The sequence below is a fragment of the Flavobacterium branchiicola genome, from assembly GCF_018383905.1.
In the GTDB taxonomy this organism is placed as follows: domain Bacteria; phylum Bacteroidota; class Bacteroidia; order Flavobacteriales; family Flavobacteriaceae; genus Flavobacterium; species Flavobacterium branchiicola.
The window spans coordinates 431,369-546,711 of the sequence record NZ_JAGYWA010000002.1 but is presented as its reverse complement, the minus strand read 5'-3'; the positions used below and the strand labels follow the sequence as shown (position 1 = coordinate 546,711).

Genomic DNA, 115,343 nt, shown 5'->3' with positions numbered 1-115,343 from the left:
TATTTGTTCAAGTATTGAAAGCGCTGAAGATCCAGAACTTGATTATACAACTTACATTCAAAGTGTAGAATGGTTAAGCAAAGAAGATTATTATCATAACAAAACTATTTTGGACATTCCTGCTGTAGCAGAGCAATTTAAGGCCATGAAAGATGCTGTACAAACAACAGTACAGCCAATCTGGAGACCAAATACGACATATTGTTTAGATTTTACTTTAACAGATACAGTTGATGATAATAAAAAGAAGCCAAATGAATTTAAATATTATTACGGATTTAAAACTCTGGGACCTATAGGGCATTATCCTGTTCCATATCCTAAAGATCAAGATCTTCCTGTCAAGAATGAATTGACAGATTTGTCTAAATCGTCATTGACTTCATTGAGAAGTTATCTGGATTACAACCGTTCTTATCCAAACGCAGATGGAAGTTTACTACAGTCTAAACCTTCATTTTATGGCCCTGACCAATGCAAAATCTCTTTATTCTTTACTAACACATATACTTCTCATATGTTTAAGAAATGGGAAAGCTATCATACTGGCAGACCAGAAATTAAAGGTGCTTTGAATCTTTATATCAAAGATCCACAGACTGATTTGCTTATAGAATATCCTCCAAAAAAGATCATAGAAGAAGGAGAAGAAATTATGTATCCTAAAACAGAAGATACAGATGATGAAAGTAAATTTTGGACTGGTGATAATGATCCAAGACTTCCATTAGGAATTAGAATTTTAAACAGTTTTATAGATGATAATCGTGAAATATGCAATTTAAATTTAGGAGATCCTTTAAAACCAAAATCATTAAAGTACAAGACAACATTAACCAACTTAAAACCTTCTAAACTTTATACAGTTTTAGTCAATAATTATTTTGAAGGTGCTCAAATAGGAGTTTCAAGTAAGAGTACAAACATCTTGGTACATCAATTTGGATTCCAGACTTCGCGTTACAAAGATTTTGAAGAGCAGGTTCAGAGTTATTTTATTGGTGAAGAAAAAACAGGTAAAGCCTTGTTTGATGTAAATGTTAATCTGAATCAAGAACGCATCGATGCTTTGTATTATTTAATAGCTCCAAAGGCAGCAAATGTGACAAATGTTTTAAGTGATTCTATGGCATCAAAATATCAGCATTTATTTGATTGTGCTTTTGAAGGAATCTTAAAATTATCTCCTCTTGATCCTGCCCAAAGTACCGAAGTAAATAAAATTATTGATGCTAATACAGGAGCAACTATTGCGCTTTTAGTTCGTAATCCGGAACCATTTAATATTCCGAAAATGCCTTTAAAAGAAATTCAGGATTCTATTTCGGTTTTAGATGAATTAGGAAACCCAACATCGGAATACAGTGTACTGCATTCAAAAGATTATTCGCAAGCATTAATCATGCATCGCGACAAAACAATTTTGAATGTAGAAAAATTGAAAATCAAGTTTAAATACAAAATGTGGAATACTGAAGGAAGCGGAACTTCTCTAACTAGTACTCTTGATACACAAATACTACCATTAAACAATATAAATCTTTAAAAAACAAGAAAAATGAGTTCTATAAATCTTCAAGAAAGCCAACTCTCTGGCTGTGAAACTTATGTTGCAATTGTAGTAGACGAATCAGGTTCTATCAATGGCAATGAAGCACAGCAGATTCGTTCAGGGCTAGCTTCATTTATCAATTCTCAGACACAAAGTAAAATCACGCTTTCGTTAATCGGAATGTCTAACAGCGATACTGCTGTTAGACCCGATAACATAATCGAAAAAAGAATTTCAAGCAATAAAGATTCTTTTATAGATTGGATTAACATCTATGGGAATGGCACCGAAAGCATTCAATCAGATTATTGGGCATCTGGTTTAAATGCAGCTAAAAATCTGCCAGTTACTCCAGATATCGTTTTTGTAATTACAGACGGTTTACAAGTTAACAACTCCGATTTCTTAAAAAATCTTTTTACTGATTTGAATCAAACTTCAAAGGTTTTTGTATATGGAGTTACTAGTTCTCCAGAAAACATTGAAGAACTGACAACGCCTCTTACCTCCTTTTTGGGAAAAACACCTGTTTTAAAAAGTAGTACTGCTTCTGCACTAGATTCAGATTATCTTTGGCATTCTGATTTCAGCACTTTAGGAACTGAATTAAATAACCTTGCTTCAGATTTATCGCGTTTGCAAATAGGTTGTTTTCCAAATGTAAGTGTTATTGCAAACAATTTAGCTTATCCTACTTTAAAGAAAGGTTCAAGAGTTAGCGCATCATGTGGCACTTTAGTTCTAAAAAACAAAAATCGCGTACCTTTAACTTTAAGTGCTGGAACAAAAATTCATAAGGAAAAGACCTTAAACGGATTAACCTTTAAGCTTGCTAACTCCGTAGTAATTCCCGGAAAATCTGAAGTCCTGGCTCCTGTCCAAGTTGAAGGAAAACCTTTAGCGCTTGGTTCTTTTTCAGCTCTTGTATCGCTAAGTAATGTTGCAAATCCTTTAGGAATAAGTATTAATTTCAATGTTAAAAGAGAATCATCAATTATTGATATTTCTCCACAAAAAACAAATTTGCAGTCGACTTATTTACAAGTTGCTGCTGCAGGTTCAAGAGGAATTGACAGTACAAAAGGAATTCATCTTCGCTGGATGCTGGCTGGCAGATTAGGAGAAAATCATCTTCCAAAGGGAAACTCATATAATGATCCAAGCTCCAATTTAAGTTTCAATAAACCAGATGACTTTGTTAAAGTATACAGAGCGCCTTATACGAAAATTAGCCAAACTGTTGATTTAACTCAAAATCCTAATGTCGTAGATAATAAAAAGGCACTTTGGATTTACAAAACATCAAATCCGCAAAGATCTGTTTATGTCAATTTCTTAGATCAAAAAAAATACAAAGTCATTAAGGCTAGTAGCTACGATCCTTTAACAAATGCAACTGCTTTTATGCAAGCTTATGGAAATAGCTTGATTGAAATTGAAACCAAAACAGATTTATTTTTTGCTGCCGAATTAGATTTTTCCTCTTCGAATAATGCAAAAAACGTAAAGCTTGAAACGCTATCTGTTGCCGAAAATAAAATTACAGCAGAAAAAAGAGTAACCAATCGTAAGACATACAACTCAGTACAATTAAACACTCCTGTTCGTTTAGTTGCAGAAAATGGAAGAAGTATTCGATTTAAAGCAAACAAGTGTTTTTTAAAATCAGTACAACTTGAATTTTATTCTGATTTTATTACTAATGCGAATGCCAATGGAGATTGGTTTTTAAAAGGTAAATACGGATTAAACACAGATGATTTTAAGGTTTTTGAACAACTAGAGCCAAAACTAAATTCAGTTCACGGTAAATGGTTAAAATTCAACGATGGCGAGTATGTAAACATTAAAAATTATAGAGATAAATGGAATAGAATCACGAATGAAAAAGACATTGCCGATGAAAACATTAAAAGCATTGTCACTAAATACATTTCTTTAAGTGAAGCATCAGGTAATCCAACTGCAGAAGATGATATTCCACTTGGAGATAAAGTTCCTGTAAATGAGCCAGGGCCGGGAGAAGAACAACAATATGCTCAAAACTTAACAAAAGTATCTTATTTGGATCTTTTAAATATTGCTGCAAACGATTACCACGTTGCACGTATGTTAGGTTTAGGATGTTTAGATCTTGACGACGATGTTTATTCTGGAGAATACATCTACTTAACAGAATATACCACTTTTGGCAGCCTGGAAGATGGCATCGAAGGAAAAGAGGTACAGCATCTTTCTATGAGTATTCCAACTTCTGTAAACACAGAACGTATGCCTCTTCCTGTTCAGTTAAGTAAAATTGTTCCAGGATTAAATGTAGATGCAGAGGATAATCCAAATGCCAGAATTACAGATTCTGAAGGCTATAGTTTTGATGGAAAGAAAAGATTTGTAAGCTTATTTATGGATGATGTTATGGATTATGATGTCGTAGATCCTAAGGCAGACAAAGACTTCTTTAAGTCCCCTTTAGAATATGACGGAAGCGCTTTTACACTTCCTATTTATTTAGGAATCGATCATAAAATTGCTACAGAATCAGCGTGGAAAAATCCAGAATTGTCGCATGATGTAGAATATAAAAGTATTGATCGAAACCTAAAAGAATCAAAGTATGAAACTGTTGCAATTATTATTCCTGAGTCTGGAAAATCAATTTTAAATGCAATTCAGGAAGAAACTGGAGAACACGTTTACATCTATCAAGGGTACGGAATTAATATTTTCTCAAGAGCAGCTTCTGGACGTCAAATTAGCATTAAATCGGATATTAAACCGGCTAACAATTTAATGCCTCCAAGCAACATTAATGCACTTCTGGTTACAGAAGAAAAACCTTTGATGTTTACCTCTCTGTCTGAACAAGAATTATTGGGCAAGATTACAGGCAGTGACAAAACATTAATCAGAATCATGTTTGACTATTATTCGTCTCAAGAGCTTTTAAGCTACCCTGTTCCAAGAGAAATGTCTGCTGAGGATGCTGAGAAAAAGAAAGACACTATTTTTCCTGATAGTGCGGAAATATTTGCTGACCATTTTAAACTGTATTATAAAAATGGACTTCCAGAAGTTGAATATGGCAAAATTGAAAGCATCAATAACAATTCAGTAAACAATCTGACTTCGACTATCAAAATAAGAGAATACAAAATTATTAGTAGTGGTCAAGAAGTAAAAATTGGATTAAACAATACGAATAAAGCTAGATTTAATGGAGGAATATTAACCATTGGAGACGAAAACTATTTAATTCAAAACATCGAAGTTCAACTTAAAAAAGATGACAAAAATCAGGACGTTTTTGATTATGCTCTGGTTGAAGTTTTAAAAAAGGAAGTAACTGACAAACTTCATGCTGATGGAGATGCAACGATCGATTCTGAGCAAATTAAAGCCATTAAAATACCTGAAAGCAAATTATGTACTCTGGTGCAAAATATGCAGACAGCAGAAAATTGGCACCAACCAGAAATTGACTTTGAAATTGAATATCCAGCCAACTTAAATATTGTTCATCGAGAAGTTATCGAACATACAGGCGAAAACGGTACCGATCTGCAATTAGAAAAAACAAGAGGAGTTTGGAAAGATGCTGTAATTGAAAGGCATTTTGAAGTTTCTTACGAAATGGATGATAAGGGAAATTATAAATTGGATGAAGATGGTAATCCGATCAAAGTACATGAAAAAAAACATTTAGGATTGTACAAAATCATTTTCCCAAACTATAGTCTAGAGCAACATCCTCAATACAAATCAGAAAATGGAAATTCTGTTGAATGGTCTAATGGTATTGTACGATTGTTTACAAAAAGCACTATGCAACCAGGAAATTCTGTTCCTGTACAATCGAGAAAAGAATTTAAAGTTTACAAAACAGAAAACATTGGTACAACTGGAAATTTAGTTCTTTACATTCAAGACCCTAATTTTAAACTTGGTGATTATCTTCAACAAACCATGGTCAAAGATTACGATGAAATTTTAGGTGCAGTAGATGGTCCACGCACAGAAAACGAAGTGCCAAGCTATACAGCTGGAACGGTTTCACAAAGTGTAAATTATTATCCAAGCTACAAAGTTTACTTATATGCAGACCCTGTTTCTGGAATTACAGCGCAAAATATTCAGCCAAGAGAAAATGAAAGTACACATTATTCTATTTTCGGAGTTAGTGCACATTCAAAACCAGAGATTGGCTATAAATCGAAGATTAGTATTCCTTGCCCGATGTATGCTGTTAGGATTGAGAAACCTAAAAAACCGAAAGAAATTATTGGAGGTAGTTTGTATGCCACACGTCCAGACTTTTACAATCGCTCTTCGTACACTTTTACAACGAAATATGAAAAAAATCGTAAACCTTATGGGTTATTGCACTACAGAGCCAACGATGAAGATTTTCTGAATATTTTATACAAACCTGAAACAGTAAGTGCAATTCGCGAAAAATTGAACAAACTAGGTGGAAATGACGAAATTGATTTTAACGAAAGATGGAGCAACTTTTTAGACTTTAATACTCTTGCTGAAGATGGCCATTATAGAGTTTTACCTGAAAATAACGCTGAAGTTAGTTATCAATTTCCAATGCCAGATAATGGCGAGTTTATAAAACTGATTAATGATTTTATTAAATGGCATAATGCAACTCAAGAAGTTACAGAACCAACAATAACGAAAATTACATCATTAAATCAAGTTCTAATTTCACAGAAGGTTCAAGAACCAATGCTAGCCGTTTATTTTGTTGAACAAGCCATTCAGGCTGCTTTTGTTCCGTTGACAGAAGTACCAGTTGTTTACGAGTATATTAAAGGAAATAATTATGTTCCTGTTAATAAAAAACAAACCATTAAAGATAAAAATGGAAATGCTTTAAAACCAACTGATGCCGATTTTGACATTGCTCCAATGATGAAAATCATTAACGAAAATGATAACCAAGTGCAGTTCACCGATTTTAATCTGGATGGAAACTCACAAAACAGCTATTTCTATGCTGTTCGCGAAATGGACATCAAAATGAATTTTGGAGAATTCAGCGATCTTATGGGACCTGTAAAACTGGTAGCCTCTACTCCACCAAAAACACCTGAAATTAAAAGAATTATGCCAATTCTTGGAAATCAAGTTATAGGAATTAAGCCTGCTGTTCAAATTGAATTAAATGCTTATCAGCCGCAGTCCAAAATTAAAAAGATAAATGTTTATCGTGCTGAATCAATGCTTGACGCCCAGTCGATAAGAACAATGAAATTGGTTAAAGAAATTACAATTGATGAAAATACTTTATCTGCCGATTTTGAAAATGTCTGGACTATTTATGATGATTTTGAAGATTTAGAATATGTTCCTTTTGGTGATGGCCTTTTTTACAGAATTACAGTTTCGAAACAAATTGAATATGCAGATTCAGAATCTCCTACAGATAATCCGGTTATAAAAATTGATTATGCACCATCTCAGCCTTCAAAAATTACAGCAACAACAATTGTAGATTCTGCTTCGCCTGAGTCTCCCACTTTAGTGGCTTCGGGAAATCCTACAGGAAATAATGGAGCGATTTTAAAACCTGTCGTTTTTAACTGGGAAAAAACAGTTTACAACGGTAAATATCATTTATACAAAATGAATAATCAGGGTAATTGGGAAAAAATTGATGAGATTTCTTCCAATCTAGAACGCGTCATTTTGCCTCTGTTAGAGACAAAACCAAAAACTGATGAACTAGTTATTAAAGATGAAAATGGCGAAAGAATCTATCATCATTTTAAAGTAATCTCTGAAAATTCGTCTGGAATGCTGAGCAGTGACGAAAAAATTCTAACTCTTTAAAAAACTGACAATACCAATGATTTAATTTCATTGGTATTGCCTTCAGGTCTTACACAAACATATAAAAGCAAGAAATAAAACTAAATAAAATGGCAACAAGTAGAAATGACTTTCACAACAAATTCAACAATGGAGATATTCCATCGCACTTTGATTTTGTTGAAATTTTTGACAATTTCGTTCATAAAGACGATGACAAGGCTAATTTTCAAATGGTCGAAACAGGAACAGATAATGAGCATTATATAACTCCGGCGCTTTTAAAAGCAGCTTTTCAAAATGCTGGAATTATTGCTGGAAACTGCTATGTTCCCATCAAAAATTTCCAAGATAATTTTTCAGGATCATCCATCCAATTAGATCCAGCTCCTATTGCGGACAGCGCTAAAGTCTATAAAAATGGACAATTATTAAAAGAAATTGATGATTACAGTTTAAACGATGATAGTGGCGTAATCACTTTTACAGATACAATCAGCAATCGAAATATCGAAATAAATTATTGGGCTAAAAATGCAGATACAGAATCAAGTAATCCTAATACCGACCCAATTCTTGGAAGTTTATCTGTACCGTTCAAAGAAAATTTTGACGAAGATTCTTTTAATAATGATAAAATCACTTTAAAAGAAATACCTGTAAAAGATAGTGTTCGAATCTACAAAAATGGCCAGCTTCTTAGAGAAGGAACAGGCAAAGATTATGTGGTAAACTATAACAGCGGGCTTATTACATTTTCTGCTATTGTAAGCGACCGTAATATTGAAGTCGATTATTGGTACAAAAGCACTGTTACATTATCAGATTTAGAATTAAATACCAAATATGTTGACTTAACAACACCACAGACTATTGGAGGAAATAAAACTTTTACTGAAGCAATTGAATCCAAAGGTTTTATTAAATCTGGCGGAACTGCCAATCAGTTTTTAATGGCAGATGGTTCTGTATCAACCTCTCCGGGTTCAGATTATGATGCTGGTCATTCAATTGGTGCGATTCCTTTTACTGGAGGTTATCAAAAATTCAGTAACGGATTAATATTACAATGGGCCTACCTAATGAATAATGCGACAACTTATAGTTTCCCTTTGACTTGGCCTACAGGTGCTTTGAGTGTCATGGTCTCTACCTTAAGAACAAGTTCTGGAAGCAGAGGATACAACCATGTCGCTAATATTACTCAAAGTAACTATTATGCCCTTATTGATGGCGCTTACGGCTACATGTTCGCAATTGGGTATTAACTAAAAAATAAAAAAAAGAAAATTATGTATAAAGGAACATATAACGAAAACGGAGATTACACAGGATTTTATGTTGAAGGAATTCATGAAAATATTCCAGAACCTAATATTGAATTAACTGAAGAAGAATGGCAGCAAGCTTTGTCTAAAAATTATAAAGTAATTGAAGGCAAACATAGCCATTATCCTTTTGTTCAAAATAAAGAAGCCCTTTTAGCAAACTTAAGAACTACTAGAAATGCGCTTTTAATGGATAGTGATTGGACACAAGTAGAAGATGCACCTCTTCCTGAAGAGAAAAAAATAGCATGGAAAAATTATAGACAAGAGCTAAGAGATTTAACCGATTTAGAAGATACAGCATCAATTGTTTGGCCTGAAAAACCAATCTAATAAATAATCATTTATAACTCTCAAATGATTTCACAATCAAATAACTATTCTTTATTAAAATAAATATGGAAGAAAATTTAACATACAAACCCTTTGCTTACATAGATCAATATAATCCAGTAGAGGGAACATTGGTTTATTATAATACTGAAAAGACTTTATCTGTAAAAAAGAACGATTGCACGTATGGAACAGCTGGAAATCTAGTCACTTTAACAGCTCCTGCTAATAAATTTGTGTCAACCGAAAGTATTGCAGATGCAAACCAACAAGCCGAATCTTGGCTCAATGCAAATGCTCAGGCTTATGCTAATAATACTGGAATTTGCAGTATTAGACCTACTGCATGGCGAGGAGAAAATCCTTCTTGTGTAGTAGAGCCATCTACTACTCTGCTTCCTTTTGATTATATGATAATTAAATACAAATGGGCATTAGGCGCAGGTGTCGACTTAGATACTTTTACAGGATATATAAATACCGGTATCAATACGTTAGACAAAAAATGGGTAGGATTTGGACTTAGTAGTGAAGTTCCATCAAGTAGTATCGCACAAAATTCTTATATAATGTGGGGTGGAGATGAAACGGATATAACTGGTACTGAAACTTGCCTTATAAATTTCAAAAAACTAAAAGCAGATTATTCTAATTTAAATGATATTCAAGTAAGAATGGCCGGCGTGTGGTGGAGTTCAAAAAATACAGGAAATATTGATGTAGAAATTACAACCTATCTTGGAGGTACTATGACAAAAGTAAACAAAGACATTGTAAATAATAATGGAAAGTTAGTTCAGTCACTAAACTTTTCAAAAAATGTTTCTATTCAAGGAAAAAGCCTAAGTATAGACCAAGTCACTAACATTGGTTACATTAATTATTCTAGCAACCTCTCAACAGCAAATGTTGTAATAAATTATTAAAAATATGGGAAATACAGGATATAAATTTTTTGATACGTTAGAACGATACTACACCGATGATAACACTTCAACAGGAGATACAAAACCAAATATAAAAAAAGATGCAGATTACATTGCTCCTTTTCTAGATGAAATCGAATGTCTACCAAGCGCACGTTTCTACAACACGCTGCAATCTAAAACTGTAACTAAAAACGATTGCCAAAGCGGATATTTAGGCAACGATATCACACTTACCGCCTATCCAAATCAATTTGTTTCGAATCAAAGCGTGTTAGATGCAGACAACCAAGCAATTGCTTGGTTAGATGCCAATGCACAGATTTACGCTAATAATGTGGGAACATGTACACTTGACATGATTCCTCCAACCGCAAGTATTTTAAATGCATCTTCAATTACATTAAATTCATTAAAGTTATCTTGGACAGCGGCAACAGACAATCTTGAAATTGTTGGCTACGAAATATTTCAAAATGATACTTTTTTAGCTTCAACTTCTGCTGATATACTTCAGTATGATGTTACTGGGCTACTAGGATCTACTACATATAATTTTTATGTAAAAGCAAAAGATGCCGCTGGAAATTCTAGTAAAAGCAATCTAGTAACTGTTACTATCGCACCTAGCACGTTACGCATTCCTGTAACTAAATCGGTAATTTTTGAAAATAGAAATAGTAATTGGTTAACCTGCCATGATGCCGATGCGGCAACCACTTACTATACTGGGAATGCTTACTTGGGAGCAGCAAACGATACTTCACAATTTATCCTTAATAGATACAGAGGAGCAATTGATACTTATAATATTTCATCAACCCCAAAATCGGCAAAAATAAGATTTAAGTTCGCGTCAAATAATGTTGGAAACGCATTAACTTTTAACTTATTCTATTCAAACATTTTTTCTCTTCATGCATACTCACAAACTTTTGAGCTTATCGATTGGAACGATTGGGATTCTAATACTTTTATCGGTAGTGTTACAGTAGCAAGCAATTCAACTGAATATGTCGAAATAAACATAAATCCTTCTTATTTCTATTTATTGACTCAACGAGAAGGTTTTAATTTTTTCCTTATCTCAAATGGAGATAAAGAAAAAACCAACCCTCCATCTTCAAATAATAGACCAATACTTTCTACCACAACAGATACTGGAGAAATTTATCTGGAATGTGAATTGTAATTTTTTTACAGAATAACTTAAATACCACAAAATGAGCACCAACCACAACAGAATAAAAGTTGCTGATTTGGAAACAAATGAGCATAATAAAATTTTAATTACAAACTCCAGTGGCGAACTGGAGTTTAGTAACATTGACAATATTAAAATTGATAGTTACAATGGCCTAGACTATACCGAAGAAGGAAAAGCTTTGGATGCTAGGCAGGGAAAAGTTTTAAACAATTTTGTAGAAAATTTACAAGAGATCATTTCTAAAAAAGAAAATGCTGAAAATAAAATTCAAGATATTGAATCAAATAAAAATTCTTCAAATTCTTTTCCTAGTGTCAAATCTATTTATGATTGGACTAAAAAGACTTTTAAAACATGGCTAGCAGATATTGAAAATTTCTCTTCTACTACCTATACTCTGAATGTTGAAAATATTAACAAAAAAACTGTTTTCTCTTCTTCAACTGCTGTTGCATTTAATATTCCTTCAGATTCATCTTTATTATTTCCGATCGGTACTAAAAAAGAGATTATAAATAGAGGAACAGGAATAATCACCATTGGAGGAACAGGAATTAATTTTATAACAAATATTCCTTTAACAGTCTCAAACGGAGAATCAAGGACACTAACAAAAGTCGAAGCAAACACATGGGTGACGTCTGGTGGCACAAAAAATTCACCTATGGTAAAAGGTGTCTATTTTGTTTCTTCTTCCGGGAATGATGCTACTGCTGAACATGAAAATCCAAATAAACCTTTTTTAACTTTAGACAATGCAATAACTTCTTTTTTGGCAGATCCCAATTCTAAATATATACAAATTCTTTCAGCTACATCATTTAATATTAATGTCGCCATGAATAATGGGACTACAAAAAAATTTGATTTAAGAAGTGACGTTTCTTGTACAGTAAATGTAAAAACAGCTAATATATATACAGTAAATAGCCAGTCCTATAATGTTGATATGCCATTGGGAAATCTATACTTTACTCCTCCTACACTATCTGCAATTGGTTTCAACAATGTATTTGTCGATATAAAATGTAATTTACTTGAGTTTTCTCAAACCTATCAATGCGGTACAGGAAACTCTGCCGATTCAAGTATAATATGTAATACTTTAAACGTTAAAATAACTCATGCAGACGGAATTTTTGCAGGAACTGGTGGAGTTCGAAAAATATACATAAAAGCTTCAAATTTAAATTTTCGAGGAAAAAGCTATTTGGTCGGGACATTTATGAGATTAACCTTAGATTTTGACAACTTGACTCACGACGATTCATTCTTGCTCTTAACTAATGCTTTTACAAGTGGAATTATTAATCATGGTAGTATTACTTCAGTCGCACCTTATGCCAATTCAACAAATTTCAGTTATATATATGGAAATAATATCAGCATTAATTTTAAAACTAATGCTATTATAGATTCAAACATTAGTATAAATCGATTTAATTGTAGCGGAAACTGTATTATAACCGGTATAGCTCGTTTTCCAAATTCTGACCAATTTATAGGAGGAGGAAATAATTATCCTGGTTTAAGGTTTGTGAATGCTAACATTACTGCTAAAAATCTAATTAAAGCTAATAATTTAACAAAGTTGGTGTCTTTTTCAGATTGCACATTTACTCTATTGGGCGGTTTCTTATTTTCATATATAGAAAGTGGGTCTGGCATAACTTACGATTCTATAACGGCTGATTTCATTGGCAGTAATTATGTTATTATTCAAAATGACAATCAAAATATTACCTATGACGAACCATTCTGGCCATCGGCTAATCAACCTACATGGAACATCAAAAATGGTATTTTATATACTAATGGGGTAATTTCCTCCGGAGTAAATATCCTTCGAAGAGATTTAAATCAGTATAATTCATCAATAATAATAGCATAAAAATTAGCGAGCATACAATAAAAGCTTCATTCAGTATTAAAAAAGCAAACAAAATGAAAACAAACTACAACAGAATAAAAGTCGCTGACTTAGAAACAAATGAGCATGATAAAATTTTAATTACAAACTCCAGTGGCGAACTGGAGTTTAGTGATCTAAACTCTGCTTTAGATTTAAAAACAATCAATGGAGAATCAATTCTTGGAGATGGAAATATAGACTTATCAAACAAACAAGATATTTCAAACCAATTAGAAGTAAATTCAAGTCAAACCATTCCTTATAACTGGCATGGCAAAACGGTACTCTTTACAACTAACTGTACTATTACAGTTCCTGCTTCATTACAGCAAAGTTTCATTTTCAATGGGATCACATTACCTGGAGTAAGCGTAACTTGGGCAATTACTGCGCCACATACGTGGCTGTTTGGAATTCCATCAGTAACAGGCGAAAAACAAATTTTCACTTTTACAAAAAGAGGAGCTACAAATAGTATTTTATTATTAGGCGTATAATTATGGGAGCATTACTTCAAAATACGATTTTCGGAAGGTTAAAAATAAATACTGTGTTCTACAGGGGAAAAGCGAAAACTAATTTATTAACCCAAATGTATACATCCTTCAGCCCTGATGGAACAAGATTATATGCAACATTACATAATGGACCAGATTCAATTGCTCAATACTCATTATCACCCCCTTGGGATGTAACCACAGCAACCTATTTAAACAAGTCTATGACTATGACTCAAAATGGGGAAAGTCAAATTAGAGGACATTACTTTTCCCCTGATGGAAAAAAGATTTTTGTTTCCGGAACAACATCAAAATGTATTTATGCATATCAACTTGCAACAGCTTGGGATGTCTCTACAATTAGTTATATAGGATTTTATCCGATTGGAACAACTGGATATAATTTTTTTAGCTCAGATGGAACAATGTTCTTTAATCATACTGGCAGCGTTCTTACAAAGTATTTGCTATCAACACCTTGGGATTTAAACACCCTAACACCATCTCAAACACTTAATTTTAGCACACATGGATTTTACGTTACTCCCGACGGCAAGTCTATTTTATACACTAAATTAAGTGGCGCAAGATCGGTTATTAAAATATCATTATTAAATCCTTATGATTTGAATACTGCTTATACCTCTGAATCAATTGACTTGTCAACTATAATACCAGGTGGAAATTTTTATGCTGTTAATTTTAGTCCCGATGGATTAAAAATGTTTTGGAGCTCATACTTTACAAGTATCTGGGGATTTGACCTTTCTAAATCGTTTAAAATAAATGCAACTTTAAAAACAACTTAAATAAACCTATTTAATAAACCTATTTAATAAGCCTTATTATAAAGGCATTATAAAATTTTTCAAATAAATAGCAATCAAAATGAACACCAACTACAACAGAATAAAAGTCGCTGATTTGGAAACAAATGAGCGCGATAAAATTTTAACAACAAACTCAAGTGGCGAACTGGAGTTTAGTGATATAACCTCTGCTTTAGATTTAAAAACAATCAATGGAGAATCAATTCTCGGAGATGGAAATATAGACCTATCAAACAAACAAGATATTTCAAACCAATTAGAAGTAAATTCAAGTCAAACCATTCCTTCCAACTGGCATGGTAAAACTGTACTCTTTACCACTAACTGTACTATTACAGTTCCTGCTTCATTATCGCAAAGTTTCATTTTTAACGGAATCACATTACCTGGTGTAAGTGTAACTTGGGCAATTACTGCGCCACATACGTGGCTGTTTGGAATTCCATCAGTAACAGGCGAAAAACAAATTTTCACTTTTACAAAAAGAGGAGCTACAAATAGTATTTTATTATTAGGCGTATAATTATGGGAGCTTTACTTCAAAATACGATTTTCGGACGAAATAAAAACTCTTTTACTTCTACTTGGAGAACCTCTAATACCTCTACTGGATCTAGTAGTAACGTACAAATAAAACTTCCATTAGTTTCATCAGGGACTTACAATTTTATAGTTGATTGGGGAGATGGAAGTTCTAATATTATTACTGCTTGGAATCAGGCTCAGGTCATTCATAATTATGCCTTAGCTGGAGATTATACTATTAAAATAAAAGGAATTTGTACAGGATGGCAGTTTAATAATACTGGTGATAGATTAAAAATATTATCGGTACAGTCATGGGGGAAAGTAAAATTAGGAAATAATCTTTACTCTCATTTTGGAGGATGCTCAAATTTGACTCTTTCTAATATTTCAGATACTTTAGATTTATCGGGAAATGGCTCAATAGCAGGTTTATTTTTTAATTGTACATCTATAACTACAATTGCAAACATAAATGAATGGGATACTAGTCCAATTATATCGATGGCATCTACTTTTTCGGGCTGTTCAAATTTTAATCAGGATTTAAGCGGTTGGAATACATCTAATGTAACAACAATGTCAGGTATGTTTTCAGGATGTGTTAAATTTAATCAAGATATAAGTTCGTTTAATGTCTCTAACGTTGCAAGTTTTCAACTTATGTTTAACAATTGCTCCTTATTTAATAATGGAGGTAATGATAATATTAAAAATTGGAATCTTAAAACAACTGGTTCTATTGACTTTACTAATATGTTTCTTTTATGTACAGTTTTTAATCAACCTATTGGAAATTGGAATACTAAAGCAGTAAATAACATGAATGGAACATTCCAGTATTCAAGAGATTTTAATCAACCCTTAAATTCATGGGATGTATCTAATGTTATACTTTTTTCAAATACTTTTCAAGGAACAAATTCATTTAATCAAAATTTAGGAAATTGGAGTGTTTCTAAAAGTTCAAACTTTATAAACATGTTTTTAAATGCAAAAGCATTCAATAATGGTGGCAGCTCTGATATAAATAATTGGGTTTTAAACACAACTGGTTCTATAAATATGACTAGTATGTTTCAAGGAGCCACCGCATTTAATCAACCGATTGGGAATTGGAATACCGGTAGGGTTACAAATTTGTCTAGTATATTTAGATCTGCTGTTTTGTTTAATCAAAATTTAGGAAATTGGAATACTGCAAATGTAACTTCTGCTTTTGAAATGTTTAGAGATGCTACAGCATTCAACAACGGTGACAGTTCTGATATCAATAATTGGACAATGTCTAATTGTACGAATTTAACATCAACATTTAATGGATGTATCAAATTTAATCAACCTCTAGGAAATTGGAATACAGGAAATGTAACTAGCATGGCATTTACATTTGGAAACTGTACAATTTTTAACCAAAATTTAGGAAACTGGAATGTTTCAAAATCAACATCTCTTCAAGGTTTGTTTCTAAGTTGTACAGCATTTAATAATGGTGGTAGTCCCGATATAAACAATTGGATTTTAAATTCTACTGGTTTTATAAATATGAACCAAACATTTGCTCTTTGTTCAAATTTTAACCAACCTTTAAATAATTGGAATGTAGGCAGAGTAAATAATATGTCTGGAGCAATAGGTTCATGTCCTAAATTTAATCAACCTCTAAATAGTTGGGATACATCTCGTGTAACTAATTTTCAAGGTATGTTTGGAGGGTCCACAAATTTCAATCAAAATTTAGGAAATTGGACTATGTCAGCTGCAACGACACTTGCACAAATGTTTCAAAGTTGCACAGCATTCAATAACGGCGGAAGTGCTGATATTAATAATTGGGTGTTAAATTCTACTGGCACTGTAAATATGAGTCAAATGTTTTCTTTAGCAAAATCGTTTAATCAGCCTGTGGGAAATTGGAATACTGGAAATGTAACTAATATGTTTCAATTATTTATAGGTGCGCATGCATTCAATCAATCTCTAGGAAATTGGAATACTGCAAATGTAACTAATATGACTTCATTATTTAATGATGCGATCTCATTCAACCAAGACTTAGGAGCATGGAACACATCAAATGTAATAGATATGAATTCAACATTTAATAATGCCATAGCATTCAATCAAAATATAGGATCTTGGGATGTATCTGCAGTTACAAATTTCACAAATTTTATGCAATACAAAAGCGCATCAAATTTCTCATCAATAAACTTAAATGCAATCTATAATGGCTGGAGTACAAGACCAGTTATCGCTGCAAGACCAATAACATTTGGAACTGCAAAATATACAACAACAGGTGCTGCTGGAAGAGCATTATTAACTGGAACTCCTAATAACTGGATAATTATTGATGGAGGTATAAGCTGATAAAAGCCATATCTATTCAAAAATGAATTCCCTTTCTATTAGATTAAAATAAAACTGCTGTCACTAAAAATGTGACAGCAGTTTTCCTGTTTAAATATTCATATTTCCAATTTTACAACACTACACTTTCCAAGATTATTTTATAATAAATATCCTCAAATCTCAACTTTCTCCTCAACCAATCATAAAATTATGCTAAATATTTTTTACTTAATTGGTATATCGGGAAAAGTCGATATATTTGCGCCATGGAAAATATAGAAATTTTTAAAGCTTTATCAAATAAGTCCAGACTGCAAATGCTGGAATGGCTTAAAGAACCCGAAATTAACTTTCCCGGTCAGCTTGAGCACGGTAGTTTTGAACACGGAGTTTGCGTGGGACAAATTCAGGCTAAAGCGGGCTTAACACAATCTACAGTATCCGAATATCTGTCTATTTTACAACGCGCAGGCTTTATTGAAGCGAAACGCGTTGGACAATGGACTTACTATAAACGCAACGAAGGTGCCTTTGAAGCACTCAGTAAATTAATTCAATCCAATTTGTAAAATTACTATGAGTACAAACAACCTATTTTCAGCATTTAATTTAAAATCGTTAAATCTGAAAAACCGAATCGTAATGGCGCCAATGACGCGCTCTTTTTCTCCAAACGGAGTTCCAACTGATGATGTCGCAGCTTACTACCAAAAAAGAGCTGAAGGCGAAGTTGGTTTAATTTTATCTGAAGGGACTGTAATTGACAGACCTTCGTCATCAAACGATGCTAATGTTCCTCATTTTTATGGTGATGAATCATTGAAAGGATGGCAAAAAGTAATTAAAGAAGTTCATGCTGCAGGTGGACAAATGGGTCCGCAAATCTGGCATATGGGAATTATGGACAATCATCATTCAGGATGGGTTCCTCCTGTTCCTTTTGAAGGTCCATCGGGATTAAACAGACCTGATTTCAGAAATGGAATCGCGATGTCTGAAAAAGATATTGAAGATACAATTCTTGCTTTTGGAAAAGCTGCAGCTAATGCTAAAAGATTAGGTTTCGATACTATTGAAATTCACGGTGCACATGGTTATTTAATTGATCAGTTCTTTAGAGCTGAAACGAATTTACGTGAAGATATTTATGGCGGAAAAACTTTGCCGGAACGTAACCGTTTTGCTATTGAAGTAGTAAAAGAAGTTAGAAAACAAGTTGGAAATGATTTTGCTGTAATTATGCGTTTTTCTCAATTTAAACCTTCTGATTATAATTACAAACTGGCTAAAAATCCGCAGGAATTAGAAGCTTGGCTTACACCTCTTGTTGATGCCGGAGTTGATATTATTCACGCTTCACAACGTCGTTTCTGGGAACCTGAGTTTGAAGATTCTGATTTGAACTTTGCAGGATGGGCTAAAAAAGTAACCGGAGCGCCAACAATTACGGTTGGTTCTGTAGGTCTTTCTAGTGATTTCTTTGGTGCTTTTGCCGGAGAAAGTTCTGAACCTACTTCTTTAGAAGAATTAAACAGACGTTTTGACCGAGGTGATTTTGATTTAGTTGCTGTTGGAAGACCGCTTTTATCTGACCCGAACTGGGTTGCTAAAATCAAAGCAGGAAAAATGGATGAATTGAAAGGTTTTAGTAAAGAAGCTTTGGGGGCTTTGGTTTTAGAGTAATTTTTTTTTAAGGCTCTAAGGTGCTAAGGTGCTGAGATTCTAAGTTTCTTTAGTATTTATTTATAAAACCTCTTAAAATAGAAAAGGGATAAATTTAATTGTTTATCCCTTTTTTCTTGAATATCTATAACTAACAAAATTAGAAATTCAATATTTTTACTGAGAATCAGATTTTAAGCTTTTCTTTTGGTCAAAACCTTAGAATCTTAGCCTCTTAGAACCTCAGAACCTTTTTTTTCCTGAAACTTATTTTGAAGCCAGTTTCTAACCGGTTCATCATAAAATTTTAAACATAAAAAAGCGATGGTAATACTAGCGATTAAAACGCCAATTCCTAATGGATATCCTTCTTTTATTGAAATTTTATTATCTACAACCCAAGCGGTATACCAATAGATTAAAGGATAATGTATGATATAAATTGGATATGAAATATCTCCCAAAGCTTTGCATATTTTTAACGAAAGCGGATTTTTGATCTCTCCTCCCGCTCCAATTGCTACAATTAAAGGAAAAATTAAAATAATACAGATCGATTCGTATATACCATTCATCCAAAGAGTGTTTTCGTCTCCAAATCTAGGCAACGCCAATACAATGGTTATTAGAATACTGCAAATCCAAAATGCCCCTTTCAGGTGGATTAACTTTCCTAAACGGGAAAGTAAAACTCCAGCAAAAAAGGGATATAATAAACGGGTGAAACCAACATTCATTTGTTCCAGATTTAACGACCAGCCGCCAATTACATCTCCTTTTGGTCCAAAAACAGTATAATTGATCAACATTCCTGCAAAAATCAATACAAAAACGGTCATTACTTTATTGGAGAATTTACGAAAGAGTACTGCGTACAGAATATTAGCAATATATTCGAAGAAAAGCGACCATGCAGGTCCGTTAAGCGGATGCATTTCGCCCCAGCCTCTTATTTCTAATGAGGGCGGAATCGGCAATAATGTAAACCCAATTACCATGGTTACAATTACTTTCCAAACTTCCATTCCGGCAATTTGCGGAAACAAAATGTCTGAAGCCTGAAAATAATAAAAGATGGCTCCAATGATCATTCCCATAATGACCATGGGCTGCAAACGGATTAATCGGCGTTTGTAAAATTCCCACCGGGTCATTTTTGCCCAGCGATCGTCATAAGCGTACGCTACAACAAATCCGGATAAAAGGAAAAAGAAATCTACAGCTAAATAGCCGTGATTGATGATTTGTTTAAATCGGCTTCCTTCGTTAAAAGCTTCGAAGATGTGAAAAATAACTACTATAACAGCCGCTACTCCACGCAGGCCGTCTAAAATTTCATAATGTTTTTTTGGTTTAATGTTCATTTTTGGTTGATGGTTGATAGTTAATGGTTGATGGTTTATTGTTAATGGTTTTTTGTTTGGAATTTGGAATTTAAAAAATTGACGTTTATTCTATTGGTGATTTTTTAACCATTCCGCTCTTCTTTGATCCGGAAGATGTTTTACAGAGAAGTTTTCGAACTTGGCTTCAAAACCTTTTCCGTCTGGAGAAGCAGCCATTAAACCAACCATAACTGGCGTATTATCCTTTAGTGGCGCGTTTCTGGTCATGATATAGTTTTTGTCATCGAAAGAATAGAATATTTCAACAGCATCTAATCGTCGCACGGCTTTAATCCAGATAAATGGTGGTACTTTTTCTAGCGTGGTAACACTCCAGTCGCTTTTGTCGTGAGTTACAACTGTACTAATATTAAATTTTCCGTCTACAAATTCAACTCCGGTTTTGATGTAGTTTTTTTCATCAATACGAATCATTAATCCCATTTGGTCAAAACGGGCGATGTAATTTCCGGTTAGTTTTACTTTGGCTTCAAATTCGCCTCCGTAATTGGCATAATAAAATGGCGCATCATCAACGGTAAAACCGTAATGCGAAATACGCCAGTAATCGCTATTGGCAGTAACATTCATTATTAAAGCATCGTTTTTAATTTCCCATTTTTCAGGTTCGTTAAACCATTGCATTTTATTCAGGCTTTGCGCTGACAGATTTTGTGCTAAAAACAAAACCAATACTACAAGTATATTTTTTTTCATGTTATGTGTGATTTTTAAACCATTAAGATATTAAGAAAATTAAGTTTTACTTAATGAACTTCGCTCAAAATTTCAAGAAAGTAAAGCCTGCTTAATGTGCCTTAATGTCTTAATGGTAAAAGTAAATGGTAAAGATAAATTTTAAACTAAAAGCAAAGCTGCAAACTTTTACATTTACAGCTTTACAAACCAACCAATTTAGAAATAATGAAATTATTGAAGTGAAAAAATCACTTTAGATTTTATATCTGTTGAAGAGGCTCCAACAATAGCTTCAAAATCACCTGGCTCAGCAACCCAGTCATGTTTTTTATCGTCAAAGAAACTCAATGCAGTTTTATCAACTGTAAAAGTTACTGTTTTTTCTTCTCCTGCTTTAAGCGAAACTTTCTCAAATCCTTTTAATTCTTTAACCGGACGTGGTAATGAAGATTTTAAGTCGCTGATGTACAATTGTACAATCTCTGCGCCTTCTCTGGTTCCTGTATTTTTTACTTTAACAGAGAATGAAATTTTATCTCCTGCAGTTACTTGCTTTTTATCAGCAGTTACTTTTCCGTAAGCAAAAGTTGTGTAGCTTAATCCGTGACCAAAAGAGAATAATGGTTTTACTTTTTGTTTGTCTGCCCAACGGTAACCAACAAAGATTCCTTCGTTGTATTTTACCTCATCTCCGCCTGGAAATTCTCCTAAAGCGTGTGCTCCATTATCTGCTAATTTTACAGGGAAAGTAAACGTAAGTTTTCCTGAAGGGTTTACATCTCCAACTAAAACATTTGCCAAGGCGCTTCCTGCCTCTGTACCTAAAAACCATCCCTGAACAATTCCCGGAACTTCTTTTACCCACGGCATTGCCACAGCATTTCCTGAAATATTAACAAAAACAATGTTCTTATTTACTTTTGCTAATTCGCTTATCAATTTGTCCTGACCATAAGGCAGTCCTAATTCTTTACGATCGTGACCTTCATCATCCTGGTTTTCGCTTTTATTCAAACCTCCGATAAAAAGAACGATATCTGCCTCTTTAGCAATTTTTAAAGCTTCTGCAGTTAATTCGGCCTGAGGACGTTTTTCTTCTAAACTTACTTTTGCAATTACGCCGTTGTAATTACTTGTTGGGTCTCCAACATATCCACGAGCGTAAACAATTTCAGCCTGATTGCCAATTCTTTTCTTTAAACCTTCAAGCGGTGTAATTTCATATCTTGCTTTTAGAGAAGAACTTCCTCCTCCAACAGTCATCATTTTGATTGCATTTTCACCAATTACAGCAATTTTCTTTGTTTTAGAAAGGTTAATTGGTAAAATGTTATTGTTGTTTTGTAATAATACAATTCCTTCTTCAGCGATTTTACGACCTGCATCTGCATGTTCCTGAGTTCCGAAAGATCCAAAAGGACGATTTCTATCCATTGTAGTTAAGAAAGCCAAACGAAGCACACGACGTACTTTTTCGTCTAATTCTTTTGTTCCAACTTCACCTTTTCTGATCATTTCAGAATATGGTTTTGCTAAATAGTAGTTATCATAAGCATTACTTGTTCCCCATGAAAGTCCGTTTGTCCATGAACCAAACTCCATATCCAAACCATTATGAATGGCTTGTTTTGTATCGTTTACTCCACCCCAATCTGAAACTACAACGCCTTTGAAACCCCATTCTCCACGAAGAATGTCGTTTAGCAAATATTCGTTGTGGCAACATTGCTGTCCTTTATATTTATTGTAAGATCCCATAATCGACCATACATCACCTTCCTGAACTGCTGCTTTAAAAGCCGGAAGATAGATTTCGTACAAAGCACGATCGTCAACAATTACGTTTACAGAATTACGGTTTGTTTCCTGATTATTTAAAGCGAAATGTTTTACACAAGCCGCAACTCCGTTTGCCTGTACACCTTTTATATAAGGAACTACCATTTTTGAAGCCAAAAACGGATCTTCTCCCATATATTCGAAGTTACGACCGTTTAACGGGCTTCTGTAAATGTTTACTCCTGGTCCTAATAATACATTTTTGTTACGGTAACGTGCTTCTTCTCCAATGGATTTACCATATAAAGAAGCCAAATCTTTGTTCCAGGTTGCAGAAAGTGCTGTAAGTGCCGGAAAAGCGATACAAGAATCGTTTGTCCATCCAGCCTGATCCCACTCATCCCATTTAACTTCTGTACGAATTCCGTGTGGTCCGTCGGTCATCCAGTTTTCAGGAATTCCAAGACGTTTTACTCCCGGAGAACTGAATTTAGACTGCGCATGAATAATGGCAATTTTCTCCTCGGTTGTCATTCGCTTAAGCGCATCTTCTACACGCTCATTAATTGGCTTTTTATCATCAAGATAAACCGGAACTTTATTTTGTGCGTTCAATCCGAATGAACTCAGCAAAACTAAAACAAGAATTGTTTTAACGTTTTTAAACATAACTATTATTTATTTAAGCATTCAATTATAATCTAAAGGTACTAGTGGTCAATACTACCTTTTAATAATATTGTAAAGCTAAAACGTTATAGTGTCTCTTGAAATTTTAAACGAAAAAAAGTAGCAACTAAAAAACACAAATAACTAACTACCAATATATTAACAAAAAATAAACCCTGAAAAAAGTAGTGATTTTAAAATAAATCTTTAGGATTTCAATGTAATTAAACCAATTTTCATGACCATTTCTTCAAAATCATTTCGGGAAACTGCGGCTTTATTTCTGCCTCTTGTTCGATAATTGTAAATTGTACTTAAAGAGTAACGAAGAAAGGCTGCAATTTTTACACTGTCTGTAATTCCCAAACGAATTAAAGCAAAAATGCGAAGTTCAGTATTTAGTAATTCACCTTGTTTTAAAATTATTTGCTCGTCCTTAGTCAGCAACTCGTTAAAGTCTTTCACGAAAGTGGGATACAAATTCAAAAAGATGATATCGAAATTCTTGTATAGTTCTTCTAATTCATTATCAACTAAGGTTGTTGATTTAAGCATTTTATAAATTTCATCAAACTGTTTTGCCGTTGCTTTTTTGTTTAAAATAATACGGTAGTTTTCCAGTTTATTGATGTAAGTCGAACAAAGACTAAAGAAATGAGCAATGTATTCTTCTTTAATATGGTTTGACTCTGATAATTGCGCATTACGTTCCTGAAGCTGCTCGTTGGTTTTGGTAATATCCTGATTTAATCGGGCTAATTCCTGACTGGTTTCATAAAGTTCTCCACGAATTCTGGAAACTTTTTTCATTTGCTTGTAAACATAAATCACGGCAGCAATTAAAAATACCGACAGTAAGCTAATACACAACAAATAAAGCTGTAATTCTGTTTTTCGTTTGGCTTCTTTTTCTAAATAAACGGTATTAATAATTGAATACACCTCAGACATTAATAAGGTTCTAAACTGTACATTACAATAAAGAGCATCTTCAATAGCCGATTGTGTAAGTTTATAAGCCATATCTACATCGCCAATTTTATAAAAAACTAAAGCCAGTTCCTGTAGCGAAGCATTGTCTTTATTGGCATTTTTTATATCGGCAGTGGCAGAAAGCGCATAATATTTTTTTCTTAGTTCAAGCTGATGTGTAGATTCATAAATACTTCCCAATAAATAAGTTATCATCGCATATTGGGGATTATCTTCTTTGATTTTTTTCAATAAACTTAATAACTGCTTTTGAGAACTTTCAAATTTTTTCTGCGAAATTCCCTGCTGAATTTTATTGACTTGGTAATTTAAAGTGTTTGGATCCAGAACCGTTAATAAAGAGTCTCTGTAACTGCGAATTTGCTGAATGTATTTTACATCGTAACTATTGGCTGCATAATGCTCAAAAAACTCACGATACGCAACGTAATAATTGGGTAACAAAGAAACGGGCAATTTCTTTTTGTCGATACTTTTTAGAATTGCTTCAGATTCGCGGTATTTTCCTGAAGAGGAATAAAGCGTAACCAATTGTAAATTGGCCAAATCGGATAGTTCTTTGTTTTGAAGTTCTTCAGCAATTTTCAGGTTCTTTTTAACGTAAAGAATAGCCGAATCTGAATTGAATTTTTGATATTCAGCATACAATGTTTTATTGTAATTGTATTCCTGTTCTTTGGTTAAGTTATCGGACTTTATTTTTTTGAAATTTAAAATGCGTTCTTCTTTCAACCGAACGTAATGTGCTTTGTTTTGCAAGGCTACATTTAAATTTGCTATAATATCATCTGTACTTTCCGTCGCATTAACAGTACAGCAAATAAGAACGATAAAAAGATACAGAAGTGAATTTTTCAAACTAGTAAAAAGATAAATGAAACATACAAATATAATAAAGCTTCGATAGAAAAATATATTTTATAAGATTATTACAAGTATTGTTTTTCATAATTTTGTTACAAGAAAACCTAACTTAAAACATAATATCATGCCACATTTTATAATTGATTGTTCTGAAAATGTAATACGTTTAAAATCTCCGGACGAAATCATGCAAGAAGTTTTTGATTCAGCTTTATCAACCGGACTTTTTACTCCTTCAGAAATTAAAGTTCGCATTAATCCTTTTAGCTATTATAATAACGGAAATAGCCTTGATGATTTCATTCACGTTTTTGGATATATTATGGAAGGCAGAAATGCTGATCAAAAAAGCAATTTATCAAAAGTCATTGTAACCACTTTAAACGCTATACTTCCTGAAGTTTCTGTGATTTCTATTAATATTCAGGATTTTGAAAAGTCGAATTATTTTAATAAAACTATGATTTAGAGCGTTTAATGATATAAATAAATTTATACCATAAACAGTGCTCTTATCACACAATCTTGTCATTCCGAGGAACGAGGAATCACACTAGAGAATCGACAAAGATTGGCGATTTGCTTTGCGGAGTTTCTAGTGCGATTCCTCGTTCCTCGGAATGACAAATATGCTGTTGAGGTTTATTCTATTCTCTTTCATCTATCCTCTTTCATCTATCCTCTTTCATCTATCCTCTATCCTCTATCCTCTTTCCTCTTTCCTCTTCTCTTTTCTCTTTCCTCTTTTTAAACTAAACCGCGATTGGCGCTGCTAAACAACTCTCCGGAATATCAAAAGCATTTACCAAAGCTACTGCATCCGGGCGAATGTCCCAGCATAACTGATTGACCATTTTTCGAATTGCTTTTGTTTTTACGGCTTCCATATAACCGTCTTCCAAAAACCAGCCTTTGTTTTTTTCTAACTGAGAAAGTGCATAAAGCTGATTTAATTTAGTGAGGATTTCTTTTGTTTTCTGATCTTCAACCGATTTAATTGCTAATTGAAATTGCTCTAAAACCACGCGTTCTAAATACGCCTGAGCCACATCTATCATTTGATGTTGTACGACATTAAAAGCGTCATACGCCTCTAAACCTCCGTCTATTAATTTTTTAATACGCTTTGCTGCCGATGCTACAATTGTTTTTTCTCTGTGTACAAAAGCCTGCAAATGAAACTCCGCATCCAATAAATGCTCTTCATCTGTTCTGCGGGTTGCAATCGGGTTTTTCTCTGTTAAAGCAGTTTTGGCATTTTCATAAACATAATTTATAATTCCGGCTGCTCCCATTTCGCCAAACGCTTTTCTGAATTCAGATAAACGGTTTTTAGCTACTAATTGCATTAAAACGGTATTATCACCTTCAAAAGTGGTGTAAATTTCGGTGTCATTTTTTAGCGCATCAATTCGGTTTTCAGATAAATATCCTTTTCCGCCACAAGCTTCACGGCATTCCTGCAAAATATCTCTGGTACTCCAGGTTGAATACGATTTCATTCCTGCCGCCAAAGCCTCAATTTCCTGCATTTCGGCTTCAGTTCGGTTTAAAAATCTGCTGGTTAAATATTGAAGTGCAAAATGAACGGCATAGGTTTTGGCTAAATTGGGTAATAATCTTCGCTGATGCATTCGGTAATTTAAAATCGGAACTTCTGAGCCACCTTCTGGTCCAAATTGTCTTCTTTTATCGCTGTAGCGAATGGCAATTGTTAGTCCTGATTTTGCTGCAGCCAAAGCCGAACGCGGAATTCCGATTCTGCCTCCAACCAAAGTGCCTAACATGGTGAAAAATCGGCGATTATCACTCGGAATCGGACTTTCGAATTCTCCGTTTTCATTTACAGAAGCAAAACGATCGAGCATATTGTCTTTCGGAATCACTACATTATCAAAACTAATGGTTCCGTTATCAACACCGTTTAACCCCATTTTATGGCCACAATCGCCAATGGTTACACCGTTTACAACATTTCCGTTTGCATCCCGTAACGGCACTACAAAAGCATTTACGCCATAATCGTGATCGTCGATAATTAGTTTTGCAAAAACCGTTGCCATTTGTCCGTGAACGGCTGCGTTGCCAATATATTCTTTCTGAGCATTTTTATTGGGTGTATGAATAATAAAAGTCTGATCGTTATGATTGTAAGTTGCCGTAGTTTCCAGCCCTTTTACATTTGATCCGTGATGTGTTTCGGTCATGGCAAAACAGCCCGGAAGTTTCAGTGAACCTATATCTTTTAAATATTTCGCATAATGTTTCTCGGTTCCTAACGATTGAACGCTCATTCCCCAGAGCCCAAACTGAACGCCAAATTTTATTACCAGACTTAAATCGTGATAACTTAGCGTTTCCATAATCGCAAAATAATCTTCTACATTTCCTCCGCCGCCATATTCTTTGGGATAAGCCATGCTTCCTAAATTTTCATCGGCAAGAATTTTACACCACTTGTAAACCGTTTGTCTGAATACATTGATATCTGTAGAAGTTTCGTAGGCAAATTCCGGTCTGGAAATAATGGCTTTTACTCTTTTAATGATTGCTGCTTCTTTACCGTCCAGAAGTTCGGTGATCTTCTGAATATCAAAATCTGAATTTGTCTGTGAACTTGCCGTAAATGAATTGGCTTTGGTTTTAAAACTCTGAATTACTTCTTCGCCTAAAATTCCGAGGTCGTTTTCGAGTTTTGTAAAAGCGGATTCTATGGGCGTTACATCTAAATCATTTCCTGAAAGTGCTTTTGCAATATCAAAAATTGACTTGATGGATGATTTATCCTGAATACTTTTTTCAATATCCAATTTCCATTGTGTGAGTTCATTTCGCGAAGGCGGATTTGAAATATCTACTTTAGAAAGTAAATATTCTTTTTCTTCTTCTGATAAAACATTGAGGGAATTTATAAACTCTTTTAGTGTCGAAAATTCTTTCTGAGTCAAAAGATCATCGGACCATACTAAATAAAATAACGGACTAAAGGCTTGAAGTTTGGTAGTTTTCATAAATATTTGATTTGGAATAGTTTTTCGCCACTCCCGATAACTATCAGGATAAAGTTTTTTTTCGCCACGAATTCCACAAATTTTCACAAATTTTAATTCGCGGAAATTCATGGAATTCGTGGCAACATTTTTTAATCCTTGTATTTTGTGGCTTTATTCATTTTACTGCATAAAAAAACAGGAATGAAAAATACTCATTCCTGTTTTAAAACCCTGTTAAGATTCTCGTAATTTTACTTTCTAAACCAATAAAAAATGTAAAACCAACTTATTGAGAATCTTTAGACGACAGGATATATTTTTGTTTTATCGCAAAAATATGATGTGAATTAAAAACTAACACCGCCATAAAAATAATGCCATATGCTATAATTTGTATTATTCCAAATGGCTCTTTGTAGAAAAACATAGCCAGAAGAAAAGCAATCATTGGGTTGATATTTAAAAGCATTCCAACGGTTGATGAATTGATTCCGGAAAGTGCATATAAATTAAGAAACAACGGAAAAATGGTAAACAAAATCGCAATGGTTTCTATACAGAAGTAAAACTTAAATTCTGTAGGTACTGTCCCGCTGTATACCGGATAAAATGGCAATAAAAACAATGCTGCCAATGTAATATGAAATGTAAGTACTATAAATTTATCATACCCTTTATTAATACGCTGACTTACTAAATAAGAGGCGTACGTAAAGCCAATAATGATACTGAAAAACATATCCATAATATTGGCGTACGATAATAATATACAGCCTGAAACGCTTAATCCAACCGCTATCCATTGGGTTTTACTAAGTTTTTCATGCAAAATGAAATAAGCCAGCAACGTGGTCAGAATCGGGCAAACCAAATAAGCCAAAGAAGTTGCCTTTACGCTTACATGATTCATTACATAAATAAACGTAAACCAGTTTGCCATCAGGAAAACACTTCCTCCAATGTTTAATAAAGCGCTTTTTCTTTTCTCCCCTTTTGGCAATGCTTTAAAAGTTTCGATGGTTTCTTTGACTTTTTTTCTTTTGAACGCAAAAGAAATCAGCAACATTAAAGTACTGCAACTGAAAACACGGTAAAATAAAATATCCAGGGATGGATAATCGTGGATCGGTTTTAGCGCTAAACTAAAAAATCCCCAGATTACAAAACAGGTAATCGCAGCAATGTAATATTTTGTTGTTTTCACAGGATTGAATTTTAAATTTCTTTGGTGAAACAAATTTCTAAAAAATAAAACAGCAATACAGATACAGTTTTTGTAAATTGCACCATAACAGTTTTTTTTTATGAAAAATTCCAATTACTTATATCTTCAGTTTGCTGACCGAATCGAAAAGCAAATAAAATCTGGCGTTTTAAGCGTTGGTGATAAACTGCCTTCTATACGCGAGGTCTGTGCCGAAACGGGTTACAGCATGAGTACAGTTAGTAAGGCTTATTATGAAGTCGAAAGCCGCTCTTTGATTGAATCGCGTCCGCAATCAGGCTATTATGTGAGTAATACCTCTGCCCGAATAATTACGGAGCCATCGCCAAGTAGTCCTATTTTAAAATGTGCCAATATTAATCGGGAAGATTTGATTGATCAGGTTTACGGAAATATGACCGATAAAAATATTACGATGCTTTCGTTAGGCTTTCCGTCAAATGAATTATTGCCAATTGCGAAATTAAACAAAGGAATGATTCAGGCGATGCGATCGTTACCTAATAGCGGAACGAGTTATGAGCAGGTAAAAGGGAATCTGAATTTAAGAAGAGAAATTGCCCGTTGGTCGTTTACCTGGGGCGGATCTCTTACGGAAGAAGATATTATCACGATGCCGGGCTGCACGAGTGCTATATCGCATTGTTTAATGACGCTGACTAAACCGGGAGATACCATTATTACAGAAAGTCCGGCGTATTTCGGGATATTGCAACTTGCCAAATCACTGGGTTTGTATATCATGGAATTACCAACCAATATGACTACAGGAATCGAACTGGAAGCGTTGAAAAAAGCACTGGCTTCTAAAAAAGTAAAACTATGTTTACTGATGAGTAACTTTAGTAATCCATCTGGAAGTATGATGCCGGCTGAGCATAAAATTGAAGTGGTAAGGTTAATGGAATTTTATAATATTCCGCTAATTGAAGATGATATTCATGGCGATTTGTATTTTGGCTCCAGCCGACCAACCAATTGCAAAACGTATGATGAAAGCGGAATTGTCCTGTGCTGTAGTTCGGTTTCTAAAACACTTTCTCCGGGCTATCGCGTGGGTTGGGTTTCTCCGGGGAAATTCAAAAAGCAAATTCTCCGTAATAAAATTTATCATTCACTCTCCTCGCCTACTATTACACACGAGGTCGTGGGAGATTTTCTTAAAAACGGACGTTACGAAAATCATCTTCGTAAAATACGTCAGATTTTAAATCACAATTGCAACAATTATATTAATACTGTTTTAGAATCTTTTCCTGCCGGGACTAAGGTGAGTCAGCCTCAAGGTGGTTTTTTCCTTTGGATCGAATTGGATAAGAGTATAGATACGGCAGATTTTTATCATCTGGCCATGCAACACAAAATTAGTATTGCGCCGGGAAGAATTTTCTCTTTTCAGGATCAGTTCTCCAATTGTATGCGTTTGAGTTTTGGGCTTCCTTGGACTAATGAATTGAGGGAATCGATACAAATTTTAGGGAAATTGGCTGCGCAGCAATTGTAACGTTTGTTAAAGGAAATTCCAATATAAAAATTCCAAATTCCAATTTTTCGCAAACTTATGTCATCTGGCTAAAAGAGAAATCTTACTCGTGAATTGACAAATATTGCCGATATACTTTGCGGAGTTTCTTGTGCGATCTCTCCTTTCAGTCGAGATGACAAACTTTGCGGTTTACAAAACTAACCATGAAAAAAGCCGGACAGCACAATTAAGTACTGTCCGGCAACAATTAACAAGACCAAAATTAAATTTTTACAGAACGAAGTAAGCGTCTTTATCAACTTTCTTAGGTTCTTCTTTTAAATCAAATTCTTTTAGAATATCAAATTCACTTTGATATTCGTTTAGCATTTGTTTGATATTTTTTTCGATTGTATTGGCAATAGTTGTTACAGGTGTATCTGTAGCTCTGTTTTCAAACGGATCCTGCAAATGAATTGCCATTCTTTCAATCAGGAAAAAAGCTGCTGCAATTGCTGTAATCAATGGTATAGCAAACCAGCTTAACACGCTCGTTAAGCCAAAAGGCAATAAGAAAACAAATAAACACAATGTAAGCCTTATATACATACTGTATGTTGTTGGGAAAATTGTATTTTTAATACGCTCACATTTCCCCATTTCGTCACACAATCTCGACAATGTATTATCGATTTCAACCTGCTGATACATATTGAATCTCTTGTCGTTTTTTGCGTTTCTTAAATCTCTTGCATGAAGCATTAAAATTGCATTCGGAATGTTTTGATGGTTTTTGATGTATTTTATTTCATCTTCATTCATCAAGCCTTCAAGCGGTTTTATGGCATCTTTATTTCGAAGTGCCTGACCTAAACTATAACACCATGCGATTTGTCTTTTTGCAAAATTTTCTTTGAACTCGCTGGCTTCAACAGAAAAATCAGGATCTCTGTAAAATGTCAGTACCTGACGGATTAGTGTTCTGGAATCATTTACAATTGCACCCCACACAATTCGTGCTTCCCACCATCTGTCGTAAGCCTGATTGGATTTGAAGGCTAATAATAATGATATAATAGTACCAATCATGGTTGGAATGGCAATTGGAATATCAACTGGCAGGTTGATAAAATAGTAATGGAAAATTTCAAATAAAATGGTATATGCTAATACCAATAGTATTTCGACTTTAATTTTTCCGAGAACATACTTCATTGGTATTCTTTTCTTTAATAACATATTTTCGGTTTTAAATTAAACTTAGGTTTAGGCGTAGATCTGGTTAGGCCAATTCTTCATATAGCGAAAGAATCGGTAATCCCAATTTTTCGTTTACATTTTCTTTTTTTGTCTTTTTGAATTTTATTTTTTCTCCTTTACGCGTTTCTACCAGTAAATCAATTTCATATTTCGAAATTGCTTCAGATAAAAAAGGAGCTAATTCATCGTAATTATCATCAATTTTAGAAGTCTGGCTTACGATTTCATAAGAGAAATTCTCACTCAGAAATTGCTGAACGTCTTTTACATGCAATGCGCCAGAGTTTTCGATGTAAAGTGCTTTATTGAAATCGTTTTTGATTTGTTCTGCACCCAAATGCAAAATCGGGCATTTTTGATTTCCGGCTAACTGAACCAGATATTGATGAATTCGTTTTGTTTCTTGTTTATAAGAATTGGTCAGAATAACCAGTTTTACTGAAAAATGTTCTACAACACGTTTAAAAATTGGAGATGAAAGTCCGTATTGATTGTGAATTTTAATTTTACAGTTTTTGGTATGATCAATCATATACCGACAAGTTTCCAAAACTTCTTCCTGACTTATAGTAAGTCCGGTTTTCATTTCACGCAGAAAAAAAGACGATGAAAAAGAATCCGGAGTTTCTGCTACCATCATTAAAATGATTTCGCAATTGGAATCTTTTGCCTGACTAATGGCCGATTTTACAGCACAAATTGTATCGTCTTTTAATGTAGTAGGTATAAGGAAATTTTTCATATGTATATTCTTTTAGTTTATACATACAAAATAAGCTTCCCAATATTAGAAGGAAATTAATCTGAAATTAGAATTTCTTAAGATTCAACATTAGAAATTTTAATGTTGTTCTTCTTCAAATTTGATTTATTGAAAATAAGCGTAACAATTGTTCCTTTGTTTTGTTCGGATTGAACCTGAATTTCACCCCCATGCATTCTGATTATTTTAGAAGCCAAAGGAAGCCCTAAACCATAACCAATATATTTAGTAGCAATTTTACCTCTGAAAAAAGGTTCATATAAGTGCGGAATATCTTCCGGCGGAATACCAATCCCGATATCATTAATCGAAATTTTGATTGCTTCCTGATTTGCCGAAAGCGTTACAAAAACTTCATTATTATCAGAATACTTAACTCCATTGGTAATGATGTTATTTATAGCTAATTCTAAAAGAGGTTTATTACACGGAATAAGAAGTAAATTGGAATCTTTTGGTGCAAAATTAAGTTTTATACTTACTCTGTTTTCAGGGTAAATTTTATCCAAATCTGATTTTACGTCCAACAACAACTCATCGATTCTCGCGATATCTAAAACCTGTTTCTGCCCATCGTAACCCGTTTGTGTTAGCTTTAATAAACTTTCAGTCAAATTTCCTAATCTTGATGCCTGATTGTATATATTCTGAAGAGATTCAACATATTCAGAAACGCTTCTTTCTTTCAGAAGCATAATCTCAGATTCGGCAATAATGGTGGTTATTGGTGTTTTTAATTCGTGTGAAGCATTATTGATAAAATTGGCCTGAATTTCAAAAGAGGTTTCTAATCTGTCCAACATATCATTGAAAGTCGCTGTAAGATCTGAAATTTCGTCTGAGTTTTTTACTTCTGGTAATCTGTTGTGCAGGTTTGAAGCACTTATCCTATTTACTTCTTTGGTGATTCTGGCAACAGGATTAATAACACGTTTTGCTAAAAAACGTCCTAAAAAGAAGGCTAGGAAAACAAATCCAATTCCGCCAAAAAGCAAAATTTTGACTATATAAATAGTAGCTGTTTTTCCACGTTTATCTCTTGCACCAACAATGATAATATACTTTTGATCGTTTTCTGTAAAAACCTGACCTAAATAATATTTACTATTGATTTCAAAGTAATCTTTTCCGGTATTTAAAACATTGGTATAAAATTCATTAGGCAAATTAAGTTTTGTATTGTAATCAAAACTATTGGCACTGTTTATTTTAAGAACAAATTCTTCTTCTTCAATTAATTCTTCTAGTCCGTTTTCTTTAAGATTACTGTAATACTTCTTTTTCTCAGGATCGTTCTGAAAGTGAATTGAAGCCACAATTTTAGCTCTGTCTTCTAATCGTTTCAGGAAATGATAACGGTTGTTATCCTTAAATAAAACAAGTACGATAAGACACAATAGCAAAGTGCTAAAGGTAGAAAGTGCAACGTATGTAAAGGTTATTCTTTTTCTTATATCCATTCTATGGCTTTATCACATAACCTAAACCTTTCATGGTATGAATAAGTTTGGTTTTAAAAGGTTTATCTATTTTTTTTCGCAAATAGGTAATATATACATCGACAACATTGGTATTCATATCAAAATTAATATCCCAGACATTATCCAGAATTTGATCTCTTGAAACAATACGCCCGGAATTTTTAGCCAGATAGTACAGTAATTTAAACTCTTTGGCTGTTAAGATAATAGATTCATTATCTCTTTTTACCGTTTTGGCTTTACCATTTATTTCTAAATCGCCAATCTGTAGCGTATCTATTTTTTCTGTATCCTGATTGGCTCTTCGGTTTAAGGCATTAACCCTTGCATCGAGTTCTCCAAATTTAAACGGTTTAACCAAATAATCATCGGCTCCGGCATTAAGTCCGGTTACAATATTTTCTGAAGTTCCAAGAGCTGTTAAAAGCAAAATAGGCACAAAGTTTTTACTGGCGCGCAATCTTCTGCAAATTTCAATACCATTAATATCCGGAAGCATTACATCCAGTACAACAACATCAAAATCATAATTCTGAATCATCTCAAGGGCAGTTTTACCATCAAGAGCTACGCTAACTTCGTTATTATTTTCAGCAAATCCTTTGCGTAAAATCGACAAAAGATTTGGTTCATCTTCGACTATCAGTAATTTCATTTAAACTTGTATATACAACAAAAATAAGGATTGAGTTCAGAAATATTATTCATAATAGTTATAAATTATGATTTAATTATGAACAATAAAATTTAGCAGAAGTTCTGATGTGTGACTTTTAAAGCTTTTTTATCCTGTAAAATCATCCGTTTTAGAATGTTTCTCCGGCATTTAAGTAAAACCCTTTAGAATTATTACCCCAGGCATAATCTACAATAAGATTAGTTCTGGTTGCTTTATCGATTAGAATACGCAATCCAATACCCGCTGCGGGCTGAATAGCATGAAAAAGATTAGTATTGGTATCCGGATTACTGGTTGTTATAAAGTTTGTAAAAACAGTTCCGCTAAACATTTGATTACAGCTAAGCGGAAATCTAAATTCTGCCGCCAGATAAACCAAATTAGTTCCTCTAAATAAACCCTGAGTATATCCTTCCCCGCTTCGACTGCGCTGATCCCAGCCAATTGCAGGTAAATTTAAGTAAGGAACTTTACCTTTTGTTACAAATTGTCCGTACGTCCAAAGTGCCAGAATATAACGTGGATCTTTTGCGGAAACGGGAATAAAGTTTCGATATTCTGCATACAAAACATTACTTACTTCCTGATTATCAAACAATACAGGGTTAAAACGATAATTTATGTTTGCAAACCATCCGTGTGTTGCATTTACCTGATTGTCTCTGGAATCGTAAACCAAATTAAGGCTCATTCCGTTCAGGAAATATTCGCTTTCATCAAATCCATATTTTTGATTGTAATTGTAATGGTAGGTAAGTTTTCCGTTGGCTACATCAAGATCTTTATCAACAATACTGGAATACCAATCGATATTGATTCCTCCGCCAACATAAAAGTTTTTCTTTACTTCAAAAGAAACAGATTGATGGAATTTAAAATAATTGTAATCCATTGGCTGAGCAATAGAATCGATACTAAATCCCGGAACCTGATCGCGACGTGGTGGTATTATATCTGTTCCTAACCCGTAATTAGGCTGGGAAAAGATATACAAACGGTAATCGCCACTTAAAAATATCTTGTTGTTTTTTAGTAAAATATTGTTCTTTACATTTACGAGCCACTGTTTTTTAGTAGTATAAGTTATTCCAAGATTAGCGATGGAATATTTATCGGCTTTTTCTTTTCCTTTAAAAGTATATTGTGCTACACCACCAAAGAAAAATCCTGTTGCTGGCTGAGAACCAATTGCAGGAATTACTAAAAAGAAACTGTTTTTTATAGGTTTAACGACATAAATGGAATCTCTCTTTTTAAAGATTTCCAGTATCGTTTTGGGTGGACAAATTTTGGAACTGTCTATTTCATTCTGAGCGGTGAGACTAGACGAAATAAAAAAGAGCAATCCTAAGATTTTATATTTATTCTGAAAATAATTATTTTTTAAAAATTGTACCATTTGAAAGTTTTAATTTTTTAGAAACAATAATCAATTCAATGTAAATATATAGCTTATTTTCAAGATAATACATTTAAAAACTCAAAAAAATATTACATGAAATACGTCCTTAATATTCTGTATTGAAAGAATATCGGCTTAAAATGAATTAAAATTTAGAGGAAATATTAAGTTGCAAATTAGTACCTTTTCGGTCTCAAAAAACGGTTAGAATAAATTTGAAAAAGGAAAGCGAATATTTTCTCGATAAGGAATACAATACTATTATTTACAGCAAAGACGATCTTAATTTTAAGGACTTCGAATGCTGTATTTTTAATAATTGTAATTTCTCTGCCTGCACTTTTCTTGCCGTAACTTTTATCGATTGTGTTTTTAATGATTGCATTTTTAATGAAGCAAAAATTAATTACGTGGCTTTTAGAACCGCAACTTTTAATCGCTGCGAAATAAAGGAAGTTAATTTTGCAATGTGCGATAAGTTAATTTTCGAAATAGAATTTAATGACTGCATTCTTGATTTTTCGAAGTTTTATACCTTAAAAATAAAAGGAACAAATTTTACCAATTGTAGTTTGATTGCTGTCGATTTTATGGCTGCCGATCTTACAAATGTTGTTTTCTACAATTGCGATTTATACCGATCTGAATTTGACAAAGCCATCGCTAACAAGACTGATTTTCTGACCAGCTATAATTATACTATTGATCCATCTAAAACTAAATTGAAGAAAGCTATATTTTCTTTGAAAGAAGTGAAAGGATTGCTTTTTAAACATGATATTGTTGTTAGTGATAAGAATTAAATACAAAAGTTTGTCATTTCGACGAAGGAGAAATCTTCGCGAGTAGCTCGACAAAGATTGGTGCTTTACTTTATGGAGTTTCTTGCGAAGATTTCTCCTTCGTCGAAATGACAAGATTGTAGAAATGTGAGTGCAATTCCTCGTTCCTCGGAATTGACAAAACTACTGAGAATTATTTTTAAAACTTTTTCTCCATCACAAAATCTTCCATCAAATAACCATTACCGATTTCAATATCAACTGTTTCTTTTACTTCGAAACCAATTTTTTTGTAGAAATTTAATGCAGTATTAAAACGGTTTACATTTAATAAAAGGGCTGCCGAATGATTTTCTAAAGCTAGTTTTTCGATCGACTGAAAAACAATTTTGCCATACCCTTTTCCTTGTGTTTCTGGTAAAAGATAAATTTTATGAATTTTAGTTATTGCTTCGTTTTTGTAATTGTGTTCAATTCCAATAAACCCGATTACAGTATTAGAATCTGAAACCATATAAAACAATTGTTCTTTATTTTGGATTTGTTTTGAAAGCGCTTCATCAGAATAAAACAAACCCAACATATAATCTAATTGTTCCTGAGATAAAATTTCGCCATAAGTAATAGGCCATGTGATATTGGTAATTTCCTGAATTGTTTTGATATCACCTAAACCTGCTTCTGAAATTGTAATCATAATTTATTTAAAAAGTATTTTAATTTGTAAAAACCTGATTTTCCTGTTCGCTTACGCGGATAAAAGTCGTTCGTTTCGTTAATTCTTTTAATCTTGAAGCCCCAACATAAGTACAGGTACTTCGCAAACCACCCAAAATATCTAAAACTGTCGCAATAACATTTCCTTTAAACGGAACCTGAACTGTTTTTCCTTCGCTCGCTCGGTATTCTGCTACACCTCCAACATGTTTATCCATTGCGGTTGCTGAACTCATGCCGTAAAATTGTTTGAATTTTTCTCCGTTTACTTCGATTAGTTCTCCTCCACTTTCTGTATGTCCTGCCAGCATTCCGCCCAACATTACAAAATCGGAACCTGCACCAAAGGCTTTTGCAACATCACCAGGAGTTGTACAGCCACCATCACTTATGATATGTCCGCCTAAACCGTGAGCAGCGTCGGCACATTCTATAATTGCAGAAAGTTGCGGATAACCTACACCTGTTTTTACTCGTGTAGTACAAACCGATCCCGGTCCAATTCCGACTTTTACAATATCGGCGCCCGCTAATAGTAATTCTTCTACCATCTCACCGGTCACCACATTTCCCGCAATAATTACTTTATCGGGATATTGTTTTCTGGTTTGTTTTAAAAACTGAACAAAATGTTCTGAATAACCATTGGCAACATCAATGCAAATAAATTTAAGTAAAGGATTTGCCGCGATTACTTTGCCGATTTTCTCAAAATCTTCTTTTCCGGTTCCGGTACTTATGGCGATGAAATCGTAGAAATCCGGAGTTGCATTTTTCAAAAAAGCATTCCATTCTTCTAAAGTGTAGTGTTTATGAATTGCCGTAAAAAGCTTTTCTTTTGCCAAAACCTGAGCTATTTCAAAAGTGCCTACAGTATCCATATTGGCAGCCATAATTGGAATTCCTGTCCAATTTGCTGTGCTGTGCAAAAACTTAAAATTTTGCTCTAAAGACACTTCCGATCTGCTTTTGAGTGTTGATCTTTTTGGTCTGATCATCACATCTTTAAATCCTAATTTCAGGTCTGCTTCTATTCTCATCGTTCAAGATTTTGGTTACTCTCAAATATAGGGAATTTTAGATTTTAGATTGCAGATTTTAGATTATAAAAACTTAAATTTTGAACGCAGATGAAATGGAAAATACTTTGTGATTAACTAAACTAAATTGAACACGGATGACACGGATTCACTTCGTGAAAACGCGGATTTAAACGGATTTTTTTATTTCACAGAGATTCACGAAACTTGCAAATTGGAGCGCGTTTCGACTACGCTCAACGTGACAAACTTGAAACTTTAAACATGAAACAAAATAAACAAAAAAATTACCCGTGAATCGTTTCTCCTTTTCCGTAATTAGTGATGATTGATTCTTCAAATTCTAACCATTCTCTCCAACGTTTTTCAACGTCTATTCCAACTCCGTATTTACGCGCGTATGTAATAAAGGTAGTATAATGTCCAGCTTCGCTTTCCATCAATTCTCTGTAAAAAACGGCTAATTCTTCGTCCTGAATATTTTCAGATAAGACTTTAAAACGTTCACAACTTCTGGCTTCGATCATTGCTGAGAATAATAATCTTTCTACAAGACCAGAAACTCTGCTTCCGTCTCCGCTTTTCTTCATATATAAATACAATTCATTTACATAATCGTCTTTGCGCTCACGTCCTAATTTTAATCCTCTTTTGATGATGATATTATGAACTTGTTCAAAATGATCGATTTCTTCTTTGGCCAAAGCCAGTAAATCCTGAACTAAATCCTGATGCTCAGAATTGTTTGTAATAATCGTAATCGCGTTTGTTGCTGCTTTTTGCTCGCACCAAGCGTGATCCGTAAGGATTTCTTCTATATTTTTCTCAACAATATTTACCCATCTTGGGTCGGTTGGCAGTTGTAATCTTAATACGCCCATAACTTTTATTTCTTTTGTTTTATTTTGTTTCAAGTTTCACGTTTCATGTTGGTTGGAAACGAAAAAAGTTTAAAGTTTTATAATACGTTTGTTTCCGCATTACAAAACTTTAAACTTGAAACCTGAAACTTTAAACTAATTAATACGCGAAGATTGGTCTTTCGCTCATCATTTCGTTTACTTCGTTTGCAACTTCTTCGATAACTGCTTCATTTGTATGATCAGCAAGTACTCTGTCGATTAAGTCAACAATAGTTTCCATATCTTTTTCAACTAAACCACGAGTTGTGATTGCAGCTGTTCCTACACGAATTCCAGAAGTAACAAATGGTGATTTGTCATCAAAAGGAACCATGTTTTTATTTACTGTGATTTCAGCTTTAACTAATGCATTTTCAGCTTCTTTACCAGAAATATTTTTATTTCTTAAGTCAATAAGCATCATGTGGTTATCTGTTCCGCCAGAGATAATATTGTAACCTCTTTTTACGAAAGCATCAGCCATTGCATTTGCATTTTTTTGTAATTGCATTGCATAAGTAAAGAATTCATCTTTAAGTGCTTCACCAAAAGCAACCGCTTTAGCAGCAATAATATGCATTAAAGGTCCACCTTGATTTCCAGGGAAAACAGCTAAATCTAATAATGAAGACATCATTCTGATTTCTCCTTTTGGAGTTTTTAATCCTTGTGGATTTTCAAAATCTTTCCCCATTAAGATCAAACCTCCACGAGGTCCTCTTAATGTTTTGTGTGTTGTTGTAGAAACAATATGACAATGAGGAATTGGATCATTCATTAATCCTTTTGCAATAAGACCAGCAGGGTGAGAAATATCAGCAAATAAGATTGCTCCTACACTATCCGCAATTTGTCTGAAACGTGCAAAATCCATATCACGAGAATAAGCCGAAGCTCCAGCGATAATTAATTTTGGTTGTTCTTTAGTTGCAATTTCCTGGATTTTGTCATAGTCTAAACGACCCGTTTCAGCATCTACACCGTAAAAAACCGGACGATATAAACGTCCTGAAAAATTTACAGGAGAACCGTGCGTTAAGTGACCACCGTGAGATAAATCGAAACCTAAAATAGTATCCCCAGGATTTAAACATGCATGGTAAACTGATGTATTTGCCTGAGAACCTGAGTGAGGCTGTACGTTTGCATATTCTGCACCAAACAATTCTTTTGCTCTGTCGATTGCAATTTGCTCAATAACGTCAACTACTTCGCAACCGCCGTAGTATCTTTTGCCAGGATATCCCTCAGCATATTTATTAGTTAAAACAGAGCCAGCTGCCTGCATTACTTCATCACTTACAAAATTCTCTGAAGCGATAAGTTCTAATCCGTGAATTTGTCTATCTTTTTCCTCTAGGATAAGATCAAAAATTTGTTCGTCGCGTTGCATTTTTTCGTTTTTCGTTAATTTGATGCAAAAATACAAAAAAACGTTTGTCATACAGTTAGATTATGATATATTTGACATGTAATTTTTCAACAAATAATTAACATTCACATGCCAATAACCGCCAACGATACCAAAAGAAAATCATGGTTAGAAGTACCAGAAAATAGTGACTTCCCTATACAGAATATCCCTTTCGGTGTATTTCTTACTAAAGAAAATGTCGTTACAGTAGGAACGCGAATTGGCGATTATGCCATAGATTTAGGGGCTTTGCAGCAATTAAACTATTTTGAAGGAATAGATTTAACAGACGATATGTTCATGCAGGACACGCTTAATGACTTTATTTCTGACGGAAAAAAAACATGGCGTTTGGTTCGAAATCGTATTGCTGAGATTTTTGACGAAATCAATCCACAACTTAGAGATTCAACAAAACACCGCGATATTGTTATATTTAAAATCGAAGATGTAGAGATGCAATTACCAGTTTTAATTGGTGATTATACCGATTTTTACTCTAGTAGAGAACATGCTACCAATGTAGGAAAAATGTTTCGTGATCCTGAAAACGCTTTATTACCAAACTGGCTTCATATTCCTGTAGGATACCATGGAAGAAGTTCTACAATTGTTCCTTCTGGAATTCCGGTTCACAGACCAATGGGACAAACTTTACCTGCGGGTGAAAATTCTCCGGTTTTTGGACCATCCCGCTTAGTTGATTTCGAATTAGAAACTGCTTTCATTACTACAGACGTAAATGTAATGGGTGAAAATATCCCAACATACGAAGCTGAAGATTACATCTTCGGAATGGTATTATTGAATGACTGGAGCGCGCGTGATATCCAAAAATGGGAATATGTACCGTTAGGACCATTCTTAGCCAAAAACTTTGCGACTTCAATTTCACCTTGGATTGTAACAATGGATGCACTGGAACCTTTTAGAACTAAAGGACCTAAACAAGATCCTACTCCACTTCCTTATTTACAAACAAAAGGAAAAAGAGCTTATGATATTCATTTAGAAGTTTCAATTAAACCTGAAGAGCAGGAAGAAACCGTTGTTTCAAAATCGAACTTCAAATATTTATACTGGTCAATGTGTCAACAATTAGCACACCATACTTCAAACGGGTGTCGTGTTAATTCTGGAGATATGATGGGATCAGGAACAATTTCAGGACCAACTCCGGATAGTTTTGGTTCTATGTTAGAATTAACATGGGGCGGAAAGAATCCATTAAAATTAAATGACGGCAGCGAACGTAAATTTATTGAAGATAACGATACCGTAATCATTCGTGGCTTCTGCGAAAGTAATGAAGTTAGAATTGGTTTTGGCGAAGTTTCAAGTCAATTATTACCTCCTTTCGTGAGACCATGAAGAGCAAATAATTTATCTGAAGAGATATAGAAAACAAAAAACCTTGGTTATCGCCAAGGTTTTTTTTTATGATTTTATTGAATCTTGCAAAGACGCAAAGTTTTTAAACTATATAAGTAATACAAGTTCACTTAATTCAAACTTAAATTTTCTTATATTACTTATATGGTTTTATATATTTAAGCCGGAATCTGCTGACTCAAACAATGTAAAGTTCCGAATCCCCAGATAAAATCAATACAGCTTATGCCGATCACTTCTCTGCCAGGGAAACATTCTGCCAATATATTTAAAGCTACACGGTCGTTACTGTCATTAAATGTTGGTACTAAAACGCAATTGTTCAAAATTAAGAAATTAGCATAACTTGCCGGTAATCTTAAATCCTCAAAATCAACACGTTTTGGCATTGGCAAAGCTACGATTACAGGAGATTTTCCGTTTTCTAATTTTGCATTTTGCAAGCGTTTCAAATTATCCTGTAAAGGCTTGTAATTAGAATCGTTTTTATCTGTTTCTACAATCGTTACGATGGTATCTTCATTTACAAATCGGCATAAATCATCGATATGTCCGTGTGTATCATCTCCTTCTATTCCATCTCCTAACCAAATTACATTGGTAACTCCAAGATATTCTTTAAAAACAGCTTCGTAATCTTCTTTGGTAAATCCGGCGTTTCTCACCTGAATTGATGGGTGCATCAAACATTCTTCAGAAGTTAACAAAGTTCCTCTTCCGTTTACATCTATTGCTCCGCCTTCTACAATTACCGGTTTTCCTTTGTACATAACCTGAGTTAAAGGAACATCAATAAAATCAGCAATTTTACCTGGAACAAATTTATCAAGTTGATAATTTTTATATTTCGCCCAACCATTAAAGTTGAAATTAAGCGCTTCTCTTTTCGATCCGTTTTTAACTACAATCGGTCCGGAATCACGCATCCAGCTTCTGTTGGTTTTGTGAATAATGAACGAAACATTTTTAGTGTTTACGCGCGCTCTTTCAAGCATTTCGGCAACTTTCTCCTTTAGTTTTTCATCGGCTACGACCAAAAAAACAGTTTCAAAAGTCGCTACTTTTTTTATAAATTCTACAAAAGCCCATTGAACTGCCTCGTATTTACCGGGCCAGTCGTTACCATTATGCGGAAAACACAATACAATTCCTTGTTGTTTTTCCCATTCTGCTGGAAATCTTCTATTATTTGTTGACATAAACAGGTTCTAATTTAGAAAGTGCAAAGATAAGCATTCGTTAGGATTATAAAACAATTGATTAAAATTCATCCGTTATTTCACAAAAAATATCCTTCAAAAATTAAGTTAAAGATTAAATAATACCCTCTTAATATACAGACAGTATATGCGAATTACTTTTGGCGAAACTAAAAACTAATAAAATGAAAAAAGTAACCTTCTCATTATTAACCGCTCTTTTGATTTTTACGAGCTGTAATAACGACGAAAAATCCAACAATGAACCAGAAGAACTTACAGTAAACGAAAATCCGGGAACTTTTAAAGAAATCGGTTCTATAACTATTGGCGGTGAAGCTGCTGCAGAGATTTCAGCTTATTGCGAAAAAACAAAAAGACTTTTTACAGTAAATAACAGTGGAGTTAATCAAATTGATGTAATCGATATTTCAGATCCTACGAAACCGCTGAAAATTGCTAAAATTGATTTGGCTTCTTATGAAGGTGCGGCAAATAGTGTTTCAGTTTATGACGGAAAACTGGCTGTTGCTCTGGAATCTTTAACTAACAAACAAGGAAATGGAAAAGTTGTTATTTTTAATACTTCAGATTATAGTTTAATAAAACAAATTCCTGTTGGAGCATTACCGGATATGATTACTTTTTCACCAGACGGAAAGTTTATCATGACTGCTAATGAAGGTGAACCAAGTACAGATTATTTACAGGATCCAAACGGAACAATTTCTATTATTGAAACAAGTATTTATACTGTGACAACATTAGATTTTGCTTCATTTAGCAGTCAGGCTGCGGCTTTAGCAAAAGATGGATTCAGAATTTCTAAATATGCAAAAAGCTTTGCTCAGGATATCGAACCGGAATACATTACTATTTCTGACGATTCTAAAACGGCATGGGTAACTTTGCAGGAAAATAATGGTGTTGCAAAAGTAGATTTAACTTCAAAAACAATTACTGCCATTTATCCATTAGGTTTAAAAGACTATAATACTGCTGAAAATGCAATTGATGTAAGTGATAAAGATGATAAAGTCGCCTTTAATCCGTGGAAAGTAAAAGGGATGTTTATGCCCGATGCGATCAGTCATTTTACTTCAAACAATGTTCCTTATTTTGTAACTGCTAATGAAGGTGATGCAAGAGAATATACTGCTTACTCCGATATTAAACGTATGAAGGATATGAAACTTGATGCGACTGTTTTTCCTGACGCCGCTACTTTAAAACTAGAAACAAATCTTGGAAGACTTAATCTGGTTGCTGACATGGGAGACACTGATGGCGATGGAGATTTAGACCAGATGGTAAGTTTTGGTGCGCGTTCTTTTTCTATTTGGAATGGAAACACAGGAAAAATTGTTTATGACAGTAAAAATGATGTTGATAAAAAAACAAATGAGTTAGGAACTTATGATGATAAACGAAGTGATGATAAAGGTTCTGAACCAGAAGCGGTAGTTGTTGCTAAAATGGGAAATCAGAATATTTTATTTGTAGGACTTGAAAGATCGGACGCTTTTATGACATATGATGTTACAAATCCTGCTTCTCCACAATATTTACAAACGGTAAAAACAGGTGATGCACCAGAAGGAGTCTTATTTATTCCTGCCTCTAAAAGTCCTACTAAGAGAAGTTTATTGGTAGTGAGCAGCGAAGGTGACGGAACCGTAAAAATATATCAGCCGGACTTAAAATAGATCATACTTTAAAAAAGGGTAAAAAGGACAAAATATTAATTTTGTCCTTTTTTTTCGCCCTCAATTTTGATTTTATTAACGATTTTACATAATTAAAAGCCAAAACGTGGGAATTATGTAAGAGCAAATAGAACACATTCTGAAATTCACCCCATAATTTTGTCATGAGTTAAAATAAAAACTAAATAAATTTTTGATATCATGAAAAAGACACTAGCCTCCGCATCTTTATTACTACTAGCATTTGCCGCAGGTGCACAAAATATGGCAACCACATCTACTAAAACAATTGTTGACCAACCAGAATACAACAAATGGTCTATCGAACTAAATGGTGGTGTAAACAAACCAACCAGAACTATGACTCCGGGTTATACTACAGAATCTGCAAACCTTTTTCACGGAGATTTGGGCGTGAGATATATGTTTAGTCCAAAGTTTGGGGTAAAATTAGATGTTGGTTATGACCAATTTAAAGAGAAAAATGACACTCCGGATTTTGAAAGCCGTTACGTTAGAGCAAGTTTACAAGGAGTTGTAAACGTCGGACGTGCCTTAAATTTTGAAACCTGGACTAACACAATTGGCCTTTTAGCACATGGTGGTTTTGGAGTTTCGCAAATTAGTACCGAAACAGGTTTTGGAGGTCAGGATTATATGGCTCACGGAATTGCTGGTTTAACGGGACAAATTAAATTAAGTAACAGAGTTGCACTGACAGGAGATCTTACCGGAATTGTTAACGGAAGACAAAACTGGAACTTCGACGGAATGGGAAACACAACAACTGGTTCATTTGATGGTGTTTTATTAAATGCTTCTGTAGGTTTAACTTTCTACTTAGGTAAAAATGAAAGACATGCTGACTGGGTTGGCGAAGAAGACAGAATTGGTGAATTGGAAAAAAGAGTGGACTTAATCGAAACTGGTCTTATCGATACAGACAAAGATGGTGTTGCTGATTTATACGATTTAGAACCAAATAGCATCGCTGGAGTTGCTGTTAATACAAAAGGACAATCTATTGATACCAATCAAAATGGTGTGCCAGACGAGTTAGAAAGCTATTTAGATAAAACTTATGAGAAAAAAGGAAGCGGAGTTGCTACAAACAATACTGTTGAAGAATTAATCAACGGAGGTTATGTAAATGTGTACTTCGACTTTAATTCGTCTAAACCTACAAATGCTTCTTTATCTGGTGTTGATTTCTTAGTGAAATATCTGAAAAATAATCCGGGAAAATCAGCTGATATTATTGGTTATGCTGACGAAATTGGAAGTTCTACTTACAACACTGAGTTATCAAGAAAAAGAGCCGAGGCTGTGAAAAAAGTAGCTACTAATGCAGGAATTGATGCTTCAAGACTGAATGTAATTGCTAACGGAGAAGATACTTCTGTTAACAAAAAATCTAAAGAAGCGAGACAAATCGTGAGAAGAGTTACTTTCCAGGTTAAATAAATCTTAGTCTATATATTTTCTAAAAAAGCGGTTTCAAAAAATTTGAAACCGCTTTTTTCATTGACTAAAACCAAGAAAAAAGACAAAGCTCCAGAGGAACAAAATATTTATAGGATTTCGACAATCCAAATGAAAAAAGCTTCAGCGGAGCGACATATATAAAATGTGAATATGTCGCTCCGCTGGAGCTTTATTGTATAGGTGCATTCTATAAATATTTCGCTTCTCCGAAGCTTATGAAAAAAGGGCAAAATAATATTATTTTGCCCTTTTTTATATTTTAAATAAATTTAATTATTTATCAATTGCTCTTTTTGTAATATCTCCAAAAGCATCAATTCTTCTGTCTCTGAAAAATGGCCAGTTCTGACGTACATTTTCTTGTAAATCTAAATCAACTTCTGCAATTAAGATTTCTTCTTTATCGTGAGATGCCTGAGCTAAAATTTCACCTTGTGGTCCGGCAATAAAAGAAGCTCCCCAAAATTGAATTCCTTCCGTTCCTTCAAGGTATTTTTCAAGACCAATTCTGTTTGCAGCTGCTACAAAAACTCCGTTTGCTACAGCATGACCTTTCATTACGTTCATCCACGCACCGTATTGATTTTCTCCGTACTGCTCTTTTTCTTTTGGATGCCATCCAATTGCTGTTGGATAGAATAAAACTTCAGCGCCTTTTAAGGCTGTAATACGAGCTGCTTCAGGATACCATTGATCCCAGCAGATTAATGTTCCTACAGTTCCTTTTTTTGTTTCTATTGCCTGAAAACCTAGATCTCCCGGAGTAAAATAGAATTTTTCATAGAAATGCGGATCGTCCGGAATGTGCATTTTACGGTATAAACCTGCTTCTGTACCATCAGTATCAATGATATAAGCACTGTTATGGTAGATTCCAGCCATTCTTTTTTCGAAGAAAGGAACAATGATGACTACTCCTAATTCTTTTGCCAATTCGCTGAAAGCAATAAATGAAGTACTGTAAAGTGGTTCTGCTAGTGCAAAATTATCTACATCTTCGCTTTGGCAGAAATAATGACTGCTATATAATTCAGGTAGTAAAATAACTTCTGCACCTTGACTTGCAGCGTCTCTTACCCAGCTGATACATTTTTTTAGATTGTTTTCGGCAACATCATTCAGATTTAACTGAATAACCGATATTTTATATTTTCTTTTCGGCATGACATAAAATTTAGAGCGCAAAAATAGTAAATTTTAAAAGGATTTCGAGAAATCAGATTTATAAAATTTTACTAAAATCGGTTAGCTGTTGGCCTTTTAATTTTTTAATTTTTTTTCCGCATATCTATTTCCATAAAGATCAAAACAATCTATAGATTTAGAACTTTCGTAACCTGACTCTGCAATAAAAACACCTCTAATTCTTAGAGGTAGCTTGTTTGTATACGTAATTTGATTCCATTTTTTAGTCAGAACTAATTCATTTTCTAAATTTACTACTCCTTCAAGAGTGCTAAAATACCCATCTCCACAACTTTGAATTTGTGAATTTTTAAGAGGAATTTTTATAATATCATTTCCTTTTTCATCTATAACTATTACACCGTTCTTCCCTGTCAAATCATTAACTATAGCGACATTATTTGTATTAATGACCTGAATGTTTTTATAATTTAGATCTTTTATGATCACACCTTTACCGTTAATTAAAACAAAATTAAGTTCTTTTTTTCCTATAAAATAATTTGAACATTTTACCATTTCATCATAATCTGGTGGAACTATCACTTTACCACTTATATTAATTACACCATATTTATATTTTTCACTTCCGCTAGTATTAAAATACTTTTTTCCAACAATCAAATAATCAGAGTTATTAGCATTATTCATTATTTTATCATAAATCGGTTTCACTAAAACATTTCCTTCCCTATCTAAGACTCCCACTTTTTTATTTAAGGAAAATAATATACGGCCAGTATCAGCTGTAATATCAATATATTCTAATTTTGTTTCAAATAAGACTTTACCTTGTTTAGTTATTAAACCTCTTAAATTATCATTTTCTGTAATTAATAAATTTGAATTGGGGAAATAGAAAACAAATGATTGTTTAGGCTCAACGATTACTTTACCATCTTTATCAATAAGCCCCATTTTTCTATTACCGTTCTCGACAATTGAAACATTTATCAAACCTTGAACTGCATATCCATTTATTTTTGAAAAAGCGGGAGAAAAAAGCTCCTTTCCTTCTTTATTAAGAAGTGTTCCTAAATTATTTTTGTATCCTATAAATCTATCAATACCTATCGTATCTATCATACACAACTGAATAGATTCATATTTAATTGGTACAATAATTTTCCCTAATGTATCTGCTATTCCATACAATCCATTTTCTTTTACAGAAACTATTCCGCTTTTATAACACCACAAAGAATTATATTTTGGCTCTATTACAACCTTTTTATCTTTTTTTCTCAATAATCCGTATAAATTATCTTTTTTAAACCTCTCATAATTTAAATCAACATCGTTAATATAATTGTTATATATTTTTTCTACATCTTTAAATGGTTTATTTAATCGATCTTCTCTGTTTTTTATAGAAGCAGACAAAAGATCACGATAAGGCAACTCATTTCCATTTGTATCCAAAAAAAACATTTCATCGTTTTTAACGACTTTAGCCACAATTTCCAAAGGTGATTTACTAATTGTGTCATACCCAGATACTAATTGATAGTTTCGTTGTTGTATTAATTGTTTAAATTCTAAGCTATTAACATGTCCATATTTATCATATTTAATTTTTTGACCATTACTAGCGAAGATAAATATTGAAAATAAAAATAGAGTAATGTAAAATTTCATTTTAAAAGAATTAAGTTTTAAATACGAAAATAAGATTTCTTTATAATTAATGAATAGAAAACCAGTTTAAATCACTAAACAATAAAAAAAAACCATCTTACATCAACTTAAAAATAAATCTCTGCAAAATGGCTTTCAACCTAAAAAAATATCAACTAAGAAGTTGTTATTCGATCACTACTTTCTGAGTTAAGAATTCTGTTTCTGATTTTTTGAATTTGATTTCGAAAGTTCCTTTTGCAGTTGCTTTGAATTTATAAACTGTCTTTTTTGGATCTGGTATTTGTAGTGTACAAACGTCTGATGGATATTTTGCTTCAACCTGTAATCCTTTTACCGAACCGATTGTCGTTTCAGAAATTTTGTCAAATTCTCCGCAAGCGTTATCTACAAGGAAAGTAACATCGTAACTTAATTCATCATTTACTTTTCCGGTTTCCGGTCCTTTAATTTCTGTTACAAATGCAACTTTTCCTTTTGCAGGAGCTACTGCTTTATCATCGTCGTTACTGCATGAAATTAATGCTGTTGATAAAAATAATACTACTAAAACTGATTTTAATCTAAAACTTTTCATATAAAATAATAATTAATTGTTAATTACTATGAAGATGCGGCTTAGTTGCAAAGGTTGCTTACATAAAATGTTAAATCAACAAACAAAAACCATAAACGACTAAAAATCAAAAGTTTATTTCAATTAAAAAATTTTACTATTTGGTGTTATTTCTGATAAAAACAAAAATTTCTTACCTAGCCCCGATAGAAGTGATATCCTTTTATGGCCCCGATAGCTATCGGGACCATAAAAGGATATAACGGATAGCGGGACAGAAGATCTACTAAAAACGAAACCTTTGCTCAAAAAAAAACACCAGCCTCTCGACTAGTGTTTTTACTATTTGTTTATTGCAGTAATTACAATGCTGTTTCTTTCTTTTTGAATACTTTTTTGAAAAGATTTACAATTGCTAAAACAACGAAACCTAAAACTAGTCCTGTTACAAATTCTTTGATAATTGAAGGGATATTAATTTCGGTTGCTAAATGATGGAAATAAGGAATGTAATGTACAAATATACCTCCGGCTACTAATATTAAAGCTATTGTTCCAATTACCGTTAAGCTTTTAATCACTAACGGAAGTGCTTTTACCAGGATATTTCCAATGAATTTTGAAATACTTTTTTCCTTTTTACCAAATTTAATAAGCTTATAACCTGCTTCATCCATTCTGACAATAAGGGCTACAATACCATATACACCTACTGTGGCTACTACAGCAATTATTGAAGTTACGATAATTTGTTGCGCAATTGGCTTGCCTATTACAGTTCCTAAAGCTATAATTACGATTTCTACTGACAGAATAAAATCGGTCACAATTGCTGATTTAATTTTTCCTTTTTCAGCTTCTAAAATTTCTTCCTCCGTAAAAGTCTCCTCTGTAATTCCTTCTGACTCTGCATGTGCGTGCGGAAAAATAAATTCGTAGATTTTTTCGGCTCCTTCATAAGCCAGAAAAAGTCCGCCGAGAACCAAAATTACAATGATAGCAACAGGGAAAAATGCACTTAATAAAAATGCGATTGGCAAAATAATTATTTTGTTTAAAAGTGATCCTTTGCTAATTGCCCATAAAACAGGAAGTTCTCTGGATGAGGCAAATCCGGAAGCTTTCTCAGCATTAACTGCTAAGTCGTCTCCCAAAATTCCAGCTGTTTTTTTTGCAGCAACTTTACTCATTACTGCAACATCATCCATAATTGCTGCGATATCATCTAATAGTACAAAAAAACCTGATGCCATTCTTTTTATTCTTTTATTTAATTTTTAGTGGTGCGAATCTACCACTTTTTATCCTAATTTCTTTACGTGAAACCGGATTTAATTCTAGCTGCATTGACCAAGCAAAACCCAAAGAACGATAAAAACTATTACAGTTCCGAAACATCCTCCTCCTAACTTTTTGGCTCCGTAACCGGCCAGTAATCCTCTAAATATATTGTTCATGATTTATAAATTTTAATTAATAATTTGCTGATTTTTATTAATTTAAAATTGATTCTTTTTCGAAAACATCTTGTTATATGAATTAGGAGAAAAGTTTCAAAATTTTAAGCAAAAAAAGTACCAGTTATAAACTGATGCTTTTTTAAATAAAATATTTCTTGAATTAATCGGTTTCTACATTTTGCCCTCTACTAATTAAAGTTGCCTTATCACTAATTCCTTGACCTGTGGGTGGAGCCAAAGGATTTTGACGTTCCAACTGAATGTACCACCCTGAAGTTGGCGTAATACCTACCAGTTTTTGCAAAATCGCATTAACCTGAGAACTCGGAAGAGCATTATTGTTAAAACTAAGACTTGTATGAGAGCCATAAACCTTTGCAAGTAGTGGAAAACTAATGTAACTAAGAGATTTATTTTCGGCAAAATAGACCCCCTTAGACTTAATCAATGCAGGAAAAGAAATGGACAGCAAAGATGGATTATTCATAATACTGAGATCATAACCATGCATTCCTTTTAAAGCAGAAAACACAACTGTGCCTAATTTTTCGTTATTTTCGATCTCTAAATCACCGTAAATATTAAGCAGATTATCTACTTTTATAGTGCCTAATTTTAGATTATCCTGTATAATTAAATTAATCAAATTTGTTGCTAAATTCAAATCTAAAGTTGTCAGGTTTGTTGTATTAGTGACATAAATATTTTCGGTATAAGAACCTAATTCAGATTTTATTTGCGCTCCAGCTTCTGCATCAGTAATATCGCCAGTTAATACAATACTAGTTTTTCCTTTATTTGAACTACTTCCCGAATACAAGGCGTATGGAACACTTAGAAGCTGACTTGTACCACTAATGGTATAATTAGTTCCTCCTGTTGGATCTATTTCTGTTTTAACAAAGTGAGACCCAGCCCCCCAATCAATATCCGAAAACCTTCCATTAATTGCTTTACCACCGCCAATTTCTATTGTTGCTAATCCGTTAGTATTTGTTGTTGTCGTTTGAGTTTCTTCATAAGACGGTTTTCCTGTTTCAGATCCCTTTAAAATACTTATTTTAATACCAATTATAGAATTTACAAGCAATGTACTATCTGCTTTACGAACCACTGCCTGATAACTCATTTTCTGTGGTGCTTGCGCAAATAAAATGGTAAAAGAACTTAATAATAAAAATGTTAGAGTAATTTTTCTCATATATTTTTCTGCTGTTTAGAATTTTATTTTTTAATGATTTTAAAGGTTTTGATTGCTTTTGAATTGTTGTTTACCGAAAGAAAATAAACTCCTTGAACCAATCCTTGCATCGATACTTTTGTTTCTGAGGAACTAATATTCGAAGCCTTTGACAGTATTCGTCCATTGATATCAAATAAATTATAAGACAAGTCTTCAAATTTATTATTTACAACAACAAGATTCAGTTCATCAACAACGGGGTTTGGAAACGCTGTCATAACTAAACTAATTTCTTCAAATTTATCATTGCTTAGAGTCGATATTTCGTAAGCTTGCTGGATACCTTGCTGTGCAGAGCCCCCACTTCCTTTCAATCTAATATCTGCAATTTGTCCAATTGAATAACTTGCAACTCCACCATTTCCTGTGCCTTTTCCTCCAGCCGCAACAATACTTTCTTGAGCGTACGAATTGGTCACAAATGAAATACTTACAAGAAATAAAATTAAAAATGCTCTTTGATTTCTTTTCATATGTTTGACTTAATAATTGTAGTCAAATATAGACTATTTCTTACAGATATTAAAAATTAAAAAAGATTAAACCTAATTAGATATTAACAAAAAAAAAAAGCATCAGTTTTTAACTGATGCTTTTTTAAGATTAACATGAAAAAAATTAATTAGCTGTTTGGTTCCTAAATACCAAATTTCCATCAAAAGCATCTATTAAAATGATACTGTCTGTACTGATATTTCCAGCCAGAATTTCTTTTGATAACTGATTTAGTACTTCTCTCTGAACGACGCGTTTTACAGGTCTTGCCCCAAATTGAGGATCATATCCCTTGTCTGATAAATAGGCAATCGCTTCTGGAGTTGCATCCATTGTAATACCTTGTAAAGCCAGCATTTTTGAAACACTCTTCAATTGCAGACTTACAATTCTTGAAATATTATCAACTGTAAGCGGCGTAAACATTACAATTTCGTCGATACGATTGATAAACTCCGGACGAACAGTTTGTTTCAACAATCCTAAAACTTCTGTTTTAGCTGCTTCTGTAGCCGCTTCAACTCCGCCTTTTAGATTTTCAAATTTCTCTTGTATGATCTGACTTCCCATATTAGAAGTCATGATGATAATGGTGTTTTTGAAATCAGCCAAACGACCTTTATTATCAGTCAATCGTCCTTCATCTAATACTTGCAATAAAATATTGAAGGTATCAGGATGTGCTTTTTCAATCTCATCTAATAAAATTACAGAATATGGTTTTCTTCGAACGGCTTCTGTTAATTGTCCACCTTCGTCGTAACCCACATATCCCGGAGGCGCACCAACTAAACGGCTCACACTGTGACGTTCCTGGTATTCACTCATATCGATACGCGTCATGGCATTTTCGTCATCAAAAAGATATTCGGCCAACGCTTTTGCAAGCTCTGTTTTACCAACTCCGGTTGTTCCTAAGAATAAGAATGTTCCAACTGGTTTTTTCATGTCCTGCAAACCGGCACAGCTTCTTCTCACGGCATCACTTACCGCTTCTATAGCTTCTTCCTGACCTACTACACGTCTGTGTAATTCATCTTCAAGGTGCAATAGTTTTTCTCTTTCGGTCTGAAGCATTTTCATCACCGGAATTCCGGTCCATTTCGCAATTACCTCTGCAATATCTTCTCTCGTTACTTCTTCTTTAATCAAAGAATTTCCAGATTGAAATTCCAGCAATTGCTTTTGCAATGCATCCTGACGTTCTTGTGCTTCTTTAATTTTTCCGTAACGTATTTCGGCAACTTTTCCATAATCACCCTCACGCTCTGCACGTTCGGCTTCATGTTTAAAGTCTTCAATTTCTAATTTTACAGCCTGAATTCCGTCAACAATATCTTTTTCAGATTTCCATCTGGCGTAGATTTCGTTTCTTTCTTCTTTCAGATTGGCCAAATCCATGCGTAAGATTTTCAGTTTACTTTCTTCTTTCTCACGTTTTATGGCTTCGATCTCGATTTCCAACTGCATGATTTTACGATCCAAAACGTCTAATTCTTCCGGTTTTGAATTGATTTCCATACGCAATTTAGAAGCTGCCTCATCCATTAAATCAATCGCTTTGTCCGGTAAGAAACGATTGGTAATATATCTTTGCGAAAGTTCAACAGCGGCAATAATTGCCTCATCTTTAATCTGAACTTTATGATGCGTTTCATATTTTTCTTTGATTCCACGCAAAATAGAAATCGCACTTTCGGTATCCGGTTCATCAATTAAAACCTTTTGAAAACGTCTTTCTAATGCTTTATCTTTTTCAAAATATTTTTGATATTCATCTAAAGTTGTTGCTCCAATCGCTCTAAGTTCTCCACGAGCCAAAGCTGGTTTAAGGATATTAGCCGCATCCATTGCGCCTTCTCCTCCACCCGCTCCTACAAGCGTATGAATTTCGTCAATAAATAAAACGATATCACCTTCGGCAGAAGTAACTTCTTTTACAACCGATTTTAAACGCTCTTCAAATTCTCCTTTAAATTTTGCTCCGGCAATTAAAGCTCCCATATCAAGTGAGAAAACGATCTTATCTTTTAAGTTTTCAGGAACGTCACCGTCAACAATTCTATGCGCTAAACCTTCTGCAATAGCCGTTTTACCAACTCCAGGTTCCCCAATAAGCATTGGGTTATTTTTTGTTCTACGTGTCAAAATCTGCAATACACGACGAATTTCTTCATCACGACCAATAACTGGATCTAGTTTTCCTGTACGCGCTAATTCGTTTAGGTTTTTTGCAAATTTATTCAGTGAATTATATGTTTCTTCAGCTGAAGCTGATGTTACTCTTTCACCTTTTCTTAATTCTTCAATAGCCGCTTTTAAGCCTTTTCCGGTTACTCCCTGATCTTTTAAGATTTGAGAAACTTTACTTTTTGAGTCAAAAATGGCTAAAATTAAATGCTCGATCGAAACATATTCATCGTTCATTTTTTGTGCTATAATTTCAGCTTCGTTCAACGCTTTATTTGCATCTCTGGAAAGTAAAATATCACCTCCTGAGACTTTTGGAAAACTTTGAATTGTACTATCTAAAACTTGCAAAAACAAAGGCACATTTACATTTAATTTTTTCAAAATAAATGGCGCTACATTTTCATCAACTTCAAAAATAGCTTTGAAAATGTGTTCGTTTTCTATTTGCTGCTGACCATTTCGCTGCGCTAATTGTTGCGACAACTGTATGGCTTCCTGCGATTTAATTGTAAATTTATTTATGTTCATATTTTTTCGATTTATGGTTGATTATTTGCTTGATGTTCTATAGGATTAAAGTTACGATTTATTGAGGTACATTATTAACTCAAATAATTTAACTTTGCATTGAAGTAAACAAAATATATTCCACAGTAAAAAAACAGACAAAATGACGTTAAAAATCAGGATTTTACCTTTTTTAAATGTCAAAAAGTCATAAAATAAGCCAAATATGAGTTTTTTAAATTCAATCTTCGGAAGTTCTGAGAATACAGAATCTCCAAAAAGCAATGTAAACTGGACAGAATTAACAGACATTGTTCAATTAATGGAAATCGAAGCCATCTCTAATGAGAAACCAGTTGCAATTTTTAAGCATAGTACAAGATGCAGTATCAGCCGCATGGCGCTAAAACAATTTGAAAGAGAATATGATCTTCAAAACGTGGTTGATGCTTACTTTTTAGATTTAATTGCACATCGCGATATTTCTAATGAAATTGCAAGCAGATTTGGTGTTTATCATGAATCGCCACAATTGATCTTAATCAAAAACGGAAAAGCAGTTTATGATGTTTCTCACAGCGATATTGATGCTGAGGTATTGAAAAGTAAAGTATAGTTTTTTGCCACAAATTTCACGAATCCCCACAAATTAATTAGTGTAAATTTGTGAAATTCGTGGCAACTTTAATTTAAAAACTTCCCTCAGAACCTCCTCCGCTAAAGCCTCCTCCACCAAATTCCATTGGAGAATCTACTTTCACTTCTGGTTTCATTCCGAAAGTTGATGCTACGACTAAAGCTTCGGCATTTAAAAATGCATCAGAATTATTGATTCTATCCGGCTTGAAGGTTAATCCTGACTCTCTGTGTTTTAATTTTTGAATTGAAAAATAAGCAACTGCAAACATTACTACGCCGCCCAACGTCAACGCTACTTCTATTGGCAAAACCGAATGATAAAATCGAATGGTATAAATTGAAAAAGCGATTGCCAAAAAGCTAATCCAAAGCATTATTCTGTCTTTTGTTCGTAAGGCCTGAACTAAATAAACTACTGGAACAATAAAGGTAAAAGCATAAAAGAAAAATGCAAATGGAATATCGGTTCCCGGTTTTACCTCTACACCCAAAAGTTCTGACGAAAGTTCTCTTACTACCAAATAATTACAAGAAAGGTAAAACAAAACCAAACAGAAAGCATTAACTAATAAAAGTCCATTATAATGATATCTTTCCGTCAAATTATTTGCTAATCTTTTCGTCAAAAAATAAAATCCTCCTGCAAACAGCATAGCAACAAAAGGTAAAATAGTTTTTCCGATTGGTCCAAATTCAAACAAACCATAAAATAAAACAGCCGAACAAGCGAAACAAAAGACTAATAAAGCCAAAAGATGCAAGTATCTTGAATACATTACAAATGATGCAATAGCAACAAAAACTGCAATTACCAATTCATAACCTTCTGTTGTAATCGCGACTGCAAATCCAACGTTTAAAATAGCACCTAAAATAAAAGCATCATCTAAACCGTGATTGTAATATTTTTGTGTTGCCAGTAATTCTGCTCCAACAAATCCTACAACAGCAAAAATATAACAGCAAATATCAAAAAAAACACGTTCAGAACTACCACCAGACAATCCTAGTAAAGCGATTACACCGCAAATAGACAAATACAATAATGACCCTAATAAAAAGAATCCCAATCGTACTAATATATTTTTATACCCTTTAAAATCCGGCAGTTCTTTTTTAATCAAATCTTTTTGTTCTTTACTTATAAAACCCGCTTTTTGCAAAGAAACAGCTTCTTCAAACAAAGCTAAGTCGTTTAATAATTTTTTATCGTGTGCTATCATTCGGCAATTTCTTTATTGAATTTTTTAATGAGTTTAATAAACAGTATTATGGAGCCAATAAAATAAGCTGGCAACAAAAAGATAAATAGTTCCCAAATATCAGAGAAATCGATATTTTCAAAAATTCTGAACAGAAAAATATTACCTCCTATGTAGGCATAAACAATCATGAAAACATACAAAGACATCGCCTTAAACTCGTAACTCGCTTTATAAAAATAAAAGGTAGAAACGCCCAAAACAAGAGCAAATAACATCCATATTAAAGTATCATAACCCGTTAAATTACTAATTGCTGCAATACTAACAATATGCAAGGCAAAAGTTAGAAAGATTAAACTAAAATGTGTTTTAAGCATAATTCGGTTGCTGTAAATTGTCCATAAAACCAGTAGAACACTTAACATTACAGCAGAATAGCTCAAAGTTTGGCTGGAATAAAAATCATTATTATTTAACAAATCCTGAGGCGATACCGAAAGACCTACATAAGCTGCCAATCCAGTAACCGCAATAGTTAAAACACTTCTGTTATCAAAATAATAGGCACAAAAAAAACTGACTAAGGTAGGAACCAGAGTTGCCAAACCGTAATGTTCACCAAAAGGTTTGTACTGAAATTGTAGATAACCTATAAAAATACAAGTCAGAATATTTGCAGCCAGAACCAGATATTCTAAAACCGGATTCTCAAAGACAGTTTCTGCTTTTTGAAACCCTTTAGCATTTTTAAAACAGTAATAAAAACAAACTGCAATAACGATTAAAAGCAGGGAAAGAATAGCAATATGACCAATAGTATCAATATTTTCATAAATCAAAATCCCTATTCCGGATGTAAACAATAAAACAGACAAATACAGAAATAACTTTAACTCTGCATTTAATGAAAAAATATTCAAATTACGATAAGATGTAATCTCCTGATATTGATTATCTGTAATTAAATTTTTCTCAAAGAGTGATTTAGTGGCCTGGTCATCAAATTTATTCATGTCCTACATTTAAAAGTGCAAATCAAAAATAGTTTTTTTTTATTTAATAGGATTTTTATTTAGAAATAAATTCATTCCATTTAGAAGTAGTGAAAGAGCTGGAAAATATCCCACAGATTAAAACGACAATATGCAATCTAATTTTTTCATAAAAATTATCGACTTTATGATTAATTAATTACATTCGTGTAATCGATTACAAAAACCAATATGATAATCACTTAACCTAAATATTAAAATGAAAAAGAAACTATTCGTGCTCTTCTCTTTTCTGAGTCTGTCGCTGTCTGCTCAAAATTATGTTATGTCATCTCCGGAAGGTTATGGTGCTGCGGCAACGGGAGGCGGAAGCACAACGCCGGTTACAGTTTCAACATACTCTGATTTGACTGCGAAACTAAAATTAACTACGCCTCAGGTAATTCTGGTTTCAGGAACAATTCCTTTTACTTACACCAGTTTATTAGTAACAAACAAGACGATTATTGGACTTCCGGGAGCAAGATTGGTAAATTTAGATCAAACTGCTGCGGGTTCAGGAATTTTTAATTTAAAACCCGGATCTGATAATATCATTATTAGAAATCTGATTTTTGAAGGTCCCGGCGCTTATGATGTTGACGGACATGATAATCTTACGTCTGAAGCTACTAATCTTTGGGTAGACCACTGTGAATTTCAAGATGGAATGGATGGCAATTTTGATAACAAAGGCGCTGCTGATAATGTTACTGTTTCATGGACAAAATTTACTTATCTAAAAACTCCAAAAGCCGGAGGTTCTGGCGGAGCCGATGATCATCGTTTTTCTGATTTAGTAGGTTCTTCTAAAACTGATGCTCCTGCTGACGGTCATTACAGTATCACTTTTAAAAATTGTTATTGGGCAGAAGGCTGTAAAGAAAGAATGCCAAGAGCGAGAAATGCCGAACTTCATATTCTAAACTGTTATTACAATACTTCTGTTTCGGGTTCTCTGGCAATTGGTCTAGGCGGCGGAAACAACAATACGACTTGCTATGTTGAAGGAACCGATTTTGCTAAAATTGGTACGGCTTTTAAAAATTATATTAGTACAGATGGTGGCACAATTGGTGTTGCTTTTACAGATTGTTTAAATGCACCAACAAGCTCTGGAACTACTGTTACAAAACCTACATATACGTATAGTGTTTTACCAATAGCAAATGTTGCAGGATATATTTCGAACACTACGTGTGGTGCCGGAGCAACGCTTCTGGTCAATGCTCAAGCAGCGGTATCAACAAGCTGTAATAATTTAGGATTAAATGATAATGTAAATAATCTGGATTTAAAATATTATCCTTCTGTGATCAATCGCCTTTTGAATATTGATTTTTCAAGTACAGATAATGGTTTAGCGGAAGTAGATTTATTTTCTTCAAATGGATCAAAAGTATATTCGCAATCAAAAAATGTTTCTGCCGATGAAAGATTAGAATTAAACGTTGGAAATCTTTCCAAAGGAATTTACATCTGTAAAGTGCAAATCGAAAATCGAAGTAAAACTTTTAAACTGGTTAAAAACTAAATTTACTCCATAAAAAAAGGTCATTGAAACAAATCAATGACCTTTTCCATTTTATATTTAGCTTCTTACCTCTAACAAGAAAGATTAAAAAGCAGCTTTCATTTTATCTTTTATCGCATCTAAGCATAAATTGTTTATACTTCCTTCATGCGTATGTTTGGTTTCTTTTGGAGATTTATAAGTTCCCGCTTCCAATTGTTCTGCAACAGCTTTGTAAGCGTCTCTAAACGGCATTCCTTCTACCACCATTTCGTTTAAAGTATCAACCGTAAATAGATAATCGTATTTTTTATCTTCCAGAATATGATCTTTTACCGTAATATCTTTTATCGAAAATATTGCAATATCCAAACAAGCGTTCAGGTTTTGAATCGCTGGAAATAAACCCTCTTTTAAAAGCTGTAAATCTCTGTGATAACCGCTTGGAAGATTATTGGTAATCAAAGTGATTTCATATGGAAGCGCCTGAATCTTGTTACATTTTCCTCTGATCAATTCAAAAACATCAGGATTTTTCTTGTGAGGCATAATACTTGAACCTGTTGTAAGATGCGCCGGAAGACCAATAAAATCAAAGTTCTGGCTCATATACAAACAAACGTCCATTGCAAATTTTGACAATGTTCCTGCAACACTTGTCATAGCAAAAGCAACAGTTTTTTCTGCTTTTCCACGGCTCATTTGTGCTGCAACGGCGTTGTATTTCAAAGTTTCAAAACCTAATTCCTGAGTGGTAAAAGTTCTGTTGATTGGGAAAGAACTTCCGTAACCTGCCGCAGAACCTAACGGATTCTGATCTACAATTTTTGAAGCGGCATTTAGCATTGTAATATCGTCAATCAAACTTTCGGCGTAAGCAGAAAACCACATTCCGAATGAAGATGGCATTGCGATTTGCAAATGTGTATAACCTGGCAATAATACATTTTGATGTTTTTCTGCCGATTCCATCAACAAATCAAAAAGTGTTTTTACCTGTTCTTTTATTGCTTTTAATTCGTCTTTTAAATACAAGTGAACATCTACTAAAACCTGATCGTTACGAGAACGCGCCGTATGGATTTTCTTTCCGGCATCACCCAATTTTACGGTTAATAAATATTCGATTTTAGAATGTACATCTTCAAAACTGTCTTCGATTTCGAAATTCCCAACAACGATATCAGCAATGATTTCGTTTAAAGCATCAACCAAAGAAGTGGTTTCTTCATCTGTCAACAAACCAATTTGTCCTAACATTTTGGCGTGGGCGATTGATCCTAAAGCATCGTATTTTGCTAAAACCAAATCCAGTTCACGATCGTTTCCTACTGTAAATTGTTCGATTTGTTTATCTGTTGGTATTCCTTTTTCCCAAAGTTTCATAGGTTATGTTTTTTTTTCGCCACGAATTCACGAATTATTTTTTTCAAATCTTTGCGATTAATTTTTTTTTCGAATTAATTCGAATTAATATTTCTTTCAGATAGTAAAAAAATAATTCGTGAATTCGTGGCTATTTTTCTTTTCTTATAATTTAAAGAAACCAGTTAGTATTTTAATATACAAATCGACTCCTTCTACAATTTCGTTTACAAAAATAAATTCATCTGCTGAATGTGAACGCAATGTTTCTCCTGGCCCTAATTTTAAAGACTGACAACTTAAAACAGATTGGTCTGAAAGTGTTGGAGATCCGTAAGTTGTTCTTCCTAAAGCAATTCCTGCTTGCACTAAACCATGCTCGTGTGGAATAGAAGAAGCATTTAAGTGCATTGATCTTGGCGTAACTTCGGCGTTTACATTTGCTTTTACTACTTCTAAAATTTCAGCATTTGTATAACAATCTGTTACACGAATATCGACAACCAAATCACATTCTGAAGGTACAACATTATGTTGTTTTCCTGCATTAATCTGCGTCACAGTCATTTTTACAGGACCTAAAACATCAGAGATTTTGTCGAATTTATAGTTTTTAAACCATTCCATTACCGGAATTGATTTGTATAAAGCATTATCATCATTTTGATGCGCCGCGTGGCTTGCAGTTCCTTTTACTTTTACGTCAAGAACTAATAACCCTTTTTCGGCAACAGCCAATTGCATTAAAGTGGGTTCACCAACAATCGCGCAATCCAATTCTGGAAGACTTTTTAAAACGCTGTTTAATCCATTTTTACCACTGCTTTCTTCTTCTGCCGAAGCTACGATAACTATATTATGTGATAAATTTTGGTTTTCGTAAAAATGTACAAAAGTTGCTAATAACGAAACCAGACATCCTCCGGCATCATTACTTCCTAAACCAAATAATTTACCATCTTTTTCAATTGCTTTAAACGGATCATTGGTGTAAGCCTGATTAGGCCTTACGGTATCGTGATGTGAGTTTAATAAAAGTGTAGGTTTGTTTTCATCGAAATATTTGTTGAAAGCCCACACATTATTATTTTCTCTTTTAAAAGGAATCTCATTCTGATTGAACCAATTTTCTATTAAAAGAGCTGTTTGATCTTCTTCACTTGAAAATGAAGGGGTTTCTATCAAATTCTTCAATAAGCTAATTGCTTCCTGGGTAAGCGTATCTATATTTTTCATTTTATTAAGGTTCAAAGGCTCAAAGGGACAAAGCAACAAAGATTTTAAGTGCTTTCCAATGACCATTTTTACTTGCGCAAATTTATTTAAAATACCTTGTACGCTCTATTTTTTTGCCACCAATTACGCGAATTTTCGCAAATTACTTTTTTGTCACAGATTTAAAATCAAAATAATCTTTTTAATCTGTGGCTAAAATTGTTTTCTATTTTTAACAGAAGAATTAGTGTCAATTTGTGTAATTCGTGGCGACATATTTTATAACGTAATTGTTGTATGCAAAATATCTGAATTTTGAAGCATTTTATGATGCCCAATTTTGATTTTCTGCACACCTCTTGATAAACTGTTGAAACAGTTATCCAATTTCGGAATCATTCCAGAATGAATTACTTTTTCTTCTTTTAGTCTATTGTATAATGCTTCGTTGATTTCTGTAATTACAGATGAGTCATCTTCTGAATCCATCAAAACACCTTGTTTTTCAAAACAATACGTCAGCGTTACATCAAAAACCTCAGACAATGCAATTGACAATTCACTTGCAATAGTATCGGCATTTGTATTTAATAATTGTCCGTTTTTGTCGTGTGTTATTGCACAGAAAACAGGTACGATTCCCGCTTCTAATAAAGTTGCCAGTAATTTGGTGTTGACTTGTTTTACATCGCCTACAAATCCGTAATCAATTGTTGGATGATTTCTTTTTGTTGACTGAATTAAATTTCCATCAGCTCCAGAAAAACCAACTGCATTGTTGTCTTTTGCCTGCAATTGCGCCACAATATGTTTATTGATCTGACCTGCGTAAATCATTACCACAACATCCAGCATTGGAGCATCAGTAATTCGGCGTCCGTCAATCATCTGCGGAACCAAACCTATACTCTGCGCCATTTTCGTAGCCGATTTTCCACCACCGTGAACTAAAACTTTATGTCCTTCTATTTTAGAAAAATCAATTAAAAATTGTTCTAATTCTGCCGGATTGTCAATGATGTTTCCACCAATTTTTATTACAGTAACTTTCTTCATGAGGTTCAAAGGTTCAAAGGTTCAGAGGAACAAAGTTCAAGTTCGGAAGAAACCCCTGAACCTTTGTAACTTTGAACCTTTGCACCTATAAAATTATATTTTTTTAAGAATCTTCTGCAACACCAATTGTGCAGAATAAGTTCTATTGTTTGCTTGTTCGATTACGATTGAATTTTCTCCATCCAAAACTTCGTCGCTTACAATTACATTACGACGAACTGGAAGACAGTGCATGAATTTTCCGTTGTTGGTTAAAGCCATTTTCTCTGCTGTAACCGTCCAATTTGGATCGCTGTTGGCTACTTTTCCGTAATCATTGAAATTACTCCAGTTTTTAACGTAAACGAAATCTGCATTTTCAAAAGCTTTATCTTGATCGTATTCGATTTTACAGTCTTTTGTAATTTCTGGACTTAATTCATAACCTTCTGGGTGTGTAATCACAAAATCCATATCTTTTTGCATTTGCATCATTTCTACAAATGAATTGGCAACTGCCTGCGGTAAAGCTTTTGGATGCGGCGCCCAAGAGAGCACTACTTTAGGTTTATTTTTGTGTCTAGGTTTGAATTCTTCCATCGTAATCGCATCTGCCAATGACTGTAACGGATGACGTATCGCACTTTCCATGTTTACAATTGGCACGGTAGCATATTTCAAAAATCCTGAAATTACAGTTTCCTGATAATCTTTTTCTTTATCTACCAATCCTGCAAAAGCACGAATTGCGATGATATCACAATATTGAGAAACAACTTCTGCCGCTTCTTTAATGTGTTCTGAAGCACCAGAATTCATTACTGCTCCATCTTCAAATTCTAAAGTCCAACCTTCATTAGTAAAATTCATTACCATAACGTTCATTCCTAAGTTCATAGCCGCTTTCTGAGTACTCAGACGCGTTCTTAAACTCGGATTGAAGAATAGCATTCCTAAAGTTTTATTTTTACCTAAACTTTGATTTTTAAGCGGATTCTTTTTGATTTTGATCGCTTGTTTTACCCATTTTGATAATGAGTTGATTTCTTTTATTGAGATATAGTTCATTTGTTTTCTTTTTTTATTTGCTGCCTAAAATTAGACGCGGATTATACTGATTCGCTATCGCGAAGACGCGGATTGAGACGGATTTTTTATATTCGTAATTTTCTATTATTTTCAAAAATCTTTCGTCTGAATTCTGGTTTTGTTCCGAAATTCAAAAGCAGACCAACTTCGCAGTCTGTGCCTTTTAAATAGTTTAAAATTTGATTTTCAAACTCAACTATAATACAATCTGCTGCTTTTAATTCTAAAATAATTAAATCTTCCACTATCAAATCTGCATAATATTCGCCTACTTTAATTCCCTTATAATATACTATAATTTTCTTCTGTGTTTCAACATTAAGGCCTTTATTCTTTAATTCCAAATACAAGGAATTTTGATACACTCTTTCTAAAAACCCATATCCTAATTCATTATACACTTCATAAAAAGTTTTTATAATGACTTCAGTTAATTCTTGATGCAATAATTTCATAAAAAATAAATTTGAATGAAATATACTACTTTTTATTCAAAGATTATAGCAATAAAAAACCCGTTTTAATCCGCGTCTTCGCGATAGCGAATCTGCGTCATCCGTGTTCTATTTACACAATCTTTGTAAAAAGAATTTTATCTTCTAATGCATTCAAAATAAAATTATCATTTAATCCATTTACAATCCAGGTTTCTATGTTTGCTGCTTTTGCGATTCCTGCTGCTTCGATTTTGGACTGCATTCCTCCTGTTCCGTGTGACGATTTTGAATCTCCGATTTCCTTTTCAAGTGATTTTAGATCATTTACCAATTTTATTGTTTCTGGAACTTCATTTTGAAAGGTTTCTTTCGTGTAAATTCCGTTTGTATTGGTCGCAATTATCAGAATATCAACATTTAGCAGCACCGCTGTTAAAGCTGCTAATTTGTCGTTATCTCCAAACCGAATCTCATCTGTGGCAACGGTATCATTTTCATTGATGATCGGAATGTAATTGTTTTTAACTAATACATTAATGGTATTGACAATGTTCTTTTTGGTCTGCTCTTTTTCGAAATCAGAATAAGAAAGTAAACACTGCGAAGTATTTAATCCTAAATCCTTAAAGTTTTCATTGTAAATCCGCATTAAATGAGGCTGTCCGATTGAAGCTAAAGCCTGTTTTACAAAAACATCTTTATCCTGATTATCCAGTTTTACAAATTGCTTTGCCGCAGCAATTGCTCCAGAACTTACGATGATAAACTCATATTCGTCGTTTAAAGCCGCAATCTGAATCCCAAGATCTTCAATCTTTCCCCGCGAAATATGATTGGTTTCTTTAGTTAAAGTATTACTTCCTATTTTTAATAAAATTCTCTTTTTTGCCATTTCTTTAAAAGATGCTAAGGTTCTAAGATACTGAGATTCTAAGTTTTTTTTAGAATTTTCTAATTATCTAATTGACACATTACCTAATTTGTCCCTCTCCGTAAACGTACCATTTATTGGTTACCAAATGCTGTAAACCAATTGGTCCTCTTTGGTGCAGTTTATCAGTGCTTATCGCTAATTCTCCGCCAAGGCCGAATTGTCCGCCGTCTGTGAATCTCGTTGATGCATTTTGGTAAACCGCTGCCGCATCTATCGATTCCATAAACTGCTGAGCAGCTTCGTTATCTCTTGTAATAATTGCTGCAGAATGTCCGCCGCAGTATTTATTAATCATATCAATGGCGCGATCCTGAGAATCGATGGTTCCGATTACGATTTTATAATCTAAAAACTCTTCGTACCAAATATCTTCGTTTTGAATGGTTTTCGTATTCTCAAAATTCTCTAACGATTTATCGACAATTACTTCCACTTTTGATTCTATTAAAGCTTCGATTAACATCGCTGTGAAACCTTCAAAATTTGGAAGTTTGGAACTCACCAAAACTTTATCTAAAGCATTACAAGCTGAAATTTTAGCCGTTTTAGCGTTTAAAATTACTTTTAAAGCCAAATCGGTATCAGCATCTTCATGAACGTAAACAAAATTATTTCCGCGTCCGCTTACAATTACCGGGCAAGTCGCATGCGCTTTTACAAACTCAATTAATTTTTCTCCTCCTCTCGGAACAATTAAATCTACTTTTTGAGTTGGTTTTTCTAAAAATGCCTGAGTTTCCGTTCTGTTATAATTCAGATATTCAACCCAATCTTTAGAAACTCCATTTTCCTCTAAAGCTTTATGCCAAAGACTTACGATCTTTAAATTTGATTTTAGAGATTCTTTTCCGCCCTTTAATAAAATCTTATTTCCCGATTTAAAAGCGATTCCGCCAGCTTCAATCGTAACATCTGGGCGAGATTCGTAGATAATTAAAATGGTTCCGAAAGCTGCGGTTTTATTTATGACTTTAATTCCATTATCATGGGTAAAATGAAAACGCTCAATGCCAATGGGGTCTTCCTGAGAAGCTAACTGATTCAATGATAAAATCATTTCATCTACTTTTTTATCATCTACTTTCAGGCGTTCTTCCATCGCTAAATCCGAACCGTTATAATCGCTCAAATCTTCCTGATTGGTCAAAATGATATGATTCCGCTCCTGTTCGACCAGCTTTGCCATAGTCCGCAAAACCGCATTGCGTATTTCAATTGATAATGGTTTCATAATTCTAGTTGGTTGTTTTTTTGGTTGAATCAAAGCTAAACTTTGTGTTCTAAACCCGACAGGTTTTTAAAACCTGTCGGGTTTCATATTGGTAATAATTAGTTTTTTAATTCTTGTAAACTCTCTTTCAAAGCTTTTACAAACGTATCGATATCAGCTTTTTTCACTGTCAACGGCGGTAAAATTCTCAATAGATTTTTATTGTTTGCGCTTCCTGTAAAAATGTGTTTTTCGATAATTAATTTCTTTCTTAAAGCCGCTACATCAAAATCAAACTCCACTCCAAGCATCAAGCCTTTTCCCTTTACTTGTTTAATTCCTTCCACTTCTTTGATTTTTTCTAAGAAATATTCGTAAACTTCATTTACATTCTTCTGTAGATCAAGCTTTTCAATTACATCTAAAACTGCAATTGATGCTGCACAAGACAAATGGCTTCCGCCGAAAGTAGTTCCTAACAATCCGAAACTTGCTTCGAATTTTGGAGAAATCAAAATCGCTCCAACTGGAAAACCATTCCCCATTCCTTTTGCAACTGAAATAATATCAGCGTTGATTCCGTGATGTTGGAAAGCGAAGAATTTCCCGCTTCTTCCGTATCCTGACTGTACTTCGTCTAAGATTAAAACCACTTCGTGTGTTTTACATGCTTTTTCTAAAGCTTGAAAAAACTCCGTTGTTCCTTGGTCTAAACCTCCAACTCCTTGAATTCCTTCAATAATTACAGCTGTAACATCTCCTTTTGCTAATTCAGCTTCAACCAATTCGATTTGGTTTAAAGGCAAAAATGTTACTTCTTGTTGCGCATTTATTGGTGCAACAATCTTTTTATTATCAGTTACAGCAACTGCTGCAGAAGTTCTTCCGTGGAAAGAATTATGAAAAGCCACAACTCTTGATTTTCCGTTATGGAAAGAAGCTAATTTTAATGCATTTTCGTTTGCTTCAGCGCCAGAACTGCACAAAAACAATTCATAATCTTCTAATCCTGAAAGTTTTCCTAATTTCTGTGCCAACTCAACCTGCAAAGGATTCTGAATCGCATTCGAATAAAAGCCTAAATGGTCTATTTGATTTTTAAGTTTTGCTACATAATCCGGCTGTGTGTGTCCAATAGAAATCACACCATGCCCGCTGTATAAATCTAAATATTCTACTCCTTTGTCGTCAATAATTGTACAATCAATTGCTTTTACCGGAGTAATATCGTATAATGGGTAAACGTTGAATAAGTTCATGTTTTTTGTTTGTTTTGTTTCAGGTTTCAGGTTTCAAGTTAACTTGCAACGTGAAACTTTAAACTTGAAACTAGTTTATGTTTCTTTATATTTTTTCAGGTTGCCTACAGAACGTGAAACCTGAAACTTTAAACTTGAAACTAAAAAATTAAAATCCGCTTGGTTTCAAATGTAAACCTGTGGTTTCTTCTAATCCGAACATCAAATTCATGTTTTGAATTGCTTGTCCTGAAGCACCTTTGGTTAAGTTATCTATAATTGATGTTATGAGAACCCGGTTTCCTTTTTTCAATAAACTAATGATACATTTGTTCGTTTGCACCACTTGCTTCATGTTGATGTTGGTTATTGTAACCGTTACGAAAGGCTCATTTTTATAGAATTCCTGATATTTAGCAACTAAATTTTCCAGACTTTCATCGGATGTTGTATATAAAGTTGCGAAAATTCCTCTTGGAAAATCTCCTCTGTTCGGAATAAAAAGCAATTCGCTGTCAAAATCATCCTGTAACTGAACCAGACTTTCTGAAATTTCACCTAAATGCTGGTGTTCAAAAGCTTTGTAATGCGACATATTGTTGTTTCTCCAACTGAAATGAGAAGTTTCAGAAAGACTTACTCCTGCTCCTGTACTTCCTGTTGTTGCATTAATATGAACATCATTATTCAACAAATTGTGTTCTGCTAAAGGTAACAAAGCCAACTGAATAGCAGTTGCAAAACAACCCGGATTGGCGATGTAATCTGCTTTTTTGATTTCAGCTTTATTGATTTCAGGCAATCCGTAAACGAAATCTTTTCCTTCGAAATGCGCAGCTGCATTCAATCTGAAATCATTTCCTAAATCAATGATTTTAGTATGACTTGCAAACTGATTTTCTCTCAAAAATGAAATCGATTTTCCGTGTCCTAAACATAAGAAAACAACATTCACATTTGGATTGATTTCGGCTGTGAAATTCATCTCAATATCGCCCATCAAATCTTGGTGCGCTACAGAAAGTGGTTTTCCGGCGTTTGTTGTACTGTAAACAAAATCGATGTTTACTTTTGGATGATACATTAAAATTCTGATAAGTTCTCCGGCTGTGTAGCCTGAACCACCAATAATTCCGACATTAATCATGATCTAATTTGTTTACAGATGAAAAGATATTCTGAGCATTTCCTAAAATCTTAATAAATCCTTTTGCATCGTCAGATGTCCAAGCATTGTTCATTTCGCCATACTGACCGAAACCAGTGTTCATCAAATCATTTTCAGATTCGATTCCGTCAAGCGAAAAATGATATGGTTTTAATGAAACCGTTACTGTTCCATTTACTGTTTTTTGAGTGTCTTGCAAGAACGTTTCGATGTTTCTCATAACAGGATCTAAAAACTGACCTTCGTGAAATAACATTCCGTACCAGTTTCCTAGTTGTTCTTTCCAGTATTGCTGCCATTTTCCTAGAGTGTGTTTCTCTAATAAATGATGTGCTTTAATGATAATTAACGGAGCCGCTGCTTCAAAACCAACTCTTCCTTTAATTCCGATAATAGTATCTCCAACGTGAATATCTCTTCCAATTGCGTAAGCGTTTGCCAATTTCTCAAGCGCTACAATATTGTTTGAAGGTTTATCTGTTTTTCCGTTGATTCCAACTAATTCTCCTTGCTCAAAATGAAGTGTTACTTTTTCTTCACCTTCTTTTTGCAACTGTGAAGGATAAGCTTCACTTGGTAATGGCTGCCCTGAAGTTAAGGTTTCTTTTCCTCCAACACTTGTTCCCCAAAGTCCTTTATTGATAGAATATTGTGCTTTTTCCCAAGAATAGTGAACTCCATTTTGAGCCAAATAATCTACTTCTTCTTGTCTTGAAAGTTTTAAATCTCTAATTGGTGTAATAATTTCGATTTCCGGAGCGATAGTCTGGAAAATCAAATCGAAACGGATTTGGTCATTTCCAGCACCTGTACTTCCGTGTGCGATGGCGCTTGCCCCTACTTTTTTAGCATATTTAATTGCTTCAATTGCCTGGAAAACACGCTCTGCACTTACTGATAATGGATAAGTATTGTTTTTTAATACGTTACCGAATATCAAATATTTTATAGCTTTATCATAATATTTATCTACGATTGTAAGGTTGGCGTGCTGTGCACTTCCTAACTCGTAAGCTCTTTTTTCAATGGCTGATAATTCTTCTGCGTCGAATCCTCCCGTATCTACAAGAACAGTGTGAACTTCGTATCCTTTTTCATTTTTTAAATATTTCAAACAATACGAGGTATCTAATCCTCCGCTATAAGCTAATACTACTTTTTTCATTTTTTATAATTTAGGCTAATACTTTCGTATGTAGCAGTTTGAGATTTTCTCTACTTGATTTTACTTAAACAAATAATGACACTATTTTATTTAAAAATAATGCTTGTTTGATTTTTTTTAGTCTGCTTAAAACAACCTCATTAAAAGGATGTTTAGGCGGATTTTTTTGTTTTTCTTTTGGATCATACAACATTCCTGTACAAAGGCACATTTTATTTTCTTTGCTTTGCAAAATCTGAAAGTTGGTACAGGTTTTACAGCCTGCCCAAAAGCTTGGATCGGTTGTTAGTTCTGAGAAAGGCACTGGTTTGTAACCTAAATCAGAATTGATTTTCATTACCGCCAAACCAGTTGTAATACCAAATATTTTGGCATCTGGGTATCTTTCTAAAGAATAATCAAAAACCTTTGATTTTATCTTTTTTGCCAGACCTAAACTTCTGTAGTCCGGGTGTACAATTAAGCCTGAATGTGCCACGAATTTTCCGTGCTGCCAGCTTTCGATATAACAAAAACCTGCAAATTTTCCATCTGCCAGAGCAATCATCGCATCACCATTCGACATTTTTTTCTGAATATACTCAGGAGTTCTTTTAGCAATCCCCGTACCTCTTAACAAGGCAGATGATTCTATCGTATCGCAAATTTCCTGTGCGAATTTGAAGTGTTCTTCCTGGGTAACAACAATAGAGATCTTCATTTCAATAATTGAAGTTAGAGTTAAAAATTAAAGCATATTGTTTGGTTTGAAATCCAGAATTGAATCCAATAAAATTAAGCAAAATAGAAGTAACTTTCTCAAAATCAAAACATTGATTCAGAAAATTTACAAAATAATAAATACTTTTAGGATATGTTTGTCCAATGGACAAATTATGTGATTTCAAAATGAAAAAGGGGTATGAATAAATATACGGCTATAAAACTCAGTGGATACTATAGAGATAGTGTCCGTACTTCGGGAGAAGTACTAGGTGAGTTTGTCCGTGACAAAGAAGTTATATGTAAACTTATTTTATTCATTGGTGCAAAAGTACACATTTTTTTTATTTACAATATAAAAAACTAAAAATCTAACATTTTTTTAATTCAATGTTGTTTTTTTTAGGTTCTAAGATACTGAGGCGCTTAGGTTCTGAGGCTTTTTTGAAAACTTGAAACCTGAAACTTGAAACTTGGAACCATTAAACAAAAGTAAACCCGATAATTACTTGGTAATTATCGGGTTTCATGTTTATTTATATTCTTAAATACTAATTTCTGGTAAATGGTAATATCTGATCTGTTCCTGAAAAAAACATATCGAAACCATTTTTTGCTTCGTTGAATTTAAATTTCACACCTGCTCCTTTAGATTCAAAAGTATTCTTTTCTCCTTCAACCGGGCTTAATTTAAACTTTGGATAGTTTGTTATTTCTGCACTCAGAACACTGTTTTTCTCAGTAAATTCGATTTTCAAAGGCGCTTTAGATGTTGTAAAAATACCTAAATATCCATCTAAAATAACATCTTGTTCGACTTTACCTTTTCCGGCTGTCCAAACATTATTTGAATCGTTATTATCTGGAAATGCATGATCCGGATCTATAGTTATGCTTTCTATTTCTTCTGTAGAATTATGGATAAAAGACCAATTGTTATTACGTTGCCAGATTTCTACCGGTAAATTTACTCTAGTAACTTTTCCGCTTTTTGTTTTAACATCTAAAACAATTGGCATTGGCATTTTATCAAAATTCTCTACGTTAATTACCACTCCTTTTGCAGGGTCATTTTTTACATATTTAATTGAATTTACACCCTGATCAAAACGCCAGTTGTTTACGTACCAACTTCTCCAGAACCAACTTAAATCCTCACCTGCCACATTTTCCATAGTTCTAAAGAAATCGTCTGGTTGCGGGTGTTTATAAGCCCAACGTTCGATATAAGTTCTAAAAGCAGTATCAAAGCGTTCTTTTCCTAAGATTTGTTCTCTTAAAATAACAAGACCAGCACTTGGTTTAAAATAACACAACATACCAATATTTGCTTCCTTCATATTATCTGGAGAACTCATGATAGTTTCCAGATCCGGACGTGTAAAAGGCTCTGCACTTTTATGTAAATCTGCAGGTTGATCTTTATACTCACCATTATTAAATGCCGCTGTACTTAATGAATTAATAAAAGTATTGAATCCTTCATCCATCCATCCAAATAATCGTTCGTTTGAGCCAACAATCATTGGAAACCAAATATGTCCAAACTCATGATCTGTAACTCCCCATAAATCTTGTCCTTTAGATTCCCATCCACAAAAAACAATTCCAGGATATTCCATTCCACCCTCATTTCCTGCAACATTGGTAGCTGCCGGATAAGGATATTCGAACCATTGTTTAGAATAGTGCTCAATTGCCGCTTTTACATATTCTGTAGAACGTCCGTAAGCCTCTCTTCCTGCACTTTCAACAGGATAAGCTGATAATGCTAATGATTTTTTTCCGCTTGGCAAGTTAATTTTTGCTCCGTCTAAAATAAAAGCAGATGATGATGCCCATGAAAAATCGCGCGCATTTTTAATTTTATAATGCCATGTTTTTTCAGTTCCTGCATTAGCATTTACAGTTGCTGCTACTTCATCGGCAGAGCGAATCATAACTGTTTTATCGCTTTGAGATGCCTCTTTGTATTTTTTAAGCTGATCTGCAGAAAACACATTCTGACTATTCATCAATTCACCAGAAGCCACTACATAATGATTTCCAGGAACTGTAAGCTTAACATCAAAATCTCCATATTCTAAATAAAACTCAGAAGCCCCTAAATATGGTGCAGTATTCCAACCTCTCACATCATCATATACGCACATACGTGGATACCATTGTGCAATAGTAAAAATTTTACCATTTTTAGTATCTAAAACTCCCATTCTGTCCGATCCTTCAAGTGGGGCAGTAAATGAAAATTCGATTTTTACTTTTACAGAAGCTCCTTTTGCTGCTAATTCTTCCGGAAGAAAAATCTGCATTCTTGTATCTGTAACAATATATTTTGCTTCAACTTCTGTTTTGTTTTTTCCAGTAGAAATTACTTTTACAGATTTTATTTTATTTCCTCCATCAAAAACCTGACCCTGAGATCCGTTACGACTTCCTGTTAGTGGCACAATTTCATTTCCTCTTGAATCAGCTTTGAATAAATTTTGATCTAAATTTAACCAAAGAAATCCCAATTTATCCGGACTATTATTTGTGTATGTGATTTCATCAGTACCAGTAATCACATTTGTAACTGCATTTAATTTTACCGAAATCTGATAATCGGCTCTGTTTTGCCAGTACTCTACACCAGGCTGACCACTTGCCGTACGCGTCGAACTACCATTTTTTGTGTAAAAATGAGGACCAAAGGCATCATGATAATTGTAATTGTTTACTGGATTTGCCGTCTTTGCCAACGGAGTCTGTTGTGCCCAGACAGAAGAAATCCCAAAAAATAAAGCCGCAGTTAAAATGGCTTGTACAGATTGCTTTTTCATATTTTTTAGCTGTTTAGGTGGCAAATTAATGAAATAAAAAGCTATTTACAGAGGAATATCTAAACTTAAATTCAATTTTAGCAAAATTTTATCAATTAAATAAATTGGGAAATTTTCTTAAAAAAGTAAAGAATATTAAAATATCTTTACATCAATCTTAAAATTAACTTTTCTCAATTAAACTATTTTGGATACAATTATTTCAAATTCAACGCTTCAAGTTTCAATAAAATCTGCAGGAGCAGAATTATTCTCTTTAAAAAACAATCAAAACAAAGAATATATTTGGGAAGGAAACCCTGATTTTTGGGGAAAACACTCTCCGATTCTTTTTCCTATTGTTGGTACTTTAAAAAATAACATTTATACGATAGATGGTAAAGAATATCAGTTATCAAGACATGGTTTTGCGAGAGATATGGAGTTTCATTTAATAGAAAAAGCTGAAAATAGAGCGGTTTTTTCTTTACAATCAAATTCTGAAACTTTGCAAAAGTATCCTTTCGAATTTGAATTAAAGTTAATTTACACACTCGAAAACAGCTCTTTAGATATAGAATATAAGGTAATTAATAAAGGAAAGAGTAAAATGCCCTTTTCAATTGGTGCTCATCCCGCAATTGCATTACCTGAAAATTTTGAAAATTATGCTTTTAGATTCGAAAAAGAAGAAATTTTAAAATTCAATCTTTTGGAAAACGACCTAATTTCAAATAAAACAGAAGTTTTAGAAACTAAAGAAGGTTTAGTTCCTTTAAATTATAAACTTTTCGAAAACGACGCTCTTGTTTTTAAAACATTAGAATCAAATTCATTAACTATACTTGAGAATTCAAAACCTTACATAAAAGTAGACTTTGAAGATTTTCCGAGTTTAGGAATCTGGACAAAAGATCAGGCTCCTTTTGTTTGTATTGAACCTTGGTTTGGATATTCAGATACAGCTGAAAATTCGGGAGACTTATTTAAAAAGGAAGGTATTTTAATTTTAGAAGCCAACGAGACATTTCATTCAAAATTTAGTTTAGAAATATTATAATATTAAAAGTATATGCTACAAATTAACTTTACACCATTTCCAACCATTGAAACGGAACGTTTACTATTAAGAAGAATTACTAATGATGATGTAAACGAAGTTTTCGAATTACGCTCAAATCCGGAAACTATGAAATATATTCCGAGACCATTGGTAAAAAACAATGAAGATGCTCTGGAGCACATTGCAATGATTGAAGACAAAATCATTACAAATATTGGAATCAACTGGGGAGTATCACTAAAAAGCGATCCAAATAAATTATTAGGAATTATTGGTTATTACAGATTGCAGCCTGAAAATTATCGTGCTGAAATTGGCTATATTCTTAATCCAAAATTTCATGGTTTAGGAATTATACCTGAAGCTGTTAAGCGATTAATAACTTACGGTTTTGATGATTTAAAACTACATTCTATTGAAGCTGTTATTGATCCTGAAAATTTTGCTTCTGAAAAAGTATTACAAAAATGTGGTTTTGTTAAAGAAGCTCATTTAAAAGAATGCGTATTTTACGAAGGAAAGTTTCTCGATTCAGTAATTTATTCATTGTTAAACAAATAGAACAAATCCTTTTTTTTACGCAAACTCAATTCTTGTTAAAAAAAATGTAATTAACAATAGAAAAGCTTGCATTGCGCTATATTTGTGCCCGAAACAAATTTATAGCCGTCAACAAAATAACATGAAAAAAATATTTGCCCTAATCGTTCTTTGCTTTTCGATTCAATTACAAAGTCAGACTTTTGTAAAATTTAATGCCGCTACTGCATTATTTGCTATTCCTAATGTAGGAATTGAAACTAGTATTGGTAAACAAACTACTTTTAGTGTAGATGTTATGGCTTCTTTTTGGGAATCAATTAATGGTCATAGCCCGATGAAATTTTACACATTAACTCCGGAAGTTCGTTATCATTTCAAAGAAAAATACAATGGTTTTTATGTAGGTGGTCATGCTGGTCCGGATATATATGAAATTCAAAAATGGAATTACTGGGATAGCAACAGATACGAACATGGTTTTGGTTATCGCTTAGGAGTTACTGTAGGATACAATGTAAAATTGAGTGATAAATTCTTATTGGATATTTTTGCAGGCGGCGGATGGCACCAAGGTTTTTACCATGGATATTATAATGACGGAACTCCTGGAAGATACGAAAAAGCACAACACTGGAATAAAAGTGGAGAATGGCTTCCTTACCGTGGTGGTGTAATGGTATCGTATAAATTAAACTAATATTAGTTAAATTTAGGAAGAGATTTTATATAAAGATCTTCTACTTTTTTACGAGCCCAATCTGTTTTTCGCAAAAAAGTAAGACTTGATTTTATACTTGGGTTTGAAATAAAACATTTTACAGGTATTAATTCTCCTAATGTATCAAATCCATAAAAGTCTACTAATTTTTCAACAATTGCTTTAAGTGTAACTCCGTGTAAAGGGTCTTTTGACTGATTTTGCATTTTGCACTTTTTAAAATTATATCAAAAAGACCGTACTCAAAAAGTACGGTCTTTCTTTTTGCAAAATTACTAAATAGTATTTTACACTATCACATTATACTCCGTGAATTGATTAAAATCATAGAATAAAAAAAATCTTTAATTATTGTAGATTGCGTTAAAGTTTTTCAATTTTGTTTACTTTTGTACTTATGTTAAAATCAGTCAATATACTAAATAAAAGAGCCAGATTCGATTATGAGATAATCGATACTTATACTGCCGGAGTTGTTTTAACCGGAACCGAAATTAAATCTATACGATTAGGAAAAGCCAATATAACAGAAAGCTTCTGCGAATTTAACAATCTTGAACTTTTTGCAATCAATACTTATATCGAAGAATATTCTTTTGGGAATCAATTCAATCATAAATCCAGAAGTGAGAGAAAATTGCTTCTAAATAAAAAAGAGTTAAAATCACTTCATAAAAGTGTTCAGGCAAAAGGACTCACAATTGTTCCTTTAAAATTGTTTACTAATGAAAAAGGTCTTGCAAAATTACAAATTGGTCTTTGTAAAGGAAAGAAGAATTACGACAAACGTGAATCTTTAAAAGAACAAGACACAAAAAGAGATCTCGACAGAATTAAAAAAGCTTACAACTAAATAGCTTTTTTAATTTTCTCAAAATGATGAGTTTATAAATATTTTATCGTTATTTTTACTACAAATAATTTAACTATAGAATATGAAAAAGTACTTACTCTTATTAATCGTTACACTGTCACTCGCAGGTTGCGGCAGTAATACCTCTATTGTAAATAGCTGGAGAGATCCTGATGTAACAGTTGCTCAGGAACAATTTAAAAAAGTTTTGGTTGTTGCTTTGGTTAAAGACGAAGCTTCAAGAAGAATTACAGAAAACAGAATTGCGGCAAGCAGTCCTATTTTTAAAACTTCGTACCAATACTTAAATGCAACTAGCCAATTATCTAAAGAGGAAAAATTAAAAGTACTACAAGATGAAGGCTTTGACGGCGTTATTAGTATGCGCTTAGTCAGCAAAGAAAAAGAAACAACTTATGTACCGGGAACTTATACCGGAATGTATTATGGTGGTTTTGATGGCATGTACACCGGAATGTACGGTTATGGCTTTGGAAACTGGTACGGAATGTACTCGCCTGCTTTCTATGATCCGGGTTATTATCAGGAAACAACATCGTATATGGTTGAAACCAATATTTTTTCGCTAAAACAAAACAAATTAATCTGGACAGGAACAACAGAATCACAATATGTTACTGACTTAGGTCAAACCGTAGACGCGATAATGCAGGCGGTTGTCAAGGAAATGAGAAAAGACGGTTCTTTGCCTCCAAAATAAAAAAGTAAAAGCAATATTTTACAAATATTGCTTTTTTTAGCTTAACAAAAATGACAAAATTCGTCAAGACTAAATTTTTCATTAAATGAAATTACTTTTGAAAAATGCCAGAGAAAAAAAAGGTTTTAAAACCCGTGAACTAGCACAACTTGCAGGTATCGATCAGGCTTTGATTAGTAAATTTGAATCAGGATCCAGAAAACCAACGAAAGATCAAGTCATTAAATTATCCCAACTTTTAGAAATTGATTATGAAACGTTGATGGTTACCTGGCTTAAGGAAAAAATTCTTTATGAAATTGGTGATGATGAGTTTGCTTTAAAAGCTTTAATTCTAGTCGAACAAGAAATTCAAAACCATAAAAAAGAAATTAATTCCAACCTACAATCTTCATATCAAATTATTCTAAATGAAATTGAAGTTTTAAAAAATAACATTCAATCTTTTAATCATTTTGAATTACGCCAGATAACAAAAACTTTAGAATTAGAATTTATATTTAATAATATACATTTAAATGGAAATTCGCTTACGCTTGAAGAAACTAAATCTGTTATTAATGATGGATTAACTATTTCAGGAAAAAGCATGAAAGAACATCTTGAAGCTGTAAATTTTCAAGAAGCAATAACTTATGTTAAAGATTTAGGGCAAAAAAAAATAACTCTAAATGAAAAGGAAATTTTCTCAATTCATAATATAATTTTTAAAGGAATTCAATCTGAAAATTTAGGGAAATTTAAAAATGATCCGGCAACTGTAAATGAAATGCGTTTGTTTTTAAATTGGTATGAAACAAATAAAAACAGTATTCATCCTATAATTCTTGCTTCTGAGGTACATTTAAGAATATTAAACATTAATCCTTTTGAAAATGGAACTCTTCAGATAGCAAATCTGATACTAAACTGGATTTTACTTATGAATAATTATGTATACATTTCGATTACGGCAAATAAAAATAATATTGATGAATATTTTTCTATAATAGAAGAATATAAAATCAAGAATGAAAAATCTGTTTTCATAAATTACATTCTTAAAATTGAAAAAGAAAACCAACTACGGGCATTACAATTGACTTCTAAATAAAAAAAGCCCTTGTAAAAGGGCTTTTCTTCTAATTTCTATCTTCTAATAAAGGAACAAATCTAAATTCTCCAAACTCATGTTTTTCAAATTGAGTTTCATTCTTTCGAATTAACAACGTCATAATCTGCACATCTTCCCCTAACGGAATAACAAGCCTTCCTCCTATTTTAAGCTGCGCCATTAAAGGCTGAGGTATAAACGGCGCCCCGGCTGTAACGATAATACTATCAAACGGTGCAAAATTTGGTAAACCTTTATAACCATCTCCAAACGAAAGATGCTTTGGACGGATATTTAATTTAGGAAAAAGATTAGAAGTTGTTTTAAACAATTCATTTTGTCTTTCTACACTATATACCTTAGCGCCAAGCATAAACAAGACCGCTGTTTGGTATCCAGAACCAGTTCCAATTTCTAATACTTTATGGTCTTTTTTTATTTCTAATAACTGAGATTGAAAAGCAACTGTATACGGCTGCGAAATAGTTTGCCCGGCTCCTATAGGAAATGCCTTATCCTGATATGCATAATCTTCAAAACTTGAATTTAAAAAAAGGTGTCTCGGGATTTTTTTTATCGCATCCAGTACAGCTCTGTCAGTAATTCCCTTTTGTTCTAAAGTGGTTACTAACTGATTACGAAGTCCTTGATGTTTGGCAGTATCTTTCAAAATGGGTAGGTTTTATTTTGGCAAAAATAAGAAACAAAACAAGATTTCAAATATTGATTTTTAAATAATAAATTAATAACGTCAAAAGTCGAAAGTCAAAAGTTGAAAGTTATGCTTTGTCAGGCTGAGCGTCCCGAGACTTCGGGAGAAGCCATTTTTTAGTATCAAAAAAACATAACTCATAACTTATAACTCATAATTCATAATTAACAATTAGCTAAATTCATTTTCACTTTCGACAAATAATATATATTTTTGTTTAAAATACATTCTCATGTTAAAAGTAGGAGTTTTAGGTGCTGGTCATCTTGGTAAAATACATTTACGCTTATTACAACAATCTGACCAATACGAATTAGTTGGATTTTACGACGAAAATCAGGAAAATGCCGAAAGAATCTCAAAAGAGTTTGGCTATAAAAACTTCAGTACAATTGCAAAACTTATTCATGCCGTAGACGTCATTGATATAGTTACTCCAACCCTTTCGCATTATAAATGTGCCAAAGTTGCAATCAAATCAGGAAAACATATCTTTATAGAAAAGCCAATTGCCAACACTGTTGAAGAGGCCGAAGAAATTATTGCTTTGGCAAAAGAATACAATGTAAAAGGGCAAGTTGGGCATGTAGAGCGTTTTAACCCTGCGTTTATTGCAACAAAAAACATGATCGAAAACCCGATGTTTATTGAAACACATCGTTTGGCCGAATTTAATCCTCGTGGTACAGATGTTCCCGTAGTATTAGATTTAATGATTCATGATATTGATGCTATTTTAAGTGTTGTAAATTCAAAAGTAAAAAATATTAATGCAAGCGGAGTTTCTGTAATTAGTGATACTCCGGATATTGCCAATGCAAGAATCGAGTTCGAAAATGGCTGCGTTGCTAATTTAACTGCCAGCAGAATTTCGATGAAAAACATGCGTAAAACACGTTTCTTTCAAAGAGATGCTTACATATCAGTTGACTTTCTGGAGAAAAAATGCGAAGTAGTTCGTATGAAAGATGCTCCGGAAGTTCCCGGAGATTTTGATATGATTCTGCAAAATGCTGAAGGCGTAAAAAAACAAATCTATTTCACTAATCCGGATGTAGAGCAAAACAATGCAATTCTCGATGAATTAGAGTCATTTGCCAATGCAATCAATACCAATACAACTCCGGTTGTAACACTTGAACAAGCTACAGATGCACTACGAGTGGCTTATCAGATTATTGATTGTTTCGAAAAATAATTTAAAGAAATTAAAAAATAAATTAGCCACGCAATTCACCATTCATTAGTGAATTCGTGGCTAAAATCATAAATATAATATCACGTTAAAATGAAAACAATAGCTGTAATTGGAGCAGGAACAATGGGTAACGGAATTGCACATACTTTTGCGCAAAGCGGATTTACTGTAAAATTAATTGACGTTTCTGAAAAATCATTAGATAAAGGAATGGCAACTATTGCTGCCAATTTAGATCGTATGTTATCTAAAGGATCAATAACTCAGGAAGATGTTGCCAAAACAATCACTAACATTATCACCTATACCGATATTAAAGATGGTGTTGTTGGAGCTGATTTAGTTGTAGAAGCAGCTACTGAAAATGTAGAATTAAAACTGAACATCTTCAAGCAATTAAACGAATATTGTTCGCACAACACGATTTTAGCAACCAATACTTCTTCTATTTCAATTACACAAATCGGAGCTGTTGTTGCGCATCCTGAACGTGTTATCGGAATGCACTTTATGAATCCGGTGCCAATTATGAAATTGGTTGAAATCATTCGCGGATACAACACAAGCGATGAGGTAACTAAAATCATCATGAATTTATCGGAGAAATTAGGTAAAGTTCCGGTTGAAGTAAACGATTATCCTGGTTTTGTGGCAAACAGAATTTTAATGCCAATGCTAAACGAGGCAATTGAAACGTTATACAATAAAGTTGCGGGAGTTTACGAAATCGATACGGTTATGAAATTAGGAATGGGACACCCAATGGGACCACTTCAATTAGCCGATTTTATTGGACTTGACGTTTGTCTTGCAATCTTGAATGTAATGTATGACGGATTCAAAAATCCGAAATATGCTCCTTGCCCACTTTTAGTTAATATGGTAAGAGCCGGAAAATTAGGAGTAAAATCTGGAGAAGGTTTTTACGATTACAGCGAAAGCAAAAAAGCAGAGAAGATTTCGAAGCAGTTTATTCTTTCATAAAAAAGAAATATCATGTCGATTCAATCGAATTTAAATAGCATCAAAGCAACTTTACCTGAACACGTAACTCTTGTTGCCGTTTCAAAAACAAAACCTGTTTCAGATTTGATGCAGGCTTACGAAACCGGACAACGCATTTTTGGAGAAAATAAAATTCAGGAAATGACGGAGAAATGGGAACAAATGCCAAAAGACATTCAATGGCATATGATTGGTCATGTTCAGTCGAATAAAGTTAAATTTATGGCACCGTTTGTGAGTTTAATTCATGGTGTTGATAGTTTGAAATTATTACAAGAAATTAATAAACAAGCTTTAAAGAATAACAGAACAATAGATTGTCTTCTTCAAATTTACATTGCAGAAGAAGAATCTAAATTTGGTTTGGACGAAAATGAATTAAACGAACTTTTAACTTCTGCAGAATTTAAAGAGTTGAAAAATATTCGTATCTTAGGTTTAATGGGAATGGCCACTTTTACCGAAGATCAAAACCAGATAAAAAAAGAATTTACACATTTAAAATCGATTTTTGATTCTATCAAAACACTGAAAGCTGAAAACTGCGAACTGAACACCATTTCTATGGGAATGTCCGGAGATTACCAATTGGCAATCGAATGTGGAAGCACAATGGTTAGAATTGGAAGCAGCATTTTTGGCGGAAGATAATTTCAATGTCAATTGCAATTGCAAAAGTCAATATCAATTTTAAAAGCGTAAATAATTAATGGAAAAAATATTCAATTTTGAAGACCCACTAGTTCGTTTTGCTGGAGAGTGTATCTTCTTTTTAAGAAAATTAGAAAAAACATTTGAAAATGAGTATTATAAAAATCAATTAATTAGGTCTTCTGGAAGCGCTTTGCTAAATTTTGGAGAAGCACAAGGAACTATAACTGGTAAAGATTTTATTTTTAAAGTTTCATTAGTTGTAAAAGAGTTAAAAGAATCTGGAAACTCATTAAAAATTTTAGATTACATTAAAGAAGGAGATAACGGTAATAGGAATAAACTTTTAATAGAAGTTGAGCAGCTTATCGCAATTTCATCAAAAATGATAATAAATAAGAAATAATTCAATGGCAATAACAATGACAATCTCAAAAACAAATTTCAATTTTATACCATTGATTTTTGACATTGATTTTGATATTGATTTTTGATATTGATATTGACATTGAATATGTACGCGATACTAGACATAGAAACCACTGGAGGACAATTTAATGAAGAAGGAATTACCGAAATCGCCATCTACAGATTTGATGGGCATGAGGTAGTTGACCAATTCATTAGTCTTGTAAATCCCGAAATTCCGATTCAGCCTTTTGTAGTAAAACTGACCGGAATAAATAATGCTATGTTGCAGTCTGCACCAAAGTTTTTTGAAGTTGCTAAACGCATTATCGAAATTACTTCAGACTGTGTTATTGTCGCTCACAATGCCTCTTTTGACTATAGAATTCTCCGTACCGAATTCAGACGTTTAGGTTATGATTTTGAAGCCAAAACATTGTGTACCGTAGAATTAGCCAAAAAACTAATCCCAGAACAACCTTCTTATAGTTTAGGAAAATTAGTTCGTGCATTGGGAATTCCGATGGCCGACAGACATCGCGCGAGCGGAGATGCAATGGCTACTACAAAGCTGTTTAAAATGCTTTTAGAAAAAGACTTGGAAAAAACAATCGTAAAAGATTTTATAAAACTCGAAGTCGAAAAAGGAATTGCGCCAAAATTTCTGGATATTCTAAATCAAATGCCAACCAAAACAGGCGTTTATTATATTCATAATCAAAGCGGAACCTTGATTTACATTGGCAAAAGCCAAAATATAAAAAAGAGAGTTAATCAACATTTTACCGGAATCACTCATAAAAGTAAAAAAATTCAGGCCGAAGTTTTCACTGTAACGTATGATGAAACCGGAAGCGAATTAATCGCACTTTTGAAAGAAAGTGAAGAAATTAAAATAAACAAACCGCGATACAATCGTGCACAGCGAAAAACTATTTTTCAATATGCTTTATATGCCGAAAAAGACTCAAATGGTTATCTCAATTTAAAACTTGAAAAAGCCGACGGTCGTAAAAAAGAAATTACATCTTATTCTAGTTTACAAGAAGGCAAAAATGCACTTTTCAGACATACTTCCAAATACCATTTATGTCAAAAACTAACAGGTTTGTATGCCACAAAAAAAGAGTGTTTTCAATATAAAATAAAAGAATGCGATGGAGCGTGTATTGGCGAAGTAACTCCGGAAATCTATAATCTGCGTGTACAACAATTCATTTCTGATAACAGTCTGGAAAATAAAAGCATGATTTTACTTGACCGAGGTCGCAACGTAAATGAAAGAAGCGCAATTTTAATCGAAAACGGAATTTATAAAGGATACGCGTATTACGACCTGAATTATCAAATCACCAATATCGAGATACTTAAAAATATTCTAATACCAATGCAGCATAATCGTGATGTAAAAAACATCATTCAAAGTTACATGCGCAAAACCAAATCATTAAAAATCCTGCATTTTTAATACGATAAACTTTACGTATCTTCGCGATATGACAAAAAACAAATCTAAATACGAGATTTTCAGAGAAAAAACTAAAATCATTCTCTACGGAACAAATACAATTTTGGGACGAATGTTTGATTTGGTTCTTTTAGGTCTTATTTTGCTAAGCGTACTTTTAGTAATGCTTGACACTGTCGAAGGAATTAATCAAAAATACCATTCCCAACTATTGATCTGCGAATGGATTATTACTATATTTTTTACAATTGAATATATTTTAAGAATCATTTCAATCCAAAAACCTTTAAAATACATTTTTAGTTTTTACGGAATTATTGACGTTCTTGCGATTTTACCAATGTACCTTTCCATATTTTTTCCTGCAACAAATGTCCTCACAATAGTTCGTGTGCTACGTTTTTTCAGATTATTCAAAATTTTACATATTCCGCAAATATCACATCAATCTTACCAATTAAAAGAAGCACTACAAGCCAGTAAAGAAAAAATACTTGTATTTATTTACTTTGTCATAATAAGTGCAGTAATAATTGGCGCTTTAATGTATGTTGTAGAAGGCAAAGAAAGTGGCTTTACAAGCATTCCTGTTGGTATTTACTGGTCTATCGTAACTTTAACGACCGTTGGTTACGGAGACATTTCACCTGCAACACCATTAGGTCAGTTTTTAGCATCACTTGTTATGATTATGGGTTACGGAATCATTGCAGTTCCTACCGGAATTGTAACTGCCGAATTTGCCAAAACCAGTTTAAGAAACAGTGCGATAAGTACCAAAAAAACATGTTCAAAATGCAATGCCCAAGTTCACTTTGACAATGCCAAATATTGTTATCAGTGTGGCAAAACATTACCTAATGATTAATTTATGAAGCCATTCCAGCTGTACATTACAACTCCTCCTTATCTTTGTTGTTTTTTAAAGTCATAAAAGGAGCTTCCGTTGGTCGCTCTTTTATTCCAAAAAAAACAAACAAACATAAGTCCGGGGTTTTCATTTCCATCTGGGCTAAAAAATATGAAATACCTAATAACCATTGTCGGACCAACAGCCATAGGCAAAACAGCCTTGAGTATTGCTTTGGCACAACATTTTAAATGCGAAATAGTTTCCTGCGACAGCCGTCAGTTTTTTAAAGAAATGACAATTGGAACAGCAGTACCAAATCAGGAAGAGTTAAACGCGGCAAAACATCATTTTATCCAAAACAAATCGATTTTCGAAAACTATACCGTTGGTGATTACGAAAAAGAAGCTTTAGCAAAAATTGAAGAACTTTATCAAAATAATGATTTTGTCATTCTTATTGGTGGCTCAGGATTATATGTAGATGCTATTTTAAAAGGCTTTGACGAGTTTCCTGAAATCAATCCTGAAGTTCGCACTGAAGTAAATTCAAACTACGAAAAACTCGGAATCGAATATCTTCAGGAACAATTAAAAAACCTTGATCCTGATTATTATCAAAAAATACTGCTCGAAAATCCGCAGACTCTACAAAACCCACAGCGAATGATGCGTTTTGTAGAAGTTTGTATTGGTGCGCAAAAACCTTATTCTTCTTTTCTAAATCAAAAGAAAAACAACAGAAACTTTACCCCTATTTTAATAGGCCTGGACGCCGACAGAGAAATCATTTACAACCGAATCAACCAGCGCGTCGATATTATGATGAATGAGGGATTACTAAAAGAAGCAGAAGTACTTTATCCCAACAAAGAGTTAAATGCATTGCAAACCGTTGGTTATAGAGAATTATTTAGTTATTTTGATGAAGAATTCACGTTGCCATTCGCCATTGAAGAAATCAAAAAGAACACCAGAAGATTTTCTAAAAGACAATTAACATGGTTCAAACGAAATGAAAATACCAAATGGTTTGATTATTCGTTAGATAGAAAACTAATTATAGACTATATTAAAGAACAAGTAAAATAATCTTTCTTCTTGCTTCTTTTCTCTAAAAAATTAAAATTTTAAAATGCCAATATCTCCAAATTTCACGTCAGTTTTAAGCAAAGAATGGGAAATTAATTTCACACAATGCACATCAACCGGATATTTAAAATATACCGATTTGTGCAACCTTTTACAATTAACAGCAGCAGCACATTCAGAAGTTGGTGGAATCAGTTTTACTGACATGCAGGAATTTGATCAGGCATGGGTTTTAAGCAGAATGCGTGTAGAAATAGCTGCTTTACCAAAATGGCAGGATGTTGTTACCGTAAAAACATGGATCAACAGCCTTGAAAACTCCCGTTCTGTTCGTGCACTTGAAATGTACGTAAACGGAAAAAAGATTGTTGGAAGCGAAACCTATTGGGCTGTTTTTAACACCAAAGCGCGTCGTCCGGAAGCGCTGGCTTTACCGTATGAACATTTCGAACTTTTCCCTGATAACAGAGCAACAGTTGAAGGTTTTTCTAAAATTAACATCGATTCTGAAAAAGAATCAGTCTTCGAAAAAACCGTTTATTTATCCGATTTAGACATTGTAAATCACGCCAATAATGTAAAATATCTGGAATGGTGTCTCGACCACGTTGATGCAAAAAAAATTTTAAAGCAAGAAGTAAAAAGCTTTGAAATGAATTTCTTAAAAGAACTTTCATTAAACGACCAAGTTGTTATTCACGAAAGTGACAATGAAGAGCAATCAGCTACAACATTCAGCATTACTAAAGGAGATAAAAACTGTTTTGCCTTAGAATTGCACTGGAAATAAATTGCTAATAATTCCTGCAAGGTTTTCAAAACCTTGTAGGTACCTATTTAAACAACAACATAAACTGCATTCTTTGCAACAAAAAAATACCTGCAAGGTTTTGAAAACCTTGCAGGAAATAAAAAACGATGCAAGTTGCATCGTTTTTAGTGAGAATCATTTCCGTTTCTTTTTAGAACCTTTGTTAGACTTTTTCGATTTCTTTTTTTCTAACAAATCTATTTTACCTTTGATTCTTTTTTCAACTTCACTAATTCCCGAATCATAATCATGCTGAATAGTATGTAATTTTGCCTGTTTAATTTCTTTTAAAGCTTCTTTAAATTTATGCTGCACTTCTAAAAGAATTGCTTTCTTTACAAAAATTTCAGCTTTATTAATTCCCTTAATAGTCAAAGCAAAATCAATTAATTTTTGAGCTTCTTCAAAATCTTCATTTAAAATCAGAGTCTGCAAATAGTACGGATATACTTCAAGTGCATGAATATTAATCGTTAATGCTTCCTGAAAATAAGTTTTTGCTTCCTCATAATTGAGTAATTGCTCTGCCTGAATTCTTCCGTATAAACACAAAACCATTGTATTCTTTGCATCATACGAAAAGGCGTAATCTAAAGATTCTATTGTTTCTTCAAGCGAATACGGATAACTATCCAGTGCCTGAAAAAGGTATTTATCAATTGTTTTCATTCCTTAAATCGTTTTTTAGTTTCTGACGAGTTCCCTTGTAACTTTTCTCCACTTTGTTCTTTTTAAAATCACTTCCGGTAAAAACTCTAATTGGGTTTCCTCGCTCAACATTGAGCTGATTTTCCCATTGTTTCCCTACATGATTTTTAAGCTGAAGTAATTTCTCGTCTTCCAGTTTCTTAATTAATCTTTCTGTTGCCAGTTTTTTGTTCTGATGCTGTGAACGGCTGTCCATTGAAACAACTGAAATTCCTGTTGGAATATGTGTCGCTCTAATGGCTGAACTTACTTTATTAACGTGTTGTCCGCCGGCGCCTGAACTTCGCATCGCCTGATACTGAATCTCATTTTCAGAAAACGAAGTATTCTTTTGTTGTTCAACTTCAAAAATGCCAATAAACCAGTTTTTACGTTTATGCATTTTTCTAAACTGACTTTGACCAATCCACTGAATTGTTCCAATCCAGGAATTCACAAACTGATCTGCATTTTTTCCCTTTATCCCAATTGATGCCGTTTCAACAGTTCCGTTCTCGCTTCCTGCTTCCCTTTGCAGCAATATCGTTTCTAAGTTTTGTTCTTGTGCTTCTTCCAAAACTTTTTTAAGCACTTGGGCAACTACCCAAGTGCATTCTGCAGGACCGCGCCCCGCTGTTATCTGAATTATTCTTTCCATTGTAAGTTTCTTTTTAGCGATCCATTCTAACAATCTTAGGTGTAAAAGTTCCAAGTACTTCAACAAGATCCGTTTGATTTGCCATGACTTTTGTAATGTCTTTATAAGCCATTGGCGCTTCGTCAATATTTCCTCCAATCAAGGTTACATCATTTGCTTTTAGAACCTTTTTAATTTCACTTTGTGTAAAAGTACTTTTGCATTTCGCTCTAGAAAACAAACGTCCGGCACCATGCGAAGCCGAATTTAGACTGTCTGCATTTCCTTTTCCTTTTACAATGAAACCCGGTGCGGTCATTGAACCCGGAATAATCCCAAGCTGACCTACTGCTGCCGGAGTTGCACCTTTTCTATGCACAATGCATTCCTGATCGTTTACCTTTTCTTTCCAGGCAAAATTGTGGTGATTTTCTATCGTTACTACTACCCTTTTCCCAATTGCTTTTGCAATTCGTCTATGAATATCATCGTGACAGGCTTTGGCATATTCTCCTGCTAAATTCATTGCCAACCAATATTCCTGACCATCGTGCGTATTTAAATCTAACCATGCCAAATGCTGTACATTTTTAGGTAGCGGACATTGTTTTGTTGCTAAATAAGTATAATGTTTTGCAATGTTTGCGCCTAATCCGCGGGAACCGCTATGTGACAAAACAGCAAAATATTCTCCTTTTTCTAATTTCCATTCGTTCTCTGGATTATCAATTTTTGCTATTCCAAATTCTACAAAATGGTTTCCTCCACCTGAACTTCCCAATTGCTTGTAAGCTTTTGGTAAAAGATTCTTAAGTAATGGAATATCCTGAAATTCACTTTTATGAAACACTTCATGATCTACTCTGGAAGATTGTACTTCATTCATTCCAAACTTGGTATTGTCTTTTAAAATCGCTTCCAGTTGATGCTCTCTTCCCTTAAAATGAGAAGCTGGCAAATCAAAAATGGAAAGGCTCATTCGACATCCAATATCAACACCAACTCCATACGGAATTACGGCATTATCAGTAGCTAAAACACCGCCAATTGGCAATCCGTAACCAGAATGTGCGTCTGGCATTAAAGCTCCGGCAACCGAAATTGGCAATTTTAAAGAATCATACAACTGAAATTTAGCTTGTTGATCAATTTCATTTTCACCAAAAATGGTAAAAGGCGCTCTTGTTGTTTTAAGCTGATGCATTCTAACCTGAACGGGTTTTATCAAACCTTCAGCTACTTTTCCCCAGGTTCCGTGACCTTCAAATTTTTCAGGATTTAATAGCACGTCTTTTGCTTCTGTTAGAATAGATTCTTTTTTTTCTCTTTTTCTATATCTGTTGATCTGCCCTAAGGCGATATTTATTGAATTGTTTTTTGGAAAACCTAACTTAATCAGGTCTTTTCCAGATAATTTATTTCCCATGATTTTATATCATTTCGTCTACATATTGCCCATATAAAGCATGCAGACTTATATTTTTAATTGGATTTTTCTCTTTTGGATTTTCATTTTCGTAATAACTCCAACGATGAGAAAAACCGTCTACTAATTTGTTTATTTTATATCTCAGATGATTGTTAACAATGTAATTATCGAGAAGCTGAATTTCACTTTCTAAATCTGAATCGACCATTTTGGTATGTGTTATCATGTATGGACTGACACGAAGTACATAACGCCAAGGTTCATTGAATACATAATGAATTTTAAACCGTTTAAAGTTGCTGCACCAACGTTCTCTTCTATAAAAATGTGCTTTTTCTTTTTCCGTCAATTCCAGCTTTAAACTTTTCCATTCCCATTCTGAAAACTCTTTTACAGTCTGGAATTTTTCTACATACACATTTCTCCTTTTTCTTTTTTTCTTCCTCTTAAAAGATTTCTCAGGAGAGAACTGCCATGTATTTATTTTTTCCAATAATTCGCTGTAAAATAAGGCTTCACTTGATCTGGCAATATCTTCTCTTAATTTAAAATTGCGTTGCCAGCCTTTCTGATAAGGAATTTCTAAGGGAACTAATGGTAAATCTCTACGCTTTTTCCAAAGTTCTATTTCAAGCTTTCTTAATTGAATTAATTGTTTTTCAAAATCTTCTTTTACTACACTTTTCTTTCTTTTTTTACTCTTAAAACGTGTACATAAAGCATACTCGTCCAGCGTATAATTTTCCATAAAAAATTATAGTGCATTAAATTAATAGCCAAAAAGGCTTAACATTTTACCCCGCGGGATAAATAATAAAAATCGATTTTCGGGAAAATTTGAAGTGTCTAGAATAAAAAAAGCCCGAAACTAAATGTCTTCGGGCTTTTTTATATATCTAAAAATGTATTTCTAAGATTGAAATAAGCCACGAAGAATTGCTGCACCAAATCTATTTGGTGTGAAGCTCTGAGATGTCGATGTAAGTACAAACATTTTTTCTTCGTTTTAAAGGGTTATTATTTTTTTCGTTTGCAAATATTCATAATTGTTTTTCTATTTTCCAAATTATTTTAAAGAAAATTCATCAAAATAAAAAATCTTTCCATTTTATCAAGCTTAAAAATAGCTTGTATATATCTGAAAACGAATTGAATAACCTCAATAAAATATTTTGCTTTTTTAGTCTAAAATAAAGAACAAATTTTAAGTTTTTATGTCATTGAAATGGCGAAATAGATGTTTCTTCTTTGAAATAAATCAATCTTTGTAGAGCTACTTGCGAAGATTTCTCTCTTCGTTCGAAATGACAAAATAGGGTTAATGAGTCGGTCTGAAAAAAAAAAAAAAATATGAGGCTACTTGCGAAAATTTCCTTCCCCAGCTCTCAATAGCTCAAGTCTCACTTCACTCGAAATCACAAATAATGAGGTTAAAATCCGTTTTAATCTGCGTTTTTGCGATAGCAAATCTGTTTTATCCGCGTTCCATACAATGACAGGTCATAGAATTCTAATCTTTGATGCAATTATAATGAGAGATTTCTCCTTACGTTGAAATAAGGTCATAAAAAAAGCTCTGATTTCTCAGAGCTTATATATTTTTGGTGAATTATTATTCAGTTACTTTGCTTTTTACAACCAATCTGAATCCTTCTCCGTGAATGTTTAAAATTTCAACATCTTCATCGGCTTTTAGATATTTTCTAAGTTTTGCGATATAAACGTCCATACTTCTTGAAGTAAAATAGTTGTCATCTCTCCAGATTTTTGTTAATGCTAATTCTCTTGGCATTAAATCATTTTCATGCAGAATTAACATTTTAAGCAATTCATTTTCTTTTGGAGACAACTTAATTGGCTCTTCATCCTGGAAAGTCAGGAATCTAAGTTTTGAGTTTAGGTGAAACTTACCAATATTAAATTCAAATTGTACTTGTTCTGCTTTTGTATCTGCAGATTTTCTTTGAATAATAGCTTTAATTTTCATCAATAAAACTTCTGAATCAAAAGGCTTGTTCAAATAATCATCAGCTCCAGCTTTGTAACCTTTTAACACATCCTCTTTCATCGATTTTGCAGTCAAGAAGATAATAGGCACTTCACTGTTTTTCTCTCTAATTTCTTTAGCTAAAGTATAACCATCTTTATAAGGCATCATAACATCCAGAATGCATAAATCATACACATCTTTTTTGAACTTTTCGAAACCTTCCATACCGTTTTTAGCTAAAGTAACTTCAAAGTCATTTAACATTAGATAATCTTTAAGAACTGCCCCAAAATTTAGGTCATCTTCTACTAAAAGTATTCTTTTGTTACTATTTTCCATATTTTAATTTATTAATGGTATTTTTATTATAAAGGTGCTACCTTTTCCTTTTTCGCTTTCAACATATACTTGACCATTATGGTCTTCTACTATTCTTTTTACGTATGCAAGGCCTAAACCATGCCCTTTTACATTGTGCAAATCTCCTGTATGCTCTCTGTAAAACTTCTCAAATACTCTTTTCTGAGCTACCTTACTCATTCCAAGACCATTATCTTTAACTTTTATCAGAATCATGTCTTTCACATTTTCTGTAAAAATTTCAATTTCAGGAATATCTGGCGAATATTTTATTGCGTTTTCTAAAATATTAACCAAAACATTTGTAAAGTGTACTTCGTTGATTAAACAAGTGGTTCTCACGGCATTAAAATGCTTAACAACACTTCCTTGTCGATCTTCCAAAATTAAATTTACGTGCTCAATAGCGTCATCAATAATATCATGAATCGCTGTTGGCTCTTTTGTTATATCAAGTTCTCGTTTTTCTAACTTAGAAATTCGGAGTACATTTTCAACCTGCGCATGCATTCTCTTATTTTCATCTCGAATCATTTGAAGGTATCGATAAACCTTTTCTTTATCTTCTATAATCTTCGGATTCTTAATGGCATCTAGTGCCAGATTTATTGTCGCAATTGGAGTTTTAAACTCGTGCGTCATATTATTTATAAAATCGGTTTTGATTTCAGAAATGTGTTTTTGACGCAATAATTGGTTCAAAGCACTTGTGTAAGCTATTATTATAATTAATGTAAAAACTATTGATAAAATCGTAATACTCAATAATTCTGACAGTAAGAACTTCTTTTTGTGCGGGAAAGTTATATACAATTCATATTTACTATTCCCTTCATTATCTGTATATATAGGAACGTGATAACTTGCTTCTTTATCATAATGAAAACCTTCAGACTTCACTTTTGTTGGCAAACCACTATTAAGAACTCCATATTCAAATTTGGTTTTCACACCATATTCTTCTAATTCTTTCTTTAATAGTTTAAAGAGTTTGTCTTTTGTAATTCTTCCCTCGATTGGAGTTAATGATGCAATATCTTTGTACTGAATTTGTTGTTGTACTTTATTCAGAATATCAAGACTACCCGATTTTTCGATTCTTAAATCTGGTATAATTGTCTGTCCTAAAGAATTATTATCAATACTATTATTATTGTTATAAACTTCTGTTACTCGTTTAGAGCTAAAGTTCTTAAATCTCTCACTACTGAATTTTTTATTAAAAAGCGAACCGCTTATATCATAATCTTCAGAAGTCAGTGTATTAGAATATACAATGGTTTTGTTTGTTTTTGTATTTCTTTGAACATAAAGAACTTCTAATAAATCTTCTTTTTTAGGAATTTTACCAGTGCTGTCTTTAATTCGATTGTATTTGTCGTAAAAACTGTATTCTTCTTGTTGTTCAAGTTTGTCAGCGACATTTCCAATTACCTGAGTAACGTGGTATTTAAATTGTTCATCATTATTTTTGAACGAGGAGTTGAACCAAAATACCTGAACCAGAATTATCCCTATTAAGGACAAACTCATAAGCAAAACAAGTATTCTAAAAAATAATTTATTCATCGAAACAAAATTAATATTTTAACAATATACTAAATAATACATTAACCAAATATTAACATTTAAGACTGATTTTGTTTTATATCTAAAATTTTAAGAATTTTAACAACTTCTTCTCTGGCAATTTTAAGATTAACGTTATTAATAATAAAATTACTTCGGGAAATACGATCTTCATCTTTCCATTGCATTTTCATTCTGCTTAAAACTTGTTCTTTTGTGGTATTATCTCGCTTTAAGACTCTCTCTATTCTGATTTCTTCCGGGGCAGTAACTGTTATAATCAGATCACAGTCTTTATAACGACCGCTTTCAAATAAAATTGCAGCTTCGTATATTACATATGGATTTGATTTATGTTGTTTTAACCATAATTCAAAATCCTCTTTTACTGCAGGATGAACTATTCCGTTTAACTGCGCTAATTTATCGGCATCATTAAATACAATTTCTGCCAGTTTAGCTCTGTTTAAAATATTATTTTCAAAAAGTGCTTCTCCAAAAACTTCTTTCACTTTTTTTATTACGTTGTCGGACTTCATTACGTTTCTGGCTCCATCATCTGCAATGTAAACAGGAACTCCCATTTCATTAAAATAACCGGCAACAGTTGTTTTACCGCTACCTATTCCGCCTGTTAAGCCTATAATTTTTGTCATCTTATATTTTAAAAAACATACGAGGAAAAGCCTCTTGCGGTTTTTTCTTTAAAAGAATAATTTTTACAAACGATTCTAAAAATCCCGTTCCGTAACCATAAAATTGTTTCCAAACTGCTATTACAGAAAAATATCCAATTTTGATACTCTTATTTTGTATACTAGCTGTAAGAAAAATAATAACGAAATATACAAAATATAATTGTAACAACAAATCAAAATTGATTATTAATAGTAAAAAAGCTAATAATAATCCCAATATAAAGAAAGTAGGAAAGAAAAAGGTTAATTTGTTATGCTCTGGATACCAGCTATTTAATATCGGACGAGCGATTCCGAATTTATGAACTTGTATTGAAAATTTCTCCCAGTCAATTCTGCGCTTATGATACACATAAGCTTCTGAAAACAAACGTGTTTCGAAACCTAAATTCCATAAACGTATAGACAAATCCGGATCTTCTCCAGGGTGAATATTACCAAATCCTTTTGATGCCAAAAAAGCTCTTTTTGAAATTCCCATATTGAAACTTCTTGGCTGGAATTTATTAATTTTTTCAGATCCTCCACGAATTCCACCAGTAGTAAGGAAAGAAGTCATGGCAAAATTTATTGCTTTTTGAATGTTTGAAAAACTATCCAATGCTTTATCAGGCCCACCAAAACAATCTACATATTCAGCATCAAGTGCTTTTCGCACTTCAGTCAAATAATTGGGCGGAATAATACAGTCTGAATCAAAAATGATATAGTAATCTCCTCTCGCCTTCTGCATTCCGAAATTTCTTGAATCACCCGGCCCTGAATTTTCTTTAAAATAATATGAAATATTCAATTTTCCCTGATAAGTCATTACAACATCTTTACACGGGATTGATGATCCATCTTCAACAAGAACAATTTCAAAAGCTTCATTATAATCAGATTTTGAGAGACTTTCCAAAAGTTCATCAACTTCATCAGGACGATTATACACGGGTATAATTAAAGAAAAAACCATAACAGAATATGCGGTATTAAAGTAGCAATTTATTAAATTTCAAAATTTTAACAAAGATAAGGTATATTCATAAAAAAACCATCAACTTTTGATTGATGGTTTTCATTTATCGTAATTGAGTATTATTTAATACTCTCTATGTTTACAACTTCATTTGCTTCTGCCTGATAATCAACTCCTGCAAACTCAAATCCGAATAAATTCAGGAAGTCATTTCTGTATCCAGCTAAATCTCCAATTTCCGGTAAAGTTTCAGTTGTTGCTTCTAACCAAAGTTTAGCTACTTTTTCCTGAACATCATCACGCATTTCCCAATCGTCAATTCTGATTCTTCCTTTTTCATCAACAGGAACATCAGCACCATTGTATAATCTGTCCTGGAATAAACGCTGGATTTGCTCGATACAACCTTCATGAATTCCTTCTTCTTTCATAATTTTATATAAAAGAGAAATATACAAAGGAATAACAGGAATTGCTGAACTAGCCTGAGTTACTAATGCTTTATTTACCGAAACATAAGCTTTACCACCAATAGCTTTAAGACTATCTGTAATTGTAAATGCTGTAGCTTCTAAATGATCTTTTGCACGACCAATAGTTCCTTTACGGTAAACTGCTTCTGTTAGTGATGGCCCGATATAAGAATAAGCAACTGTTGTTGCACCATCTGCTAATAGATTTTCATCTTTTAAAGCATCGATCCACATTGCCCAGTCTTCACCACCCATAACTGCAACTGTGTTATCAATATCTTCGTCATTTGCCGGAGCTATAGAAACCTCAGAAACTTTTCCTGTATGAAAATCAACTGTTTTATTTGTAAAAGTTTGTCCAATTGGCTTTAAAACTGAACGGTGTAAAACTCCCGTATTAGGATTTGTACGCACTGGTGAAGCCAAACTATAGATTACAAGATCTACCTGTCCTAAATCCGCTTTGATCAGGTCAAGTGTCTCTCTTTTAATTTCATTTGAAAAAGCATCTCCATTGATACTTTTTGCATATAGACCTGCTTTATGAGCTTCTGTTTCAAATGCAGCAGAATTATACCATCCCGGAGAAGCTGTTTTACCTTCAACTGGTGGTTTTTCAAAAAATACTCCAATAGTTGCAGCGTCAGATCCAAAAGCACTTGTAATTCTTGAAGCTAATCCAAAACCAGTTGAAGCTCCAATTACCAATACTTTTTTAGCACCAGCGATTGGTCCTTTTGATTTTATATACTCTATTTGATTTTTAACATTTTGCTCGGCTCCCTTTGGGTGGGCAGTCAAACAAATAAAGCCTCTCATTCTAGGTTCTATAATCATATTTTATTATTTTTTCGTTCCTTAATTAATCTTCACATACAGCGAATAATTAATTTATTTGCGTTTATTTATTTTGTTTTGAGATGACAAATATAAAGTATTTCTTTAGTTCAACAAGGCTTTGGCATGATTTAAAGCCGAATCTGAAACAACTGCACCAGATAACATTTGCGCAATTTCGATAACTCTTTCGTCCTGAGACAGAAGCTTTAATTCTGATTGTGTATCGTCTGCAATTGTAGACTTGAAAACTTTAAAATGAGAATCTCCTTTTGCTGCAATTTGCGGTAAATGTGTAATGGCAAAAATTTGCATTGTATTACTCATTTCTTTCATTATTTCTCCCATTCTGATTGCTATTTCTCCAGAAACACCTGTGTCAATCTCGTCAAAAATCAAGGTTGGAAGTTTTGAATATTGCGCCAAAATTGCTTTTACAGCCAGCATAATACGAGACATCTCTCCTCCTGAAGCCACTTTTTTAAGCAATCCAAAATCAGTTCCTTTATTGGCAGAAAACAAAAACTGTAATTCATCTTTACCATTTGAGAAATAAGTTTCTGACGGTAAAAGTTCAATATTAAATCGCACATTAGGCATTCCTAATGTTTCTAAAATTGAAATTAGTTTATTTGATAAAACAGGAATTGCATTCGCTCTGTTTTGATGAATTGTATTTGAGAATGTATTTAATTCAAGCTGTTTTTCTTCAATTAATTTAGACACAGAAGCAATTTCCTCCTCGATATTACCGAGTTCTAAAACTGTATTACTCAATTCTGCTTCAATTTGAATCAATTCATCTACAGAAGATACCTGATGTTTTTTCTGCAGATTGTAAATCAATTGCAATTTCTGACTAATCAATTCTAATTGCGCAGGATCATTCAATAACTTTTCTGAACAATTTTGCAATTCTTTAGAAACATCGTCAAATTCTATTGCCAGACTGGTTATCCTTTCAAACAAGCCTTGATATTCCACCGAAAACGGAGCAATTTTTTGTATTGAGGCTTTTATTTCATTCAGATTATGAAAAACACCAAACTGCTCTTCGTTTGCAATCGTTAGAGATTTATCGATTGATTCTTTTATAATTTCAACATTATTCAGCTTTTCAAAATCGGCTTCAAGTTCTTCTTGTTCGCCTGATTTTAATTTAGCAACAACCAATTCATTCAATAAAAATGTATTGTATTCCTGCTCTTTTCCTGAATCACTTTGTTTTTTCAACAAAGCATTCAGTTTTGATTTATCTGACTTATATGTTTTTAGTATTCTTTGATATTCTAAAATAGTCTCCGCATTATTTGCAATAGCATCGATTATCTTAAACTGGACACTTTCATCTGATAATTCCTGTGTTTGCTGTTGCGAATGAATATCAATCAAAAACAAACTTAGGTCTTGTAATTCCTGAAGATTTACCGGACTATCATTTATAAAAGCACGCGATTTTCCTGAAGGTAAAATTTCGCGTCTTATAATCGTTTCCTCTTCATAATCAAGATCGTTAGTCTCAAAAAACTCTTTCAGGTTGTATTTAGAAATTTCAAATTGCGCTTCAATAACACATTTCTCTTCTTTGTTTTTTAGCGAAGTTAAATCTGCTCTTTTACCCAAAACCAAGCCTAATGCACCTAAAATAATAGACTTACCTGCACCCGTTTCACCTGTAATTATAGAAAATCCTTTTGAAAAATCTATTGTAAGTTTTTCAATCAGAGCATAGTTTTTAATCGACAGTGAAGTAATCATAAAGCAAAAAGGGAAATAAAATTAATATATGAAAAGTAATTACAAATTAAAATTTAATCTGCGACCATTTTGTAGAGTTCAAAGGAGAAACTTTATTCAAAACATCTGTTAAATCTGTAATCGGAATACTCGGCCCTCCGGAGAAAATTGATGTAATCTCATCTGATTTGGCATCAAAAAATACTCTCGTTAGAAACGCATTTGGCTTAACCGAATTAAATTTACCAATAAGAAGTAAAGAAGATTTGATTTTTTCTTTTGCTGCTTTTAAATCTTCGCTCATTCGATCTAAACCCGAATGATATAAAAAAGTTACCTGACGCAAGTCGCTGTACATTGGCGAAATCATATCTGTAATTAAATAATAACGATTCTGGATTCCGTCTGACTGACTCCATCCTTTAAAACCACCTTGCTGGGCAACGTTGGCGATATTTTGTGCTGTTTCAAGATATTGATTCCCTGCTCCCATCTGAAAAGTATCTGCATCCATTCCGAGAATTAAATAACTGTAGAATGAAACTACTGAAACTAAATTTGATTCGTAAGTAGTTGGATTAAACAACAAAGGTTCATATTCCGTATATCTAAAACTAAAGTCTTTGTCATTATAATTCAAGACCGGTGAAGAATATGTAGAATTAAAAATCAATCTTGAAGACTGCACTTGTATTGTTCCGGAAAACTGATCTGAGTTATTTGAAGAAAGTGTAATATACATCGAGCAATTAATTCGCTCGTTCTGTTTTAAGACCGCTCCGTTCCAATCTGTTTTATTAACAAATTCAGATAATGAAGTTTGCAATGTTTTAAAAACTTGCTGATTTGGATTTGGAAGTCTTTCTGTATTAATAGTTACAATACAATTTAGCTGTTGTGCCTGTGCGAAGCCAAAAATTAAGAATGCTAAAAACGTCGCTATTTTATTCATAAAAATACAATTAGTGTTTGCAGTTAACGCATTAAAACATTTTTTCTGACACTTTATTATAATTTAGCCAAAATGCTCAATCACTTTTCTTAAAATATCAGTTGCAACTGCTTCTTTCGATTTTAGTTCCATTGGCTCGATATTAAAATTATTATCAATAAAAGTAACTTTATTGGTTTCTTTTTTAAAACCTGCACCTTCATCCTGTAAGGAATTTAGAACAATCAAATCTAAGTTTTTTTTCTGAATTTTCAACTTAGCATTTTCAATTTCATTTTGAGTCTCCAATGCAAATCCAATTAAAAACTGATTTTTTTTAATTGTTCCCAGTGAAGCTAATATATCTTTTGTCTTCTCTAATTCTATAGAAAACTCTTCAGCCGCTTTTTTAATCTTCTGTAAAGCAACGACTTTTGGTTTATAATCAGCCACTGCTGCCGCAGCGATCGCAACATCAACATCGCTGTAATATTGATGACAGGCATCATACATTTCCTGAGCTGATATAACATTTACCACTTCAATGGAACTGTTTTTTACTTTAAAATGAGTCGGACCGGCTACCAAAATTACTTCTGCGCCCAGTTTTGCTGCTTCGTTTGCAATATCAAAGCCCATTTTTCCGGAAGAATGATTCCCAATAAAACGCACAGGATCTATTGCTTCGTAAGTTGGGCCAGCGGTAATAAGTATTTTTTTTCCTTTTAGCGGTAATTTACTTTCTAAATCTGCCTCAAGAAAAGCAATAATATTTTCAGGCTCAGCCATTCGTCCTTCTCCGGACAAACCACTTGCCAGTTCACCACTTTCAGCAGGAATCATAATGTTGCCAAAATGTTTTAAATTATTAAAACTTTGTAAACTTGAAGGATGCTTATACATATCCAGATCCATTGCCGGAGCAAAATAAACGGGACATTTAGCCGATAAATAAGTCGCTATTAAAAGATTATCACTGTTTCCTGTCACCATTTTAGACAACGTATTTGCGGTTGCAGGAGCAATCAGCATCAAATCGGCCCAAAGTGCTAAATCAACATGATTATTCCAGACTGCATTTTCGTCGTCGGGATTAAAGAAACTTGAGTGTACAGGATTTTTTGATAACGTAGATAACGTAAGTGGAGTTACAAAATCCTTAGAAGCAGGTGTCATTATCACTTGGACATGTGCACCTGCTTTTATAAAAAGTCGTACTAATGAGGCTGTTTTATACGCTGCAATTCCACCAGAAACTCCCAGTAAAACTTTCTTACCGTTTAAAACTGACATTGTACTATATTATTTATTTGAACTTCTGTGGTATGTTTTACCATCTAACCATTCCTGCACTGCTAAAGCGTGTGGTTTTGGTAATTTTTCGTAAAATTTAGAAACTTCAATTTGCTCTTTATTTTCAAAAACTTCTTCAAGACTGTCATTATAAGTAGCAAACTCTTCTAATTTCTCAGTTAATTCTTTTTTAATTTCAGAATTAATTTGGTTTGCTCTTTTAGCCATAATGGTAATTGCCTCATACACATTTCCTGTTGGCTCTTCAATAACTGTTTTATTGTAAGTTATTGTGTTAACAGGAGCATTCGTCTTTTTTAAATCCATGACTTTTATTATTTAGTAAATTTTTGTAAATCTGTTTCAACTCTGGCATTCATTTCGTCTGCCTGTTTTTTATATTTCGTATCGCTTTTAAACTTTATTAAGTTTCCGTAAGCTACTTTAGCAACGTTTAAACGCTCTTCCATTTTTGAAGGAATACTGTTTATTGCCAATTGATATGCTGAATCATACTTGTAAAACAAGGCATCTTCTTTAAATGGCGTACCAGGAAAATCAGCGATAAAATTATCAAAAGCTACTAATGCTGATTTATAATCTGAAATAGTATTATATCCTTTTGCATTTTCGTATGCTTTTTTCTCCAGTTTTCCATTTAAAACTTTTACTGCCTCATTAGCCTGAGCAATATATTCAGAGTTTGGATAGTTATCAATAAATGCTTGTAATTTCTCTAAAGCTTTTACTGTATCTGCCTGATCTAAACTATAAACCGGTGCTAATTTTGAGTAACTGTAAGCTCCTAAAAATGCAGCTTCCTGTACTTTTTCACTTCGTGGATAACCTGAAACAAAACTTTCAAACTGATAACCAGCTAAATAATATTGTTTGGTTTTATAATACGACTGCGAAAACATGTAAAATAATTTCTCTGCCTGAGGTTTTCCTCTGTATGAAGACGCTAATTGTTCAAAAAGACGAATCGCTTTTGAATATTTACCAGCATCGTACATTTTTGTTGCCATTTCGAATTTTGCCGCAACATCTTCATTTTTTAATGCCTTCTGGTAATCACTACAAGAAAACAAAAGGACAACCACAATTAATAGAGATACTATTTTTTTCATTTTCTTACTTTATATTATGCTTTCACAGACTTTATGTCAATGAAAAATCACACCGAAGTTTCGGTGGCAAATTTAGTTATTAATTTAGCTATTGCAAAATATTTTTTCGTATAATAAAATACTGCTCTTTTTATACTTCTTTAATGCTGTTTTTTACAAACTCATTTAGTCTTGCTGCCAAAGAATCATCTACAGAAACTAATGGTAAACGAACTGTGTTATCAGCAATACCAAGGGCTTGGAACACTTGTTTAATTCCGGCAGGGTTTCCTTGCTCGAAAATCATATCGATACAATCTGATAAAAAGTATTGCGTTTTAAACGCTTCTGTTACTTTTTTATTCAGACCTAAACGAATCATTTCTGTAAATTCTTTTGGAAAACCTTGTCCGATAACAGAAATAACTCCTGCTCCACCCGCCAAAACAATCGGTAAAGCAATCATATCATCTCCAGAAATTACAAGAAAATCTTTTGGTGCATTTTTGATCAATTGTAAAGCTTGCGCCATATCACCAGCCGCTTCTTTTATTGCAACTACATTACTAAAATCATTTGCCAGACGAATTACTGTTGATGGCAACATATTGCTTGATGTTCTTCCCGGAACGTTATATAATATTACAGGTAGCGGAGATGCTTCGGCAATTGCCTTAAAGTGCTGATAAATTCCTTCCTGAGTTGGTTTGTTATAATAAGGAGAAACTGAAAGTATGGCCTCAAAAGCTGAAAAATCTCCAGTTTTTAATTCTTCAACCAATTGCATGGTATTATTTCCTCCTACACCAAGAACTAGAGGCAATCTTCCTTTATTTGTATCGATCACCGTCTTGATTACCAATTCTTTTTCAGATTGAGTCAATGTAGCATTTTCTGCCGTTGTACCCATAACAACAAGATATTCAACTCCTCCATCGATCGAAAAATTAACGATTCGCTGTAAAGCTTCAACATCTACTGAAAAATCTTTTTTAAATGGAGTTACAAGCGCAACACCTGTTCCTATTAATGATTGCATATTTTTATTATAATTTATTTTATTCTTTTTAAATACATAAACAGTTCTGAAATGAAAAGTTTATAATTCCCAATTGCCGTATCTATCATCAATCGGTTTAATCTATCGTCTACCGAAGAAAATCCTACCTTGAATTTTGCTTTTGACTTACTTGTAATCAGCATCAAAATTGGTTTTTCTTTTTCATAATAACTAATCAAAAGATCAAATTCTGTTTCTGTAAATTCATTCAAAAACACTTCGGTAATTTCACCGTTCCAATTAATCTGTTTTTTACCAAAAGTATACTCTGAGTACTCTTTTTTCTTCTCTATTTTATCTTTGTAAACAACAATTTTAATGTTCTTCGGGGCGATTCCGTGCGAAATCAATTCATTCATTAATTCTTTTGAATACGACGAATCACTTTCATCTATCAATAAACCAATTGTTTGCACATTACTTGTAAATACTTCGTTTTTGCTTATACGCAGGTTTTTTTTTAATGATTTTTTTACACAAAATTCCTTTATATAATTTAAAAACATAGTACTTTTGCCAGATTACAAAATTAATTATTTAAGTCGCATTTACGATGGTAAAACTAAAAAAGTATAACGTGTTTTTAAAACTTTTTGTTATATTCTTAACACTTTTTTTTATATTTTCCTGCAGCCCGAAAAATTACAATCTAACTAAGATTGAAGGAAAACAAATTCCAGTCACTGAAAAAGGAGCTGAAACTCCCGAAATCGAAAAATTTATTAAACCTTATCGCGATCATATTAATAAGGATCTTGATAGTGTTTTGGCCTATTGCCCGGAAACTCTTGATAAAAGTACAGGAAAATGGCAAACTACAATTGGCTGCTTACTTGCTGATGTTTGTGCAGAAAGAGGAAATCTTGTTTTTAAACCAAGAGAAAATAAGACGATTGATATGTGTCTTTTAAATCATGGTGGAATCCGTGCTATTTTGCCTAAGGGAAATGTGACTAGCAGAACTGCTTTTGAAATTATGCCTTTTGAAAATAACCTGGTTGTTATTGCTTTAAAAGGAGAACAGATTCAGGATATTGCTGCTTATATTATTAAGGAGAAAAAACCACAACCTTTGTCTGGAATGACTTTTACAATTACAAAAGAAAAAAAGGCAAAGAATATTTTAATTCAGGGAAAACCTCTTGATCTTAACAAAATCTATTACGTTGCAACAAATGATTATTTGGCAAATGGCGGTGACAGCATGAGTTTCTTTGCAAAAGGGGTTCAGAAATTTGATCTTAATTACAAACTTCGAAATGTATTGATTGATTACTTTAAACAGGTAGACACAATTCCGGTTCCTAAAGATATCAGAATTACTGAAGAATAATATTTCGAAAAGATAACATAATACTACTCGCGTTTACGCAAAAAAATATACCCATGAAAAGAAGAGAATTTATCGAGAAAACTGCAGCAAGTACAGCGCTTTTAAGTTTAGGCTTATCTTTAAGCAGTTTTGGAAATAATGATATTAAACACTTAACTATTTTACACACTAACGATGTTCATAGTCATATCGACCCGTTTCCGGCTGATGATCCTCGTAATGCAAATAAAGGTGGTGTGTCTCGTCGTGCAGCTCTTATTGAAACTATTCGCAAAGAAAATCCAAATGTTCTTTTACTGGATGCGGGTGACATTTTTCAGGGAACTCCATATTTTAATTACTACGGAGGTGAATTGGAGTTTAAATTGATGAGCATGATGAAATATGATGCTTCTGCAATTGGAAATCATGATTTTGACAATGGTGTTGAAGGTTTATACGCTCAGTTACCTCATGCAACTTTTGATTTTATCTGTTCTAATTATGACTTTAAAAATACGGTCATGAATGGACACGTAAAGCCTTATAAAATTTTCAACAAAAACGGAATTAAAGTTGGTGTTTTTGGTTTAGGAATTGAACTTAACGGTTTGGTTGATAAACAAATGTACAAGGAAACTGTTTATAATAATCCTGTTGAGATTGCGCAGGATATGACGCAAATACTTAGAAAAGAAGAGAAATGCGACTTAGTAGTTTGTCTTTCGCATTTGGGTTACAGTTACCGCGATGATGAATCAAAAATCTGTGACGTAAAATTGGCTGCATTAACGCAGGATATCGACTTGATTATTGGTGGTCATACGCATACATTTCTTGACAAACCGACGGTTTTAAAAAACAAGGCAGGACAAGATGTATTAGTAAATCAGGTGGGATGTTACGGAATAAATTTAGGCCGAATTGACTTTTATTTCGATAACAATAAAAACCATACTAATCAGGGTAAATCAATTATTGTATAATACTTTTTTCTGCAATTTAGCTTTTTCGAGAAAGTACTCGGCCATAAAGTAATAGGCCAATATTTGCGTTACATCACGAATGAGGACGAGTACAACTGAATAAGAAAAATATACATTGAATATATAGAAGATATCTGAAAATATATAACTCACGGCCATTAAAGACATTAGTAGCGCCAGATAAGTTCCTTTTGTGATATAGCTTACAAAGGAATAATAACTTAAAATACTTAATACGATCCCGTAGATAGTGTAGAGTAAATTAAATTTTTTCATGTTATCAAACTGTAGGCTTAGTACCGAAACCAGTAAGTAAACAATAAAAATTACTACTATAGAAATGGGGAGTATATCTTTTCTTCTTAATTTGATGCGTTCATGATCTATTATAAATAGTTTTATGATTAAGAGGTATACGATTAAAAAACTAACTACTCCTCCCATTTCAGATACCTCAACATCCATGAGGTCAAAAACCTGACCTACAAAACAAAAGATAAATATGAGTCCCTCTGTTTTTCCGATTCTAAAATCATTACTGATAATAAAATAAAAAAAGATAGCCGGCAGGACTACAGCTTTAGCATAAATTGCTAAAGCATCCTGCTTGATCCAGTCGAAAACAATTGTAAACAATAATGCTACAAAGAATAAAATCAACGATGGTTTATTCGCTTTCATTTAGTTTGTTTATAAAATCTACCTCTGATAATATCGGAATATTTAATTTACTTGCTTTTTCTAATTTAGCTGGTCCCATATTATCACCTGCAACTACAAAATCTGTTTTTGCGGAAATTGAGCTTCCTACTTTTCCGCCATTATCTTCTATAGTTTTCTTTAATTCGTCTCTTGAAAATTGACTAAAAACTCCTGAAACTACAAAAGTTTTTCCAATAAATTTCTCGGTAGCATTTGGGTTGATTTTTTCTTCTATTTCAAATTGAACTCCATAACTTTTTAAGCGTTCAATGATTCTTTTATTTTCTTCGTTCTCAAAAAATTCAATTACACTTTTGGCAATTCTCTCACCAATTTCATCCACTAAAACTAAATCCATTAAAGATGCCTGGCTTAATGCATCAATATTTTTGTAATGCTTAGCCAGTTTTTTGGCAACTGTTTCACCAACAAAACGGATTCCTAGTGCAAACAGTACGCTTTCAAACGGAATTTCTTTAGACTTTTCTACTCCTTTTACTAAGTTTTCTGCCGATTTTTGTGCCATTCTTTCTAATGGTAAAATATCTTCTACTTTCAACTCATAAAGATCGGCATAATTATGCACTAATCCGTTATTAAAAAGTAAGGCAACTGTTTCTCCTCCAAGTCCTTCAATATCCATTGCTTTTCTTGAAATATAATGCTGAATCCTTCCTATAATCTGCGGAGGACATCCGTAAAAATTAGGGCAATAATGGTTTGCTTCGCCTTCATTTCTAATTAGTTCTGTCTGACATTCCGGACAATGTGTGATGTATTGCGTCGGTTCTGAATTTTCAGGGCGTTGCTCTAAATCAACAGCAATAATCTTCGGAATAATTTCTCCTCCTTTTTCTACAAAAACGGTGTCATTGATTCTGATATCTAATTTCTCAATTTGATCGGCATTGTGTAAAGAAGCTCTTTTTACAATTGTTCCTGCCAATTGTACCGGCTCTAAATTGGCAACCGGAGTAATTGCTCCCGTACGCCCTACCTGATACGAAATTGATTTTAGTTTTGTTGAAACTTGTTCTGCCTTAAATTTATAGGCTATTGCCCAACGTGGCGATTTTGCAGTATATCCTAATTCTTCCTGATGCTGAATGCTGTTTACTTTTATAACAACTCCATCAGTTTCGTAAGGTAAATTATGACGGTGAGTATCCCAATAATCAATGAAATCAAAAACTTCACTCATACTATTGACTAATTTTGCTTCGGTTGGAACTTTAAATCCCCATTTCCTGGCAGATTCCAGTCCTTCAAACTGGGTCTTAAATGGCAGATTATTTCCGGTAACAAAATACAGCAAACATTCTAAAGGTCTTTTTGCAACCTCAGCACTATCCTGAAGTTTCAAACTTCCGGAAGCTGTATTTCTTGGATTTGAATATGGTGTTTCTCCTATTTCAATTAAATCCTGATTCATTTTTTCGAAACCGGCAAAAGGTAAAATTATTTCACCTCGAATATCAAATCTTTCAGGGTAATTCCCTTTTAATTTTAAAGGAACTGATTTTATTGTTTTAATATTGTTTGTAACCTCATCGCCCTGAAAACCATCACCACGTGTTAACGCCTGAACTAGTTTTCCGTTTTCGTAGGTAATACTGATTGAGGCTCCATCGTATTTTAATTCGCAGGTATATTGCAAATCCACATTTCCTAATACTTTCTGGATTCTGTTTTCCCAATCTAACAGATCTTCTTTCGAATAAGAATTATCCAAAGAATACATACGGGACTGATGCGGTATTGTTTTAAAGTTTTTTGTAACGGCTCCTCCTACTCGCTGCGTTGGAGAATGTTCATCAAAAAATTCCGGGTTTTTATCTTCTAAATCCTGAAGTTCTTTTAATTTAATATCGAAGTCATAGTCTGAAATTGTAGCGTTATCAAGTACATAATAATTGTAATTGTGCTGATTAAGTTCGTCGCGTAAAGATTGAATTGTCTCTTGAATACTCATAAGATATTAAAATAATGCAGATTGAAATTTAGAATAACTGAACATCAAAATTAGGATTATTTTTTCTCAAAAACATTAAAAAGTAAAAGTTTTAAAAAATCAAAAATCAAGTTGCAAAACAATGCAACTTGATTTTCTTCTTGTCCATTATTCTTGTAAAAGAATTAAACAAAACCAACTTCCAAATGGTTTCTAAATTTTACATTTTAATCTGATTATCAAATAATTAGACCGCAAATATAAAACTATTTTTGGATAATAATAAAGTCAGAACGTCTATTTAATAAATGCTCTTCTTCGGTACATTTTACACCATTTTTGCATTTATTGATTAATCTGCTTTCTCCGTACCCAATGGCACTTTCAATTCGTGATGGATCAATATTCTGCGAAATAATATAATCTCGTGTTGATTTTGCTCTATTATCTGAAAGTTTCAGGTTATAGGAATCTTTTCCTCTTGAATCTGTATGTGACTCAATTTTGATTCTAATATTTGGAAACTTTTGCATAATAAAAACAACTTTAGTTAATTCTTCGACTGCCAATGGCGTAATGTCGTATTTATCGTAATCAAAGTAAATTGGTTTTACATCTACTTTCTCTACTCCTTTTTTCTTCACAACCAAATCGTCATAATTGCTAAGTTCGAAGTTTACATCTTTGATTTCTCCATCGTTTTCCAAAGTGGTTTCTACAGTTTTTTCATCGCTGCTGTAATTTGGTTTTGCCGCTATCATTTTTACCATTTTACCACAAGGAACTACTACCGCATATTTCCCTTCATAATTTGTTTTGGTTTCGCCTAATACTTCACTATAAGAGTTGTAGGCCAAAATAGAAACATCTGTAAGTGGTAATCTCGTTTTACGATCGATTGCCATACCAGAAATACTTTGATTGCAAACTGGTTTTCCTTTTACAAAAGAATAGATATCATCATCTCCTTTTCCTCCGGCTCTGTTGGATGAAAAATATCCGTACGAATCTGTACTGTCAATTATAAAAGTAAAATCATCTTTGTTACTGTTTACCGGTTCTCCCAAATTTACAGGACTAGAAAAACTTCCGTCGGCCAAAAGATTACTTTCGTAAATATCTAAATCGCCATAACCATAATGACCGTCTGATGAGAAATAAAGTTTCCCATTTCGGAAATAAGGAAAAAGATCATTGCCAATAGTATTAATTTTTGATCCCAGATTCACCGGAGAACTCATCGTTCCGTCGGCTGCAATTTTTACATAATACAAATCGGTTTCACCAAATCCTCCTGGCATATCTGATGCAAAGAAAAGCCACTGACCGTCTTCACTTAAAGAAGGATGTCCTACAGAATAATCGTTGTTATCAAAGAAAACTGTTTTCGGATTCTCTAGTTTATTATTTACAATATCGCCTTTGATTATCTGAAAATTATTGGTTTTTGTTTCATCTATAACCAACTTATTCTTTTTAACGATGTTTGTTGAATAGTACATTGTTTTTCCACTGGCATCAAAAGAAGCTGTTGCTTCATGATATTTGGTCATTACATTAGGAAGAAACAAGCCTTCGTTAAACAAACTTCCATCTGCTGGATTTCTTTCTGCTAAATACAGATTCAGAAAAGGCTGATTGTTCCAGGTATACAATTTCTCGCTAAATTTTGTTGTATCTCTGGCAGATGTAAAAACAACTTTGTCCTGAAAAAATGTAGCTCCAAAATCAGATTTACTGGTATTGATATCAAGATTCTTAATTTTATAAAGCGATTTTGCTTTAGACAAGCTATCCATTGTTTTTTTCTGGGCAACATATCTGTTTACTTCGTTTTGATCTCCTTTTTTGGTAAGATACTCTTTTGTCATTTTATCTGCTATGTCATAATCCATAACGCCTTTTAGCGACTGAATATAACGTAAGTAGTAAATATCGGTTAAATTATTGTCCTGAACTTCGTATAGCTTTTTATACCATTTAAGTGCATTTCTGGAATCTGATATAAAATAATACGAGTCGGCTGCATTCTTTAACGTTTGTGCTGACGGATTTTTGATGTTCTGCAAGCATTCTTCATAAGCCTTTGAAGCCTCTACGTAAGAATAATTTCTAAACAGAGCATCCGCCTTTTTTAAATTAGTCTTTTGAGCAAAACTAAACGTAATGCTCAAGACTAAACTTAGGATATATAATTTTTTCATAGGTTTTAAATTTAGAAGAATCGAGGAGATTTAATTTTACTTTCACCCTTATTGAATTGATAGCGCAGAATGATTTCATGCGTTCCGTCATTGTATTTATTAAGATCACTTACGGTATAATCGAAAGCGTATCCTACATAAAAACTTTTGGATATTTGAAAACCTGCCAGTATGCTTACAGAATCATCTGTTCTGTAAGATGCACCAATTACAAATTTTTCAGCAATCATAAAATTCGCCGAGATATCTGCAGTAAGCGGGGCTCCACTAACTGCTTTTACTAAAAATGCCGGTTTGAATTTTAAATTCGGATTCAAATCAAAAACGTATCCTCCCATCAAATAATAATGCAAACGATCATAGTCTACAGATTCCTGAACATCATCATAATAATTGCTTTGGATAAAACTCGGGATAGATGCTCCTACATACCATTTATCGGTATAATAGTAAACCCCCGCTCCGACAGCTAATTTTGCCTGATTATCAATATTCTGATTCAACAATACATCATTTGGATCGTAATATCTTCCTTTTGACCAATCGACGTTTAACATTCTTACTCCGGCTTTTATACCGAAAGCTAATCTTTGTTCATATCCCAAAGGAATTGAATAAGCGAAGTTTCCGTCAAGGTAAAGTTCATTTGAAGGACCAATTTTGTCATTTACAACACTTAATCCTAAACCTATATTTTCATTACGAAGCGGCGACTGAACAGAGAATGATTGTGTTTCTGGTGCCCCGGAAATTCCAACCCATTGCGAACGGAATAAAACTGCTGCTTCTAATGTGCCGGCAGACCCAGCATAAGCTGGATTTACCGCCATTGTGTTGTACATATACTGCGTGTACTCCGGATCTTGTTGCGCATTTGCACAAAATGTGATAAAAGAACATATTAAGACGAAATATGTTTCTAATGATTTTATATATAGTTTCATAACGATACTTATTTAGTTTAATTAATTAGATGATTAACCTAGTTGCTTATCTCATAATAGATAACCATCCTTTTTTAACCGTTCCGTTTCCAATGTCTATCACATAAAAATAAGTACCTGTTGGCAACATATCTCCTCTATTAATTACTCCAGATACATTGGCAGTTCCGTTCCAATCATTTTCATAATTTTGTTTGCTATATACTAAAGCTCCATATCTGTTGTATACTTTCAACTCATTATTTGGATATGATTCAATACAGTCAATTCTAAACAGATCGTTTGAGCCATCGTTGTTTGGTGTGAACTCATTATATACTGTAAGACAAACCGGCTCAACAGAAACAGAAGCTGAGTTATTTGCTGCATCAACATCTAAAGGAGTTGAAATTTCAATAGTGGCAACATTTAAATAATCACCGGCTGGCAATACCTCAGCAACAATTGTTAACACGACACTTTGACCTGCATTTAGAGTTGGAATTGTCCAAAGCTGAGTGGCAGGATCATATACACCTGCTGTTGTGCTGGCGCTAACTAAGTCGTATCCGCTAGGTAATAAATCGCTTACTATAGTATTGATGAAGTTCCCTTCTCCAACATTATTTACTGTTACCGTAAATACAATCTGTTCTCCAAAATTCGGAGTAGGATTACTCACTGTGTTTGTGATGGTTAAATCAGAACAAGTTGCCACTGTAACATTCAGTGTTTTTGTTGTGGTTTCATCACAAGAATTAATGTAAGTAACTGATATTGTACCCGGTCCAACGTCTGACCATGAAACTGTTACATTTCCGTCGGCAGTTCCGCCTCCTGAAACAATTGTTCCGTTTGTAATTGACCAAACATAATTTGATTTACCATTTGCAACTGAATATGTTACTCCCTGGAAAACACATGGTGTATCATCACTGGTTGTAATAGGAACTAAAGCATCGTTTTCGAAGTTTATTGTTACTCCTAATCTTGTAGCGCTTTCACAACCATTTGTCGTGTTGTTAAGAGCTCCTGCATAATAAGTTGTAGCTGTAAGTTGTGTATTTGCTGCCAGTGGAGTTCCACCTGTTGCAGAAGAATACCAAACTACATTACTTTCGTTTACTAAGATATTAGCAAGTGTTGGCAATTTTGATAAACAGAATGTTTGTGCTGTTCTTGGTGTTGTTATAACTCCTGGTGTATTTACAGTTACTGCAACTGCTAAACGTACCGGATTTTCACAACCTGAAGCACTTGAAACAGCTCCATAATAAGTACCGTTTGCTAAGGCTGTCGTTGCAGGAAGCGCTGTTCCGCCAGTAGCTGTATTATACCAAACTACATTTGCTTCGTTTACCTGAATATTCGCTACAGTTGGCGCATTTAACGAACAGAAATCTTGTGTTGCATCTGTTGTCGTTGGTGTTGCAGCCGGATCTGAAACTGTTACTGTTACTTGTAAACGAGTTGCGCTTTCACATCCAGAAACAGGATCTACAATATTTCCATAATAAATTCCAGATGTTAATGCTGTTGTTGCAGGAATTGCTGTTCCGCCAGTAGCACTGCTAAACCAGCTTACTCCGCTTTCATTTACCTGAATACTTGCAACAGTTGGTGCAGCAGTTGAACAGAAGTTTTGTGCTGTACTATTTGTTGTTGGATTCGGTGCGTTACCAAGAGTAATCGTAACTTTTAGTCTAATACTGCTTTCGCAACCTGTTACGGCATCTTTTAATGCTGCAAAATAGTCTCCATTTGCCAAAGCAGTTGTCGAAGCAATTGCAGTTCCGCCAGTTGCTGCACTATACCAAACTACATTACTTTCGTTTACTTGTATATTAGCAACAGTTGGATTAGCTGCTGAACAGAAAACCTGCGCATTAGATGTTGTGGTTGGTGTTCCCGGATCACTAACATTTATCGTTACTGATAATCTTACCGCGCTTTCGCATCCTGAAACAGGATCTTTGATTACTGCAAAATAAGTTCCACTTGTTAGTACTGTTGTTGAAGCAATTACATTTCCTCCTGTCAAAGCATCATACCAAACGATATTAGCCTGATTAAACTGTACACTTGCAAATGTTGGTGCATTTACCAAACAGAAGTTTTGAGTTCCTCCTGTTACCAAAGTTGGTGTACCAGGATCAGTCACACTGATAGTGATTGCCAATCTAACATTACTTTCACAACCTGTTACCGGATCTTTTATCGCTGCATAATAGGTTCCTGTTGCTAATGTTGCTGTTGAAGGAATTAAATTTCCTCCAGTTAAAGCATCGTACCAAACAATATTTGTTGCAGGACTTACGTCGATACTTGCTACTGTTGGCGTATCTGCTAAACAGAAGTCTTGTGAAGTTTTAGTAATTACCGGCGTTCCTGGATCGGTTACGCTGATCGTGATTGCTAATCTAACATTGCTTTCACAACCTGTTACCGGATCTTTTATCGCTGCGTAATACGTTCCTGTTGTCAATGCAGTTGTTGACGGAATTAAGTTTCCTCCAGTTAAAGCATCGTACCAAACGATATTTGTTGCTGGACTTACGTCGATGCTTGCGAATGTTGGTGCATCAACTAAACAGAAATCTTGCGTTGTTTTAGTAATTACTGGCGTTCCAGGATCAGTTACACTAATAGTGATTGCTAATCTAACATTGCTTTCACAACCTGTTACCGGATCTTTTATCGCTGCATAATACGTTCCGCTTGTTAATGCGGTAGCAGATGGAATCAAGTTTCCTCCAGTTAAAGCATCGTACCAAACGATATTTGTTGCTGGACTTACGTCGATGCTTGCGAATGTTGGTGCATCTACTAAACATAGATCTTGAGATGTTTTAGTAATTACTGGCGTTCCAGGATCAGTCACACTGATAGTGATTGCCAATCTAACATTACTTTCACAACCTGTTACCGGATCTTTTATCGCTGCATAATACGTTCCGCTTGTTAATGCGGTAGCAGATGGAATCAAGTTTCCTCCAGTTAAAGCATCGTACCAAACGATATTTGTTGCTGGACTTACGTC

The 115,343-nt window shown here is 33.4% G+C and carries 97 protein-coding genes (2 of these 97 running past the window's edge); 37 read left to right on the top strand and 60 right to left on the bottom strand.

All coding sequences use genetic code 11. The features are described 5' to 3' along the window. The 13 genes from KHA98_RS05950 to KHA98_RS05890 all read left to right on the top strand — a co-directional run. On the top strand, positions 1–1,546 hold the final stretch of the coding sequence (locus tag KHA98_RS05950) for a hypothetical protein (RefSeq protein ID WP_213256258.1). Its footprint begins 5,885 nt before the window's first position; only the last 1,546 of its 7,431 coding nucleotides appear in the window; the start codon falls outside the window, past its left edge; it ends in the stop codon at positions 1,544–1,546. A gap of 12 nt (positions 1,547–1,558) precedes the next feature. Continuing rightward, positions 1,559–7,393: a vWA domain-containing protein gene (locus KHA98_RS05945; protein WP_213256256.1), complete on the top strand. Its 5,835-nt coding sequence runs from the start codon at positions 1,559–1,561 to the stop codon at positions 7,391–7,393. 89 nt (positions 7,394–7,482) lie between these two features. Next, positions 7,483–8,640, top strand: coding sequence for a gp53-like domain-containing protein (locus tag KHA98_RS05940; RefSeq protein ID WP_213256254.1), 1,158 nt, complete (start codon positions 7,483–7,485; stop codon positions 8,638–8,640). Between the two features lie 24 nt (positions 8,641–8,664). Beyond that, the gene (locus tag KHA98_RS05935; RefSeq protein ID WP_213256252.1) at positions 8,665–9,033 is read left to right on the top strand and encodes a tail fiber assembly protein; all 369 of its coding nucleotides are present in this window, start codon (positions 8,665–8,667) and stop codon (positions 9,031–9,033) included. A gap of 65 nt (positions 9,034–9,098) precedes the next feature. Next, on the top strand, positions 9,099–9,959 hold the full coding sequence (locus KHA98_RS05930; RefSeq protein WP_213256250.1) for a DUF5977 domain-containing protein: 861 nt from the start codon (positions 9,099–9,101) through the stop codon (positions 9,957–9,959). A 4-nt stretch (positions 9,960–9,963) separates the two neighbouring features. Next, on the top strand, positions 9,964–11,151 hold the full coding sequence (locus KHA98_RS05925) for a DUF5977 domain-containing protein (protein WP_213256248.1): 1,188 nt from the start codon (positions 9,964–9,966) through the stop codon (positions 11,149–11,151). 31 nt (positions 11,152–11,182) lie between these two features. After that, positions 11,183–13,057: a hypothetical protein gene (locus tag KHA98_RS05920; RefSeq protein WP_213256246.1), complete on the top strand. Its 1,875-nt coding sequence runs from the start codon at positions 11,183–11,185 to the stop codon at positions 13,055–13,057. Between the two features lie 53 nt (positions 13,058–13,110). After that, positions 13,111–13,575: a hypothetical protein gene (locus KHA98_RS05915; protein WP_213256244.1), complete on the top strand. Its 465-nt coding sequence runs from the start codon at positions 13,111–13,113 to the stop codon at positions 13,573–13,575. Positions 13,576–13,577: 2 nt separating this feature from the next. Then, positions 13,578–14,387, top strand: a complete 810-nt coding sequence (locus tag KHA98_RS05910; RefSeq protein ID WP_213256242.1) for a YncE family protein — start codon at positions 13,578–13,580, stop codon at positions 14,385–14,387. Positions 14,388–14,466: 79 nt separating this feature from the next. Continuing rightward, positions 14,467–14,931 (top strand): hypothetical protein, encoded by a 465-nt coding sequence (locus KHA98_RS05905; RefSeq protein ID WP_213256240.1) that lies wholly within the window; start codon positions 14,467–14,469, stop codon positions 14,929–14,931. A 2-nt stretch (positions 14,932–14,933) separates the two neighbouring features. Further along, complete coding sequence (locus tag KHA98_RS05900) at positions 14,934–17,306, top strand: BspA family leucine-rich repeat surface protein (RefSeq protein ID WP_213256238.1); 2,373 nt, start codon at positions 14,934–14,936, stop codon at positions 17,304–17,306. Between the two features lie 248 nt (positions 17,307–17,554). Then, positions 17,555–17,857, top strand: coding sequence for an ArsR/SmtB family transcription factor (locus KHA98_RS05895; RefSeq protein ID WP_213256236.1), 303 nt, complete (start codon positions 17,555–17,557; stop codon positions 17,855–17,857). Positions 17,858–17,864: 7 nt separating this feature from the next. Then, entirely contained in the window at positions 17,865–18,971 is a 1,107-nt protein-coding gene (locus tag KHA98_RS05890; protein ID WP_213256234.1) for an NADH:flavin oxidoreductase, read from the top strand. Between the two features lie 206 nt (positions 18,972–19,177). Here the strand turns inward: KHA98_RS05890 and KHA98_RS05885 are convergent, their stop codons facing one another. The 4 genes from KHA98_RS05885 to KHA98_RS05870 all read right to left on the bottom strand — a co-directional run bounded on the left by KHA98_RS05885 (position 19,178) and on the right by KHA98_RS05870 (position 25,333). Then, complete coding sequence (locus KHA98_RS05885; RefSeq protein ID WP_213256232.1) at positions 19,178–20,314, bottom strand: acyltransferase family protein; 1,137 nt, start codon at positions 20,312–20,314, stop codon at positions 19,178–19,180. A 90-nt stretch (positions 20,315–20,404) separates the two neighbouring features. Beyond that, positions 20,405–21,052 carry a DUF1349 domain-containing protein gene (locus KHA98_RS05880; protein WP_213256230.1) on the bottom strand — a complete coding sequence of 216 codons (648 nt, stop codon included), beginning with the start codon at positions 21,050–21,052 and terminating at the stop codon, positions 20,405–20,407. Positions 21,053–21,265: 213 nt separating this feature from the next. After that, positions 21,266–23,482, bottom strand: coding sequence for a glycoside hydrolase family 3 C-terminal domain-containing protein (locus KHA98_RS05875; RefSeq protein WP_213256228.1), 2,217 nt, complete (start codon positions 23,480–23,482; stop codon positions 21,266–21,268). 207 nt (positions 23,483–23,689) lie between these two features. Continuing rightward, positions 23,690–25,333 carry a DUF6377 domain-containing protein gene (locus tag KHA98_RS05870; RefSeq protein WP_213256226.1) on the bottom strand — a complete coding sequence of 548 codons (1,644 nt, stop codon included), beginning with the start codon at positions 25,331–25,333 and terminating at the stop codon, positions 23,690–23,692. A gap of 130 nt (positions 25,334–25,463) precedes the next feature. Here KHA98_RS05870 and KHA98_RS05865 point away from each other — a divergent pair, with 130 nt between their 5' ends. Continuing rightward, a complete protein-coding gene (locus KHA98_RS05865) occupies positions 25,464–25,808 on the top strand; it encodes a 5-carboxymethyl-2-hydroxymuconate Delta-isomerase (protein WP_213256224.1) in 345 nt (114 codons plus the stop codon). Between the two features lie 283 nt (positions 25,809–26,091). On the opposite strand, the gene KHA98_RS05860 is transcribed toward KHA98_RS05865, so the two are convergent. Next, positions 26,092–28,350, bottom strand: a complete 2,259-nt coding sequence (locus KHA98_RS05860; RefSeq protein WP_213256222.1) for an acyl-CoA dehydrogenase family protein — start codon at positions 28,348–28,350, stop codon at positions 26,092–26,094. 268 nt (positions 28,351–28,618) lie between these two features. After that, positions 28,619–29,536, bottom strand: a complete 918-nt coding sequence (locus KHA98_RS05855) for an EamA family transporter (RefSeq protein WP_213256220.1) — start codon at positions 29,534–29,536, stop codon at positions 28,619–28,621. Positions 29,537–29,636: 100 nt separating this feature from the next. Here KHA98_RS05855 and KHA98_RS05850 point away from each other — a divergent pair, with 100 nt between their 5' ends. After that, positions 29,637–31,061: an aminotransferase-like domain-containing protein gene (locus KHA98_RS05850; protein ID WP_213256218.1), complete on the top strand. Its 1,425-nt coding sequence runs from the start codon at positions 29,637–29,639 to the stop codon at positions 31,059–31,061. A 252-nt stretch (positions 31,062–31,313) separates the two neighbouring features. On the opposite strand, the gene KHA98_RS05845 is transcribed toward KHA98_RS05850, so the two are convergent. From KHA98_RS05845 to KHA98_RS05825, 5 genes are all read right to left on the bottom strand, one after another. Continuing rightward, positions 31,314–32,261, bottom strand: coding sequence for a bestrophin family protein (locus KHA98_RS05845; RefSeq protein WP_213256216.1), 948 nt, complete (start codon positions 32,259–32,261; stop codon positions 31,314–31,316). A gap of 43 nt (positions 32,262–32,304) precedes the next feature. Beyond that, complete coding sequence (locus tag KHA98_RS05840) at positions 32,305–33,024, bottom strand: adenine nucleotide alpha hydrolase family protein (protein WP_213256214.1); 720 nt, start codon at positions 33,022–33,024, stop codon at positions 32,305–32,307. A gap of 77 nt (positions 33,025–33,101) precedes the next feature. Further along, the gene (locus KHA98_RS05835) at positions 33,102–34,505 is read right to left on the bottom strand and encodes a HAMP domain-containing sensor histidine kinase (RefSeq protein WP_213256212.1); all 1,404 of its coding nucleotides are present in this window, start codon (positions 34,503–34,505) and stop codon (positions 33,102–33,104) included. Position 34,506: 1 nt separating this feature from the next. Next, on the bottom strand, positions 34,507–35,181 hold the full coding sequence (locus KHA98_RS05830) for a response regulator transcription factor (protein ID WP_213256210.1): 675 nt from the start codon (positions 35,179–35,181) through the stop codon (positions 34,507–34,509). Between the two features lie 151 nt (positions 35,182–35,332). Further along, the gene (locus KHA98_RS05825) at positions 35,333–36,604 is read right to left on the bottom strand and encodes a BamA/TamA family outer membrane protein (protein ID WP_213256208.1); all 1,272 of its coding nucleotides are present in this window, start codon (positions 36,602–36,604) and stop codon (positions 35,333–35,335) included. Positions 36,605–36,822: 218 nt separating this feature from the next. Between KHA98_RS05825 and KHA98_RS05820 the strand changes: the two genes are divergently transcribed. Next, a complete protein-coding gene (locus KHA98_RS05820; RefSeq protein WP_213256206.1) occupies positions 36,823–37,410 on the top strand; it encodes a pentapeptide repeat-containing protein in 588 nt (195 codons plus the stop codon). 178 nt (positions 37,411–37,588) lie between these two features. On the opposite strand, the gene KHA98_RS05815 is transcribed toward KHA98_RS05820, so the two are convergent. From KHA98_RS05815 to glyA, 4 genes are all read right to left on the bottom strand, one after another. Next, entirely contained in the window at positions 37,589–38,086 is a 498-nt protein-coding gene (locus KHA98_RS05815; protein ID WP_213256204.1) for a GNAT family N-acetyltransferase, read from the bottom strand. A 19-nt stretch (positions 38,087–38,105) separates the two neighbouring features. Next, a complete protein-coding gene (locus tag KHA98_RS05810) occupies positions 38,106–39,146 on the bottom strand; it encodes a GMP reductase (RefSeq protein ID WP_213256202.1) in 1,041 nt (346 codons plus the stop codon). A gap of 287 nt (positions 39,147–39,433) precedes the next feature. Next, the gene (miaE, locus tag KHA98_RS05805) at positions 39,434–40,027 is read right to left on the bottom strand and encodes a tRNA-(ms[2]io[6]A)-hydroxylase (RefSeq protein ID WP_213256694.1); all 594 of its coding nucleotides are present in this window, start codon (positions 40,025–40,027) and stop codon (positions 39,434–39,436) included. A 139-nt stretch (positions 40,028–40,166) separates the two neighbouring features. Then, on the bottom strand, positions 40,167–41,441 hold the full coding sequence (gene glyA, locus KHA98_RS05800) for a serine hydroxymethyltransferase (protein ID WP_213256200.1): 1,275 nt from the start codon (positions 41,439–41,441) through the stop codon (positions 40,167–40,169). 108 nt (positions 41,442–41,549) lie between these two features. On the opposite strand from glyA, the gene fahA reads away from it, so the two are divergent. Then, positions 41,550–42,833 (top strand): fumarylacetoacetase, encoded by a 1,284-nt coding sequence (gene fahA / locus KHA98_RS05795; RefSeq protein ID WP_213256198.1) that lies wholly within the window; start codon positions 41,550–41,552, stop codon positions 42,831–42,833. 179 nt (positions 42,834–43,012) lie between these two features. Here fahA and KHA98_RS05790 read toward each other — a convergent pair whose 3' ends face one another. Next, positions 43,013–44,053 (bottom strand): agmatine deiminase family protein, encoded by a 1,041-nt coding sequence (locus KHA98_RS05790; protein WP_213256196.1) that lies wholly within the window; start codon positions 44,051–44,053, stop codon positions 43,013–43,015. Between the two features lie 185 nt (positions 44,054–44,238). Between KHA98_RS05790 and KHA98_RS05785 the strand changes: the two genes are divergently transcribed. Both KHA98_RS05785 and KHA98_RS05780 read left to right on the top strand, forming a co-directional pair. Then, on the top strand, positions 44,239–45,759 hold the full coding sequence (locus KHA98_RS05785; protein WP_213256194.1) for a choice-of-anchor I family protein: 1,521 nt from the start codon (positions 44,239–44,241) through the stop codon (positions 45,757–45,759). Between the two features lie 201 nt (positions 45,760–45,960). Continuing rightward, complete coding sequence (locus tag KHA98_RS05780; RefSeq protein ID WP_213256192.1) at positions 45,961–47,223, top strand: OmpA family protein; 1,263 nt, start codon at positions 45,961–45,963, stop codon at positions 47,221–47,223. 294 nt (positions 47,224–47,517) lie between these two features. On the opposite strand, the gene KHA98_RS05775 is transcribed toward KHA98_RS05780, so the two are convergent. From KHA98_RS05775 to clpB, 7 genes are all read right to left on the bottom strand, one after another. Further along, positions 47,518–48,408 (bottom strand): carbon-nitrogen hydrolase, encoded by an 891-nt coding sequence (locus tag KHA98_RS05775; RefSeq protein WP_035644835.1) that lies wholly within the window; start codon positions 48,406–48,408, stop codon positions 47,518–47,520. 96 nt (positions 48,409–48,504) lie between these two features. Beyond that, positions 48,505–50,067 carry a WG repeat-containing protein gene (locus KHA98_RS05770; protein ID WP_213256191.1) on the bottom strand — a complete coding sequence of 521 codons (1,563 nt, stop codon included), beginning with the start codon at positions 50,065–50,067 and terminating at the stop codon, positions 48,505–48,507. A gap of 166 nt (positions 50,068–50,233) precedes the next feature. Further along, entirely contained in the window at positions 50,234–50,644 is a 411-nt protein-coding gene (locus KHA98_RS05765; protein ID WP_213256190.1) for a hypothetical protein, read from the bottom strand. A gap of 341 nt (positions 50,645–50,985) precedes the next feature. After that, the gene (locus KHA98_RS05760) at positions 50,986–51,876 is read right to left on the bottom strand and encodes a DUF808 domain-containing protein (protein WP_213256189.1); all 891 of its coding nucleotides are present in this window, start codon (positions 51,874–51,876) and stop codon (positions 50,986–50,988) included. 367 nt (positions 51,877–52,243) lie between these two features. Beyond that, positions 52,244–53,284, bottom strand: coding sequence for a hypothetical protein (locus tag KHA98_RS05755; protein ID WP_213256188.1), 1,041 nt, complete (start codon positions 53,282–53,284; stop codon positions 52,244–52,246). 23 nt (positions 53,285–53,307) lie between these two features. After that, positions 53,308–53,799, bottom strand: a complete 492-nt coding sequence (locus KHA98_RS05750) for a T9SS type A sorting domain-containing protein (RefSeq protein WP_213256187.1) — start codon at positions 53,797–53,799, stop codon at positions 53,308–53,310. Between the two features lie 145 nt (positions 53,800–53,944). Further along, complete coding sequence (gene clpB / locus KHA98_RS05745; protein ID WP_213256186.1) at positions 53,945–56,542, bottom strand: ATP-dependent chaperone ClpB; 2,598 nt, start codon at positions 56,540–56,542, stop codon at positions 53,945–53,947. 205 nt (positions 56,543–56,747) lie between these two features. Here clpB and ytxJ point away from each other — a divergent pair, with 205 nt between their 5' ends. Continuing rightward, the gene (gene ytxJ / locus KHA98_RS05740) at positions 56,748–57,137 is read left to right on the top strand and encodes a bacillithiol system redox-active protein YtxJ (protein WP_213256184.1); all 390 of its coding nucleotides are present in this window, start codon (positions 56,748–56,750) and stop codon (positions 57,135–57,137) included. Between the two features lie 73 nt (positions 57,138–57,210). Here the strand turns inward: ytxJ and KHA98_RS05735 are convergent, their stop codons facing one another. Together KHA98_RS05735 and KHA98_RS05730 are read right to left on the bottom strand one after the other, a co-directional pair. Then, a complete protein-coding gene (locus KHA98_RS05735) occupies positions 57,211–58,383 on the bottom strand; it encodes a hypothetical protein (protein WP_213256182.1) in 1,173 nt (390 codons plus the stop codon). Next, positions 58,380–59,378: a DUF2157 domain-containing protein gene (locus tag KHA98_RS05730; protein ID WP_213256180.1), complete on the bottom strand. Its 999-nt coding sequence runs from the start codon at positions 59,376–59,378 to the stop codon at positions 58,380–58,382. Before KHA98_RS05730 ends, KHA98_RS05735 begins: the two co-directional genes overlap by 4 nt. Before the next feature lie 238 nt (positions 59,379–59,616). Here KHA98_RS05730 and KHA98_RS05725 point away from each other — a divergent pair, with 238 nt between their 5' ends. Continuing rightward, on the top strand, positions 59,617–60,930 hold the full coding sequence (locus KHA98_RS05725; RefSeq protein WP_213256178.1) for a T9SS type A sorting domain-containing protein: 1,314 nt from the start codon (positions 59,617–59,619) through the stop codon (positions 60,928–60,930). Between the two features lie 84 nt (positions 60,931–61,014). Here KHA98_RS05725 and argH read toward each other — a convergent pair whose 3' ends face one another. The 12 genes from argH to KHA98_RS05665 form a co-directional block, all read right to left on the bottom strand. Then, the gene (gene argH / locus KHA98_RS05720; protein WP_213256176.1) at positions 61,015–62,295 is read right to left on the bottom strand and encodes an argininosuccinate lyase; all 1,281 of its coding nucleotides are present in this window, start codon (positions 62,293–62,295) and stop codon (positions 61,015–61,017) included. Positions 62,296–62,439: 144 nt separating this feature from the next. Beyond that, entirely contained in the window at positions 62,440–63,510 is a 1,071-nt protein-coding gene (locus KHA98_RS05715) for a M20 family metallo-hydrolase (protein WP_213256174.1), read from the bottom strand. 258 nt (positions 63,511–63,768) lie between these two features. After that, on the bottom strand, positions 63,769–64,545 hold the full coding sequence (argB, locus tag KHA98_RS05710) for an acetylglutamate kinase (protein ID WP_213256172.1): 777 nt from the start codon (positions 64,543–64,545) through the stop codon (positions 63,769–63,771). Positions 64,546–64,638: 93 nt separating this feature from the next. Next, on the bottom strand, positions 64,639–65,592 hold the full coding sequence (locus tag KHA98_RS05705) for an N-acetylornithine carbamoyltransferase (protein WP_213256170.1): 954 nt from the start codon (positions 65,590–65,592) through the stop codon (positions 64,639–64,641). An 86-nt stretch (positions 65,593–65,678) separates the two neighbouring features. Further along, the gene (locus KHA98_RS05700; RefSeq protein WP_213256168.1) at positions 65,679–66,068 is read right to left on the bottom strand and encodes a GxxExxY protein; all 390 of its coding nucleotides are present in this window, start codon (positions 66,066–66,068) and stop codon (positions 65,679–65,681) included. 112 nt (positions 66,069–66,180) lie between these two features. Then, complete coding sequence (gene proB, locus KHA98_RS05695; RefSeq protein ID WP_213256166.1) at positions 66,181–66,942, bottom strand: glutamate 5-kinase; 762 nt, start codon at positions 66,940–66,942, stop codon at positions 66,181–66,183. A gap of 79 nt (positions 66,943–67,021) precedes the next feature. Continuing rightward, entirely contained in the window at positions 67,022–68,245 is a 1,224-nt protein-coding gene (locus KHA98_RS05690) for a glutamate-5-semialdehyde dehydrogenase (protein ID WP_317192570.1), read from the bottom strand. 68 nt (positions 68,246–68,313) lie between these two features. Further along, on the bottom strand, positions 68,314–69,453 hold the full coding sequence (locus tag KHA98_RS05685; RefSeq protein ID WP_213256164.1) for an aspartate aminotransferase family protein: 1,140 nt from the start codon (positions 69,451–69,453) through the stop codon (positions 68,314–68,316). Positions 69,454–69,601: 148 nt separating this feature from the next. After that, entirely contained in the window at positions 69,602–70,579 is a 978-nt protein-coding gene (gene argC, locus KHA98_RS05680) for an N-acetyl-gamma-glutamyl-phosphate reductase (RefSeq protein ID WP_213256162.1), read from the bottom strand. After that, positions 70,572–71,765 (bottom strand): argininosuccinate synthase, encoded by a 1,194-nt coding sequence (locus tag KHA98_RS05675; RefSeq protein ID WP_213256160.1) that lies wholly within the window; start codon positions 71,763–71,765, stop codon positions 70,572–70,574. Before KHA98_RS05675 ends, argC begins: the two co-directional genes overlap by 8 nt. Before the next feature lie 64 nt (positions 71,766–71,829). Continuing rightward, entirely contained in the window at positions 71,830–72,465 is a 636-nt protein-coding gene (locus KHA98_RS05670; RefSeq protein WP_213256158.1) for a GNAT family N-acetyltransferase, read from the bottom strand. Between the two features lie 553 nt (positions 72,466–73,018). Further along, positions 73,019–75,289 (bottom strand): M1 family metallopeptidase, encoded by a 2,271-nt coding sequence (locus tag KHA98_RS05665; protein ID WP_213256156.1) that lies wholly within the window; start codon positions 75,287–75,289, stop codon positions 73,019–73,021. Between the two features lie 187 nt (positions 75,290–75,476). Here KHA98_RS05665 and KHA98_RS05660 point away from each other — a divergent pair, with 187 nt between their 5' ends. The 3 genes from KHA98_RS05660 to KHA98_RS05650 all read left to right on the top strand — a co-directional run bounded on the left by KHA98_RS05660 (position 75,477) and on the right by KHA98_RS05650 (position 77,571). Further along, a complete protein-coding gene (locus KHA98_RS05660) occupies positions 75,477–76,328 on the top strand; it encodes an aldose 1-epimerase family protein (protein WP_213256154.1) in 852 nt (283 codons plus the stop codon). 12 nt (positions 76,329–76,340) lie between these two features. Further along, positions 76,341–76,892 carry a GNAT family N-acetyltransferase gene (locus tag KHA98_RS05655; protein WP_213256152.1) on the top strand — a complete coding sequence of 184 codons (552 nt, stop codon included), beginning with the start codon at positions 76,341–76,343 and terminating at the stop codon, positions 76,890–76,892. Between the two features lie 121 nt (positions 76,893–77,013). Further along, positions 77,014–77,571: a DUF3575 domain-containing protein gene (locus KHA98_RS05650; protein WP_213256150.1), complete on the top strand. Its 558-nt coding sequence runs from the start codon at positions 77,014–77,016 to the stop codon at positions 77,569–77,571. A gap of 2 nt (positions 77,572–77,573) precedes the next feature. Here the strand turns inward: KHA98_RS05650 and KHA98_RS05645 are convergent, their stop codons facing one another. Then, positions 77,574–77,798, bottom strand: a complete 225-nt coding sequence (locus tag KHA98_RS05645; protein WP_213256139.1) for a VF530 family protein — start codon at positions 77,796–77,798, stop codon at positions 77,574–77,576. Between the two features lie 191 nt (positions 77,799–77,989). Here KHA98_RS05645 and smpB point away from each other — a divergent pair, with 191 nt between their 5' ends. The 3 genes from smpB (at position 77,990) to KHA98_RS05630 (ending at position 80,259) form a co-directional block, all read left to right on the top strand. Beyond that, positions 77,990–78,445: an SsrA-binding protein SmpB gene (smpB, locus tag KHA98_RS05640; RefSeq protein ID WP_213256137.1), complete on the top strand. Its 456-nt coding sequence runs from the start codon at positions 77,990–77,992 to the stop codon at positions 78,443–78,445. Positions 78,446–78,527: 82 nt separating this feature from the next. Next, positions 78,528–79,166 (top strand): hypothetical protein, encoded by a 639-nt coding sequence (locus tag KHA98_RS05635; RefSeq protein ID WP_213256135.1) that lies wholly within the window; start codon positions 78,528–78,530, stop codon positions 79,164–79,166. Positions 79,167–79,251: 85 nt separating this feature from the next. Then, positions 79,252–80,259, top strand: a complete 1,008-nt coding sequence (locus KHA98_RS05630; protein ID WP_213256133.1) for a helix-turn-helix domain-containing protein — start codon at positions 79,252–79,254, stop codon at positions 80,257–80,259. Between the two features lie 28 nt (positions 80,260–80,287). On the opposite strand, the gene KHA98_RS05625 is transcribed toward KHA98_RS05630, so the two are convergent. Then, a complete protein-coding gene (locus tag KHA98_RS05625; RefSeq protein ID WP_213256131.1) occupies positions 80,288–80,929 on the bottom strand; it encodes a protein-L-isoaspartate(D-aspartate) O-methyltransferase in 642 nt (213 codons plus the stop codon). 274 nt (positions 80,930–81,203) lie between these two features. Here KHA98_RS05625 and KHA98_RS05620 point away from each other — a divergent pair, with 274 nt between their 5' ends. The 8 genes from KHA98_RS05620 (at position 81,204) to KHA98_RS05585 (ending at position 88,433) form a co-directional block, all read left to right on the top strand. Beyond that, positions 81,204–82,169, top strand: a complete 966-nt coding sequence (locus KHA98_RS05620; RefSeq protein WP_213256129.1) for a Gfo/Idh/MocA family protein — start codon at positions 81,204–81,206, stop codon at positions 82,167–82,169. A 90-nt stretch (positions 82,170–82,259) separates the two neighbouring features. Continuing rightward, entirely contained in the window at positions 82,260–83,153 is an 894-nt protein-coding gene (locus KHA98_RS05615; RefSeq protein ID WP_213256127.1) for a 3-hydroxyacyl-CoA dehydrogenase family protein, read from the top strand. Between the two features lie 12 nt (positions 83,154–83,165). Then, positions 83,166–83,825, top strand: a complete 660-nt coding sequence (locus KHA98_RS05610) for a YggS family pyridoxal phosphate-dependent enzyme (protein WP_213256125.1) — start codon at positions 83,166–83,168, stop codon at positions 83,823–83,825. 58 nt (positions 83,826–83,883) lie between these two features. Beyond that, the gene (locus KHA98_RS05605; RefSeq protein WP_213256123.1) at positions 83,884–84,231 is read left to right on the top strand and encodes a four helix bundle protein; all 348 of its coding nucleotides are present in this window, start codon (positions 83,884–83,886) and stop codon (positions 84,229–84,231) included. 108 nt (positions 84,232–84,339) lie between these two features. Further along, positions 84,340–85,701: an exonuclease domain-containing protein gene (locus KHA98_RS05600; protein ID WP_213256121.1), complete on the top strand. Its 1,362-nt coding sequence runs from the start codon at positions 84,340–84,342 to the stop codon at positions 85,699–85,701. A 28-nt stretch (positions 85,702–85,729) separates the two neighbouring features. Then, on the top strand, positions 85,730–86,569 hold the full coding sequence (locus KHA98_RS05595; protein ID WP_213256119.1) for an ion transporter: 840 nt from the start codon (positions 85,730–85,732) through the stop codon (positions 86,567–86,569). Between the two features lie 153 nt (positions 86,570–86,722). Beyond that, positions 86,723–87,643 carry a tRNA (adenosine(37)-N6)-dimethylallyltransferase MiaA gene (gene miaA, locus KHA98_RS05590; RefSeq protein WP_213256117.1) on the top strand — a complete coding sequence of 307 codons (921 nt, stop codon included), beginning with the start codon at positions 86,723–86,725 and terminating at the stop codon, positions 87,641–87,643. Between the two features lie 43 nt (positions 87,644–87,686). Further along, positions 87,687–88,433, top strand: coding sequence for an acyl-[acyl-carrier-protein] thioesterase (locus KHA98_RS05585; protein WP_213256115.1), 747 nt, complete (start codon positions 87,687–87,689; stop codon positions 88,431–88,433). A 156-nt stretch (positions 88,434–88,589) separates the two neighbouring features. Here the strand turns inward: KHA98_RS05585 and KHA98_RS05580 are convergent, their stop codons facing one another. The 16 genes from KHA98_RS05580 to KHA98_RS05505 all read right to left on the bottom strand — a co-directional run bounded on the left by KHA98_RS05580 (position 88,590) and on the right by KHA98_RS05505 (position 104,731). After that, positions 88,590–89,123 carry a hypothetical protein gene (locus KHA98_RS05580; protein ID WP_213256113.1) on the bottom strand — a complete coding sequence of 178 codons (534 nt, stop codon included), beginning with the start codon at positions 89,121–89,123 and terminating at the stop codon, positions 88,590–88,592. Then, the gene (gene prfH / locus KHA98_RS05575; protein ID WP_213256111.1) at positions 89,110–89,799 is read right to left on the bottom strand and encodes a peptide chain release factor H; all 690 of its coding nucleotides are present in this window, start codon (positions 89,797–89,799) and stop codon (positions 89,110–89,112) included. The genes KHA98_RS05580 and prfH overlap by 14 nt, the downstream gene beginning before the upstream one ends. A gap of 13 nt (positions 89,800–89,812) precedes the next feature. Continuing rightward, positions 89,813–91,204 (bottom strand): RtcB family protein, encoded by a 1,392-nt coding sequence (locus KHA98_RS05570; RefSeq protein ID WP_213256108.1) that lies wholly within the window; start codon positions 91,202–91,204, stop codon positions 89,813–89,815. A gap of 4 nt (positions 91,205–91,208) precedes the next feature. Next, the gene (locus KHA98_RS05565) at positions 91,209–91,955 is read right to left on the bottom strand and encodes a hypothetical protein (RefSeq protein ID WP_213256106.1); all 747 of its coding nucleotides are present in this window, start codon (positions 91,953–91,955) and stop codon (positions 91,209–91,211) included. A gap of 864 nt (positions 91,956–92,819) precedes the next feature. Beyond that, positions 92,820–93,536: a response regulator transcription factor gene (locus KHA98_RS05560; protein ID WP_213256104.1), complete on the bottom strand. Its 717-nt coding sequence runs from the start codon at positions 93,534–93,536 to the stop codon at positions 92,820–92,822. 3 nt (positions 93,537–93,539) lie between these two features. Next, the gene (locus KHA98_RS05555; RefSeq protein WP_213256102.1) at positions 93,540–95,126 is read right to left on the bottom strand and encodes a sensor histidine kinase; all 1,587 of its coding nucleotides are present in this window, start codon (positions 95,124–95,126) and stop codon (positions 93,540–93,542) included. A 59-nt stretch (positions 95,127–95,185) separates the two neighbouring features. Further along, positions 95,186–95,782, bottom strand: a complete 597-nt coding sequence (coaE, locus tag KHA98_RS05550; protein WP_213256100.1) for a dephospho-CoA kinase — start codon at positions 95,780–95,782, stop codon at positions 95,186–95,188. A 1-nt stretch (position 95,783) separates the two neighbouring features. Further along, positions 95,784–96,782, bottom strand: coding sequence for a glycosyltransferase (locus KHA98_RS05545; RefSeq protein WP_213256098.1), 999 nt, complete (start codon positions 96,780–96,782; stop codon positions 95,784–95,786). Between the two features lie 122 nt (positions 96,783–96,904). Further along, a complete protein-coding gene (gene fabV / locus KHA98_RS05540) occupies positions 96,905–98,095 on the bottom strand; it encodes an enoyl-ACP reductase FabV (protein WP_213256096.1) in 1,191 nt (396 codons plus the stop codon). 105 nt (positions 98,096–98,200) lie between these two features. Beyond that, complete coding sequence (recN, locus tag KHA98_RS05535) at positions 98,201–99,853, bottom strand: DNA repair protein RecN (RefSeq protein ID WP_213256094.1); 1,653 nt, start codon at positions 99,851–99,853, stop codon at positions 98,201–98,203. A 46-nt stretch (positions 99,854–99,899) separates the two neighbouring features. Further along, the gene (gene porD, locus KHA98_RS05530) at positions 99,900–100,784 is read right to left on the bottom strand and encodes a type IX secretion system protein PorD (RefSeq protein WP_213256092.1); all 885 of its coding nucleotides are present in this window, start codon (positions 100,782–100,784) and stop codon (positions 99,900–99,902) included. Between the two features lie 63 nt (positions 100,785–100,847). Continuing rightward, positions 100,848–102,056: a bifunctional phosphopantothenoylcysteine decarboxylase/phosphopantothenate--cysteine ligase CoaBC gene (gene coaBC / locus KHA98_RS05525; RefSeq protein ID WP_213256090.1), complete on the bottom strand. Its 1,209-nt coding sequence runs from the start codon at positions 102,054–102,056 to the stop codon at positions 100,848–100,850. 9 nt (positions 102,057–102,065) lie between these two features. Then, the gene (locus KHA98_RS05520; protein WP_008463064.1) at positions 102,066–102,383 is read right to left on the bottom strand and encodes a DNA-directed RNA polymerase subunit omega; all 318 of its coding nucleotides are present in this window, start codon (positions 102,381–102,383) and stop codon (positions 102,066–102,068) included. Between the two features lie 8 nt (positions 102,384–102,391). Continuing rightward, on the bottom strand, positions 102,392–103,186 hold the full coding sequence (locus KHA98_RS05515; protein ID WP_213256088.1) for an outer membrane protein assembly factor BamD: 795 nt from the start codon (positions 103,184–103,186) through the stop codon (positions 102,392–102,394). A gap of 130 nt (positions 103,187–103,316) precedes the next feature. Continuing rightward, entirely contained in the window at positions 103,317–104,204 is an 888-nt protein-coding gene (dapA, locus tag KHA98_RS05510) for a 4-hydroxy-tetrahydrodipicolinate synthase (protein ID WP_213256086.1), read from the bottom strand. Positions 104,205–104,218: 14 nt separating this feature from the next. Then, on the bottom strand, positions 104,219–104,731 hold the full coding sequence (locus tag KHA98_RS05505; RefSeq protein WP_213256084.1) for a DUF6913 domain-containing protein: 513 nt from the start codon (positions 104,729–104,731) through the stop codon (positions 104,219–104,221). A 47-nt stretch (positions 104,732–104,778) separates the two neighbouring features. On the opposite strand from KHA98_RS05505, the gene KHA98_RS05500 reads away from it, so the two are divergent. Continuing rightward, positions 104,779–105,558: a 5'-nucleotidase C-terminal domain-containing protein gene (locus tag KHA98_RS05500; RefSeq protein WP_213256082.1), complete on the top strand. Its 780-nt coding sequence runs from the start codon at positions 104,779–104,781 to the stop codon at positions 105,556–105,558. Positions 105,559–105,611: 53 nt separating this feature from the next. After that, complete coding sequence (locus tag KHA98_RS05495) at positions 105,612–106,523, top strand: bifunctional metallophosphatase/5'-nucleotidase (protein WP_213256080.1); 912 nt, start codon at positions 105,612–105,614, stop codon at positions 106,521–106,523. On the opposite strand, the gene KHA98_RS05490 is transcribed toward KHA98_RS05495, so the two are convergent. The 5 genes from KHA98_RS05490 to KHA98_RS05470 form a co-directional block, all read right to left on the bottom strand. Further along, on the bottom strand, positions 106,509–107,204 hold the full coding sequence (locus tag KHA98_RS05490; protein WP_213256078.1) for a lysoplasmalogenase family protein: 696 nt from the start codon (positions 107,202–107,204) through the stop codon (positions 106,509–106,511). The two genes, KHA98_RS05495 and KHA98_RS05490, sit on opposite strands and share 15 nt — an antisense overlap. Next, on the bottom strand, positions 107,191–109,197 hold the full coding sequence (gene ligA / locus KHA98_RS05485) for an NAD-dependent DNA ligase LigA (protein WP_213256076.1): 2,007 nt from the start codon (positions 109,195–109,197) through the stop codon (positions 107,191–107,193). The genes KHA98_RS05490 and ligA overlap by 14 nt, the downstream gene beginning before the upstream one ends. Before the next feature lie 245 nt (positions 109,198–109,442). Next, positions 109,443–111,380, bottom strand: a complete 1,938-nt coding sequence (locus KHA98_RS05480) for an OmpA family protein (protein ID WP_213256074.1) — start codon at positions 111,378–111,380, stop codon at positions 109,443–109,445. Between the two features lie 11 nt (positions 111,381–111,391). Then, positions 111,392–112,324: a PorP/SprF family type IX secretion system membrane protein gene (locus KHA98_RS05475; protein WP_213256072.1), complete on the bottom strand. Its 933-nt coding sequence runs from the start codon at positions 112,322–112,324 to the stop codon at positions 111,392–111,394. A 46-nt stretch (positions 112,325–112,370) separates the two neighbouring features. After that, positions 112,371–115,343, bottom strand: the 3' end of a protein-coding gene (locus KHA98_RS05470; RefSeq protein WP_455424126.1) for an Ig-like domain-containing protein. It continues 8,136 nt past the right edge of the window; only the last 2,973 of its 11,109 coding nucleotides appear in the window; the start codon falls outside the window, past its right edge — the gene reads right to left on this strand; its stop codon occupies positions 112,371–112,373.

What these genes read in the sequence shown, in the direction of transcription:
- smpB (WP_213256137.1), top strand. Translation starts at nt 77,990, where the DNA reads ATGTTAAAATCAGTCAATATACTAAATAAAAGAGCCAGATTCGATTAT.
- KHA98_RS05645 (WP_213256139.1), bottom strand. Translation starts at nt 77,798, where the DNA reads ATGCAAAATCAGTCAAAAGACCCTTTACACGGAGTTACACTTAAAGCA.
- KHA98_RS05630 (WP_213256133.1), top strand. Translation starts at nt 79,252, where the DNA reads ATGAAATTACTTTTGAAAAATGCCAGAGAAAAAAAAGGTTTTAAAACC.
- KHA98_RS05770 (WP_213256191.1), bottom strand. Translation starts at nt 50,067, where the DNA reads ATGAAATTTTACATTACTCTATTTTTATTTTCAATATTTATCTTCGCT.
- KHA98_RS05920 (WP_213256246.1), top strand. Translation starts at nt 11,183, where the DNA reads ATGAGCACCAACCACAACAGAATAAAAGTTGCTGATTTGGAAACAAAT.
- KHA98_RS05520 (WP_008463064.1), bottom strand. Translation starts at nt 102,383, where the DNA reads ATGGATTTAAAAAAGACGAATGCTCCTGTTAACACAATAACTTACAAT.
- KHA98_RS05610 (WP_213256125.1), top strand. Translation starts at nt 83,166, where the DNA reads ATGTCGATTCAATCGAATTTAAATAGCATCAAAGCAACTTTACCTGAA.
- argH (WP_213256176.1), bottom strand. Translation starts at nt 62,295, where the DNA reads ATGAAACTTTGGGAAAAAGGAATACCAACAGATAAACAAATCGAACAA.
- KHA98_RS05935 (WP_213256252.1), top strand. Translation starts at nt 8,665, where the DNA reads ATGTATAAAGGAACATATAACGAAAACGGAGATTACACAGGATTTTAT.
- KHA98_RS05735 (WP_213256182.1), bottom strand. Translation starts at nt 58,383, where the DNA reads ATGATAGCACACGATAAAAAATTATTAAACGACTTAGCTTTGTTTGAA.
- KHA98_RS05765 (WP_213256190.1), bottom strand. Translation starts at nt 50,644, where the DNA reads ATGAAAAGTTTTAGATTAAAATCAGTTTTAGTAGTATTATTTTTATCA.
- KHA98_RS05930 (WP_213256250.1), top strand. Translation starts at nt 9,099, where the DNA reads ATGGAAGAAAATTTAACATACAAACCCTTTGCTTACATAGATCAATAT.
- KHA98_RS05840 (WP_213256214.1), bottom strand. Translation starts at nt 33,024, where the DNA reads ATGAAAAATTTCCTTATACCTACTACATTAAAAGACGATACAATTTGT.
- KHA98_RS05580 (WP_213256113.1), bottom strand. Translation starts at nt 89,123, where the DNA reads ATGAAAACAATTGATAAATACCTTTTTCAGGCACTGGATAGTTATCCG.
- KHA98_RS05905 (WP_213256240.1), top strand. Translation starts at nt 14,467, where the DNA reads ATGAACACCAACTACAACAGAATAAAAGTCGCTGATTTGGAAACAAAT.
- KHA98_RS05705 (WP_213256170.1), bottom strand. Translation starts at nt 65,592, where the DNA reads ATGAACTATATCTCAATAAAAGAAATCAACTCATTATCAAAATGGGTA.
- KHA98_RS05835 (WP_213256212.1), bottom strand. Translation starts at nt 34,505, where the DNA reads ATGGATATAAGAAAAAGAATAACCTTTACATACGTTGCACTTTCTACC.
- KHA98_RS05810 (WP_213256202.1), bottom strand. Translation starts at nt 39,146, where the DNA reads ATGAGAATAGAAGCAGACCTGAAATTAGGATTTAAAGATGTGATGATC.
- KHA98_RS05850 (WP_213256218.1), top strand. Translation starts at nt 29,637, where the DNA reads ATGAAAAATTCCAATTACTTATATCTTCAGTTTGCTGACCGAATCGAA.
- KHA98_RS05665 (WP_213256156.1), bottom strand. Translation starts at nt 75,289, where the DNA reads ATGAAAAAGCAATCTGTACAAGCCATTTTAACTGCGGCTTTATTTTTT.
- clpB (WP_213256186.1), bottom strand. Translation starts at nt 56,542, where the DNA reads ATGAACATAAATAAATTTACAATTAAATCGCAGGAAGCCATACAGTTG.
- KHA98_RS05715 (WP_213256174.1), bottom strand. Translation starts at nt 63,510, where the DNA reads ATGAAAAATATAGATACGCTTACCCAGGAAGCAATTAGCTTATTGAAG.
- KHA98_RS05940 (WP_213256254.1), top strand. Translation starts at nt 7,483, where the DNA reads ATGGCAACAAGTAGAAATGACTTTCACAACAAATTCAACAATGGAGAT.
- KHA98_RS05825 (WP_213256208.1), bottom strand. Translation starts at nt 36,604, where the DNA reads ATGGTACAATTTTTAAAAAATAATTATTTTCAGAATAAATATAAAATC.
- KHA98_RS05910 (WP_213256242.1), top strand. Translation starts at nt 13,578, where the DNA reads ATGGGAGCATTACTTCAAAATACGATTTTCGGAAGGTTAAAAATAAAT.
- KHA98_RS05750 (WP_213256187.1), bottom strand. Translation starts at nt 53,799, where the DNA reads ATGAAAAGAAATCAAAGAGCATTTTTAATTTTATTTCTTGTAAGTATT.
- KHA98_RS05860 (WP_213256222.1), bottom strand. Translation starts at nt 28,350, where the DNA reads ATGAAAACTACCAAACTTCAAGCCTTTAGTCCGTTATTTTATTTAGTA.
- KHA98_RS05945 (WP_213256256.1), top strand. Translation starts at nt 1,559, where the DNA reads ATGAGTTCTATAAATCTTCAAGAAAGCCAACTCTCTGGCTGTGAAACT.
- dapA (WP_213256086.1), bottom strand. Translation starts at nt 104,204, where the DNA reads ATGCAATCATTAATAGGAACAGGTGTTGCGCTTGTAACTCCATTTAAA.
- KHA98_RS05560 (WP_213256104.1), bottom strand. Translation starts at nt 93,536, where the DNA reads ATGGAAAATAGTAACAAAAGAATACTTTTAGTAGAAGATGACCTAAAT.
- fahA (WP_213256198.1), top strand. Translation starts at nt 41,550, where the DNA reads ATGCCAATAACCGCCAACGATACCAAAAGAAAATCATGGTTAGAAGTA.
- glyA (WP_213256200.1), bottom strand. Translation starts at nt 41,441, where the DNA reads ATGCAACGCGACGAACAAATTTTTGATCTTATCCTAGAGGAAAAAGAT.
- KHA98_RS05605 (WP_213256123.1), top strand. Translation starts at nt 83,884, where the DNA reads ATGGAAAAAATATTCAATTTTGAAGACCCACTAGTTCGTTTTGCTGGA.
- KHA98_RS05650 (WP_213256150.1), top strand. Translation starts at nt 77,014, where the DNA reads ATGAAAAAAATATTTGCCCTAATCGTTCTTTGCTTTTCGATTCAATTA.
- KHA98_RS05880 (WP_213256230.1), bottom strand. Translation starts at nt 21,052, where the DNA reads ATGAAAAAAAATATACTTGTAGTATTGGTTTTGTTTTTAGCACAAAAT.
- KHA98_RS05915 (WP_213256244.1), top strand. Translation starts at nt 13,111, where the DNA reads ATGAAAACAAACTACAACAGAATAAAAGTCGCTGACTTAGAAACAAAT.
- KHA98_RS05490 (WP_213256078.1), bottom strand. Translation starts at nt 107,204, where the DNA reads ATGAAAGCGAATAAACCATCGTTGATTTTATTCTTTGTAGCATTATTG.
- recN (WP_213256094.1), bottom strand. Translation starts at nt 99,853, where the DNA reads ATGATTACTTCACTGTCGATTAAAAACTATGCTCTGATTGAAAAACTT.
- KHA98_RS05815 (WP_213256204.1), bottom strand. Translation starts at nt 38,086, where the DNA reads ATGATTACAATTTCAGAAGCAGGTTTAGGTGATATCAAAACAATTCAG.
- KHA98_RS05475 (WP_213256072.1), bottom strand. Translation starts at nt 112,324, where the DNA reads ATGAAACTATATATAAAATCATTAGAAACATATTTCGTCTTAATATGT.
- KHA98_RS05730 (WP_213256180.1), bottom strand. Translation starts at nt 59,378, where the DNA reads ATGAATAAATTTGATGACCAGGCCACTAAATCACTCTTTGAGAAAAAT.
- KHA98_RS05885 (WP_213256232.1), bottom strand. Translation starts at nt 20,314, where the DNA reads ATGAACATTAAACCAAAAAAACATTATGAAATTTTAGACGGCCTGCGT.
- KHA98_RS05790 (WP_213256196.1), bottom strand. Translation starts at nt 44,053, where the DNA reads ATGTCAACAAATAATAGAAGATTTCCAGCAGAATGGGAAAAACAACAA.
- KHA98_RS05495 (WP_213256080.1), top strand. Translation starts at nt 105,612, where the DNA reads ATGAAAAGAAGAGAATTTATCGAGAAAACTGCAGCAAGTACAGCGCTT.
- KHA98_RS05925 (WP_213256248.1), top strand. Translation starts at nt 9,964, where the DNA reads ATGGGAAATACAGGATATAAATTTTTTGATACGTTAGAACGATACTAC.
- coaE (WP_213256100.1), bottom strand. Translation starts at nt 95,782, where the DNA reads ATGACAAAAATTATAGGCTTAACAGGCGGAATAGGTAGCGGTAAAACA.
- KHA98_RS05890 (WP_213256234.1), top strand. Translation starts at nt 17,865, where the DNA reads ATGAGTACAAACAACCTATTTTCAGCATTTAATTTAAAATCGTTAAAT.
- KHA98_RS05700 (WP_213256168.1), bottom strand. Translation starts at nt 66,068, where the DNA reads ATGAAATTATTGCATCAAGAATTAACTGAAGTCATTATAAAAACTTTT.
- ligA (WP_213256076.1), bottom strand. Translation starts at nt 109,197, where the DNA reads ATGAGTATTCAAGAGACAATTCAATCTTTACGCGACGAACTTAATCAG.
- coaBC (WP_213256090.1), bottom strand. Translation starts at nt 102,056, where the DNA reads ATGTCAGTTTTAAACGGTAAGAAAGTTTTACTGGGAGTTTCTGGTGGA.
- KHA98_RS05480 (WP_213256074.1), bottom strand. Translation starts at nt 111,380, where the DNA reads ATGAAAAAATTATATATCCTAAGTTTAGTCTTGAGCATTACGTTTAGT.
- KHA98_RS05775 (WP_035644835.1), bottom strand. Translation starts at nt 48,408, where the DNA reads ATGCCGAAAAGAAAATATAAAATATCGGTTATTCAGTTAAATCTGAAT.
- KHA98_RS05555 (WP_213256102.1), bottom strand. Translation starts at nt 95,126, where the DNA reads ATGAATAAATTATTTTTTAGAATACTTGTTTTGCTTATGAGTTTGTCC.
- KHA98_RS05595 (WP_213256119.1), top strand. Translation starts at nt 85,730, where the DNA reads ATGACAAAAAACAAATCTAAATACGAGATTTTCAGAGAAAAAACTAAA.
- KHA98_RS05565 (WP_213256106.1), bottom strand. Translation starts at nt 91,955, where the DNA reads ATGGAAAATTATACGCTGGACGAGTATGCTTTATGTACACGTTTTAAG.
- argC (WP_213256162.1), bottom strand. Translation starts at nt 70,579, where the DNA reads ATGATTAATGTCGGAATTATTGGTGGTTCAGGCTACACAGCCGGAGAA.
- KHA98_RS05725 (WP_213256178.1), top strand. Translation starts at nt 59,617, where the DNA reads ATGAAAAAGAAACTATTCGTGCTCTTCTCTTTTCTGAGTCTGTCGCTG.
- KHA98_RS05760 (WP_213256189.1), bottom strand. Translation starts at nt 51,876, where the DNA reads ATGGCATCAGGTTTTTTTGTACTATTAGATGATATCGCAGCAATTATG.
- ytxJ (WP_213256184.1), top strand. Translation starts at nt 56,748, where the DNA reads ATGAGTTTTTTAAATTCAATCTTCGGAAGTTCTGAGAATACAGAATCT.
- KHA98_RS05505 (WP_213256084.1), bottom strand. Translation starts at nt 104,731, where the DNA reads ATGTTTTTAAATTATATAAAGGAATTTTGTGTAAAAAAATCATTAAAA.
- KHA98_RS05895 (WP_213256236.1), top strand. Translation starts at nt 17,555, where the DNA reads ATGGAAAATATAGAAATTTTTAAAGCTTTATCAAATAAGTCCAGACTG.
- porD (WP_213256092.1), bottom strand. Translation starts at nt 100,784, where the DNA reads ATGAATAAAATAGCGACGTTTTTAGCATTCTTAATTTTTGGCTTCGCA.
- KHA98_RS05655 (WP_213256152.1), top strand. Translation starts at nt 76,341, where the DNA reads ATGCTACAAATTAACTTTACACCATTTCCAACCATTGAAACGGAACGT.
- KHA98_RS05515 (WP_213256088.1), bottom strand. Translation starts at nt 103,186, where the DNA reads ATGAAAAAAATAGTATCTCTATTAATTGTGGTTGTCCTTTTGTTTTCT.
- fabV (WP_213256096.1), bottom strand. Translation starts at nt 98,095, where the DNA reads ATGATTATAGAACCTAGAATGAGAGGCTTTATTTGTTTGACTGCCCAC.
- KHA98_RS05675 (WP_213256160.1), bottom strand. Translation starts at nt 71,765, where the DNA reads ATGAAAAAAGTAGTATTAGCTTATAGCGGAGGATTAGATACCTCGTAT.
- KHA98_RS05635 (WP_213256135.1), top strand. Translation starts at nt 78,528, where the DNA reads ATGAAAAAGTACTTACTCTTATTAATCGTTACACTGTCACTCGCAGGT.
- prfH (WP_213256111.1), bottom strand. Translation starts at nt 89,799, where the DNA reads ATGGAAAGAATAATTCAGATAACAGCGGGGCGCGGTCCTGCAGAATGC.
- KHA98_RS05585 (WP_213256115.1), top strand. Translation starts at nt 87,687, where the DNA reads ATGCCAATATCTCCAAATTTCACGTCAGTTTTAAGCAAAGAATGGGAA.
- KHA98_RS05780 (WP_213256192.1), top strand. Translation starts at nt 45,961, where the DNA reads ATGAAAAAGACACTAGCCTCCGCATCTTTATTACTACTAGCATTTGCC.
- argB (WP_213256172.1), bottom strand. Translation starts at nt 64,545, where the DNA reads ATGAAGAAAGTTACTGTAATAAAAATTGGTGGAAACATCATTGACAAT.
- KHA98_RS05600 (WP_213256121.1), top strand. Translation starts at nt 84,340, where the DNA reads ATGTACGCGATACTAGACATAGAAACCACTGGAGGACAATTTAATGAA.
- proB (WP_213256166.1), bottom strand. Translation starts at nt 66,942, where the DNA reads ATGGCAAAAAAGAGAATTTTATTAAAAATAGGAAGTAATACTTTAACT.
- KHA98_RS05615 (WP_213256127.1), top strand. Translation starts at nt 82,260, where the DNA reads ATGAAAACAATAGCTGTAATTGGAGCAGGAACAATGGGTAACGGAATT.
- KHA98_RS05670 (WP_213256158.1), bottom strand. Translation starts at nt 72,465, where the DNA reads ATGAAGATCTCTATTGTTGTTACCCAGGAAGAACACTTCAAATTCGCA.
- KHA98_RS05620 (WP_213256129.1), top strand. Translation starts at nt 81,204, where the DNA reads ATGTTAAAAGTAGGAGTTTTAGGTGCTGGTCATCTTGGTAAAATACAT.
- KHA98_RS05845 (WP_213256216.1), bottom strand. Translation starts at nt 32,261, where the DNA reads ATGTTATTAAAGAAAAGAATACCAATGAAGTATGTTCTCGGAAAAATT.
- KHA98_RS05570 (WP_213256108.1), bottom strand. Translation starts at nt 91,204, where the DNA reads ATGGGAAATAAATTATCTGGAAAAGACCTGATTAAGTTAGGTTTTCCA.
- KHA98_RS05545 (WP_213256098.1), bottom strand. Translation starts at nt 96,782, where the DNA reads ATGGTTTTTTCTTTAATTATACCCGTGTATAATCGTCCTGATGAAGTT.
- KHA98_RS05500 (WP_213256082.1), top strand. Translation starts at nt 104,779, where the DNA reads ATGGTAAAACTAAAAAAGTATAACGTGTTTTTAAAACTTTTTGTTATA.
- miaA (WP_213256117.1), top strand. Translation starts at nt 86,723, where the DNA reads ATGAAATACCTAATAACCATTGTCGGACCAACAGCCATAGGCAAAACA.
- KHA98_RS05875 (WP_213256228.1), bottom strand. Translation starts at nt 23,482, where the DNA reads ATGTTTAAAAACGTTAAAACAATTCTTGTTTTAGTTTTGCTGAGTTCA.
- KHA98_RS05900 (WP_213256238.1), top strand. Translation starts at nt 14,934, where the DNA reads ATGGGAGCTTTACTTCAAAATACGATTTTCGGACGAAATAAAAACTCT.
- KHA98_RS05830 (WP_213256210.1), bottom strand. Translation starts at nt 35,181, where the DNA reads ATGAAATTACTGATAGTCGAAGATGAACCAAATCTTTTGTCGATTTTA.
- miaE (WP_213256694.1), bottom strand. Translation starts at nt 40,027, where the DNA reads ATGGGCGTATTAAGATTACAACTGCCAACCGACCCAAGATGGGTAAAT.
- KHA98_RS05785 (WP_213256194.1), top strand. Translation starts at nt 44,239, where the DNA reads ATGAAAAAAGTAACCTTCTCATTATTAACCGCTCTTTTGATTTTTACG.
- KHA98_RS05685 (WP_213256164.1), bottom strand. Translation starts at nt 69,453, where the DNA reads ATGAACTTATTCAACGTTTACCCATTATACGATATTACTCCGGTAAAA.
- KHA98_RS05865 (WP_213256224.1), top strand. Translation starts at nt 25,464, where the DNA reads ATGCCACATTTTATAATTGATTGTTCTGAAAATGTAATACGTTTAAAA.
- KHA98_RS05755 (WP_213256188.1), bottom strand. Translation starts at nt 53,284, where the DNA reads ATGAGAAAAATTACTCTAACATTTTTATTATTAAGTTCTTTTACCATT.